Here is a 112,333-nt window from a genome sequence, read left to right as displayed (position 1 = left end):
GTTGCCGATGCGCACAAACATCCGTCGTGTTCCCTTCGATCCGGTTAGACCAAAGTACCAACCGCTTTGCCGGGTCCCCGGCCGGTCTTTAGGCTGGCGGTCTCTGTCGACCGCATGCACTGGAGCACACATGGCCTTCGAATCCCTCGCCAGCGACTTCTACGGCTTCGAGAACCTCCTGACCGAGCGCGAGCGCGACTTCATCGCGAATCTGCGCGCGGCGCTCGAGACGGAGCTGAAGCCGATCGTCAACGAGTACTGGGAGCGCGCCGAGTTCCCGCGGCAGATCGTAGACGTGGTGCACGGCGCGGGTGCCGTCGGCCTCGGCTTCGAGGAGACCGCGCCGTTCGAGAACTCGGCCGTGTTCCGCGGCTGGGTCGCCCTGGAGCTGGCGCGGGTGGACGCCTCCGTCAGCACCTACGTCGGCGTGCAGAACGGCCTGGCGCTCGGCGCGATCGGCGTCTGCGGCTCGAAGGAGCAGCGGGCCGAGTGGCTGCCGAAGCTGGCCAGCGGCGAGGCGCTCGGCGCGTTCGGACTCACCGAGCCGGACTCCGGCTCCGACTCCGCCCAGGGCCTGCGCACGATCGCGACCCGCGACGGCGACGACTGGATCCTCAACGGCTCCAAGCGCTGGATCGGCAACGCCACCTTCAGCGACATCACGGTCATCTGGGCGAAAAGCGCGGAGGACGGCCAGGTGAAGGGCTTCATCGTCCCGACCAGCACCCCCGGCTACACGGCCACCAAGATCGAGGGCAAGCTCTCCCTTCGCATGGTGCAGAACGCCGACATCACGCTCGAGAACGTGCGCGTGCCGGAGTCGCTGCGCCTCCAGAACGCGAACAGCTTCCGCGACACCGCCGCCGTGCTGCGGCTGACCCGCGCGGAGGTCGCCTGGTCGGCCGTCGGCGTCGCGGTCGGCGCCTACGAGGCGGCGCTGCGCTACGCGAAGGAGCGGGTGCAGTTCGGCAAGCCGATCGCGAAGCACCAGCTCATCCAGGACCTCCTGGTGAAGTCCATCGGCGACATCACCGCCTCCATCGCCCTCTGCACCCGGGTGTCGCAGATGCTCGACGACGACCAGCAGCGCGACGAGCACTCCGCGCTGGCGAAGGCCTTCGCGACGGCGCGGATGCGCGAGACCGTCGCCCGCTGCCGCGAGCTGATGGGCGGCAACGGCATCGTCATCGACTACGACGTCGCCCGGTTCTTCGCCGACGCCGAGGCGCTGTACTCCTACGAGGGCACCCGCGAGATGAACACGCTGATCGTCGGGCGGGCGATCACGGGGGAGGCCGCCTTCGTCTGAGCGTCCGGGCACGGGCCGCGCCACGGACGAACGCTAGGGTTGCTTCGAATCCCTCGTTCCTTATCGAAGCAGGAGGACGCCCGTGGCGTGGTTGGTGACTGGAGGGGCCGGCTACATCGGCTCCCACGTGGTGCGGGCGTTCCGCGACGAGGGCATCGACGTCGTCGTGGTCGACGACCTGTCCAGCGGGCACGAGGAGTTCGTCCCGGCCGACGTGCCCTTCTACCGCGGCACCATCCTCGACGGCGCTCTGCTGGAGCGGATCTTCCGCGAGAACACCGTCAGCGGTGTCGTGCACGTCGCCGGCTTCAAGTACGCGGGCGTCTCCGTGCAGCGGCCGCTGCACACGTACGAGCAGAACGTCACAGCCACCGCCGTCCTGCTCGCCGCGATGCAGGAGGCCGGGGTCGACGCGATCGTCTTCTCCTCGTCCGCCGCGGTGTACGGCACGCCGGACGTCGACCTGGTCACCGAGTCCACCCCCAAGAACCCGGAGTCGCCCTACGGCGAGTCCAAGCTGATCGGGGAGTGGCTGCTGCGCGACCAGGGTGTCGCCACCAGCCTGCGCCACACGTCGCTGCGCTACTTCAACGTCGTGGGCTCCGGCGACCCGGCGCTCCGCGACACCAGCCCGCACAACCTCTTCCCGCTGGTCTTCGACGCCCTCGTCGCGGGCCGGACGCCGCGGGTCAACGGCGACGACTACCCGACCCCGGACGGCACCTGCGTCCGCGACTACATCCATGTCGCCGACCTCGCGGTCTCGCACGTCGCGGCGGCCAAACGCCTCGACGCGGGCGAGCCGATCGAGGCCGTCTACAACCTAGGCAGCGGCGACGGCGTCAGCGTGGGCGAGATCATGGCGACCGTGGCGCGGGTCACCCACATCGCCTTCACCCCAGAAGTGGGGCCTCGACGTCCGGGCGACCCGGCGAGGATCGTTGCCTCGGGAGAGCTCGCCGCGCGCGACCTCGACTGGAAGATGCGCCACTCCCTCGAGGAAATGGTAGGCAGCGCCTGGGAAGCACGGCAGGCGGCGTCCTGACCTCCCGCCCGAAGGGGGTAGACAGGTCGGGCGTGTCGCGATTGTTGTCGAGCCCCGGCGCGTCGTGAACTCTCGACCAGGCGTTAAGGCTTTACGATTCGCGACTTGACGGATGCGAATGACAACGGTGTAATTATTGCGACACGACAAACGTGTCACGTCAGTTAGAGGGTGGGGAACCGATATGGCAATTCCTGAATATCGTTCTGGGGTACCCGACGACTGGTTCGTGGATCCGGTACGACTGGGAGTTCCGGGAGTCCGGCCGGCTGTCGAAGACGACAACCCGCTCGCCTGGCAGACCGACGCCCTGTGCGCGCAGACGGATCCGGAGGCGTTCTTCCCCGAGAAGGGCGGCTCCACCCGCGACGCCAAGCGGATCTGCACCTCGTGCGAAGTCCGGTCGCAGTGCCTCGAATACGCCCTCGCCAACGACGAGCGGTTCGGGATCTGGGGCGGCCTGTCGGAGCGCGAGCGCCGCAAGCTCCGCAAGCGCGCGGGCTGAGCCGAGTCGAATACGCGCCGCGCCCGCCGCACTACCGGGATCGGCGCAGCCCCAACTTAGGCTGACTCCCGATGTATCCGAGAGTCACCGCCATCGTCGTCGCCCCGAGCGGCGGCACCACCCTGCAGCGCACTCTCGACGCCCTCGCGGCACAGACCCGTCAGCCGGACGCCGTGATCGCCGTCGACTGCGCGAGCACGGACGATGCCGCCCGCCTCCTCGCCGACGCCCAGCCCACCCAGCTCCTCCGCAGTCCGGAGAAGCTGTCCTTCGGCACGGCGATCGCCTCTGCCGTACGCGTGCTCCCGCCCACCAGCTCGTCCGACGAACTGCTCTGGCTGCTCGCCCACGACACCGCGCCGGAGCCGGAGGCCCTGGCCGCACTGATCGGCGCGCTCGAGGTCTCGCCGTCCGTCGCCGTCGTCGGCCCCAAGCTGGTCGACGCCGAGGACGCAGCATTCATCCGCGAGTTCGGCGAATCGATGACGCCGTTCGGCGCCTCCCTCCCTCTGGTCGAGAACGAGCTGGACCAGGCCCAGCACGACGGCCTGAGCGACGTGCTCGCGGTCTCGTCCGCCGGCATGCTCGTCCGCCAGCCCGTCTGGGACGCCCTCGACGGCTTCGACCCGGCCCTCCCCACCGTGGACGCGGGACTCGACTTCTGCACCAGGGCCCGCCTGGCCGGCTACCGGGTGACGCTCGTCGCCCAGGCCCGCGTGGCCATCGGCGGGGACGGCGTCGCCGGCCCCAATCTGTCGCGCAAGTGGTCGGTGCGCCGCAAGCTCGCGGGGGAGCGGCGCAGGGCGCAACTCCACCGGCGGATGGTCTACGCGCCGGGCTGGGCGCTGGTGCCGCACTGGCTGACGCTCGTGCCGCTGGCGATCCTGCGCTCGATCGTGCGCCTGCTCCGCAAGGAGCCCGGCTCGGTCGGCGGCGAACTCGGAGCGGCCTTCCGGGTCGCGTTCTCCGGGATGGCGGTCGGCAACGCCCGCCGCCGGCTCGCCCGCGCCCGCACGGTCGGCTGGGCGGCCATCGCGCCGCTGCGGCTGCCGTTCGCCGAGGTGCGCCGCGGCCGCGCGCTCAAGCGCGAGGCGGCGATGGTCCGCCAGCAGGGCGAGCGCCAGGAGCTCGACTTCTGGGGTACAGGGGGCGGCTGGACGGTGCTGGCGATGCTGGCCGTCGGCGTCCTCCTCTTCTACCCGCTCGCCGGTTCCGGCGCGATCACCGGCGGCGGGATGCTGCCGCTGAACAGCTCCGTCGGGGACCTGTGGGCGAACCTCGGCTACGGCTGGCGCGACATCAACCTCGGCTTCACCGGGGCCGCCGACCCGTTCTCCGCCGTGCTCGCCGTGCTCGGCACCCTCACGTTCTGGCAGCCGAGCGTCTCGCTCGTGGCGCTCTGGCTGCTCGCCCTGCCGCTCTCGGCCCTCGGCGCGTGGCTCGCCGCCGCGCGGCTGACCGTCCGGCCGACCCTCCGCGCCTTCGCCGCCGTCGTCTACGCGCTGGCGCCGACGCTGTTCGTCGCGCTCCAAGGCGGTCGGCCCGGCGCCGTGCTCGCGCACATCCTCCTGCCGTGGCTGTTCTTCGCCGGCCTCGCCGCCCGCCGCTCCTGGACGGCCAGCGCCACGACGGCCCTGATCGCGGCCGCGACCGTCGCCTGCGCCCCGATCCTCATCCCGGCGCTCGTGGTCGCCTGGATCGCCGCCATCGCGTTCTCCGGCCGCCGCGCCGCGCGCATCGTCTTCATCCCGCTGCCGGCCGTTGTGCTGTTCGCGCCGCTGGTCTGGCAGCAGGCCTCCCGCGGCGCCTGGCTGTCGATCTTCGCCGACCCGGGGGTCCCGCTCGACGCCCGGCAGACGCCGGCGTGGCAGCTCGCGCTCGGCTTCCCGGACGGCGCGCTCGGCGGCTGGCACGCCCTCGCGCAGGCGTTCGGGCTCAGCGCCGCCCCGGGTAACGTCATCGTGCCCATCCTGCTGGCGCCGCTCGGCATCCTCGCGATCCTCGCGCTGTTCCTGCGGGGCACCGTGCGGGCGATCGTGGCGCTGCTGGTCGCGCTCGCCGGCTTCCTCACCGCCGTGACGGCGCTGCACCTCCAGGTCGCGGTCTCCGGGTCTGCGGTCGTCCCCATTTGGCCCGGGAGCGCGGTGAGCCTCTACTGGCTCGGTCTCATCGGCGCCGCCGTGCTCGCGCTCTCGGCGCTCCGGCGCGGCGCGCTCGCCCCGGCCTGGGTCGCCATGGCGGCCATCGCCATCGCGGCGGTGCCCTCGGCGCTGGAGACGCACGACGGCCAGGCCGCCGTGACGGCGAGCGACGGGCGCACGATGCCGGCGGTGGTGACGGCCAAGGCCGCGACCCAGCCGCGCACCGGCACGCTGCGGATCACTCCGCAGCCCGACGGCGGCATCCAGGCGCAGGTCGTCCGCGGCACCGGGCAGACCCTCGACGTTCAGACCACCCTCAACTCGACCGAGCGGTCGCTCTCGAGCGGGCAGCGGGAGCTCGCGACCCTCGCCGGGAACCTGTCGTCGCGCAGCGGGTTCGACGCCTCCGGCGAACTGAAACGTCTGGGCATCGACTTCGTGCTGCTCACCCCCTCCGCGACGGCACTGGACGAGCACGTCGGGGCCAAGCCGGACACGGCGGCGGCCGACGCCACCCGGGCACGGGCGAGCGTCGCGATGGACGCCAACTCCCTGCTCGCGCCGGTCGGGCAGACCACCACAGGCTCGCTCTGGGCTTTCGACCGGGGCACCACCGTCGAGCCGCCCGCGGCCGTGATCCCGCCCGACGCCGGCGGGATGTGGCGGGTGATCGTGCTCCTCGTCCAGTGGCTGATCGTCGGCTTCACGCTGCTGCTGGCCATCCCGACCACGCGGTCCGCCGACCGCGTCTCTGAGCTGAACTCCCGGCGCCCCGCGCGCAAGCACGGCGGGGAGCCACCCGCCGTCGAGCCGGACGACGAGCCGGTGCCGCCATCGGACGGCGACGTCCCCATCGCGGGCGAGAGCCTGGACGAGTGGGACGCCGAGCCCGAGGACGAGGCCGTCGTCGAGTCCGCGGACGAGGACGAGGCGCGCGAGGCGCGCGCCGAGCCGGATGAGACCCCTGCGCCGGAGCCAGGACCGGAGTCGGCCGCGGTCGAGGAGCCGGTGTCCGCGCCGGTGCACGAGACCACGCTCGAGCCGGAGGCCGCCGCCGAGCCGGCCGCCGCCGAGCCGGACACCACCGAGCCGGACACCACCGCGCCGGACCACGCCGCCGAGCGCGACTACGCCCTCCAGGCCGCCCGCGCGTTCGACGCCCCGACCACGCTGGAGGACGGCCTCGAGGAGACCATCATCCGGCCCCGTCCGTCCATCGAGAGGAGCGACCGTGGCTGACCGCCGTGCCCTCGCCCAGGGCGGCGTCCGCGCGATCGGAGGCCTCGTCGGCATCGGGATCGCCGCCGTCGTCATCGCGGGCGCGACCGCGTTGCCGCTGTCCGGGTTCGCGATCGACGCGCCGTCGAAGACCGTCCACCCGATCCCCGCCGACCAGCAGCGCGTCTGCCCCGGCCCCGTGCTCGCCCTCGCGGCCGACGCCGGCCAGGCCTCGCAGCCCAGCGCCATCGGACGCTTCTCCAGCGTCTACGGCACCGACGGCCCCGGCACCCAGACCAGGAACCTCAAGCCGGACGCCTCCACCGACTCGCCCGACCAGGCCCCTCTGGCGCTGACGGCGGCGACTCCTCAGGGCGCGACGCGGCCTCCGCTGTTCGCGGGCGCTCAGCTCCAGACCGTCACCAGCCAGGACGTCGCAGGACTGGCCGCGGCCTCCTGCGACGAGGCCGCAGCCGACAGCTGGCTCGTCGCCGGCGCGACCACCCTCGGCCAGACCAGCCTCGTGCTGCTGTCCAACCCGACCTCCGTCGACGCGACCGCCAACCTCGACATCTACACCGAGACCGGCCGGGTGGCGGCCCCCGGTGCGACCGGCATCGTCGTCCCCGCCGGAGCGCAGAAGGTCGTCCCGCTCGCGGGCCTCGCACCCTCCGCCACCTCTCCCGTGGTCCACGTGACCACGACCGGCGGCGCCGTGGTCGCCACCATGCAGCAGAGCTGGGAGCAGGGCATCGAGCCGCGTGGCGTGGAGCTCGCCGGCCCGACCGGCGCGCCGTCGCGGGTGCAGACGATCTCCGGGGTGACGATCACCTCGCTCGCCGCGGTCACCGCCGCGCAGTCCGCCGAGGCCGTCAGCGTGGAGTTCCCGACCGTGCGCGTCTTCGTGCCGGGGACCCAGGACGCCCAGATCACCATCGGCGCCGTGGGGGAGGCCGGCACGGCCGCCGGCAACTCGTACGCGCAGACCGTGAAGGCGGGCAACGTCGCCGAGATCCCGCTCGACCACCTCAAAGACGGGAACTTCGACGTCACCGTCCGCTCCAACGTCCCCGTCGTCGCCGCCGTCCGCACCTCTGTCATCGGAACCAAGACGCGCGACTTCGCCTGGTTCGTCTCCTCCCCGCCGATCCCGGGCTCCCAGTTCCTCGCCGTGCCGCCGGGGCCGGCTGCGCGCGTGCACTTCGCCAACGCCGCGGACAAGAACGCCACGGTGAAGCTCCAGCCGGAGTCGGGCCCGGCCATCTCGCTCACGGTGCCCGCGGAGGGCGGAGCCGGCGCGGTCGTCCCGAGCGGGCGGTACACGATCACCGGGGGCGGCGGAATGGTGGTCGCCGTCAGCTTCATTGCGGACGGGCAGACGAGCGCGTTCGCGGTCTCGCCCGCGGGGCCGCTCGCGGCGCCGATCGAGGTCTACCCGCACTGAGGCCGGGCCGACCAACGGCGCGGCTCAGAAGTGCCGGAACCGGTCGGGCGCGAGGTCCCACGGGTCCTTGCCGAGCAGCTCGGCGACGGCGCGGAAGACGCAGCCCTCGATGTACATCCGGCGGTGCAGGTCGTCGTCGCGGTGCAGCTTGGTCAGCCGCTGGATGGGCACGCGGTAGAACACGACCCGCCGACGCGCGTGGTCGACGTACCAGCGGTCCACGCCGTCGCTGCCGGTGTTGCCGACCGGCGTCGCGGCGACCTCGAAGTGCACGTCCGCCAGCTCCTGGGGCCAGACGCCCTTGAGGTAGTCGGCGGTGGAGGCCACGGTCATGTCGAAGAAGTCGATGCGGTTCTGCAGCATCGGCAGATGCGGCCCCGTGACCGGTCCGCGCGCGCCGCGACCGTGACGGCTGCGCCACCGGCTGGTCGCCGGAGGGTTGCTGCTGGTGCGGCGGTTGCGGGGCATGTCGCAATCCTACGTCGGCGGCGCTCCGGTAGTCTGAGCCCGATGTTGAGCCGTCCGTGTTCCCGTGTCGCGTGCCCGCGCGACGCCGTGTCGACGCTGACGTACGTCTACGCCGACTCGATGGCGGTGCTCGGCCCGCTCAGCCTCCACCACGAGCCGCACTCGTACGACCTGTGCGCCATCCACGCGGAGCGCCTGTCGGCGCCGCAGGGCTGGCAGATCGTCCGTCACGAGGTCTTCGGCGAGATCAAGTAGGGTGACCGAGTGCACTCATCTGACTCGATCGACGACTACCGCGACGCGCTCTCCCAGGTCATCAAGACCTACGATGTGCGCGGCCTGGTCGGCAGCGGCCTGACCCCCGAGATCGTCACCGCGATCGCCGCAGCCTTCGTCGACGAGATCGGCGCGGCCGGGTCGGAGGTCGTGGTCGGTCACGACATGCGCGACTCGTCGCCGGAGTTCGCCGCCGCGTTCGCACGCGGTGCGCAGGCCCGCGGAGCGGACGTCGTCTCGATCGGGCTGTGCTCCACCGATGAGTCCTACTTCGCCTCCGGCGCGCTGCAGGCGCCCGCCGCGATGTTCACCGCGAGCCACAACCCTGCCACCTACAACGGCATCAAGCTCTCCCGCGCCGGCGCGCAGGGCCTCAGCCTCGACACCGGCCTCGCCGCCGTCCGCGACCGTGCGGCCGTCTACCTGGCCGAGGGCGTGGAGCCCGTCGCCGAGCCGGGCTCGTACCGCGAGCAGGACGTCCTGGCGGACTACGCCGCGTACCTGCGCGGCCTGGTCGACCTCAGCGACATCCGCCCGATCCGGATCGTGGTGGACGCCGGAAACGGCATGGGTGGCCTGACCGTCCCCGCGGTGCTGGGCGAGGCCGCGGGGCTGCCCGCTCTGCCGATCGAGATCATCCCGCTGTACTTCGAGCTCGACGGCACCTTCCCGAACCACGAGGCGAACCCGCTGGAGCCGGCGAACCTGGTCGACCTCCAGGCGGCCGTCGTGGAGCACGGCGCCGACCTCGGCCTCGCCTTCGACGGGGACGCGGACCGCTGCTTCGTCGTGGACGAGACCGGCGGCGCGGTGTCGCCGTCGGCCGTCGCCGCGATCGTCGCCCTCCGCGAGATCGACCGCGCCCGCGCGGAGGACCCGGACGCCCCGATCACGGTCATCCACAACCTGATCACCTCCAACATCGTCCCGGAGACGATCGAAGCCGCCGGCGCTGTGCCGCACCGCACGCGCGTCGGCCATTCCCTGATCAAGGCGGCCATGCGCGAGACCGGAGCGGTCTTCGGCGGCGAGCACTCGGCGCACTACTACTTCCGCGACTTCTGGAGCGCCGACAACGGCATGCTGGCCGCCATGCACATGCTGGCCGAGTTCGGAGCCCAGGAGCGCCCGCTGTCCGAGCTGGCGGCGGCGTACACGCCGTACACGCAGTCCGGCGAGATCAACTCGACGGTGGACGACGTCCCGGCCGCCTACGCGCGCGTCGTGGAGGCGTTCACCGGCCGCGCCGAGTTCGACGAGCTCGACGGCCTCACCATCACCGGCTACACCGATGAGACCGAGCCGTTCTGGTGGTTCTCGGTGCGCCCGTCCAACACCGAGCCGCTGCTGCGCCTCAACGTGGAGGCCGCCGACGTTGCCACGATGACGCGCATCCGTGACGAGGTGCTGGCGCTCATCCGCGCCTGAGTTGGGCCGGGGGCCCTCGGTCGCAGGCTCCCTCAGCGCTGGGTCGCGCATCGCTTCGCGCTGCCTTGAGCTCCACCGCGCGCTCCGCGCTGCCCCTAAGCTCCACCGCGCATGGGAGAATATCCCCATGCCTTCCGCCGTGACTGACACGTCCCTGCCGTTCCGCGTCGCCGACCTCTCGCTCGCCGAGGCGGGCCGCCACCAGATCCGGCTCGCCGAGAACGAGATGCCCGGCCTGATGGCCCTCCGCGAGGAGTTCGGCGCCTCCCAGCCGCTCGCCGGCGCCCGCATCGCCGGCTCGCTGCACATGACGGTGCAGACCGCCGTGCTGATCGAGACCCTGGTCGCCCTCGGCGCGCAGGTGCGCTGGGCGAGCTGCAACATCTTCTCGACGCAGGACGAGGCCGCCGCCGCCATCGCGGTCGGTCCTGACGGCACCCCGCAGGCTCCGGCCGGCGTCCCGGTCTTCGCGTGGAAGGGCGAGACCCTGGACGAGTACTGGTGGTGCACCCAGCAGATCTTCGACTGGAGCGCGGAGGCCGCGGCCGCCGGCGCCGACTGGACCGGCCCCAACCTCATCCTCGACGACGGCGGCGACGCCACCCTGCTGGTCCACAAGGGCCGCGAGTTCGAGCGCGCCGGCGCCGTGCCGGACGACGCCGAGGGCGACAGCCACGAGTACCGCGTCATCCTGGGCGCGCTGCGCGCCTCCCTGGCCACGTCGCCCGACCGCTGGACCCGCGTCGCCGACGGCATCCTGGGCGTCACCGAGGAGACCACGACCGGCGTCCACCGCCTCTACGAGCTGGCCAAGCAGGGCGAGCTGCTGTTCCCGGCGATCAACGTCAACGACTCGGTGACCAAGAGCAAGTTCGACAACAAGTACGGCATCCGCCACTCGCTGCCGGACGGCCTCAACCGCGCGACCGACGTCCTCATGGGCGGCAAGGTCGTGTTCGTCGCCGGCTACGGCGACGTGGGCAAGGGCGCTGCGGAGGCCCTGCGCGGCCAGGGCGCCCGCGTCATCGTCAGCGAGATCGACCCGATCAACGCCCTCCAAGCGGCGATGGACGGCTTCCAGGTGACCACGCTGGAGTCCGTCGTCGACCAGGTCGACATCGTCATCACCGGCACCGGCAACCTCAACGTCGTCACCCTCGACCACATCCTCGCGATGAAGCACCTCGCCATCGTCGCGAACGTCGGCCACTTCGACAACGAGATCGACATGGCCTCCCTGGAGGCACTGCCCGGCGCCGAGAAGGTCGAGATCAAGCCGCAGGTGCACGAGTGGCGGCTGCCGAACGGCCGCAGCGTTCTGGTGCTGTCCGAGGGCCGCCTGATGAACCTCGGCAACGCCACCGGCCACCCGAGCTTCGTGATGAGCAACTCGTTCACCAACCAGGTGCTCGCCCAGCTCGAGCTCTACGTGTCGACCGAGAACTACCCGGTCGGCGTCTACGTGCTGCCGAAGCACCTGGACGAGAAGGTCGCGCGCCTCCACCTGGACGCGCTCGGCGTCCAGCTCACCACCCTCACGGACGAGCAGGCCGCCTACATCGGCGTGCCGGTCGAGGGCCCGTACAAAGTCGACCACTACCGCTACTGATGGCACTCGACTTCGCAGACCGGGAACTCCCCGGCGGCCTCCTCCTACGCCTGCGCCGGGAGGAGGACGCCGCGGCGCTCGCCGCCGCCTACGTCCGCAACCGCGGCCACCTCGCACCCTGGGACCCGACGCGCTCGGAGGAGTTCTTCACCGAGGCCGGCCAGCGCACCCGCACGCTGGAGCTCCTTGCGCTCCGCTCGCTGGAGACCGCGGTGCCACTGGTGATCGTGGACGGCGACGAGATCGCCGGCGGGATGGACCTCAGCAACATCGTCCGCGGCGCCTTCCAGAGCGCGATGGTCGGCTACTGGCTCGACCGCGGCCACACCGGCCGCGGCCTGGCGTCGGTGGCGCTGACGGCGCTGCTCGACGCCGCCCGCGACGACTATGCCCTGCACCGCGTGCAGGCGGCGACGCTGCTGGCCAACCACGCGTCGCAGTCCGTCCTCACCCGCGCCGGCTTCGAGCGGATCGGCGTCGCGCCGGACTACCTGAAGATCGCCGGGCGCTGGCAGGACCACGTGCTGTTTCAGAAGATCCTGCACGACTGAGGGGTGCCGCGCGGGGCGTCGGCCGTCGCGTATTCAACCCGATGGTCGCAGCGCGACGAGAACGGTAGAGGCGAGCGATCGCGACGAGAATGCTGTGCAGCTCGCGGGCGCCCGTGTGCATGCACTCGCGTCGCGAGACGCAGTGGTGCGCTTCCTCCGGAGGCCTCACGACCCGAAGCGGTTGCGGATCTCATCCTCGGTGATGCCGCCATCCTTCGCGATCTCGCTCCGAGCAGCTGTGACGACGTCGAGAATCTGTTCCTGTGAAAGCCAATACTGCGTCTCCACGAGCGATTCCCGGTCCTGGACACTGACCACCGAAGCCGCGGGACGGACGGTGCTCATGGTGTCCACATCCTCCTGGGTGGTCGAGGCGGCACTCTCGACTTCGTTGAGGGGCATGGGTTCTGAGTCCTTAGGGCGCGTAGGCAAATCGTCACACCTCCGCGAACGCCCGCACCGGGAACGTCCCGAACCCTTCCACGGCCGGCGGCGCCGCCGTGAAGCGCGCGCCGCGGGCGGGCAGCTCGCCCAGCCGGGTCAGGTGCTCGACCACGTGGATGCCGTGCGCCAGCAGGATGCTGTGCGCCGGACGCGAGCCGCCGCTCTCGGTGTCGTCGATGTTGAGCGAGTCGATGCCGACCAGCGTCACGCCCTCGTCGGCCAGGTGCTGTGCGCCGGCCTCCGTGAGGTGCGGCGCCCCCGACGCGTAGGCCGGCGTGCCGAACCGGGTGTCCCAGCCGGTGTGCAGCAGCACGGCCGTGCCCGCCAGGTCGCGGTCGAAGAACACCGAGGCCGGGATGCCGCGCTCGGCGGCGTCCTCCAGGTGGAAGACTTCCGCGGGCAGCCCGACCAGCGTCGCGAGGTCGAGCGAGGCGAGGTCGCCTCCGTCCGCGTAGCGGTGATACGGGCTGTCGAGGTAGGTGCCGGTGTTGCCGATGATGGTGATGACGTCCATCGCGAACTCGGTGCCGGGGGCGTAACGCTCGCGCGACGCCTCCCGGGTGAGGTGCGGGGTGATGACCGGAGCGGGGAGGCCGGGGTAGGTGACCAGCCCGGCGTGGATCGGGTGGCTGAGGTCGACGACGCGGCGCGACGTCGCGTCTGGCGACGGCGTCTCGCTCACCCCGCGACTGCCGCGGTGCGGCTCTGCGACGATCCGCAGGTCCCGCAGCTCGACGTCCGCCACGAGCGCGAGGCCGAGGTGGCGCACGAAGAGCTCGGCGACCTCCGCCTCGCCGACCGACTCCGAGGGCACGTCGAGCCGGAACCCTTCCGCGGTCAGGCCGCCGCCGTTGACGAACGACACGCTCGCGTCGAAGTGGGCTCGGTACTCGGTCATCGGCGCTCCAAGCGTGTGAAGGTCGGCCGGATCAGCGATCCGGGAAGGAGTGGGGCAGCGCGTCGAGCACCGGCTCCAGCCGCCGCAGCCGCTCGGCCTCCAGCGCCAGGCCGGCCGCGTCCCGCCGGCGGCGGAGCACGGCGACCGCGACGAGGAACGCCTCGGCGTCGACCTGCGGCAGCGGCGACACGTACGGTGCGGCCTCGCGGGCGAGCTCGGTGCTCAGCCCGTACCTGGCCGCGGCGGTGAGCTGCGGGGCCTGGCGCACGAACTGCGCGATGCGGCGGGAGAGCCGGTCGGGCAGCCTCCCGACGTCCGCGTTCGCCGCCCAGCCGGCGAGCTGCGGCGGCAGGTACAGGTCGAGCGGCTGCGGGCGCGGGACACGCTCGAGCTGGCTGTAGGTGCCGGCCAGCAGGTCGCCGAGGCGCTTGGAGCGGGAGTTGAGGAGGCCGGCCAGCGCGGCGATCCCTCCGAAGCTCAGGTAGATCTCCAGCACGCCGGCGAGAGCGCGGATGAACGCGTGGCGGAAGCCGATCGCGCCGCCGTCGTCGCGCACGATGCGGGCGCCGACCGCCAGCTTGCCGAGCGAGCGGCCGCGGGTCAGGAGCTCCATCCCGGTCGGGAGGATCACCGTCCCGAACACCAGGATGAGGATGATCAGCGCGCGCACCAGAGCCTGGTCGAGGCCGCCGCCGGTGCCGACGAGGATCAGGATCAGCCCGAGCATGACGAGCATCGAGAACAGCCAGTCGATGATCGTCCCGGCCGCCCGGAGGATGTAGCTCGCGGGCTTGACGTCGAGGGTGACGGCCTCGCCGGTGACCAGCTCGCGCTCGGGCGCTGGGCCGCCGGTCGCTGGGCCGCCGGTCACTGGGGCGCCGCTCGCTGGGCCGCCCGCCGAGAGACCTGCCGTCGGAAGGCCCCCACTCGGGAGGAGGGGCGCGGATGCCGTCATGGCTATCATTCAAGCAGATGGATCTCGACGCATACACTGCCGCGCACAGCGCCGACTGGGAGAGGCTCTCCCGGCTGGCCCGCCGTCGGCGCCTGGACGGCCGCGACGCCGACGAGCTGATCGACCTGTACCAGTCCGGTGCGGCCGATCTGTCGGCCATCCAGACCAGCGCGGGCTCCACCGCGGTGGGCGACCGGCTCTCGGTGACGCTCGCCTCGGCGCGGCTGCGCTTCACGGGCGCCGGCTCGAACCTGTTCTCGCAGATCCCGCGGTTCTTCGCCTTGCAGCTCCCCGCGGCGCTCTACCGGATTCGCTGGATCGTGCTGGCGGTCGCGGTCGGCACGGTGATCGTCTCCACCCTGTACGCGCTGTGGATCACCGGCAACCCGCAGGTGCTCCGCAACCTCGGCGACGACGCCGCCCTCAAGCAGTACGTCAACCACTCGTTCGTGGACTACTACTCGAACAACCCGGCGGCGTCGTTCGCGGGCCAGGTGTGGACCAACAACGCCTGGATCGCGGCGCAGTGCATCGCGTTCGGGATCACCGGGCTGTGGGTGCCCTACGTGCTCATCCAGAACGCCGTCGGTGTCGGCACAGCCGCGGGCGTGATGTTCGCGTACGGACGCGGCGACGTGCTGTTCTCGTACATCCTGCCGCACGGCCTCCTGGAGCTCACCAGCGTGTTCGTCGCGGCCGCGGCCGGGCTGCGGATCTTCTGGGCCTGGATCGCGCCGGGCGCGCGCACCCGCGGGCAGGCGCTCGCCGAGGACGGCCGGGCGCTGTTCACGGTCGCGATCGGCTGCGTGATCAGCCTGTTCGTCTCGGGCCTGATCGAGGGCTTCGTGACGCCGTCCGCGCTGCCGGTGTGGCTGAAGATCGCCATCGGCGCGCTCGCGCTCGCGGCGTACCTCTTCTACATGCTGTTCGTCGGCCGCCGGGCCGTTCGCGCCGGCGAGACTGGCGACCTCACGGAGTTCGAGGCGGGCGACCGCCGCGTCGTCGCCGGCTGAGCCCCCAGACGCGCTCGACATTCGTCACGAATGTGCGGTCAGCGCGGTCGCGATATTCGTGACGGATGTGTGTGCGCGGGGTCGCGTCAGAGCCGGCCGGCGGCCTTCAGCGCGAGGTACCGGTCGGCGAGGGCCGGCGGGAGATCGGCGGGGGAGCCCGTGACCACCTCGCCGCCGAGCCGTCGGACGGCCGCCGACACCCGCGCCACGTCGAGCAGCGCCCGTTCGGCGGACGCCGCCCGGTAGACGTCCTCCCGGTGGCCGCGCTGCGTCGTCGCCGCCTCCGTGTCCGGGTCGGTCACGCTCGCCACCAGCACGAGGTGCTTGCGGGTGAGCTGCGGCAGCACCGAGAGCAGACCGCGCGAGCCTCCCGGCGCGTCGAGCGACGTCAGCAGCACCACGAGCGACCGCTGGCTGGTGAGCGTGCCGACCTGCGCGGGGACCGCCGACCAGTCCATCTCGATGAGCGCGGGTTCGATGCCGGCCATCGTGTCCACCATCCGGGAGAGCAGCTCGGACCCGGTCGCCCCCTGCACGCGGCCGCGGACGACGCGGTCGTACGCCACCAGGTCGACGCGGTCTCCGGCCCGGGAGGCGAGCGCCGCCAGCAGCAGCGACGCCTCGAACGCGGTGTCGATGCGCGGCTCGTCCGCGATCCGTGCCGCGGAGGTGCGGGCGGTGTCGATCACCAGGACCACGCGGCGGTCGCGCTCCGGCCGCCAGGTGCGGACCATCACCCGCGCGCCGCGGCCGCCGGTCGGGTCGTGCCGCCGGGCGGTGGCCCGCCAGTCGATCGAGCGCACGTCGTCGCCGCGCACGTACTCGCGCAGCGAGTCGAACTCCGTGCCCTGGCCGCGCAGCATGACGCTCGTCTCGCCCTCAAGCTCGCGGAGCCGCGCCAGCCGCGACGGCAGGTGCTTGCGGGCGTTGAACGGCGGCAGCACGCGGATGCGGCCCGGAGCGGACAGCGTCGCCTGTCGCGCCCAGAGGCCGAGCGGGCCCCAGGCGCGCACGGTGACCTGCTCGACCCGGCGTTCCCCGCGTCGCCACGGCGTCAACGACACCACGACGCGGCGGCGCTCGCCCGGCGGGATGCTGATCGCGGTGCGCGTCGGCTCGGCGCCGGCCGACGGCTCCCACGCGTCGCGGAGCACACCGCGCAGCGTCCGCGCGCCGGTGTTCGTCACGAACAGCTCGCTCGCGGCCTCGGCGCCCAGGCGGACGCGCGCCGGCAGCTCCCTGCTCAGCCGCAGCCGCCGGGGGGAGGCCGCCAGCGCGAGGTCGATCGAGCCCAGCACCAGGCACAGCAGCACCCAGCCGCCGAGCGCGGCGTAGGCGGCCGCCGCCGCACCGCCGAGCAGCACGACGGGGACGGCGCCGAGCGCCAGCAAGGCGACGAAACGTCCGGACACGGTCATCGGCGCGGCCTAGATCGGGACCTGGACCTGCTGCACGATCGAGCGCAGCACGGCGTCGGCGCCCACGCCCTCCAGCTCCGCCTCCGGACGGAGCTGGATGCGGTGCCGCCAGACCGGCACGAGCATCGCCTGGACGTGGTCGGGCGTGATCGAGTCGTAGCCCGACAGCCACGCCCACGCCTTCGCGGCGGCGAGCAGCGCAGTTGTGCCGCGCGGGCTGACGCCGAGCCGCACCGACGGGCTGCGCCGGGTGGCGCGGGCCAGGTCGACGATGTAGGCGAGCACGTCCGGGTTCGCGCCGACGGCGGCCGCGGCCGCCCGGGCGGACTCGAGCTGCCGGGCGTCGAGCACCGGCCGCACGCCCGCCCCGGCGAGGTCGCGCGGGTTGAAGCCGGCCGCGTGCCGGCGCAGCACCTCCACCTCGGCCTCGCGCTCCGGCACGTCCAGCGTGAGCTTCAGCAGGAACCGGTCGAGCTGGGCCTCCGGGAGGGTGTAGGTGCCCTCGTACTCGATCGGGTTCTGGGTGGCAGCGACGATGAACGGGTCGGGGAGGCGGCGGCTCACCCCGTCGACGCTGACCTGACGCTCCTCCATCGCCTCCAGCAGCGCGGACTGGGTCTTCGGGGGCGTCCGGTTGATCTCGTCCGCCAGCAGGATGTTCGTGAACACCGGGCCCTCGCGGAACACGAACCCGCCGGTCTGGGAGTCGTAGACGAGAGAGCCGGTGACGTCGCCCGGCATCAGGTCGGGCGTGAACTGGATGCGCGTGGTCGACAGGCTCAGCGCCTCGCTGAGCGAGCGCACGAGCAGGGTCTTCGCGACGCCGGGCACACCCTCCAGGAGGACGTGGCCGCGGGCGAGCAGCGCGATGATCAGGCCGGTGACCGCGCCCTCCTGGCCGACGACGGCCTTGCCGACCTCTGCGCGGACCCGCGCCAGCGCGTGCCGCAGGTCGGAGGAGCCGGGCGAGGACGGCGCCGGCGTGCCGTCCGGTGCTGCCGAAGCGGAGTGGGAGCCGGTCGTGAGGTCGGTCATGGTTCCATTCTTCCGGTCGTTCGCGGAGAGTGCGGCGAGGCGGCGTCGGCCGTCGCGCGTTCGAGTTCGGCCAGCCGGTCGGAGAGCTCGAGGAGCTCCCGATCGCTGCCCGGACGCTGTTCCAGGAGCAGGTAGAGGATCGTGGCGCGGTCGCGGCCGGTGATCGCGGCGACGGCGTCGGCGACCTCGTCCGTGGTGGCCACCCGGGGGAGGCCGACCTGGGTGGCCAGCCGGCCGATGGTCCCGATGCGCAGCGCGTCGGCGGCGCGGAGCCGCGCCGACGACCGCTGGTAGAGCCGCGCGCGGCCCTCCCGGGTCTCTCCCGCGCGCACGACGACCGGGAGGTGCTCGACCACCAGCGGTCCGAAGCGCCGGCCGCGCCACACGGCGGCGGCGACGAAGACCAGTGTCAGCAGCAGGAGCACCGGGGTCACCCAGCCCGGGGTCAGGGTCGCGAGGTCGGCGGGGCCGGTGACCGGCCGGTCGAGCAGGCCGGGCAGGTACCAGACCAGGGTGCGGTGCTCGCCGAGCAGGCCGAGGCCGAGAGCGGCGTTGCCGAGCCGGTCGACGCCGTCGTTCATGAGGGTGGCGGCCGACCCGAGCAGGTAGACGGTGCGGCCCTCGTACGTCGTGCGCACCAGGGAGGCACGGCCTCCCGACGCCACGAAGCACGCGGTCGCGTCGCCGCTGACACGGAAGCTGCCCGGCGACGCGATGTTCTTCGTGTTCTCGGTGGGCCGCGGGTCGATCTGGACGGCGCGCTGGGCGACGGGCAGGCCGCAGCCGGCGGAGGCGGTGGCACCCGGGTCTCCCGCCGCGTGCACGCCGGGCGCGAGGGCCTGCATCGCCGCGAAGTCGGGCTCGACCAGCACGATGGTGCTCGCGATCGAGCTGAGCTGGTCGTAGCCCCGCCGGTCGAGGTTGCCCTCCGGGTCGTAGACGAGAACGGTGGTGTCGTCTCCGGCCGCGCCGCGCACCTGGTCGAGCGTGCCTGCGGTGCGCACGGTCACGCCCTGCTGGCCGAGCACCTGGGCGAGGGCCTTGCCGCCGACGGGGCCGGGGTTGGAGGCGCTCAACGGGTCGCCGCCGACGGTGCGGCCGCCGTTCAGCAGCACACCGGACAGCCCGACGATCACGGCGATGACGGCGAGGACGATCCAGGGGACGGCGCGGCGCGCGGTGCGACGGACGGTGGGGGAGAGGGCGGGCGCGTCCGCCGGGCCGGTCCCGGGCGCGGGTGGGCGCTCGGCCTCGGGTGCCAGGGTCCCGGTCATGCCAGTGTTCCGGTCATGCGCGTGTTCCGGTCATACGCCCACGGCCTCCTGAGCCGGCCGCAGCCGCTGGAGTCGCCCGTCGAGGTCGAGGAGGTGCCGGTAGCCGGCCTCGGAGCCCGGCCGGTCGAGGTAGCGCACCTCGTCGAAGGTCCGCGCGGCCTGGCGCAGCTCGGCCGCCTCCACGGGCGCCGCGCGGGCGGCCCGGGCGGCGAACTCGGTCGCGGTGGTGCCGGGCCGGACGTCCACCAGGGTGCGCTCGTCGAGCGCGGCCGCGATGGCGCGGAACTGCTCCTCGATCGCGAGCGGCCAGTCCTCCGCGCGGGCGGCGTCGGCCGCCGACCGGCGCAGTTCGTCCGCCGAGCGGGCGTCGCCTGCGCCGAACAGCGCGCGCGGGGCGGAAGCCGCCCGCCGGTTCACCCGGGGCCGGCCCCACACGATGAACGCGACGACGACGATGGCCACCACGATCAGCACGACCACGACGAGCAGCACCGGCGCGGCCTTCCCCGTCGGTCCGCCCAGCAGCGACGCGAGCCAGTCCTGCACCGCCTTGGAGGCGATGTCGAACCAGGTCGGCTTCGCGGTCTGGTACTCCGGCTTGGCGAGCTCGTTGCGGATCCAGTCCTGCGCCTGCGGCGAGCTCGGATCGACCGGGATGTCGAGGCGCACGCTCAGGCGCCCGGCCAGGTCGCGTTCGGGGCGCTCGCTCCCGGCGCCGGTTGCGCGAACGGATCGGGCAGCTCCTGACCGGTCTGCCTGGCCTCCACGAAGCGCACGAGCTCCAGGTCGAGGCCCTCCTTGCGCATCCGCAGGTCGATGTAGATGAGGCCGATGGCGCCCCACTGGACGACGCTGCCGATGGCGCCCACGATCGCGCCCACGATGGCCGACAGTCCGTTCACCCCGAGCTGGCCGACGATGACCTGACTGTACGAGTTCGGGTTGGCGGAGCTGAGCGAGGTCGGCGCGAAGATGCCGCCCAGCATCCCGCCGATGATCGCGAACGGGACGGAGATGACCTGGGTCACGGCCCAGATGATCAGCCAGAGCAGGACGATCACCCCGAACGTGCGCCAGAAGTAGCCGGTCGTGAGCCGCCAGGAGCGCGCGATGGCGGAGCGGAACGGGAGGCGTTCGATGACGAGCGCGCTCGGCACGATCGAGAGCTTGGTGTACAGCCAGATGAAGACGGCGAGCAGGCCGAGGCCCCCGCCGAGCCCCACCAGGACCGCGCCGATCACACCGGCCGTGCCGCCGAGCATCGCGAGGGCGACGATGATGGAGACCACGAGTGCGAGGGCGACCAGCCAGAACAGCGACCACAGGAACGTCCAGCCCACCAGGGCGCCGAACCGGGGGCGGATGAGCCGCCAGAGCGCGCGCAGGGTCAGCTTCTCGCCGAGCGTCTCGCGTGACACCTCGGCGACGATGATGCCCTGGAGCAGCGCGCCGAAGATCCCCGAGATGACGACGACGAGCACTCCGAGCACGATGCTGCCGCCCACCGCGCCTGCGGTGATGGTGCCGCGGTCGGCGGCGCTCGCCGTCTCGACCCGCGAGAAGAGGAGGTACACACCGCCGAAGAGGACGGCGGTGACGACGATGGCCGGGACCCCCTGGAGCAGGAGGGCCGCGCCGACCGTGATCTTGGGGTTGCGCCGCAGCGCCTGGAACGGCGCGCCGAGCAGGGTGCCGAATGACAGCGGCCGCAGGGGGATCAGTCCCGGCTTGGGCGGTGGAGCCCACCCCGGCTGAGCGCCCGAGGCGTCGTACGGCTGCTGCCAGGACTGCTGCTGCCAGGCCTGCTGCTGCCAGGCCTGCTGCTGGTCATACGGATAGCCGGGCTGCTGCGGGTACCCCGGCTGCGGGTACCCCGGCTGCTGCGGATACCCCGCCTGCTGAGCGTAGCCGGGCTGCTGCGGGTACGGCTGCTGCGGGTACCCCTGCTGCGGGTACCCCGGCTGCTGCGGCTGCCCCGGCGCGTACTCCCCGTACCGCGGCTGCTCCGGCGCAGGCCCACCCGCCTGCTGCCCCGCGGACGTGGAGCCGTCGGCCCGCGCGCCCTGGCCGTCCGGATCCTCGGACTCCCCGGGTGCCCGCCAGCTCTGGTCGTCGCTCACGCCGTGCCTCTCATCCCCCGTCTGATGCGGTGCTCCCATGCTGGCACATCCGCCGTCCCGGCGATGCCCCGTGCTCAGGGCACGTGGACAACCCGTTTCTCCACAGTCCCGACGTGCCCACAGCCCGCGTCGGGCCGGCATACAAGGCGCATGCAGCGTCCTCGACTACGCTTGACCCGTTACTGCTGCGGCGCGCGCCGCCCGAGAGGGGTTCAGGGGATTCTTCGGACATGACTAGTCGCATCCTGGTGGTCGACGACGACACCGCCCTCGCCGAGATGATCGGCATCGTGCTCCGCACCGAGGGATTCGACCCCGTGTTCTGCGAGGACGGCGCGCAGGCGCTCGACATCTTCCGGGCCGCCAATCCCGACCTCGTCCTCCTCGACCTCATGCTGCCTGGCCTCGACGGCATCGAAGTGTGCGGCCGCATCCGCGCCGAGTCCGGCACGCCCGTCATCATGCTGACGGCCAAGTCCGACACCGCCGACGTCGTCAAGGGCCTGGAGTCCGGCGCCGACGACTACATGGTCAAGCCGTTCAACCCCAAGGAGCTGGTCGCCCGCATCCGCACCCGGCTGCGCCCGGCCCCGACCAGCCCGCCCGCCGAGCAGCTCCGCGTCGGCGACCTCGTCGTCGACGTCGCCGGCCACGAGGTGCGGCGCGGCGACGGCCGCATCGCGCTCACCCCGCTCGAGTTCGACCTCCTGCTCGCCCTGGCCTCCAAGCCGCAGCAGGTGTTCACCCGCGAGATGCTGCTGGAGCAGGTCTGGGGATACCACTACAAGGCCGACACCCGGCTGGTGAACGTGCACGTCCAGCGCCTGCGCGCCAAGGTGGAGCAGGACCCGGACAACCCCAAGATCGTCATGACCGTGCGCGGGGTCGGCTACCGCGCCGGCGCGGCGACCTGACCGGAGGGGCGCGATGCGCTTCCGGTGGCCAGACAGGGAGTGGTGGCGGCAGGGGTCGTCCGAACTCGCGCGCCTCTGGCGGCGCTCCCTGCAGCTTCGCACGGTCACGATCACGGTGCTCCTGACCGGCGTCGCGATCCTCGTCACCGGCGTCTACATGGCGCTCAGCATCAGCAACGACCTCTACCAGTCGCGCCTCGACCAAGCGCTCCGCGACTCCAGCCGGGCCACCACCGCCGCCCAGTCGACGCTCAACGCCTCCGACATCTCGTCGGGGGACAGCGGCAGGAACCTGCTCAACTCCACGCTGCAGGCCGTGCAGGCCTCGACCTCCAGCCGGCTGATCGCGGCGTACCGGGTCCCCGGCCAGGACACCAGCATCCTCGCGCCGCCCGACCGCGGCAGCCCGGCGCTCAACCCGGTGATCTCGCCGGAGCTGCGCACCGCCGTCGAGAACGGCGGGACCAAGCAGTTCTACCAGTCGGTCGCGCTGCCGGCGACCTCCGACTCCACGGACCCCGGCATCGTCGTGGGCACGCAGCTCACCCTCCCGTCGTACGGCCGTTACGAGCTCTACATCGGCTACAACCTGAGCGACTCCGAGAACACCCTGCTGTTCGTCCAGAACACGCTGCTTCTCGCCGGGCTGGCGCTGATCGTGCTGATCGGCGCGATCACCTGGCTGATCGTGCGCTTCGTGGTCGAGCCGATCCGGGTCGCCGCCCGGACCAGCGAACGGCTCGCCGCCGGCGACCTCGCGGTGCGCATCCCGGAGAAGGGCGAGGACGTGTTCGCGTCGCTGGCCCGCTCGTTCAACGGGATGGCGGACAGCATGCAGAGCCAGATCAACCAGCTCGCGACGCTGTCCCAGCTCCAGCAGCGGTTCGTGTCCGACGTCTCGCACGAGCTGCGCACGCCGCTGACCACCATCCGGCTGGCCGGCGACGTGATCTACGACCAGCGCGGCTCCTTCCCGCCCGCGACCTCCCGTACGGCCGAGCTGCTGCACACCCAGATCGAGCGGTTCGACCGGCTCCTCTCGGACCTCCTGGAGATTAGCCGCTACGACGCCGGCTCCGTCGTGCTCGACCCGGAGCCCACGAACCTGGTGCGGCTGGCGGAGGAGGTCGTCGACGAGCTGCGCACGCTCGCCGAGCAGAACGGCACCGAGCTCCGGCTGGAGGCTCCAGGCGGCTACTTCGACGTGGAGATGGACCCACGGCGCATCCGCCGCGTGGTGCGCAACCTCATCGGCAACGCGATCGAGCACGGCGAGGGCGCGCCGGTGGTCATCAGCGTCGACAGCAACGAGACCGCGGTCGCCCTCGCGGTCCGCGACTACGGCATCGGCATGAGCCAGCAGGACGTCAACCACGTCTTCGACCGGTTCTGGCGCGCCGACCCGTCCCGCAAGCGCACGCTCGGAGGCACCGGGCTCGGGCTCGCGATCTCCCTGGAGGACGCCACCCTCCACGCGGGCTGGCTGCAGGTCTGGTCGATGCCGGGCCAGGGCTCCTGCTTCCGGCTCACCCTGCCGCGCTTCACGGGCAAAGGCATCATCGCCTCCCCGCTGCCGTTGCCGCCCCTCGATGCCGGGACGAAGCCGGCGCACCCCGAGAAGGCGGCGGCCGACGACGGCGCGTTCGACCGCGGGGCCGGGAACCTCGACCCCGCGCCGCGGCCCGGAAGCGAGGCCCGCGCATGATCCGGAGGACGTCCCGCAGCCTCGGCGCCGCGCTCGCCCTGGGGCTCGCGCTGGTCCTGGCGGCGTGCGCGAGCATCCCCGACAGCGGTCCCGTGCGCCAGGGCGGTCCCGTCGCGCAGGTCAACGACCAGCTCGACCTCGACTTCAACCCGTCCCCGCCCGAGAACGGCGCGACGCCGCAGCGGATCGTGCAGGGCTTCATCGACGCCGCCTCGAGCCCGAAGAACAATTTCGCGATCGCCCGGGAGTACCTCACCCGGTCGACCGCGGCCTCCTGGAATCCGGACGAGTCGGTCACCGTGGACGACGGCCGCAGCCGCACCTTCGACCACAGCGGCAACCAGTGGTCGGTCGACGTCAGCCCGGTCGCCAACGTGGACAGCGCCGGGACGTATCACCCGGTGGCGAGCAAGGCGCCGGTCGGGCTCAGCTACGAGGTCGCCAAGGAGAACGGCCAGTGGCGCATCTCCGTGGCGCCGGACGGGGTGGTCATCGACGACCCGACCTTCCGGGCCGTCTACAGCCAGCAGACGCTCTACTTCTACAACTCCGACTACTCCTACCTGGTGCCGGACGCGCGCTGGTTCCCCGCCCGCGTCGCCACGGCGGCCACGCGGGTGACGAGCGCCGTGCTCGCAGGTCCGGCCAAGTGGCTCAGCGGCGCGGTGATCAGCGCGTTCCCGCAAGGCACGCAGCTCGCTCTCCCCGCTGTCACGACGTCGAACGGCGCCGCGCACGTCGACCTCAGCTCGGAGGCCAGTCAGGCGAACCAGCTCCAACTGCAGAGGATGCAGCTCCAGCTCGAGCAGAGCCTGGGGTCGCTGGCATCGTCCGTCCAGCTCTCGATCGAGGGGAACCAGCAGCAGGTGCCGCCCCTGCCGGACGGGTCTGTGCCCCTGCAGGACCCGCCGGTGGACTCGCACGCGGTGGTCTACCGCGGCGAGTCGTTCGGTCTCCTCAACGGCTCAACCATCACCCCGCTGAGCGGGCTCAGCGACAAGGTCGTGGCCCTCGCGCCCTCGGCGGCGACCGTGAACGCCGCGCGCGACGAGGTCGCGGTGCTCTCGCGCGGCACCGCCGTGCTGGTGCGGAAATCCGGCGATCCCGTGCACGTCGACCTGCGCCCGGGGCTCATCGCGCCGGCGCTGGACAACCAAGGCTGGCTCTGGAGCGTTCCGGCGAACGCCCCGGACGCGCTCCAGGTCGCCAGTGCCACCGGGCAGCCGCACCCGGTGAAGGTGGACTGGCCCGGCGCCGTCGGCATCGTGGCACTCGCCGTCTCCCGGGACGGGACGCGGGTCGTGGCCATCATTCGCACGGCGGTCGGCTACTCGGTGGTCGCGGCCGGCGTCGTCCGCGGCTCTGACGGCCTGCCGACGTCCATCACGACGCCGATCCAGCTCAGCGTGGGCGACGGCGTCCCGACCTCGATCGCGTGGACGGGGGAGCTCTCGGTCGTGGTGCTCAGCTCGACCAACGGCGACGCGACCGGGATCGCCGAGCAGAACATCGGAGGCACCACGGCGACCACCACGGGCCCGGCGGCCGGGCGGACCATCGTGGGCGCCGGCGGCCTGTCCCGGTATCTGGTGCTCGCGGGGGACGGGACGCTGCAGGCCCCCACCGGCAGCGGATGGCAGACGCAGGCGGACAAGGTCGGCGCGGTCGCGGTGCAGCTCGGACAACCCTGACCTCTCCTCGTGAGGGAGGGTTCCTTCCTCCACAGACAACGGTGCTCGACGACTTGTCCACGGATCGCGTCGTCGCGGCCCGCCCGCGTGCCGCCGCGGCGAGGCTGGACGCATGACGATCACAGGAATCCCTTCCCGCCCCGACCTCCGCTCGACCCTCCGCGCGACCATCCGCGACGCCGTCCTGGACGCCGCCGCCGTGCTGCTCCCGGTGAGCTGCGCGGGATGCTCCGCGCCCGACCGGTCGCTCTGCGCCGGCTGCGTACAGGCCCTGGCGCCGGAGGTGCGGCGCCACACCGTGCGCGGCGTCGCCGTCTGGTCGGCACTGGACTACGACGACGTGCCGCGCACGGTGCTGCTCGCGTACAAGGACGGCGGCCGGGTGGACGCGGCGCGCGCGCTGGCCGGTGCGCTGCGTCCCGCGCTCGCCGCAGCCGCCGGATCGCGCTGGCGCGCTGTCGTTCCGGTCCTGATCCCGTCGACGCGGGCGGCCTGGCGGCGACGCGGCTACCATCCCACCGGGATGGTGCTGGCGCGCACCCGGGCGCTCGCGCCTCCGCTCTGGCACGCCCTCCGGCTCACCCGGCAGACCGCCGACCAGGCCGCGCTCGGGAGCGCCCAGCGCGCCGACAACCGCGCGGGCAGCATGGTCGCGTCCCGGCGGCTGAGCGGACGGAGGTGTGTGATCGTCGACGACATCGTCACGAGCGGGGCCACGATCGCGGAGGCCGCCCGGGCGATCGGGGCCGCCGGCGGCACCGTGGGCGGCGCCGCGACCCTCGCCCGCACGCCGCGTCGCCGACGATGACGGGGCCTCCGCGGCCTCGTCCGCCCGACGCTTTGCGGAATCCTGGAATTCACCCCCTGATCACGGTTCCGTTACGTGCGGGGGAGCACTACGGTGGTCGAAAAGGCGCGAGCGATCCGCCCTTCGTGATCCGGGCGGACATCGCACCGGAACAGGGAGGTCTTCATGGACATCAACATCGTCGGACGCAACCTGGGAATCACTGATCGCTTCCGTGAGTACGCGACAGAGAAGGCCGACAAGGTCGCGCATCTCGCCGAGCGGGCGATCTCCTTCGAGATCAAGGTCAGCAGGCACAACGAGAAGATGGGATCCCAGAATGGCGACGACCGGGTCGAGCTGACCCTGGTCGGGCCGCGAGCCGTGGTCCGGTCCGAAGCGACCGGAACGGACAAGTACGCCGCGTTCGACATCGCGCTCGGGAAGCTTCTCGAACGCGTCAGGAGGGCCAAGGACAGGCGCAAGGTGCATCGCGGGCAGCACCGGCCGACGTCGTTGCGCGAGGCGAGCACCGACGGCTTCAGCGCGGTGGGACTCGCGGCGGCCCCGGTGTCTGTGCTCGACCAGGTGCGCACGGGCAGCGTTCCCGCTGTCTCCGACGAGACGACGGACGCCGTGGAGGCCGAGGAGGAGTACAGCCCCGTCGTGATCCGCCAGAAGGTCTTCGCGAGCATCCCGATGACCGTCGACGACGCCCTCTACTACATGGAGCTCGTGGGTCACGACTTCTATCTGTTCGTTGACCAGGAGACCAAGCGGCCGAGCGTCGTCTACCGCCGCAAGGGCTGGGACTACGGCGTGATCGCCCTCGACGACGATGCCGAGGAGATCCAGGAGGTCGCGACCGCGAGCCGCAAGCTCGGCTAGGCGAGACGCGCCGATGGGGTGCGCCCGGGCGGCGCATGCCATCGGCGTTCCTCTGCCCGGCCCGGCGCCTCGTTCAACGGTCTCCCAGTCGCCTCCCAGGGTGCACGGAACGACCTCCGGGGCGGACCAAGTACGATGTTCTCTAACGTCGGCGGAGTATGCCGTTCGACGTGCGCCCGCCGGGGCGCGGGCACCATCGGCCCGACCGAGCAAAATGGAGTGCATCAGTGGCCTCAGTTCTTGAAAAGGTTCTCCGCGTCGGCGAGGGACGCACCCTCCGCCGCCTGGAGGCGTACGCGAAGGCGGTCAACGCCCTCGAAGACGACTTCAGCGAGCTGACCGACGACGAACTCATGCACGAGACCGTCGAGCTGCGCGAGCGCTACAGCAACGGCGAATCGCTGGACGACCTCCTCCCGGAGGCGTTCGCCGCCGTGCGCGAGGCGTCCAAGCGGACCCTCGGCATGCGCCACTTCGACGTGCAGATCATGGGCGGAGCGGCCCTCCACCTCGGCAACATCGCTGAGATGAAGACCGGTGAGGGCAAGACGTTGGTGGCGACCACCGCCGCCTACCTCAACGCGATCACGAGCCGCGGCGTGCACGTCATCACGGTCAACGACTACCTGGCGAGCTACCAGTCGGAGCTGATGGGCCGCGTCTTCCGCGCCCTCGGCATGACGACCGGCGTCATCCTCTCCGGCCAGACCCCGGAGGAGCGGCGCGAGATGTACGCCGCCGACATCACCTACGGCACGAACAACGAGTTCGGCTTCGACTACCTGCGCGACAACATGGCGTGGCAGGCGAGCGACATGGTCCAGCGCGGCCACTACTTCGCGATCGTGGACGAGGTCGACTCGATCCTCATCGACGAGGCCCGCACCCCGCTCATCATCTCCGGCCCGTCGTCCGGCGAGGCCAACCGCTGGTTCAACGAATTCGCCAGCCTCGCCACCCGACTGACCCCCGACGTCGACTACGAGGTGGACGAGAAGAAGCGCACCGTCGGCGTGCTCGAGCCGGGCATCGAGAAGGTCGAGGACTACCTCGGCATCGACAACCTCTACGAGTCGGCGAACACCCCGCTCATCTCGTTCCTCAACAACGCCATCAAGGCGAACGCCCTGTTCAAGCGCGACAAGGACTACGTCGTGATGAACGGCGAGGTCCTCATCGTCGACGAGCACACCGGCCGCATCCTGGTCGGCCGCCGCTACAACGAGGGCATCCACCAGGCCATCGAGGCCAAGGAGGGCGTGGAGGTCAAGGCCGAGAACCAGACCCTCGCCACCGTCACCCTGCAGAACTACTTCCGCCTCTACAAGAAGCTGTCCGGCATGACCGGTACCGCCGAGACCGAGGCGGCCGAGTTCATGAGCACCTACAAGCTCGGCGTCGTCCCGATCCCGACGAACAAGCCGATGCAGCGCAAGGACCAGCCCGACCTCGTCTACAAGAACGAGAAGGCGAAGTTCGACCAGGTGGTCGAGGACATCGCCAAGCGGCACGAGAAGGGCCAGCCGGTCCTGGTCGGAACCACCAGCGTCGAGAAGAGCGAGTACCTCTCCCGCCTGCTCGCCAAGAAGGGCGTCCGCCACGAGGTCCTGAACGCCAAGAACCACGCGCGCGAGGCCGCGATCGTCGCCCAGGCGGGACGCCTCGGTTCCGTCACTGTCGCCACGAACATGGCCGGCCGCGGCACCGACATCATGCTCGGCGGCAACGCCGAGTTCATCGCGGTCGCCGAGATGAACGCGCGCGGGCTCTCGCCGGTCGAGACCCCGGACGAGTACGAGGAGGCCTGGGAGGGCGTCTTCAACGAGGTCAAGGCCAAGGTCGCCGAGGAGGCAGAGAAGGTCATCGATGCCGGCGGTCTCTACGTGCTCGGCACCGAGCGCCACGAGTCGCGCCGCATCGACAACCAGCTCCGCGGCCGCTCCGGCCGTCAGGGCGACCCGGGCGAGAGCCGGTTCTACCTCTCGCTGACCGACGACCTGATGCGCCTGTTCAACGCTGGCGCCGCCGAGAGCCTGATGGGCCGCACCAGCGTGCCCGACGATATGGCGATCGAGTCGAAGGTGGTCAGCCGCGCCATCCGCAGCGCCCAGTCGCAGGTGGAGGCGCGCAACGCCGAGATCCGCAAGAACGTCCTCAAGTACGACGACGTCCTCAACCGCCAGCGCGAGGCCATCTACAGCGACCGCCGGCACATCCTGGAGGGCGACGACCTGCACGAGCGTGTGCAGAAGTTCCTCACAGACGTGATCGACGACATCCTCGACCAGCACACCGGCGAGGGCAGCGGGGACGACTGGGACTTCGACGCGCTGTGGGCCGAGCTGAAGACGCTCTACCCGGTCGGTGTCTCGATCGACGAGGTCATCGCCGAGGCGGGCAACAAGGGCCGCATCAACCGCGACTTCATGCGCCGCGAGATCATGTCGGACGCCAAGATCGCTTACCAGAAGCGCGAGGAGTCGATCGGCTCCCCGGCGATGCGCGAGCTGGAGCGCCGCGTGGTGCTCTCGGTGATCGACCGCCGCTGGCGCGACCACCTCTACGAGATGGACTACCTCAAGGACGGCATCGGCCTGCGCGCAATGGCCCAGCGCGACCCGCTGGTGGAGTACCAGCGCGAGGGCTACGCCATGTTCCAGCAGATGATGGGCGCCATCCGCGAGGAGACGGTCGGCTTCCTGTTCAACCTGGAGGTGGAGGTCAACCAGGCCCCCGACGAGGTCGCGCCCGCCGTGGCCGCGAAGGGTCTGAACCGCGGCGACACGGAGGCTCCCCTCAGCTACTCGGCCCCAGGCGAGCAGGGCGAGGTCGAGGTGCGCAACCAGCGCGGCCAGCTCGAGAAGGCGGCCACCGACCGGGCGCAGCGTCAGCAGCGCCAGGCGTCACCCGCCCAGTCCGCGCCGCCGGCCCAGGGCGCGTCGCAGCGCGGCGCGTTCGGCCAGCGCGTGGAGGACGGGGACGAGGCTCCCGTGAACCGCGCGGAGCGCCGGGCCCAGGCCAAGAAGCGCTGACCCTCACAGGCTGAGGAAACCAGTACCCCGGACGGCGGGGCGGTCGACGACCGCCCCGCCGTCCGTCGTTCACGCCGCTAGAGCACGGTGATCGCGGTGGCGCGCCAGCGCCTCCGGTGCCGCTCCAGGCGCAGCGCCACTGCCCGCGACCGTGACGGCTGGTGGATCATCACCACCGCCTCCACGACCGAGTCGCCAAGCCGGTTGAGCAGCGGCTCGCCGACCCGGACGCGCGGACGCTTGGCTTCGTCGCCGGTGACCTCCCGGGAACGGGCGGCGATGACCGTGCGGCGCAGGAGCTGGATGAAGACGGAGTCGCTGACCCAGCGGCCGAGCTGATCGAGCGGACGCGCGCCCGCCAGGATCTCGATGACGCAGAGCGCGAGCTTCGCGCAGAGGAGGCGGGCGTCCTCGCCGACCCCCGAGTCGGTCCGCAGGTCGTCGCCCGCGGCGTGCAGCTCGGCGTCGAGCGTCCGCGGCTCGAAGACGGGCCCGTCCGGTGGCGGAGCGGGTACCGGGGTCGGCGCGACCCGCGGCGGCGGCACGAGCCGGAGCGGCGGCCGCGCCGCGTTCGGCCGTTCCATCGCGGGCCGCTCGAGGACGGTGGAGAGGAGTGCGTTCATGCTGGTGGTGCTCGATTCTTTCTCGTCGACGGTGTTCGTCGGTGCGTGGTGAACACTCAATCAGCGCGCCTTACCGGTGGTCCAGGGCCTGAACGCGGGTGTGGACAACCGGTGCCTCGCGGTCTGTCTCTCGTGGGCCCGCGGTCTGTCTATAGTGGGGAGGTGTCGACGCTCAGTGATCTCGTCCATGCCCACGGTCGTTCCTCCGAGGCGGACGTGGAGTGGCTCCACAGCCTCGTCGGCGACTGGCAGCTCCTGGCCGATCTGGCCTTCGCCGACATCGTGCTGTGGGTGCCGACGACGGACGACGACTTCGTCGCGGTGGCGCACGCGCGGCCGTCGAGCGCGGCGACGCTGTTCTATCGCGACTTCGTCGGCCAGCGGATCAAGCCGGAGTGGCGTCAGCAGGTCACGGACGCGTTCCAGACCAAGCAGATCATCGACACCTCCGCTCCCGACTGGTATGAGGAGACTCCGACGCGCGTGCGCGCGGTCCCGGTGATCCGCCGGCTCAACGTCCACTCGCCCGACACGGCCGCCGAGCCGGTCGCCGTCGTCACCCGCCACACCAACCTCAGCGAGGCGCGCACCCCCAGCCGCCAGGAGCTGACCTTCAACGACTGCGCCAACGACCTGTTCGCCATGATCGCGACGGGCGACTTCCCCGACCTGGGCGCCCCCGCTGCGCCGCGCCGGGGCGCCCCGCGCGCCGCGGACGGCCTGATCCGCCTCGACGACACGGGCATCACCACGTTCGCCAGCCCGAACGCGCTGAGCGCCTTCAACCGGATGGGCTTCACCGGGGAGCTGGAGGGCGAGTCGCTGGCGACCGTCACGACCAAGCTCCTCGCCGGCACCATCACGGTGGACGAGTCCCTCCCGCTCGTGGTCACCGGCCGGGCGCCGTGGCGCACCGACATCGAGGCGCGCGGTGTGACGGTGTCGCTGCGCACCATCCCGATCCGCAACCGCGGGGAGCGCGTCGGGGCGATCGTGCTGTGCCGCGACGTGTCGGAGCAGCGGCATCAGGAGCGCGAGCTCATCACCAAGGACGCGACGATCCGCGAGATCCACCACCGGGTGAAGAACAACCTCCAGACGGTCGCGTCGCTGCTGCGCATCCAGGCGCGCCGCACCCACTCGGAGGAGGCGCGGGAGGCCCTGAGCCAGGCGATGCGCCGTGTCGCCGCGATCGCGGTCGTGCACGACACGCTCTCGACGGGCCTCGCCCAGATCGTGGACTTCGACGACGTGTTCGACCGGGTGCTGCTGCTGGTCGCGGAGGTCGCCGCCAGCCACACGACGACGGTGCACCCGAAGAAGTCGGGCACGTTCGGCTCGCTGCCGAGCGAGTACGCGACGCCGCTGGCGCTGGCGCTGACCGAGCTGGTCACGAACGCGGTCGAGCACGGGCTCGCGGGTCGCGAGGGCCAGGTGGAGATCGTGGCCGACCGCACGGAGGACTCGCTGACCGTGAAGGTCGTCGACAACGGCTCCGGCCTCCCGGAAGGCAAGGTCGGCTCGGGCCTCGGCACGCAGATCGTGCGCACCCTGATCCAGGGCGAGCTCGGCGGCGCCATCGACTGGCACACCATGATGGGCCAGGGCACCGAGGTGACCATCGAGGTCCCGCTGCGCTACCTCACCACCGTCTGAGGCGCCGAGGAGAACGCGAACCCTCCGCGAGCCGCGCGATTCGCGGCCATCGACGCCGCGCTCGTCACCTTCTAGGATGACGGCCACGCAGACGAAGGTGGCCACGGTGGCGGAGAACACGAACAGACCGGTCCGGGCGGAGCATCCCCGACGCCGCTACGGCACCGACCGGATGAAAGCCCTCAGCGATGGTGTTTTCGCGTTCGCTATCACCCTGCTGGTGCTGGACCTGGGCGTACCCAGCGGGTCCGGGCGCGATCTGGTGGCCGCGGTCCTGGCCCTGTGGCCGCACTACTTGGCGTACGTGGTCAGCTTCGCCACGATCGGCGCCATCTGGTTGGCGCACAGCGCCATCACGGAACGCCTCGATCACGCGGATTCCGCCCTGATGCGGCTGAATCTCCTGCCTTTGCTGTTCGTGGCCTTCCTCCCGTTCCCGACCGGTTTCCTCGCCGAGTACGTCAACTCCGAGCAACCCGAGCGGATCGCCATCCTCCTGTACGGAGGGGCAGTCGTGCTGCTCATCGTGGCCCTGACGGTGGTGCGCTCCTATGCCGCGAGGGAGGGCCTGCTCACCGGGGACGCCGATGCGGGCGATCTCAACCTCGACCGTCGACTGCTCATCGGGCTCGTAGGCTATCTGGTCCTGATCGGAATCGGCATGATCTTCCCGATCACGGGGGTCTTCGGGTTCCTCGCCCTGGCGATCTTCATCATCGTTCCGCTCCGTGTCCGGAGGACGTGAGAACGCGCGGGGACGACAAAAACGCCGAGGGGCGCTTCCGGACGGTGACGTCTGCTAGGTGTTCGGAAGCGCCGCCTCGGCGGCGATGGTGCTGTGATTCGGGATGTGTCGCTGAGTCGGGGTTCAGGACGCGCGGCGGGCGCGGGCGGCGCGGCGCTTGAGGGCGCGGCGCTCGTCTTCGGAGAGGCCGCCCCAGACGCCGGAGTCCTGACCGGTCTCGAGGGCGTACTGCAGGCAGATCTCGGTAACGGTGCAGCGCGCGCAGACCGCCTTCGCCTTGTCGATCTGGTCGACCGCAGGTCCCGTGTTGCCGACGGGGAAGAACAGCTCGGGGTCTGCGGTCAGGCAGGCGGCTTTGTCGCGCCAATCCATGAAGATATGCTCCTTGTTCGCTGGATGTTTCCTTGGCCCGAGGGGGCCTAGAATGCAGGTAAGCAGCCGCGTTACAGGGTTCGTCAGATCCGTGGGGAATGAGACCTGCCCACCACCCTGTGAGCACTAACTCGGCCTTGAATATGCTCCCATAGCAGTTGATTCGGATCAATAGTTCTGCATGGGATAACGCTGTGAACACAAGCCCGAAACGTCAGGATGCTATAGTGACCGACCCCTCCGAGCCCGGCTTCCCGGGGCCCGATCCGGCGCGCCGGCGGCCCCCGCTGCTGATCGCGCTGGCGGTGATCCTGGCGCTCGAAGCGCTTCTCGTCACCGGCCTCGCGGTCTGGCTGCTGGTCGAGCTTCTCACGACGACCCCCCAGTCGTACAGCACCGCGGTCGCGATCACCGTCCTCGTCGCGCTCGGCGCCGCGTGGCTGATCGCCACGCTCGTCGGCATCCTCCGGCAGCACGCGTGGGCGCGCGCCTCCACGGTCACCATCCAGATCCTGATGATCGCGGTCGCCGTCGGCAGCTTCGAGGGTCTCGTCGGAGGCCGGCCGGACATCGGCTGGGCGCTGGTCGTCCCTGCCGTGGTCGCCGGCGTGCTGGCCCTCGCGCCCTCCGTCGTGCGGTCCACCGCGCGCCCGGACGAGGGCGGCGACGACGCCGATCGCAATACGGCGACACACGAATAGCGTGCGGCCGGGAACAAGGCGCAGACTCGCACTGTTATGGCCAATATCGTGACTGAACTCTCCGCTCCGGCCCTCGCATCCCCGTCCACCATCCAGACCGCCGAGGCCGGCTACGCCGACTGGCGCGCCTGGCGGCTCTCCTCCGTCGCAGCTCCGACCGGCAACCTGGCGCTCATCGAGACGCGCTGGCTCGCGGACGGCGACGAGACCACGCCGGAGCAGGCGCTCGTCGGGCATCCGGAGACGGTGACCGCCACGGAGCTGAGTCGTCGCAACCTCGACACCGGCGCGCCGGAGCGCGGGATCCGCCTCTGGGATGCGGCCTCGCCCGCGATCCGCGCGTTCGAGACGATCGAGGCGTTCCCGTTCGACCCCTCCTGGATCGTGGAGGCCACCTTCACGCCGGTCGGCGACCAGCGCACCATCCCGTTCGAGCACATCCGCGACAACGGCCTCACCCGCGAGCTGGTCGTGCCGGGCGACATCACGTTCTCCCGCGACGGCGTCGACTTCACGCTGAGCGCGTTCGACGACGATGGCACGCTGCTCCTGGTCTTCGGCGACCCGACGAACAGCGACGACGGCCCCGACGGCACCTACGCCTCCGGCCGTTTCCTCTTCGTAACGCGGGAGGGCGACCGCGCCGTCCTCGACTTCAACCGCGCGTTCGTGCCGCCGTGCGGCTTCTCGGACCAGTACAACTGTCCGCTGCCGCCGCGGAACAACCGTTTCCCCGTCCCGGTCACCGCGGGCGAGAAGCGCGTCGTCCTCCGCGACGGCGCCGCGCACTGAGCCTCGGCTCATCCCCGATTCACCCCTTGTTTAACCCCTGCACACCCCCAACTCCACACAGCACAGGAGAACTCCGTTGAGAAAGACCCCCTTGCTCGCCACTATCGCGATCGGAATCGCCGCGTCCCTGGCGCTCGCCGGCTGCTCCGGCGCGTCCTCGTCGTCCTCGGCCGGCACTGACGCGTCCATCGCCGTCGGCTCGCTCTACGAGCCCGTCAACCTGGACAACACCGCCGGCGGCGGCCAGGGCGTGACCGAAGCGCTGAACGGCAACGTCTACGAAGGCCTGTTCAAGCTCACCGACGACGGCAAGGTCCAGCCGCTGCTCGCCACGAAGTACACGACTAGCTCCGACGGCCTCACCTACACGTTCACCCTCCGCGACGGGGTGAAATTCCACTCCGGCAAGCCCGTCACCAGCGAGTCCGTGAAGACGAGCATCGAGCGCGTGCTCGCCACCGACTCCCAGTCGGCCCGCAAGTCGCAGCTCGCCGTGATCTCCGGCATCCAGACCCCGGACGACAAGACCGTGGTCATCTCGCTGAAATCGCGTTCCATCTCGCTGCCGTACAACCTCAGCTACGTCTGGATCTACGGCCCCGGCACCACGAACTACAAGACGGCGGAAGACGGCACCGGCCCGTACACGCTGGGCACCTGGAAGCGCGGCAGCTCGCTGAGCCTCGAGCGCTGGAACGGCTACTGGGGCACGAAGGCGAAGAACAAAGAGGTCGTCTACGACTACTTCACCGACGCCAGCGCCCTCTCCAACGCCCTGGTGACCAACCGGGTCGACATCGTCACCAGCATCCAGAGCCCGGACTCGCTGACCCAGTTCGAGGGCAACAAGAACTACACGATCAGCAACGGCAAGTCGACGACGAAGGAGCTCCTGGCCTTCAACGACAAGGTCGCGCCCTTCAACAACGCTGAAGTCCGCAAGGCGGTCTACTCGGCGATCGACACCAAGAAGCTGCTCAGCTCGATCTGGGGCAAGTACGGCACGCTCATCGGCTCGATGGTCCCGCCGAGCGACCCCTGGTACGAGGACCTCACCAAGGTCAACCCGTACGACACGGCCCTCGCGAAGAAGGAGCTGGCCACGGCCGGCCTCCCGAACGGCTTCACGTTCACCCTCGACACCCCCACCTACGACCCGCACCCCGCGGTGGCGGAGTTCCTGAAGAGCGAGCTCGCCAAGGTCGGCATCACCGTGAACATCAACTCCATCTCGGCCGACCAGTGGTACACCAAGGTGTTCAAGAACCATGACTTCACGGCGACCCTGCAGGAGCACGTGAACGACCGCGACGTCGTCTGGTACGGCAACCCCGACTTCTACTGGGGCTACGACAACCCGCAGGTCACTGCGTGGGTGAACCAGGCCGAGCAGTCCTCCACCACGGCCGAGCAGACCGCGAAGCTGAAGCTCGTCAACCAGCAGATCGCCAAGGACGCCGCCAGCGCATGGCTGTACCTCTACCCGCAGATCGTGGTGGCGTCGAGCTCGGTGAGCGGCTACCCGGTGAACGGGCTGAACTCGCAGTTCTACGCGTACGACATCACGAAGAAGTAAGTAATCCTCCACAGGACAGTCGCCCGAACGACGTGTCCACCGATGCTCGGGAGGCCCGCGACCGGGTCTCCCGAGCATCTACGCTGAAACGACTATGACCTCCTATCTCCTCCGCCGCACCGCGTTCCTCGTGGTGTCCCTGCTGCTGGCGATGGTCGTGCTGTTCTTCCTGCTGCGCGTGCTGCCGGGCGACCCGGCCAACGCCCTGCTGTCGGCCAGCGCGACGCCCGACCAGATCAAGGCGGCGCAGGAGCAGGTGGGCAGCAACCTCCCGCTGCCCGAGCAGTTCGCGAACTGGTTCGGCTCGCTCCTGACGCTGAACCTCGGGCAGTCGTTCATCACGTCGCTCCTGGTCGGCCCGGAGATCGCCTCGCGGCTGGCGGTGACCATCCCACTCACCCTGATGGCGTTCGTGCTCGCGCTCGTCCTGGCGCTCCCGATCGGATTCGTCGCCGCCTGGAAGGCCGACCGCTGGTACGGGCTGGTGCTGTCCGCCTTCTCCCAGCTCGGCATCGCCGTCCCGGTGTTCTGGGTGGGCATCCTGCTCGTCGACGCGTTCGCGGTGAACCTGCGCTGGTTCCCGTCCGGCGGGTTCCCGCGCGACGACTGGGCCGACCCCGGTTCGGTCCTGCAGTCGCTCGCGCTGCCAGTCATCACCATCGCCATCGTGATGAGCGCCTCCATCTCCCGCTACGTGCGCAGCGCGACGCTCGACGTCATCGGCAGCGACTACCTCCGCAACGCCCGCGCCCTCGGCTCCGGCTTCGGGAGGGCGATGTGGCGGCACGGGCTCCGCAACGGCGCCGTGCCGGTCATCTCCATCCTCGGCATCGAGCTGGCCACGACGTTCCTCGGCGCGGTCGTGGTCGAGAGCGTGTTCACCCTTCCGGGGCTGGGCAGCATGCTGCTGCTGGCGATCCAGCAGCACGACTACCCGGACATCCAGGGCATCCTGTTCGTCTCGACCCTGCTGGTGCTGATCGTCGGCTTCCTCGCCGACATCGCGCAGCGGCTGATCGACCCGCGGCTGCGGCAGAGCATCTCGGGCAACCGATGAGCGCGGTCGTGGAGCAGGCGGCGCAGACCGCGCCGGACCCCCGGGAGCGGGCACGGCGTCGCGCGCGGCGCTCGGTGACCCTCGGGATCGGGCTCACCCTGGTGGGCATCGTGGTGATCGTGGCCGCGCTGTCGTTCGTCTGGCTCCCGTTCTCCCAGGGCGACACCTCGGGAGGGCGGCTGCAGCAGCCGGGTGCCGCGCACTGGCTGGGCACCGACATCTTCGGGCATGACCTCACGACGAAGCTCATGATCGGCGCGCGCATCGCGCTGGCCGTCGGCGTCGGCGCCGTCGCGATCGGCGCGGTCATCGGGGTCACGATCGGGATGCTGGCCGCCTTCGCGACGCGCTGGCTCGACGACACCATTTCGGCGGTGCTGGACATCATCATCGCCTTCCCGGTGCTGCTGCTCGCGATGCTGATCGTGGCGGCGCAGGGCGCCTCGCTCGGCACCGCCATCCTGGCCATCGGCCTGGCGATGTCGGCGGTGGTGGCCCGGCTCACCCGCGTGCTCTCCAAACGGGTGCTCGCGCAGCAGTACGTGACGGCGGCGCGCACCTCAGGCACGTCGTGGGGCGGCATCGTGGCGCGCCACGTCCTGCCCAACATCTGGCCGACCCTCGGCGTGAACCTCGCCCTCCAGTTCGGCGTCGCCGTGCTCGCGGAGGCGAGCCTGTCGTACCTCGGCCTGGGCGCGCCGCCGCCCAACGCCTCGTGGGGACGGCTGCTGCAGGAGGCGCAGGGGACCGTCGCCGTCGCTCCGGTCGGCGCGATCGCGCCCGGCGTGGCGCTCGTCGTGCTGGTGGTCGGCGTCAACCTGATCGCGGACGGCCTGCGCGACGTGGCCGACCCGACCCGGAGGAGGTCGCGATGATCCTCGACGTGCAGAACCTCGGCGTGACGGCCCGGGACGGGTCCCCGCTGGTGTCGGACGTGTCCTTCCGGCTCGACGCGGGGGAGCGGCTGAGCCTGATCGGGGAGTCGGGGTCGGGCAAGTCGCTGACCTCGTTCGCGATCACCGGACTCCTGCCCGACGGTCTGACCTCGACCGGCAGCGTGGAGCTCGCCGGCGTCCAGGTGATCGGCGCGAAGGAGCGCACGCTCGTGCCGCTGCGCGGGCGGACCGCGTCGACGGTCTTCCAGGAACCGCTGACCGCCCTCGATCCGCTGATGCGCCTCGGCGCGCAGGTGGCCGAGCCCCTGCGCCGGCACCTCGGGCTGCGCGGCGCCGCGCTGAACGACGCGGTCCACGCGGCGCTGGAGGAGGTGCGCCTCCCCGACCCGGAGCGGATCGCTCGGGCGTACCCGCACGAGATCTCCGGAGGCCAGCGGCAGCGCGTCGCCATCGCCGCGGCGCTCGCATGCCGTCCGCAGCTCCTGATCGCCGACGAGCCGACGACGGCGTTGGACGTGACCGTGCAGGCCGACATCCTGGCGCTGCTGGACTCCCTCGTCGCCGAGCGCGGCATGGCGCTGCTGTTCGTCAGCCACGACCTAGCGGTGGTGTCGCGCATGACCGAGCGCGCCCTGGTGCTGCGCGCCGGCCGGGTGGTCGAGGAGAGCACGATCGAGCGCATCCTGACCTCCCCGACCGATCCTTACACCGCCGAGCTGGTGCGCAGTGCGCGCGAGCTGGACGCCGCCCTGGAGGTGCGATGACCGCCGTCCTCGAGCTCCGCGACGCGGGCTTCCGCTACCGCCGGGCGAGCACCCCGGCACTGGAGGACGTGTCGTTCGCCGTCGAGCCCGGCCGTAGTGTCGGCCTCGTGGGGGAGTCCGGGGCGGGCAAGACCACCCTGCTCTCGCTGCTGCTCGGCCTGACGAGCCCGACCTCCGGGAGCGTGCTGTTCGACGGCAGGCCGCTCGACCGCGGCGACCGCGCGCTGATGCGGGAGTTCCGCCGCAGCGTGCAGACCGTGTTCCAGGACCCGTACTCGTCCCTCGACCCGCGCCAGAGCGTCGGCAGGATCGTCGGCGAGCCGCTCGCCTCGCTGCGGATCGCCTCCGGCGCGGACGCCCGCTCGCGCGTCGCGGAGGCCCTGCGCGCTGTCGCGCTGCCGGAGGACGCGGCCGGCCGCTACCCGCACGAGTTCTCCGGCGGCCAACGCCAGCGCATCGCGATCGCCCGCGCGATCGTCTCCCGCCCGCGCGTCCTCCTCGCCGACGAGCCGGTCAGCGCGCTCGATGTGACCACGCGCATCCAGATCATCGAACTGCTCGGCGAGCTCGCCGCGCAGGAGGGGATGACGGTGGTGATGGTGTCGCACGACCTCAGCGTGGTCGCGACGCTCTGCGAGCAGACGGTGGTGCTGCGGTCCGGACGCGTGGTGGAGCAGGGTCCGACCCGGAACGTGCTGGGTGCACCGCAGGACGCCTACACGCAGCGCCTCATCGCGTCCGTGCCGCGGCTGCCGGCCTGAGCCCGGCGCCTACGCCCGCGGCCACACCGGCAGCACCTCGCGCTTCCACGTCGCGTTCGTCACCCCGGCCCACGACGTGTACAGCGCGACGGCCGCCGTCGCCAGTCCGAGCCAGCCGCCCACGTTCGTGGCTCCCGTCGCTCCCGCGAGGTCACCGATGGACAGCGCGACGAACGTGAGGGTCAGCAGCACGAACACCGTCAGGGTCGCCCCGTTCGTCTTCGCCGCGGCGACCGTCATCAGCGCGGTGAAGATCGTCCAGGCCAGCAGGAAGAAGCCGACGCCGAGGGAGCCGGCGTCCTCCGCCAGCCCTGGCGCGGTGCGCAGCCACCAGAACGACAGCCAGAACGCGCCGTACGAGGTGAACGCGGTGGCCCCGAACGTGTTGCCGCGCGCGAACTCCCACAGCCCCGCCGCGAACTGCGTCAGGCCGCCGTAGAACAGCGCCATCGCGACCGCCGTGGCGCCCGCCTCGCCGACCAGGCCCGCGTTGGCGAGGCTCAGCAGCATCGTGGTCAACGCGAAGGCCGCGAGGCCGAGCGGTCCGGGATCGGCGACCTCGGCGCGGGCCGAAGCCGGGGTCGCGGCCGAAGCCGGGGTCGTGGGCTGGGCGATGGTCCGCTCGGCGGTTGCGCTCATGGGGTGCACTCCTTCGTACGAGGTCGGCCGGAACGGCCTTCCCTCGACATTAGAATGCCAGATGGGAGATTGCAAACGCCTGTGATCAGTGGCGGGCGGGGTCAGTCCAGGCCGAGCTTCTTCCGCAGCGACGCGACGTGGCCGGTGGCCTTCACGTTGTAGAGCGGCAGCCGCACGGTGCCGTCCGGGTTCAGCACGAACGTGGAGCGGATGACGCCGGTGACCGTCTTGCCGTAGAGCTTCTTCTCGCCGTACGCGCCGTACGCGTTGTGCACCGCGAGGTCCTCGTCGGACAGCAGCGGGAAGTTGAGGCGCTCCTGCTCCTGGAACTCCTTGTTCTTGGCCGGGACGTCCTTGGAGATGCCGATCACGCGGTAGCCGCTGGAGGCCAGCGAGTTGAGGTTGTCGCGGAAGTCGCACGCCTCGGTGGTGCAGCCCGGCGTCATCGCGGCCGGGTAGAAGTAGACGATCACGTTGTCGCCCGAGAAGTCGGAGAGGGAGACGGGCTTGCCGTCCTGGTCCTGGAGGGTGAAGGCGGGTGCGGGCTGTCCCGCTTCGAGTCGAACGTCAGTCATGCCTCCATTCTGCCCCGCGCTCACGGGCCCCTGTGTCCACGTGTCCTGCGTCTACGTGTCCTTGGGCGACCGAGCCTCGGGGGCGAAGGTGGCGAGGAGACGCTGCAGGGAGTCCAGCCGGGCGCGGCCGGTGTCGCCGAGCCGGCCCTCCTCGACGGCTTCGATGATGGCGCAGTCCGGCGCGCCGGGCAGGTGGGTGCAGCCGCGCGGGCAGTCCTCGGCGATCGCGGCGAGGTCGGTGAACGACTTCAGGATGCTCGCCGTGTCCACGTGGCCCAACCCGAACGAGCGCACACCGGGGGTGTCGATGACCCAGCCGTGGCCGTCCGCGTTCTCCACCCGCAGCGACACCGTCGAGGACGAGGTGTGCCGTCCACGCCCGGTCACCACGTTGACGTGGCCGGTCGCGCGCTTGGCGCCGGGGACGATCGCGTTGACCAGGGTGGACTTGCCGACGCCGGAGTGGCCGACCACCACGGTGTCGTGGCCGACCAGCGCGGCTTTGATGTCGTCCACGGGGATGTGGTCCTCCCGGCTGGTGAACACCGGCAGGTCGAGCCCGGCGAAGTTCTCCAGGAAGGGCGCGGGGTCGGCGAGGTCGATCTTGGTCACGCACAGCATCGGCTCGATGCCCGCGTCGTACGCCGCGACCAGATAGCGGTCGACCAGGCGGGTGCGCGGCTCCGGGTTGGCCGCGGCCACCACGATGAGCATCTGGTCGGCGTTGGCGACGACGATGCGCTCCACCTCGTCGGTGTCGTCCGCGCTGCGGCGCAGGAGGGTCGAGCGCGGCTCGATGCGCACGATGCGCGCGAGCGTGCCGTCCTCGCCGGTGGTGTCGCCGACGATGGCCACGCGGTCGCCGGTGACGATCGGCTTGCGCCTCAGCTCGCTCGCGCGCGCCGCGGTGACCTGCCGTTCGTCCGCCGTGTCCTCGTCCAGGAGCACCGTGTAGCGGCCGCGGTCGACGCCCAGGACGCGGGCGATCTGCGCGTCGGCGTGCTCCGGCCGGGTCTTGGTGCGCGGCCGGTTGCCCTTGGGGTTCGGCCGGGAGCGGATGGCCGACTCGTCGTAGAGGTCGTACTCGTCGTCCTCGTCGGGCTCATCCGACCACCACGACATCTACGCCGCCGGGCCTTCGGTCAGCATCCGGGTCCAGAGCTGCGGGAACTGGGGGAGGGTCTTGGCCGTGGTCGCGATGTTCTCGATCTCGACGCCCGGGACGACCAGGCCGACGATCGCGCCAGCGGTCGCCATCCGGTGGTCCTCGTAGCTGCGCCACACGCCGCCCTTCAGCGGGCGCGGCTCGATGCGGAGGCCGTCCTCCAGCTCGGTCACGGCGCCGCCGAGGCCGTTCAACTCCGCCGCGAGGGCGGCGAGACGGTCGGTCTCGTGGTGGCGGATGTGGCCGATGCCGGTGATCTCGCTCGGGCCGTCGGCGAAGGCCGCGATGGCCGCGATCGCCGGGACGAGCTCGCCGCCGGTGGAGAGGTCGACCGTGATCGGCCGGATGCGGTCCGGGCCGGTGACGGTGAGGCGGTCGCCGTCCTTCGACACGGTCGCGCCGAACAGCGGCAGCAGGTCCGCGAGGTCGGCGCCCACCTGCGTGGTCGACTCCGGCCAGCCGGTGATCGTGACGGAGCCTCCGGTGACGACCGCAGCCGCCAGGAAGGGGGCCGCGTTGGACAGGTCGGGCTCGATGTCGATCTCGCGCGCCGCGATGGCGCCGGGGCGCACGATCCAGCGGCCGACCTCGGGCGACGCCACCGTCACGTCGCGCGCGGCGAGGGCGGCGATGGTCATCTCGATGTGCGGGAGGCTCGGGAGGCGCTCGCCGGAGTGGGTCAGGTCGAGGCCCTCCTCGAACCGGCTCGCCGACAGCAGCAGCGCGCTGACGAACTGGCTGGAGCTGGACGCGTCGATCCCGATGGCGCCGCCGCGCACCGTGCCGGTGCCGTGCACCGTGAACGGGAGGGCGCCGCGGCCGTCGTCGTTCACATCGACACCGAGCGCGCGCAGCGCGGAGATGATCGCGCCCATCGGCCGGCCGCGCGCGGAGTCGTCTGCGTCGAACATGGTCGGCCCGAGCGCGAGGCCGGCGAGCGGCGGCACGAAACGCATCACGGTTCCGGCCTGGCCGCACTCGATCGTGGTGCTGCCGAGCAGCTCCTCCGCCGGCGTGATCAGGAAGTCGGCGCCGAACTCGCCGGCGCCCGGCTGCTCGACGATCGAGACCCCGAGCGCCCGCAGCGCCTCCACCATGTTGGCGGTGTCCCGCGAGTGCAGGGGTGCGCGCAGCAGCGACGGGCCGTCGGCGAGGGCCGACAGCACCAGCTCGCGGGCGGTCAGCGACTTGGACCCGGGCAGCGAGACGGACGCGGTCACCGGGCCGTCGGCGACCGGCGCGGGCCACAGCGTGTTCGGCTCCTCGACGCGGTTGTCGCCGTAGGGGTCGAAGTCGGGGGCGGAATATTTCGAGATGAGCATTGTTGTCAAGATTATCCGTGATCGAGCCCGAAGGAAGGATCGGCCAGTGCCCGCTGCCACCGCTGTCCTCGACGCCCCGCGCACCCGTGCGCTGGCGCCGTCGAAGCTCCGACCCTCCCGACGGGTCGCTCGGCGGTCGCCGCAACTAGACTGGCCCCTGATGAGCACCGAAACCGAGGACAAGGGCGCACTGTTCGAAGAGCAGGCGCTTCCCTTCATGGACCAGCTCTACGCGGCGGCACTGCGCATGACGCGCAACCCGGCCGACGCGCAGGACCTGGTCCAGGAGACCTACGTCAAGGCCTACGCCGCGTTCGCCCAGTTCCAGCAGGGCACGAACCTGAAGGCGTGGCTGTACCGCATCCTCACCAACACGTTCATCAACACCTATCGCAAGAAGCAGCGCGAGCCGTATCAGGGGACGATCGACGAACTCGAGGACTGGCAGCTCGGCGGCGCGGAGTCGATCTCCGCGTCCTCCAGCCGCTCGGCCGAGGCGGAGGCGATCGACCACCTGCCCGACAGTGCCGTCAAGGACGCGCTGCAGGCCATCCCGGAGGACTTCCGGCTGGCCGTCTACCTCGCCGATGTCGAGGGATTCTCCTACCAGGAGATCGCCGACATCATGAAGACCCCGATCGGCACCGTCATGAGCCGCCTCCACCGCGGCCGACGGATGCTCCGGGAGCTTCTGACCGACTACGCGCACGAACGCGGGCTCTCAGCGGTCCAGGGCCCGGCCGTGCAGACCACCAGGAGAACGAAATGACCGACTGCGGCTGTGAGAAGGCGAAGGCCGAACTCGAGGAGTACCTGCGCAACGAGCTCTGCAACGAGGATGCTGCAGACGTCCGTGAGCACCTCGCGCACTGCGACGGCTGCTCGAGCGAGGCGCACCTGAACGTCGTGCTCACCGAGGTGGTGCAGCGCGCGTGCAAGGAGACGGCGCCCGAGACGCTGCGCACCGAGGTGCTGCTGCGCATCCGGTCGTTCCAGGCGTCGGTGCACTGAGCCCGCGCGCGATTCGTCACGAATGTCGCCTCTGACGCGCTGAAACGCGCGATTCGTGACGGATGTCGCGAGCTCAGGCGATGGAGCCGGGCACCTCGTGCAGGAAGAACAACCCGCCCAGCGGGTCGGTGACCTGCGCGAAGCGGCCGAACTCGCTGTCCCACGGGTCTCGGATGGCCGTGCCGCCGAGCTCCACGACCCGCGCGACGGCGGCCGCGGCGTCCTGGACGCCGAAGTAGACGACCCAGTGCGACGGCACCCCCGGCGGCAGCATCTTGTCGGCGTCGAACACGCCGCCGCTCGGTGACTCGGGGTCGCCGAAGGTGACGTAGCGGAAGTCGGCTGTGTTGCTGAGCACCTGCGTCCTCCAGCCGAAGACGCGCGTGTAGAACTCCACCTGCTCCGGGTAGCTGCGGGCGTACAGCTCGTGCCAGGAGAGGCCGCCCGGTTCGGCGACGAGCTCGAAGCCGCGGTGCTGTTCGGGCTCCCAGAGGCCGACGACCGCTCCGCCCGGGTCGGCGACGACGGCGAGGCGGCCCTGGTCGCCGACCGTCATCGTGGGGGAGAGCACCTGCGCGCCGGCTTTCGCGGACGCGCGCTCGCCGGCCTCGGCGTCCTCGACCAGCAGGTAGGTCAGCCACGCGTTCGGCTGCTGGCCCTCCATCGCCTGGCCCATCCCGGCGACGAGGCGCCCGTCGCGGCGGAAGGTCACGTACCCGCCGTACTCGCCGCCGCCGGTCTCGGCGGTCCAGCCGAACAGCGAGGTGTAGAACTCCTGGGCGCGGGGGAGGTCCGTGGTGGCGTAGTCCACCCAGCAGGGCTCACCGAGGCGGTGCGTGGTCACGACGGTCATGGCGTCAACGTACGCCCGCGGAAGGCCGCCCGGCTAGGCATCGGCTATCCCGCCGCGGTTCCCGCCGCGGCCGGGCCGTCCGGCGCCACCGCGGCCGTGCGCGGGAGCAGCACCGCCGCGATCAGCCCGGTCGCCCCGAGCACCGCGACCACCGCCATCGCGATGCCGTACGCCTCGCCTCCGCGCGCGAGGTTCGCCACCAGGATGGTGCCGGCGATGGCCGTGCCGAAGGTCGAGCCGAGGTTGGAGACGCTGCGCGAGAGGCCGGAGATCTCGCCCTGCACCCGCTCGGGGAACGCCGACTGCACCACGTTCACCGACGGGGTCAGCATCAGGCCGAGCCCGGCACCGATCAGGAACAGGCCGGGCACGAACGGCCAGCCGCCGGTGGTCCCGGCGACCAGCCAGATCAGCAGCACCACGCCGGGCACGCACAGCACGAACCCGGTGACGATCAGGCCGCGTTGCGAGAACCGGCGCGCCAGCCTCCCGGCCAGTAGGGAGGTCAGCAGCAGCCCGACCGTCGCCGCGGTGAAGATCACGCCGGTCTGGATGGCGTTGTAGCCGCGCACCACCTGCAGGTACGCCGACACGGTGAAGGACGTCCCCATCAGGATCACCCACTGCAGGTTCTGGGTGATCAGCGCGAGGTTCGACACCCGCACCCGGAACAGGCTCGTGGACAGCAGCGGTGCCTTGCCGACGCGCTCGCGGCGCCGCACCCAGAGGAAGAACCCGACCAGGATCGCGACCCCCGCGAGCACGAGCACGATCATCAGCGGCACGCTCGTGTCGGCGGCGAGGATCCCCATGACCAGCACGAACAGGCCGAGCGCCGACAGGATCGCACCGACGATGTCGAACGGCCGGGTCGGGTCGGCGGGCAGCGGGTCGGTGAGCGTGCGGCTGAGCAGCAGGATGACCACGATCACGAGCGCCTGGAACAGGAACGCGGCGCGCCAGCTGATCCCGGTCGTGATGAGGCCGCCGATGAGCGGCCCGGCGGCGGCGCCGACGCCGCCCATCCCGCTGATGATCCCGAACGCCACAGCCCGGGTGGGGATGTCCGGGAGGTGGATCGTGGTGAGGATGTAGACCGGCGGGATGAGCATCGCGGTGCCGATGCCCTCCAGCAGCGAGTTGCCGAGGATGACGGCCCACAGCGCGGGCGCGGCCGCCGTGATGAGTGCGCCCACCCCGTACACGATCAGGCCGATGACGAAGCTGCGCTTGCGGCCGATGTTGTCGGTCAGCTTGCCCATCGGGATCATCAGCGCCGCCATCGTGAGCAGGAACAGCGTGATGCTGACCTGGATGCCCTGGACCGTCGTCCCGAGGTCTCGCGACATGTCGTTGATCATCACGTTCATGTTGGAGCCGGCGAAGCTGCAGATGAACTGCGCCAGCGCGAGCGGTGCGATGATGCGACGGATGGTGGCCTGCGAGGCCGCTGCGGTCGTTCCGGTCATGTCGGCTCCCGGGGTGTGCTCGCTCCCGATCAGTGCTGTCGGCCGGATGGTACTGCGGCTGATCCGGCCGGTGCAATCGGTCTTGCCGCCGGCGGACGGGCGGCGTTAGGGTGCGGCCGTCCGGTGGTCCCCGGCGCCGTCCGGCGCCGGCATCCGGCGCTGAAGGGGGACGACATGCCCGCACCGTTCCGTGGCAGGATCGACCTGGACATCCGCGACTCGGAGCCCGACTGGGCGCCGTTCGAGGCGCCGAAAGCCCCGGACGGCGCGCCCAACGTGGTCCTGATCGTGCTGGACGACGTCGGGTTCTCGGCGATGAGCTGCTACGGCGGCCCGATCGACACCCCGAACATCGACCGGCTGGCCGAGTCGGGCGTGCGGTTCACGCAGTGGCACACGACGGCGCTGTGCTCGCCCACGCGCTCCGCCCTCCTCACCGGGCGCAACCACACCCGCAACTCGATGGCGTGCATCACGGAGGCGGCGACCGGCTTCCCGAACGCCAGCGGCACCATCCCGCAGGAGAACGGGATGCTCTCGCAGATCCTGGGGGAGCAGGGCTGGAACACCTACATCGTGGGCAAGTGGCACCTGTGCCCGTCCGACGAGATGAACCTGGCCTCCACCCGGCGCAACTGGCCGACCGGCCGCGGCTTCGAGCGCTTCTACGGCTTCCTCGGCGCCGAGACGAACCAGTGGTATCCGGACCTCGTGTACGACAACCACCCCGTCGACCAGCCGGCGTCGCCGGAGGACGGCTACCACCTCACCGTCGACCTCACCGACAAGGCCATCGAGTTCATCGGCGACGCGAAGGCTCTCGCGCCGGAGAAGCCGTTCTTCCTCTACTACGCGCCCGGCGCCGCGCACGCGCCGCACCACGCGCCGCGGGAGTGGATCGAGAAGTTCGCCGGGCGCTTCGACGGCGGCTACGAGGCGATCCGGGAGGAGATCCTGCAGCGGCAGATCGCGCTCGGGCTGGTCCCGGAGGGGACGGAACTCCCTCCGATCAACCCGATCGGGACGCCGGAGACGCGCAGCGGACCGGAGGGCCAGCCGTTCCCGCCGCTCGACGTCACCAAGCCCTGGGACTCTCTCGGAGACGACGAGAAGCGGCTCTACGCGCGCATGGCGGAGGTCTATGCCGGCTTCCTCGCCCACACCGACGCCCAGATCGGCCGGCTGCTCGACTACCTGGAGGAGTCCGACACCCTCGACAGCACGCTGATCATGCTGGTCTCCGACAATGGCGCGAGCGGCGAGGGCGGACCGGAGGGCTCGGTCAACGAGAACAAGTTCTTCAACGGCATCCCGGACAGCCTGGAGGAGAACCTGGCGATGCTCGACGAGCTGGGCGGCCCGAAGACCTACAACCACTACCCGAACGGCTGGGCGATGGCCTTCAACACCCCGTTCAAGATGTGGAAGCGCTACGACTACAACGGCGGAACCGCCGACCCGTGCATCGTCTCCTGGCCGAAGAAGCTCGGCCACGGCGGCGAGCTGCGGCACCAGTACCACCACGCGGTCGACATCGTGCCCACCATCCTCGACCTGCTCGACGTGGAGGTGCCGGAGCAGATCGGCGGCCACGTGCAGTCCCGGATGGACGGCGTGAGCATGCGCTCGGCGGTCGCGGACGCGAACGCGCCGACCACACGGCCGACCCAGTTCTACGCGATGCTCGGCTCTCGGTCCATCTGGCACAACGGCTGGAAGGCGGTGTCGAACCACCCGGTCCTCAGCGGCTGGAGCCGGTTCAACGACGACACCTGGGAGCTGTACCACACGGAGGTCGACCGGTCGGAAGTCCACGACCTGGCGGCCGAGCATCCGGACAAGGTGCGCGAGCTGGTCAACCTGTGGTTCGCCGAGGCGGGCGCCAACCAGGCGTTCCCGTTGGACGACCGCTCGGCGATCGAGATCCTGCTGACGCCGCGGCCACAGCTCACGAGCCCGCGGAACCGTTACGTCTACCGGATCGGCGGCGCGGAGGTGCCGGAGTCGCAGGCGGTCAACATCCGCAACCGCTCGTACGCGATCGGGGCGCTCGTGGACCTGCCGGAGGCGGGAGCGGAGGGCGTGATCTTCGCGCACGGCGCCCGGTTCGGCGGCCACGCCCTCTACGTGAAAGGCGGCCGGCTGCACTACGTCTACAACTTCGTCGGCAGCCTGGAGCAGCGGGTCGATGCGACCGAAGACCTCCCGACCGGCGAGAGCATCATCCTGTCGGCGGCGTTCGAGAAGGACGGCGAGGAGGCGCCCGGGATCGCCACCGGCGTCCTCAGCCTCTACCACGGCGAGCACAAGGTCGGCGAAGGGCGCATCAAGACCCAGCCGGGCTACTTCTCGCTCGCCGGCGAGGGGCTCTGCGTCGGGTACGACGGCGGCGAGCCGGTGACCGACGACTACCCCGGCGAGCGGCCGTTCCGCTTCACCGGCGGCACACTGCACCGGGTCGCCGTGGACGTCAGCGGCGAGCCGTACGCGGACCTGGAGCGGCAGGCCGCGGCGATGCTGGCGCGGGAGTAGCCGAGCGAGCGGCCCGGCGGTCACGGCTGTCGGACCCTGCGGCTACGGTGGCGGCATGGCCATCGACGACTTCCGCATCCACGTGTCCGACGACGTCCTCTCCGACCTGCGCGATCGCCTCGCGCGCACCCGCTACCTGCGCTCGCCACGTCCCGGCTGGGAGGGCGGTCTCGGCGGGGACGAGCTGCGTGCGCTGGTCGACGGCTGGCTCGCGTTCGACTGGCGCGCGGAGGAGGAGCGGCTGAACGCCGTGGAGCAGCACGTCGCCGAGGTGGCCGGCCACCGGCTGCACTTCGCCCGCGTGCGCGGCACGGGAGCCGGCCCGCACACGCCGCTGTTGCTGCTGCACGGCTGGCCCAGCGCCTTCGTGGAATACCTCCCGCTCGCGCGCCTGCTCTCCGACGCGTTCGACGTCATCTTGCCTTCGCTGCCCGGGTTCGTGTACTCCGAGGCGCTGGAGCCGCCGCTGACCCGGCGCGCCATCGCGGACGCACTGCACGGGCTGATGACCGAGACGCTCGGGTTCGAGCGCTATGCGACCTTCGGCGGCGACATCGGCGGGGGAGCCTCCACCTGGCTGGGCGTCCACCACCCGGACAGCGTGGTCGGCATCCTGCTGCTGAGCGGGCCGTTCCCGGAGGGCGAGCCGGTGGGCGAGGAGGAGGCCCGTTACCTCGCCGCACTGGACGAGTACGACCGGCTGGACGGCGGCTACAGCGAAATCATGAGCACCCGCCCCGACACCATCGCGGCGGCGCTGAACGACTCCCCGGCCGGGCTGCTCGCCTGGATCGCCGACAAGTGGCACGACTGGATCGACGACCGGGAGGGCGACGCGTGGCAGCGCGTGGTCGATTCCGGCATCCTCTACACGGTCGCCACGCTGTACTGGACGACCGACAGCATCGGGACGTCGTTCCAGCAGTACTACGACTACGAGCAGAACCCGCCGCGTCCGCCGCTCGCGGCGCCCGTCGGCGTCTACCTGGCGCGGGAGCCGGCCATGGCGGGCTTCCCGCGCTCGCTGGCCGAGCGGGCGGCGCCGCGGCTGGTGGAGTTCGTGGACGCGCCGGCAGGCGGGCACTTCGCGGGGTTCGAGTACCCGGAGGGGGCGGCGGAGGCGATCCGCGGATTCCACGCGCGGCTGGGCGAGGAGCGCTGACGCCGATCGCCTATCGTTGTCGCGTGGCCGAGACCGGATTCGTGACGCCCGAGCCGCACGTGTTCGAGGAGCTCGTCGCCGGGGCGCTCCGAGCGGCAGGCGAGGACGCACGTCCCGAGCGGCGGACCGTCATCGAACACGGGTCCGCGAACATCGTGGTGCTCGCCGGCTCGACCGCGGTACGCGTGGGCCGCGACCGGCGTGCATCCGTTCGGCTCGGGCGAGCGCAACAGCTCATCGACGCACTGCCCGAGTTGCCGTTCGCTCTGCCGAGGTCGGTCGCGGAGCCCGTCCGCATCGGAGGGCTGACCGCCATCGCCCAGCGGCGCGTGCCGGGGGAGCCGCACCCGAGCGGCAGCGGCGACCCTGCGCAACTCGGGATCCTGCTCGAGAGTCTTCGCGCCGTCCCGCTCGCGGAGGTGGGAGCGCACCTGGCGCCCCCGCACAGCTACATGGGAGGCGAAGCGTGGCGCTCCCTCCTGTACGACCAGGCGATCCCTCGCCTGGAGAGCGACGTGCGGCCCCGGGCGGAGCGGATCGCCGACGCGCTCTCGGCCCTGGAGCCGCCGACGGAGCCGGTGCTCACGCACGGCGACCTCGCGGGAGCCAACGTGCTCTGGTCCGACGGACGAGTCGCGGGCGTGGTCGACTGGGACCTGGCGAGCGCCGGCGATCCCGCGGAGGACGCCGCCGCGCTGGCGACCTGGCACGGCTGGCAGGCGCTGCACGGCGTGATCGACGCCGACATCGCGCGTCGCGCCCGGGTGATCGCGGCGACGTATCCGCTGCAGCTCATCTGCTTCGGGATCGCACACGACCGGCCCGACGCGGAGATCGCTCGCGCGGTCGGCCGGGCGAACCGGAAGCTCGCGACCGAGACGGAGTGACCCGCGGGCGCCTCAGACCGAGGTCAGGAACGACGACACGATGTCGAGCGAGCCGGGCACGATCCGGTAGTACGCCCAGGTGCCGCGCTTGCTGCGGCTGAGGAACCCGGCCTCCGTCAGGATCTTGAGGTGGTGGGAGACCGTCGGCTGGGAGAGGTCGAGCGGCTCGGTGAGGTCGCAGACGCACGCCTCGCCGTCCTCGTGCGCGGCGACCATCGAGAGCAGCCGGAGGCGGGCCGGGTCGGCGAGCGCTTTCATCGCCCGGGCGACCGAGACGGCGTTCTCCTCGCTGATCACCTCTTTGGTGATGGGCGCGCAGCAGGCCTGGAGGTCGCGCAGGGGGAGGAGCTCGGTGATCGCCATGCATCGATCATCGCGCATATATTGACAAGCGTCAATGTATGCGTTCATCCTGGGTTCATCGACAAACGTCGATGGAGAAGGGAGAATGACCATGGGATGTTGCGACACGACCGAATGCCAGCCGCTTCCGGACGGGTCCTGCCCGCCGGATTGTTGTTAAGAGCGACTCGGGTCGCCGCTCCCCGCGGGCGGCGGCCCCCCACCTTCCTCGAACCTGGAGACACCGAATGACCGACACCACCCCCACCGTGCTCTTCGTCTGCGTCCACAACGCCGGCCGCTCGCAGATGGCTGCCGGCTACCTGAGCGCGCTCGCCGGAGACAGCGTGAAGGTGCTGTCCGCCGGCTCCGAGCCGGCCGACCGGCTCAACCCGATCGCCGTGCAGGCGATGGCGGAGGAGGGCATCGACATCGCCGCGAACACTCCCGCGATCCTCACGACCGAGGCGGTGAAGGAGTCCGACGTCGTCATCACGATGGGGTGCGGCGACACCTGCCCGATCTTCCCGGGCAAGCGCTACGAGGACTGGGACCTCACCGACCCGGCCGGCCGGCCGATCGAGGAGGTGCGGCCGATCCGCGACGAGATCAAGCGGCGGGTGGAGAACCTGCTCGCCGAGGTGCGTGGGTGACGGAGGAGCTCCGACCCGACAGGCCCGCAAAAGCCAGCAAACGAAGGAGCCGCGACCCGAACGGGGTCGCGGCTCCTTCGTTGTCTACGCCGGGATCAGAGCGTCAGCGCGCGCTGGATGAGCACCGACTGCTCCTGCGCATGACGCTTCGCGGAGCCGGCTGCGGGCGACGCGGACGCCGGACGCGAGATGACGCCGATCGGGCGCGGGCCCAGCTTGGAGGTCTCCAGGATGATGTACGGCCAGGCGCCCTGGTTCTCCGGCTCGTCCTGCACCCACACCAGCTCGGCGTTCGGGTAGGAGTCCGCCACGGCCTTCAGCTCGACGGCGGGGAGCGGGTAGTACTGCTCCACGCGCACCAGCGCGATCTCCGGGTTGGGGTTCTTCTCCAGCTCGTTCGCGAGGTCGTGGTAGAGCTTGCCCGCCATGAACAGCACGCGCTTGACGGCCCCCTTGTCGGTGATCCGCGCGTCGTCGATGACCGGCTCGAACTTGCCGTTCGTGAAGTCGGCCACGTTGCTCGACGCGCCGCGCAGGCGCAGCATCGCCTTCGGCGTGAAGACCACCAGCGGCCGGCGCGGCCGGGCGTACGCCTGACGGCGCAGCAGGTGGAAGTACGACGCCGGGGTGGACGGGCGCGCGACGGTCATGTTGTTCTCGGCGCAGAGCTGGAGGTAGCGCTCGATGCGGGCGCTGGAGTGGTCCGGCCCCTGGCCCTCGTAGCCGTGCGGGAGCAGCAGCACGAGCGACGAGCGCTGGCCCCACTTCTGCTCGGCCGAGGAGATGAACTCGTCGATGATGATCTGGGCGCCGTTGGCGAAGTCGCCGAACTGCGCCTCCCACAGCACCAGGGCGTCGGCGCGCTCGACCGAGTAGCCGTACTCGAAGCCCATCGCGGCGTACTCGCTCAGCAGCGAGTCGTAGATCCAGAACTTCGCCTGGTTGTCGCTGAGGTTCGCCAGCGGCAGCCACTCCTGGCCGTTCTCGCGGTCGTGGAGCACGGCGTGACGCTGCACGAAGGTGCCGCGGCGCGAGTCCTGGCCGACGAGGCGCACCGGGGTGCCCTCCAGCAGCACGCTGCCGAGCGCGAGCAGCTCGCCGAAGCCCCAGTCGATGCCGCCGTTGCGGCTCATGTCGCTGCGCTTGTTGAGGAGCTGCTGGAGCTTCGGGTGCACGGTGAAGCCCGCGGGCGGGTTGTTGAACGCGTCGCCGATGAGCTGGATGACCTGTGCGCTGACGGCCGTGGTGTCCGGCTCGCCGACGTTGTCGTTCTCGTCCTGCTGCGCGATCGGGTGCTCGAGGTCGGCCGTGGCCTCGCCCTGCGTGATGATCGGCACGGAGTTGGTCTGCGCGGCGTGCGTCTCCATGAAGGCGCGCTCCAGGCGGTCCTGGAAGTCGGCGTGCGCGGCCTCGTACTCCTCCTGGGTGATGTCGCCGCGGCCGACGAGGGCCTCGGTGTAGAGCCGGCGCACCGAGCGCTTGGCCTCGATGAGGTTGTACATCAGCGGCTGCGTCATCGAGGGGTCGTCGCCCTCGTTGTGGCCGCGGCGGCGGTAGACGATGAGGTCGACGACCACGTCGCGCTTGAACTCCTGGCGGTACTCGAAGGCGAGCTGCGCGACGCGCACCACGGCCTCCGGGTCGTCGCCGTTCACGTGGAAGATGGGCGCCTGGATGGTCTTCGCCACGTCCGTCGAGTAGACCGACGTGCGGCCCTCACCGGGCGGGGTGGTGAAGCCGACCTGGTTGTTGATGTTGACGTGGATGGTGCCGCCGGTGCGGTAGGCCCGGAGCTGCGACATCTGCATCTGCTCGACCACGATGCCCTGGCCGGCCATCGCCGCGTCGCCGTGGACGAGGATCGGCAGGGTGAGGAAGGTGCCGGCGGGGCGGCGGTCCTGCTTGGCGCGGACGATGCCCTCCAGGACGCCGTCGACGGCCTCCAGGTGCGACGGGTTCGCGGCGAGGTAGACCGGGATCTCGGCGTTGTCGGCGCCCTTGAAGGTGCCCTCGGTGCCGAGGTGGTACTTGACGTCGCCGGAGCCCTGGACCGTGCGCGGGTCCTGCGTGCCCTCGAACTCGCGGAAGATCTGACCGTAGGTCTTGCCCGCGATGTTGGTGAGCACGTTCAGCCGGCCGCGGTGGGCCATGCCGATCGCGGCCTCGTCGAGCCCGGCCTCCGCAGCGCCCTGCAGGATGGTGTCGAGCAGCGCGATGGTCGACTCGCCGCCCTCCAGGCTGAACCGCTTCTGGCCGACGTACTTGGTCTGCAGGAAGGTCTCGAACGCCTCCGCCTCGTTGAGCTTGCCCATGATGCGGAGCTGCTCGTCGTGGTTCGGCTTCTCGTACGGGCGCTCCAGCTTGTCCTGGAACCACTTGCGCTGGGCCGGGTCCTGGATGTGCATGTACTCGACGCCGACCGTGCGGCAGTACGAGTCGCGCAGCACGCCGAGGATGTCGCGCAGCTTCATCTTGCGCTTGTCGCCGCCGAACGCGCCGGTGACGAACTCGCGGTCCAGGTCCCAGAAGGTGAGACCGTGGTTCTCGATCTCGAGGTCCGGGTGGCTGCGCTGGACGTACTCGAGCGGGTCGATGTCGGCCATCAGGTGGCCGCGCACCCGGTAGGAGTTGATCAGCTCCTGGACTCGGGCGGTCTTGTCGACGGCGCTCGCCAGGTCGACCGAGATGTCCGGGTTCCAGTGGATCGGCATGTACGGGATGCGCAGCTCGGCGAAGATGTCCTCGTAGAAGTTGCGCTTGCCGATCAGCAGCTCGTGCACGATCTTGAGGAACTCGCCCGAGCCGGCGCCCTGGATGACGCGGTGGTCGTAGGTGCTGGTCAGCGTGATCGTCTTGCCGATCGCGAGTCCCGCCAGGGTCTTCTCGCTGGAGCCCTGGAACTCGGCCGGGTACTCGAGCGCGCCGGCGCCGATGATGGCGCCTTGGCCCTTCATCAGGCGGGGGACGGAGTGGACCGTGCCGATGCCGCCCGGGTTGGTCAGCGAGATGGTGGTCCCGGCGAAGTCGGCCGCCGTGAGCTTGTTGTTGCGGGCCTTCGAGACCAGGTCCTCGTAGGCGGCGAGGTACTCGCCGAAGCGCATCGTGTCGGCGCGCTTGATGCTCGGCACGAGCAGGGCGCGGGTGCCGTCCGGCTTTGGGAGGTCGATCGCGATGCCGAGGTTGATGTGGGCGGGGGCGACGACCGAGGGCTTGCCGTCGACCTCGTCGTAGTAGACGTTCTGGCTCGGGAAGTCCTTGAGCGCCTGGATGAGCGCCCAGCCGATCAGGTGGGTGAAGGACACCTTGCCGCCGCGGGCGCGCTTGAGGTGGTTGTTGATGACGATGCGGTTGTCGATCATCAGCTTCGCGGGGATGGTCCGCACGCTGGTCGCCGTCGGGACGGTGAGCGAGGCGTCCATGTTGGTCGCCAGCGACTTCGCCATGCCGCGCAGCGGGGTGACCTTGTCCTCCTCGGCCGGCTCCACCGTGGCGTTGGGGGCGGTGACCGGCGCGTCGGCCGGGACCGGCTGCGGCTTGGGAGCGATCGAGGTGGTGCGGGCCACCGGCTGGGCGCCGATGATCGGGATCGGGGTCGTGACCGGGCGGGGCTCGGACGGCGCAGCAGACTCCGCGGGCGGGGTCGGGGCCGTCGGCTCGGCCGGGGTCGGGACGGTCGGCTCGCTGGGGGTGGGGGCGCTCGGCTCACTCGGAGTAGGGACGCTCGGCTCGGCGGGCGTCGGGGCGGGGGTCTCGCTCGGGGTTGAGGCCTCACCGTCCGTCACGGTCGGTTTGTAGCTCTCCAGGACCGGCCACCAGGACTTGTCGACCGAGTTCCTGTCCCGGAGGAACTGTTCGTACAGCTCCTCCACGAGCCATTCGTTGGCTCCGAACTCTCCCGACGATCCGTCGTCGGTTCCCACTCCGGTCAATTGGCTCGACACAGCCGATCGCCCACTCTCTCCGTTGATTCGTTACGATCGGGCGGCCTCGGGCCGCCCGTTCCATCCGAGCATCAAGCCTAATCCCATCCGCGACCGGGTGCGGGTGTTCGGCCCGGGAGGATACCGTTATTCTCATGCAGTTCTATGCGACGACTCCGCGGCACGACCTCACGTACTCCGACGTCTTCCTGGTCCCCTCGCGATCGAACGTGACGAGCCGGCTGGACGTGTCGCTGGCGCCGCAGGACGGCACAGGGGCGACCATCCCGATCGTGTCGGCCAACATGAACTCGGTGACCGGCAAGCGGCTCGCCGCGACGCTCGCCCGGCGCGGCGGTCTGGGCGTGCTCCCGCAGGACATGCACCTGCAGGACCTGGCCGAGGCGATCCGCTGGGTCAAAGCGCAGCCGGTGGCCTTCGACACTCCCTATGAGGCCCGCCCGGAGGAGACCGTGGCCGACGTGCTGCGCCGCGTGCCCGCGGTCGAGGGGCACGGCGTGGTCGTGAAGGACGACGCCGGGGCGTACCTCGGCTGCCTCGCGGCCATCCAGCTCGGGTCGGCGCTCCCGGACGCGCGGATCGGCGACCTCCTGCACGGCGCGCTCACCGCGCTCGACGCCGACGACCTCCCCGACGGCCGGGCCGCGTTCGAGGTCATGGACGCTGCGGGACTCGCCTTCGCGCCGGTGCTCTCGCACGGCCGTGTGGTCGGCACGCTGAGCCGCACGAGCGCGCTGCGCTCCACGATCTACACCCCCGCGCTCGACTCCCACGGGCGGCTGCGGGTCGCCGCGGCGGTCGGCATCAACGGCGACGTCGCCGCCAAGGCGAAGGCACTGGCGGCCGCGGGCGTCGACGTGCTGGTGATCGACACCGCGCACGGCGACCAGGACGGAATGCGCCGCGCCATCCACACCGTCCGGCAGCTCGGGCTCGGCCTGCCGATCGTCGCAGGCAACGTCGTGACGGAGCAGGCCGTGCGCGACCTGGTCGCGGCAGGCGCCGACATCCTCAAGGTCGGCGTCGGCCCCGGCGCGATGTGCACGACGCGCATGATGACCGCCGTCGGTCGCCCGCAGTTCTCCGCGGTGCTGGAGACCAGCGCGACCGCGCGCGAGCTCGGCGCCCACGTCTGGGCCGACGGCGGGGTGCGGTACCCGCGCGACGTCGCGCTGGCGCTCGCCGCGGGCGGTGCGTCGGTGATGATCGGATCGTGGTTCGCCGGCACGATCGAGGCGCCGGGCGCGATCGTGGCCGACGAGCGCGGCGCGCTCTACAAGGAGAGCTGGGGGATGGCCTCCACGAAGGCGGTCACCGGCCGGTTCGAGCGACTCGACGCATTCGATCGCGCCCGCAAGACGCTGTTCGCCGAGGGCATCTCGAGCTCGCGCATCTACCTCGACCCGCTGCGGCCGTCGGTGGAGGACCTGCTCGACATGATCACGACGGGCCTCCGCAGCTCGTTCACCTACGCCGGCGCCCGCACGCTGGCCGAGTTCCACGACCGCGCCCTGGTGGGCATCCAGTCCGCCGCCGGCTACGAGGAGGGCAAGGCCCTCCCCGTCAGCTGGTGAGCAACCGCCGAGTACGCGGATAATCTGCATACTCGGCGGTTTTCGCCTGATTTCGGGCGTACTCGGCGGTGGGTTAGGAGCCGTTTCCGGAGCCGGTGCCGGGCTGGCCGCCGAAGCCGTTGCCGTTGCCGGGCTGGCCGCCGAAGCCGCCGTTGCCGCCGAACTGGCGCGGGCTGAAGTTCTGGTTCGTTCCGAAGCCGGTGCGGGCGTTGCCGGCGACCGCGTGCGCGGTGAAGTAGCCGCCGAAGAAGACGACCACGAGGATCGCGACCGCCCCGACCGCGAGCGCGGTGTTCTGCGCCCAGGAGGGCCAGCGGTGAAGGACGCTGCGGTTCGAGGGCGGCGCGGGCTGCGGGGCCGGCTGGGCGTAGTGCGGCGCGGGCTGCCCATAGCCGGAGGGCGGACCCTGCTGCGGCGCCGGCTGCCAGGGCTGTCCGGGGTTCGGTGCTGTGGTGCTCATGGAACATTCCTCTCGGTGGACTTCTGCCGCGAGGATGCCGCCGCTCGCTTCGGGCGCCCTATGGCGAATCGATGCGCGCGCTGGGAATCGCGGCGACCGCCGCGGCGCCCGGCGTTTCCGCGGGACGCGCCGCTATACTGACTCGGGAAATGGACGACCCTCCTTCTGCCAGCCCATTCCATCCGATGAGTCCGCCCGAGCGGGGTGGTCGTCGTGCTCTCTGAGTGGCTCATGCTCGGGCTCGGCCTCCTGCTGACCGTCGGCACCGGCCTCTTCGTCGCCAGCGAGTTCGCGCTCGTGAACCTCGACCGCGGCGACCTCGAGGCACGCCGGGCGCGCGGCGAGTCGCGGCTGACCATGACGATCGCCGCCCTCAAGATCACCTCCACGCACCTCTCCAGCGCGCAGCTCGGGATCACCCTGACGACGCTCCTGACCGGTTACACGATGGAGCCCGCGATCAGCTCGCTCCTCCGCGACCCGCTCACGGCCCTCGGCCTCCCCGGTGGCGTGGTCACGGTGATCGCGTCGGTGGTCGCGATCACGGTGGCGACCCTGCTGTCGATGATCCTCGGCGAGCTGGTGCCCAAGAACTTCGCGCTGGCTCTGCCGATCGCGACGGCCAAGCTGGTCATCCCGTTCCAGACAGTGTTCACGACCGTCTTCCGGCCCGCGGTCTTCGTGCTGAACGGCACGGCCAACGCGTTCCTGCGGCTGCTCGGCATCGAGCCGAAGGAGGAGCTGTCGGCGGCCCGCACCGCCGACGAGCTGTCCTCGCTCGTGAGGCGGTCGGCGAGCGCCGGCGTGCTGGAGGCCGACACCGCGACGCTGCTGAGCCGCACGCTCGCGTTCGCGTCGCGCACCGCCTCCGACGTCATGACGCCGCGGCCGCGGGTGGAGGCCGTGCAGCGCACCGACCCGGCGCAGACCGTCATCGGACTGGCCCGGCGCACCGGCTACTCCCGCTTCCCGGTCGTCGACGAGGACGTGGACGACATCGTCGGCTTCGTGCACGTCAAGCAGGCCGTCGCCGTTCCCCGCGAGCGTCGGGGGCGCGTGCCGGTCTCCGCGTTGCAGACCGAGGCGCTCCGGGTGCCGGAGACCATGACGCTCGACACCCTGCTGGGCGAGCTGCGCGGCCGGGGCTACCAGATGGCGGTCGTCGTGGACGAGTATGGCGGCACCTCCGGCATCGCGACACTGGAGGACCTGGTCGAGGAGATCGTCGGCGAGGTCGCCGACGAGCACGACCGGACCCGGGCCGGCGTGGTCCGCGGCATCGACTCCATCACCTTCCCCGGCATCCTGCGCCCCGACGAGCTGCGGGAGCAGGCCGGCGTGACCGTTCCGGAGGAGGGGCCGTACGAGACGGTCGCCGGCTTCGTCATGAACGAGCTCGGCCGCCTCCCGAAGGTCGGCGACGAGGTCCCGATCGAGGGCGGCACGCTGCGCGTCGAGCGGCTGGAGGGGCGCAGGGTCGACCGGATCCGCTACACGCCCGATCCCGAGCACCCTGCGGCGGGGGGTGCGGCATGAGCGACTGGGCCGGCATCGCCTGGCTGGTGGTGCTCCTCCTCGTGAACGCGTTCTTCGTCGGCGCCGAGTTCGCGGTCATCTCCGCACGCCGCTCGCAGATCGAGCCGCTCGCCGAGCGCGGCAAGCGCAGCGCCAAGACCGCGCTGTTCGCGATGGAGCACGCGACGCTCATGCTCGCGACCACCCAGCTCGGCATCACCGTATGCTCGCTGCTGATCCTGAACGTCTCCGAGCCTGCCATCCACCACCTGCTGGAGGTCCCGCTGCACGCGACCGGCTGGTCGGAGGACGTGATCGGCACGGTGGCCTTCATCATCGCGCTGGTGCTGGTGTCGTTCCTGCACGTCGTATTCGGCGAGATGGTGCCGAAGAACATCTCGTTCTCGATGCCGGACCGGGCGGCCCTGCTGCTCGCGCCTCCGCTGGTCGGGATCGGCCGGGTGGTCCGCCCGATCATCGTGGCCCTGAACGCGAGTGCGAACGCGGTGCTGCGCCTGTTCCGGGTGGAGCCGAAGGACGAGGCGGCCAGCACCTTCACCCTCGACGAAGTCGCCACCATCGTGAGCCAGTCGAAGCGGGAGGGCCTCCTGACCGACCGGACCGGCGCACTGACCGCGGCGTTCGAGTTCACCGAGAAGAAGGTGCGCGACGCGATGGTGAAGCCGGAGACCCTGGTCTCGCTGCCGCCCGTGCCGACCCCGGCGGACGTGGAGCGGGCCGTCGCCAAGTACGGCTTCTCGCGTTACGTCGTGCCGGACGCCGACGGCGAGCCGACCGGTTACCTGCACCTGAAGGACGTCCTCGACCTGGAGGAGACCGGGTTCGACCTCCCGGTCCCCGGCAAGCGGATCCGGCGCCTGGTGACCGTGTTCGTCGACTCCGACCTGGAGGACGCGCTCGCCAGCATGCGCCGCACCGGCAGCCACCTGGCGCGCGCGGTCGACGGCGAGGGGGCCACGGCGGGCGTGGTGTTCCTGGAGGACATCATCGAGGAGCTCGTCGGCGAGGTGCAGGACGCGACGCGGAGGCTGTAGACCCGTCTGTTCAGGGGGGCCAAAGCCTCGAGCGGCGAGTAGCATGCCGCGCGGAATGAAGAGGAGGAATGCTCATGTTATCGACGAGCAAGACGTACTCCGTCCTTCCCGCTTCGGACCTGGCGCGCGCCACGGCGTGGTTCCGCGACAAGCTCGAACTCGAACCGGAGGACACCAGCGAGCAGGGGGTCCGCTACCGCACCGGCGGGGACTCCTGGATCTACATCTACGAGACGTCCAACGCCGGCACCGCGCAGAACACCGCGATGTGTTGGCTGGTGGACGACATCGAGGCCGAGATGGAGCACCTGCGCGGCAGGGGGGTCGTGTTCGCGGACTACGACTTCCCGGGCCTCAAGACCGAGAACGGGGTGGCGACGGACGAGACGGGCAAGTCGGCCTGGTTCCAGGACAGCGAAGGCAACTACCTCTGCCTGACGCAGCCGACGACGCCGATGTAGCCCAGGAAGCCGCTCAGTCGCGCCAGGCCGCGCGCAGGTACTGCGGCGGCCAGTAGTCGACCCTGACGCCGAGCTCATGAGCGGCCCGCAGCGGGAAGTGCGGGTCGCGCAGGAGTTCGCGCGCCAGCATGACCGCGTCCGCACTGCCGCCCTCCACGATGTCGGCCGCCTGCTGCGGCGTCGTGATCAGGCCGACGGCGCTGACGTCCACCTCGGCCGAGCTGCGGACGTGCTCCGCGAACGGCACCTGGTAGCCCGGCTGGAGCGGGATGCGCACGCCGGTCTGGATGCCACCGGAGGAGATGTCGAAGAAGTCCGCGCCGGCCTCCTGCGCCCAGCCCGCGACGATCGCGGTCTGCTGCTCGTCCCAGCCGCCCGGCGTCCAGTCGCTGCCGGAGAAGCGCACGAACAACGGCACGTCGTCGCCGACCTCCTCGCGCACCTCCGCGACGACGCGCAGCAGCAGCCGGGCGCGGTTCTCCAGCGATCCGCCGTACTCGTCGGTGCGGTGGTTGGCGATGGGGGAGAGGAACTGGTGCAGGAGGTAGCCGTGCGCGGCGTGCAGCTCCAGGATGCGGAAGCCCACGTCGACCGAGCGGCGGGCCGCGGCGCGGAAGTCGGCCACGATCCGGTCGATGCCGGCGAGGTCGAGCTCCTGCGGCACATCATCGTCGCCGAACGCGATCGGCGACGGCGCGACGGCCGTCCAGCCGCCCTCCTCGGCCGGGACGGTGCCGTGCCGGTCCTCGAAGCCCCAGGCCGGCCAGGTCGACGCCTTGCGGCCGGCGTGCCCGAGCTGGATGGCGGGGACCGCGCCCTGCGACGCGATGAACTCCACGATCGGCCGCCACGCCTCCGCCTGCTCGGGGGTCCAGATGCCGGTGTCGCGCGGCGAGATGCGGCCCTCGGGGCTGACTGCGGTGGCCTCCGTGAAGACGATCCCGCTGCCTCCCGTCGCCAGGGCGCCGAGGTGGACGAGCTGCCAGGTCTGCGGCACACCCGAGTGGTCGAGCACGGAGTACTGGCACATGGGGGAGGTCCAGATGCGGTTGCGGACCGTCACGCCGCGCAGGGTCAGCGGATCGAAGAGCGAAGTCATACTCGTTACTAAGCCGCCAGAGTCTGAAGATATGCCCGGAGGTCCTCCGCGGACGTGTAGACGTGCCCTGCGATGCCGAGCGCGCGGGCGCCCTCCACGTTCTCGGGTTTGTTGTCGATGAACACGGTCTGGGCGGGCGTGACGCCGAGCTCGGCCATGACGTGCTCGAAGATCTCCGCGCTCGGCTTCACCGTGCCCAGCTCGCCGCTGACGAACACCTGCTCAAACAGGTCGCCGAGCGTGCCGTGCCGGAAGTAGGAGCCGAAGTCGCGGCCCGCGTTGGACAGCAGCGCCAGCCGCGTGCCGCCCTCCTTGAGGTCGAGCAGCACCTGGAGCGTGTCGTGGTCGATGGTCAGCCAGCTCCGGAAGTCCGCCAGCCACAGCCGGTGGATCGTCGCGTCCTCCCAGCTCTCGCCGAGCTCCCGCTCGATGCCGCGCCAGTACTGCTGGATGGTCAGCGTGCCCTGGTCGAGCGCATTGCGGTGCCGCCAGTACGCCGGCCAGAACTGCTCGGCGTCGCCACCCGCGATCCCCACGAGCGCCGTGCGGTCCGCCTCGCTCGGGCTCACGGAGATGACCTCGCCGTAGTCGAAGACGACCACCGATCCGGGGATGGAGATGCTCACCTGTTCAACCTATCGTGGGCGGCGGAGGTTCGATGGAGAAGATGACGGTCCCCGCCGGTCTGGCGATCGGGACGGAATGGCACGAGGAGTTCGCCCGCGGCTGGATCGCGGTGCCCACCGAGTCCGACGACAAGTACACCCGCGGGGTGCTCGGGATGGTCACCGGCTCCGCGCGCTATCCCGGCGCCGCCGTGCTCGGCGCCGAGGCGGCCGCACGCACCGGGGTGGGGATGATCCGCTACCTCGGCGCCGAGCGCGCCGCCCACGAGGTGCTGCGGCGACGGCCGGAGGTCGTGTCGGCGCCGGGACGGGTGCAGGCGTGGCTCCTCGGCTCCGGGATGGACGCCGACGACCGCGACGACGACGACCTCCGCAGGCTCCGCGAGGCGCTCGACGACGGCACCCCGCTGGTCATCGACGCCGGCGCGCTCGACCTCGTGATGCGGGCGCGTGGTCCGGTCGTCATCACGCCGCACTACCGCGAGCTGTCGAAGGCGCTCGCCGCGGCGGCCGACGACGGGGCTCCCACGCCGGGGCCCGACGACATCCGCCAGGACCCGGGAGGCTGGGCCGAGCGCGCGGCCGCCGCCCTCGGCGTGACGGTGCTCCTGAAAGGCCACACCACCCACGTGGCCACCCCCGACGGCTCGCGCGTCACCGTCACGGCCGGGCCGCCGTGGCTCGCGACGGCCGGCAGCGGCGATGTGCTCGGCGGCGTCCTCGGCGCGCTCGTCGCGACGCACGCCGACGCGATCGACGAGCGCGGCCACGAGGCGCTCGCGGCGCTCGCGGCGACCGCCGCCTGGGTGCACGGCCGGGCCGGGGAGGCCGCCTCGCAGGGCGGACCGGTCGCCGCGCTCGACGTGGCGGAGGCGGTGCCGGTGGTGCTGCGGAGGCTGCTCGCGCGAAGCTGAGCGTCCTCGCACGCTGGCGGGCGCCCGGGGGCGGCACCACCGATACCGGTCCCATAAGATGAGGCGCTATGGGGATAGACGCCGCGGGGATGGACGCCGCTCCGGTACCGCTTCCAGCGTCAGACGCGAAACCGGACGCGACCACTCTGCGCCGGATCGCGGCCAGCCCGCTGAGCCTGTGGATCGGCTTCCTCGTCGTCCATCTCGTCATCGGCGGCCTCGGGCTGCTGCAGCACACGGGATTCGGCGACGTCTTCTGGGTCTACAAGCCGTGGGCGCAGCTCGCGGCACAGGGCACCGAGATCGTCGGCCTCAACGCCGACTGGGTGTATCCGTTCGGCGCGATCGTGCCGATCATGCTGCCGCTGCTGTTCGGCGAGGACAACTATCTCGGCGGCTGGCTGACGATGGTCATGCTGCTGAACGCAGCCGCCTTCGCCGTCCTCATCGTCGGCCGTGAGCCGCGGAGGATCGTCGCCGCCTGGTGGTGGCTGGGCTTCCTGCTGCTCCTCGGCCCGATCTCGGTCGGCCGCCTCGACGCCGTCTCCGGCTCCCTCGCGATCGTCGGGCTGCTCTGGCTGACCTTCCACGAGCGCGCCGCTGTCGTGGTGCTGACCATCGCCACCTGGATCAAGGTGTGGCCGGCCGCCATCATCGTCGCCGCCGTGATCGCGATGAAGACGCGCTGGCGGATCGTCGCGACCGGGGCGGTGACGAGCCTCATCATCGTGGCGGTGCCGCTCATCTTCGGCGGCGGCCTGCACGTCCTCAGCTTCATCACGATGCAGACCGACCGCGGCATCCAGATCGAGGCGCCCGTCGCGACCTTCTGGATGTGGCAGGCCGCGTTCCACGTCCCGGGCGCCGTCGTCTACTACGACCAGGACCTGCTCACCTTCCAGGTGACCGGGCAGGGCACGGTGGAGGCCGGCTCGCTGATGAACCCGCTGCTCGCGCTCACCGTGCTGGTCGTCGCCCTCATCGGCATCCGCTCGCTGCGGCGCGGGACGCCGTACACGCGCATCCTCCCTGAGCTCTCGCTGGCGCTCGTGACGGCCTTCATCGCGTTCAACAAGGTGGGCTCGCCGCAGTACATCATCTGGCTCGCCGCCCCGGTCGTGATCGGGCTGGTGTACCAGGGCCGGGGGTTCAAGACGCCCGCGATCATGGTGCTGACCATTGCGGCGCTCACTCAGCTCATGTACCCGTACTTGTACGACGGCCTCCTCGTGCCGCTGCCGGCGATGGTCGCGGTGCTCACGGCGCGCAACCTGATGTACTTCGTCGTCCTCGGCTGGACGATCGGGGCGCTCTGGCGCAAGCGGCACCGGGATGAAGCGGCGGGCGATCTGCTGCCCGCGCACGCCTGGCCGTTCCGCTCGGCGCCCGACGCGCACCCGGTGCCGGTGCGTGAGGCGCGCTAGTCCGTCCGGGCGCCCGCGCTCACTCCTAGACTGGCTCGTGTGCCGGACGTACCATCCCGGTGCACGACAGAAGGAGGGCTCATGCTGGTCGCATTCTCGGTTGCTCCGAGCGGAGCGGAAGGACCGGAGGGCTCGGTGCACGACGCGGTCGCCGCGGCGGTCCGGATCGTGCGTGAGTCGGGCCTCCCGAATCGCACGAACTCGATGTTCACGGAGATCGAGGGCGAGTGGGACGAGGTCTTCGACGTGATCCGCCGGGCCACGGAGGCCGTCGGCGCGTACGGCCCCCGCGTCTCCCTGGTGCTGAAGGCCGACATCCGGCCCGGACGCACCGGCGAGCTGGACGGCAAGGTGGAGCGGCTGGAGGCAGCGCTGCGCCGGGCCGAGGCGCCGGAGGACGAGTAGGTGAACCCCTTCCTCACCATCGGCTACTTCGTCGTGCTGTACGGCTGGCCGATCTACCTGCCGGTGCTCGTGCTCGTCGCGGGCACCCTCACCGGGGCTGTGGTGGTCGCGATCGTGGGCGCCGTCCGGTCCGGCGTGCGCCGGCCGGAGGCCGCCGGGGACGACGTCGATATCGCCGACTTCTTCGACCCCGGCCCGGAGTCGCGCTAGCGAGGCGTCAGTCGATCGGGACGGGGTCCAGCCGCTGGGCGTGGACCACTCCGGTGTCCACCCCGCGCCGCTCGCGCGAGCGGTCGATCCCGAACGAGACCAGCGCGAGGACGATGCCGGCCACGGCGAGGACCGCGCCGACGACGATCGGCGACAGGTAGCCGAAGCCGGCCGCGATGGTCAGGCCGCCGAGGAAGGCGCCGGAGGCGTTGGCGATGTTGAGGGCCGAGTGGTTCAGGGCCGCGGCGATCGACTGGCTGTCGTGGGCGACGTCCATGAGGCGGGTCTGGATCATCGGCGACAGCGCGGAGGCGGCCGCGGCGATGACGAACACCGAGATCAGCAGGCCGGCCAGGAGGTGCGCGCTGAAGAAGAGCGCTGCGAGCCCGGCCAGCATGATCCCGAAGAAGAGCAGCATCCCGCGCTCGACGCTGCGGTCGGCCATCCGGCCGCCGAGGATGTTGCCGATGGTCATGCCCACGCCGATCAGGATCAGCACCAGCGGCACCGCCGACACCGGCAGCCCGGTGACCGTCGTGACCATCGGCGCGACGTAGGTGTAGACCGCGAAGAAGCCGCCGAAGCCGATCGCGCCGATCAGCAGGGCCAGCCAGACCTGGAGGCGTGTGAAGGCCCTCAGCTCGTTGCGCAGCGTGGCCCTCGGGTCGCCGGCCTGCCACGGCACGAGCAGGGCCACGGCGACGAAGGTGAGCGCGAAGATCGCGGCGACCACCACGTAGGCGACACGCCAGCCGTGCTGCTGCCCGATCCAGGTGATGAACGGCACGCCGATGACGTTCGCGATGGTGAGCCCGGAGAGCACGAACGCGACCCCCTGGCCGCGCTTGCCCGGACCCATCAGCCGCGCGGCGACGAGGGAGGCGATGCCGAAGTAGGCGCCGTGCGGCAGGGCGGAGAGGAACCGGGCGACCAGCACGAGCGGGAAGGTCGGGGCGAACGCGGACGCGATCGTGCCGACCGTGAAAGCGACCAGCAGCCAGAGCAGCAGCTTCTTGCGCGGCCAGCGCGCCGCGACGGCCGCGATGGTCGGCGCTCCCACGACGACGCCGAGCGCGTACGCCGAGATGATCCAGCCGGCCTGCGCGTTGGCCGCGGTGGGGGAGGCGGCGTAGAGCTGCGGCAGCAGATCGTGGGCGATGTTCGGCAGCAGGCCCATGGCGACGAATTCGGTCGAGCCGATGCCGAAGCCGCCGAGGGCGAGTGCGAGGAGCGCAAGACGAGTACGGGCCGGCGACAACGTCGTCGGCCCGTCGATAACCGGGTTCACCGTGACAGTCTATCGAATCGTTTCGACTGCTTCAGACGAACGAACTGGCAGGACATGCCGTGAGGACGGCGCGCGAGACGGCGTGTCCTGCCAGGTGGATGACGCGCGGGTCAGTCGTTCTGGAGGAGGATGCCGTCCTGGATGGCGCGCTTGCGCAGGGCGACCTTGGTGCCCACGTCGTAGCCGGCCACCCGGTACTTCTCGCGGATGCGCTTGAGGTAGCTCTTCGCGGTCTCGTCCGAGATGCCGAGCTGGAAGGCCACGGCCTTGACCGGCTCGCCCGCGCCGTACAGCGCCATCACGCGGCGCTCCTGCGCGCTCAGCTTGGGGGCGCCGCCCAGCTCGCCCGCGTTGAGCGCGAGGTCGAGCTCGGCGGAGATGAACGACTCGCCCTTGCTGGCGGCGCGGATGGCCTCCACGATCATCTCGGCGTCCTCGCTCTTCACGAGGTAGCCGAGCGCGCCGGCGGCCAGCGCCTCGCGCACGACGGCCGGCTCGGAGTACGTGCTCATCAGCACCGTGCGCACGCCCGTCGTCTTCAGCGTCGACAGCTTCAGCGAGATCGGGATGTTGTCCTTGAGGTCGAGGTCGAGCAGCACGACGTCCACCGGGAACTCGGGGTGCGTCAGCAGCTCCGGCCAGCTCGCGACCGCCGCCACCATGCGGATGTCGTCCGCGGCGCCGCGGATCCACTCGGTGAGTGCGCCGAGCAGCATCTTGTGATCGTCGACGATGGCGATCCTGATGGGGGGAGTCTCGCTCATGAGCAGCCCTTTCTACCGGTGGACCGGTCCTCCTGGTGTGGCCGGCTGGTCAGGTCAGCTCGGCCGTCGTGTCGCTCACGGTGGTGATCTCGATTCGCAGAGCCGAGTCGCTGAACGACTCGGTGTGGCGTCCCACCTTACGGATAGCTTGCCACGCCGCGGGGTCGACCCCGTTTCGCGGCACACCGGTGGTCGTGATCACGATCTTCATTGTGGCACCGGTCGCCACGGCCGATCCGGCGGCGACCTGCGGCCCGGCAGCCCGCTCGATGTCGAGCGTGAGGCTTCGTGCCTGGCCGGCGCCGGAGCGCACCGGGTCGCTGATGAGCAGCCAGACCGCGGTGAGGAGACCGTCGCGCTGGTCGCGGGTGAGGCCGGCCGCGAGGCCGTCCGGGTCGGTGAGCGTCACCGTCGGGCCGAGCAGCGCGGACTCCGTGACCGCGTGGTACAGCCAGGTCTCCTTGCGGCCCTGGATGAGGTGCAGGCGCAGCTCGGTGGCGATGCTGGCCGCCTGGTCGGCCGTGGCCTCGTCGAGCGGGAGGGCGGTGCGGCCGGTGGCGACGCCGTCGAGCAGCCGCTCGGCCGCGAGGTCGAGCCGGGCGAGCTCCTCCGAGGCCATCATCCCGACCGCGTAGCCGGGCGAGGACACCGTGCTCTGCACCTGCACGAGGTCCAGTTCGAGCTGGACGAGGGTGCTGAGCGCGCGGACGATCTCGACGCCGACCACGGCGGGGGCGACGGCGATCGCCACGGTCGCGATGCCGGGCCCGAGCATCTGGATGTCGCCGACCGACCGCCAGAGCAGCACGACCGCGAGCGCCACCCCGAGCACCGCCGTCGCGAGGAGGATGTCGCGCGCCGGCCGCACCGGCACGCACAGCAGCAGCGCGGGCCCGACGGCGGCCGCCGCGGTGAGCGGGTACCAGCCCGTCGTCGACGCCGTGCCCAGGATGTCGAGCGCCACGACGACGGCCCAGAGCGCCAGGGCGGCGACGAACAACCCGTCGGGAAGCCGGTCAGGCAACCGGAAGCGGAGCACGAGCGCGGTCACCAGGGTGACGATCAGCACGCCCCACGCACCGAGGCTGTACGGGAGCGCCGGGTAGTACGGGGCGGTCATCACCATGATCGCGAAGAGGAAGGCGATGAGCGCGATCGAGGCGACGTTGAACCCGAGGTCGAGCCGGGCGCGCCCGAGGGCGTCGCGCTCCTGCCGCCCGCGGGGGAGGGCGGCGCTCTCCAGGGCGGCCGTGCCGGGGGTCCCCGATTTCGGCGACCGCCGGCCGGTCACGCGTCCGCCCAGGATCCCGCGAGAGATCGGGATGGTGCGATCGTTCCGGCTCACTTCGGCACCTCCAGCACGACCGTGGTCCCGCTGCCCGGCGAGGAGAACAGCCGGGCGTTGCCCCCGACGTCGCGCAGCCGGGCGACGATCGACTCGGTGAAGCCGAGCCTGCCCTCCTCGATGCTCGCGACGTCGAAGCCCTTGCCCGCGTCGGTGACCATCGCACGCACCGTGGTCTCGTCGTCGGTGATGGTCACGTGCGCCTCGTTGACCCCGGAGTGCCTGCGCACGTTCTCCAGGCACTCGCCGAGGGCGAGCAGGAACGAGTCGAGCACGTCGCTCGGCAGCAGGACCTGGCCCTGGCCGTGCCAGTTGACCTCGAGGCCCATCCGGCGGAAGCGCTGCTTGACCGACTCCAGCGTGTTGCCGAGCGTCGACTCCTCGACGGGCTTCAGCCGGTAGTCGCCCGAGCGCGACGGGTCGGGGGTGAAGCCGAGCCGGAGCTGGCGGAGCAGCGCCGCGTCCTCCGCGGCCTGCTCGCGCAGCGCGCCGACGCCGACGCCGACGCCCGAGTGTGCCAGCAGGGTGAGCGTGGCGAGCACCGTGTCGTGCAGCAGGCGGGCGCCCTGGCGGCGGCGCGCCTCCGTCTCGCTCGCCTGGCGCTCGACGCGGTAGGCGCGGCTCATGGTCGAGATGCGCTTGAGGGCGCGCGGCACGGTGCGCGACAGCCAGACGCCGGTCGCCGTCAGGGCGACCCAGCCGGCCGCGATGAAGATCAGGACCTCGATCAGCAGAAATCCGGTGCCCCACAGCGTGAGCACCGTCGCGGCGATGGTCGCCGCCCCGGCCACGATCCCCAGCACCATGCGGGTGCGGGAGGTCGGCGCGATCACCGCGACGCTCGCGATGCCGACCGCCGCGACGACGCCGATGGTGGTCACCGCGGACGGACCGAGCTCGGTCCGCGGGAGCAGGTGCAGGAGCATCAGCCCGAGCCCGGCGACCACGGTCACGCACATCCAGACCGTGAGCCGGCCGAGCGCGACGAGCTGGAACTGGGCGACGCCCATGCAGGCCAGCAGGACGAGCGACGCGAAGTACAGCGGCAGCGGGATCGTGCCGGGGACGCTCAGGGTGAGCAGCGTCGTCGCCGTGGCGGTGAGGCCGACGGTGCGGGCGGTGGTGGCGAGCAGCCGATCACGCTCCTTCTGGATGCGCGACATGCCCCTCCGTTCCCCTCTACGCCGCGAACAGCCTCCGGAGCTGTTCGCTGACCGCGTCGTCCTCGATCAGGAATCCGTCGTGACCGAAGTCGGAGCGGATCACCACCGGCAGCCTACCGTCGATCGTCTCCGGGAGGTGGGAGGCGATCAGCTCCTGACCCTCCAGCGGGAACAGCCGGTCGCTGTCGATGCCGACCACCAGGGTGCGCGCCGTCACCCGCGCGAGCGCGGACGCCAGGCCGCCGCGGCCGCGGCCGACGTCGTGCGAGTTCATCGCCTCGACCAGGGTCAGGTAGCTGTTGGCGTCGAAACGCCGGGTGAACTTGTTGCCGTGGAAGTCCAGGTAGGACTCCACTGCGAACCGGCCGCCGCCGCCGAGCGGGCTGATCTCGCTCTGCCAGGCGCGCTCGAACCGCCCGTTCAGCTCGGACGGGCTGCGGTAGTTGAGCAGCGCCATCCGGCGGGCGAGCGCGAGGCCGCGGTGCGGGCCCTCGCCGTCCTTCTCGTCGTAGTAGTAGCCGCCGTGGAACAGCGGGTCGGTGCGCACCGCCTCGATCTGCACCGAGTTGAGCGCGATCTGGTCGGCGGTGGAGAACGGGGGCGCGGCGATGACCGCGAGCCGCTCGACGCGCTCCGGGTACGCGACGGCCCACTCCAGCGCCTGCATGCCGCCCATCGAGCCGCCGACGACGGCGGCCCAGCGGTCCACGCCGATCGCGTCGGAGAAAGCGGCCTGCGCGTTCACCTGGTCGCGGATGGTCGTGAACGGGAACCGCGGCCCCCACTCGGCGCCGTCCGGCGCGATCGAGGCGGGGCCGGTGGTGCCCTGGCAGCCGCCCAGCATGTTCGGCGCGACAACGAACCAGCGGTCGGTGTCGATCGCCTTGCCCGGGCCGATGATGCCCTGCCACCAGCCGGCGGTGGGATGTCCGGGGCCGGACGCGCCCACGGCGTGGCTGTCGCCGGTGAGCGCGTGCAGCACGAGCACCGCGTTGTCACGCGCCTCGGACAGCTCGCCCCAGGTCTCGTAGGCGACCCGGACGAACGGGAGGCTCTCGCCGCTCTCGAACGCGAACGCGCCGATCCCGGCGAAGGAGCGCGCCCCGGCCGGGTCGGACTCCTTCCACGCCCCACTCGCCGCGGGCTTGCCGAGCAGCGACCGCGCCTGAGCCTCCGTGATGAAGCTCGAGGGTGCCGTGTCCGCCGAGGTCTGCCACTCCATTGCCCCATTCTCCTGGAGCGCGGGAGCGCGCGGCGCAGTGTTACGCGGCGCTCAGCCTTCCTCGCCGTCGCGCGGGCCGGTGTCCTCGACCGCCCGGGGCCCGTCCGCCGTGTCGTGCTCCCGCGCCCGGCGTTCCCTGGCCTGCTGGGTCTGCTCGCTCAGGAGGTTGACGATGGTGGCGCTCGCCGTGCCGACGATCGCGATGCCGCCGATCATCAGCACGATGGCGAGGAGGCGGCCCGTCACGGTGACCGGGTAGTAGTCGCCGTAGCCGACGGTCGCCATCGTCACGCACGCCCACCAGAGCGAGTCGCCGAACGAGCGGATGTTCGATCCGGGGGCGTAGCGCTCGACCTGGTACACGGCGAGCGAGATGACGTAGATGAACATCACCACGAACGTGCCGGCGATGATGAGGATGCGCCGGCGCAGGTGGCTCCCGCTGTCGCCGCGGAGGCTCGGGATCCGGAACAGATCGCTGATCAGCCGGAACGGACGGGCGACCGGGATCAGCACCGACAGCAGGTCGACCACGTTGCGACGCACGAACCGGCGCTTGTCCTCCGCGAGGCGGAAGCGCACGACGTAGTCGACCAGGAACGCCACCCAGATCAGCGCGAGCAGCCAGATGAGGGCGGCGTACAGCAGTCGCCCCATGCCGGGATCGAGGACCGTCCACGAGTAGGCGACGAGGAACGCGACGCTCGCGACGACGCCCGGCCACACCGTGGCCGCCTCATAGCGCCTGCGCTTCGCGTCGTCCGCCATCGTCGCCGTCCGGTCAGTCCGTGACCCTGAGCTCGCCCTTGGCGAAGCGGTGCGGGGCCGCCTGTGCGACCGGCTTCACCACGATCAGGTCGAGGTCCACGTGCCGCGGCAGCTCGAGGGCATGCACGATCGTCTCGGCGACGTCCTCGGCGGTCAGCGGCTCCGGCACGTCCTCGTAGACCGCGTCGCGGCGGGCCTGGTCGCCGTCGAAGCGGACCAGCGAGAACTCCTCGGTGGCGACCATGCCGGGGGCCACCTCGACGACGCGGATGGGCTCGCCGTTCAGCTCCAGGCGCAGCACCTCGGTGAGGGCGTGCTCGGCGAACTTCGCCGCGTTGTACCCGCCGCCGCCCACGTAGGCGGTGAGGCCGGCGATGGAGGTCAGGTTGAGGATGTCGGCGTGGCCGGTCTCCCGCGCGCCGTCGCGCAGGAGCGGCAGCAGCGCGCTGATCACGCGCTTGGTGCCGATGACGTTGATCTCGTACATCCAGACCCAGTCGTCGACGCTGGAGGCCTCCACCGAGTCGAGGCCCTTGGCGCCGCCCGCGTTGTTCACCAGGGCGTGGACGGGGCCGGTCGCGGCGAGGTGGTCGCGCAGCGCGTCCACGTCCTCCTGGCGGGTCAGGTCGGCGGCGAAGACGTCGGCGCCGGTCTCCGCAGCGAGCTCGTCCAGGCGCTCCTGCCGGCGGGCGACGCCGACGACCTCCCAGCCCCGCTGCCGGAACAGGCGGACCGTCGCCGCCCCGATCCCCGAACTCGCTCCCGTCACGACCACACGTCTGCTGCTCATGCTGCCTATTCTCACGGGTTACGGCATGTTTCGGGCACGTTGCCCGTGCGCGGCCGCGAGTCTAGCGTGTGAGCGACCACCCGAAGGTGTTACGCACCCGCAGGCCATCACCCGAACAAGGAGCTCAAGCCATGACCGACGCCGCCGACTGGCAGTTCGAGACCAAGCAGATCCACAGCGGCGCCGCGCCGGACCCGGTGACCAACGCGCGTGCGACCCCGATCTATCAGACGACCTCCTACGTCTTCAACAACGCCGAGCACGCCAAGAACCTGTTCGCGCTCGCCGAGTTCGGCAACATCTACACCCGCATCCAGAACCCGACCCAGGCGGTCGTCGAGGAGCGGGTCGCCGCGCTCGAAGGGGGCACCGGCGCCCTCCTCGTCGCCTCGGGGCAGGCGGCGGAGACCTTCGCGGTGCTGAACATCGCCCAGGCCGGCGACCACATCGTGTCCTCCAGCTCGATCTACGGCGGCACCTACAACCTGTTCAAGTACACGCTCGCGAAGCTCGGCATCGAGACCACGTTCGTGGAGAACCAGGACGACGCCGAGGAGTGGCGCCGCGCCGTCCGCCCGAACACCAAGCTGTTCTTCGCCGAGACCATCGGCAACCCGAAGATCAACATCCTCGACATCGAGCTCGTGGCCGAGGTGGCGCACGAGTCCGGCGTCCCGCTGATCGTGGACAACACGATCGCGACCCCGTACCTGATCCGCCCGTTCGAGCACGGCGCCGACATCATCGTGCACTCGGCCACCAAGTTCCTCGGCGGCCACGGCACGGTCATCGGCGGCGTCGTCGTGGACGGCGGCACATTCGAGTGGTCGACCCACGCCGAGAAGTTCCCCGGCCTGACCCAGCCGGACCCGTCGTACCACGGCGCCGTCTACACGGCTGCGGTCGGCGACGGCCTGGCCTACATCATTAAGGCCCGCGTCCAGCTCCTCCGCGACCTCGGCGCGGCGATCGCGCCGGCCAGCGCCTGGCAGCTCATCCAGGGCATCGAGACCCTCTCGCTGCGCGTCGAGCGGCACACCCAGAACGCGCAGGAGATCGCGGAGTTCCTGGAGGCCCACCCCGACGTCGCCTCGGTGAACTACTCCGGCCTGCCGACCAGCCCCTGGTACTCCGCCGCCAACCGGTACGCCCCGAAGGGCGTCGGCGCGGTGCTGTCCTTCGAGCTCAAGGGCGGCGTGGACGCGGGCGCGGCCCTCGTCGACAACCTGAAGCTGTTCAGCCACCTGGCCAACATCGGCGACGTGCGCAGCCTGGTCATCCACCCGGCCTCGACCACGCACTCCCAGCTCACCCCGGAGCAGCAGCTCACCGCGGGCGTCACGCCGGGCCTGGTGCGCCTCTCGGTGGGCCTCGAGAACATCGACGACCTGAAGGCCGACCTGTCGGCCGGTCTCGCCGCGGCGCGCGCCGTCGTGGAGGCCGCCCGAGTCTAACCCCCCCCAACCCATCCATCGAAACGTGAGTCGTTGCGGAAATCAGTGACCTGGAATCCGCAACGACTCACGTTTCGTTGTTCGGTGGATCGGGTCGGTGGCGGGCGAGCTCCACGCACTGGCGGAGGAGGGCGATGGCCTCCCGCGCGTCGGCGGTGACGAAGGTCTGCCGCTCGCCCGCACGGTCGCGCACGGCGCGGTCGAGCAGCTCGGCGTGCTCCGGCCAGCGGGCAGCGGCCGCCCGGGCGGCGTCGGTCTTGGAGACGATGCGGCCGGACTCCATCGTCTCCACCAGGCGGATCGGGCTGAGGGCAAGCCAGCGGACGGTCTCCGGGCGCACCGGGTCGCCGGGCTCACGGTCGGCGAGCTCGGCCTCCGCGCTGTCGCCGACGGGCACCCAGAAGTCGATGAGGTCGGTGCGGGCGCGGGTCGCGAGGTGCGCCGCGGTGTCCGGGTGCCGGTCCGCGGTGGGGGTCCAGATCACGTCCCCGCCGTCCGCGATGCCCTGCACGCCGTCCTCCAGCTCGCGCCAGGTCGCCCAGCTCAGGCTGCCGCCGGCGAGGGCGGTCACCAGCACGCCCTCCACCACCTGCGGCGCCGTCTCCACCCGGTCCGGGCCGCGGGCGATCTCCGACTCGGTGAGGTAGACGCCGTCGATGTGCGGCGACGACTCGGCGTGCAGGCTCGCGAGCGCCGGGAGGTCGTCGACCGGGTCGCGCGTGACGACGAACACCACGTCGATGTCGCTGACGCCGTCGTACCAGTCGCCGGTCGCCGCCGATCCGGTGACGACCGCGCGGCTGACCAGGCCGGGTGCGCGGCGGCGCTGCTCGAGGAGGAACCGGGTGAGTGCCTCGCCGACCTGCGGCGGTAGTTGAGCGTCCATGATTCCCCCTTGATCGAGTCCTGTCAGACGATCGTCGCCTCTGCGTCGGCGAAGGCCAGGCGAGGCACGAAGAACAGCAGCACAGCGGCCACCAGCGCGCCGAGCCCGCAGATGGTCCAGACCAGCATGTAACCGAACAGGCTCGCCGCGGTAGCCGTGACGGTCGCGGCGCCGGTGAGCAGCACGACCCCGAAGACGGCCGAGGCGAACGAGCCGCCGATCGTCTTGGTCGTGTTCGTCATCGCGGTGGCGACGCCGGTCTGCCCGCGCGGCGCTGCGGCGGCCGCGGCGGCGGGGAGTGCGCCGACGAGGGCTCCGGAGCCGATGCCCGCGATGGCCATGTTGGCGAACACCTGCCAGGTCTCCTGGTGGAACGGCAGGAAGAGCAGGTACCCGATCGCCACCAGGAAGGATGCGGCAATGAGCGTCACGCGCGGGCTCAGCCACGACGACACCACCGGGAAGAGCACCGCGCCGACGATCATCGAGATGAGGTACGCGCCGATCAGGATGCTGCGCTGGCCGGCGCTCAGCCCCAGGCCGTAGCCGTTCACCGGATCGGTGCCGGCGAAGGTGCTGAGCGGGGCCTGCGCGCCGAGCAGGCTGATGCCGATGAGGCCTGCGGTGAGCTGCACCGGCCACATGTTCGGCTGCCGCAGCACGCGCAGGTCGATGGCCGGGTCCGGCTGCCTCAGCTCCCAGCGGCCGAACGGGATGAACGCGAGCACGCCGAGGACGATGAGCGCCCAGACCCACCAGGTGCCGACGCCGTCGATCCGCAGGAAGGTCAGGCCCGAGGTGATGAGGAGGAGCGCGAGCGTGAGCAGCACGAAGCCGACGCCGTCCAGCGTGCGTCCCCGCACGGGCTCCGACTCCGGGACGCCGAACAGGATCGCGAAGAACACGAGCGTGACCGCCGCGGCGGGGACCATCAGCGTGGTCGTCACGTTCTGGCCGAGTGCCTCGAACAGCAGTCCGGCGCCGATCGCGCCGACGATCGCGCCGAACTCCAGCGCCACCACGAGCAGGCCGGCCGCGCGCCGGGTGCGCGACGCCGCGGTGCCGGTGCGGCGGCCGCGGTCGAAGATCAGCGCGATCTCCAACGGCAGCCAGACCACGTAGAAGCCCTGCAGCGCGAACGCGATCAGGTAGGTGGTGAAGTCGTGCGAGAACGCGAGCGCCCAGCTCGACAGCGCGGTGAGCACGGTCGCCAGCAGCAGGATCCGCTTGTGCCCGAACATGTCGCCGAGCTTGGCGAGCACCGGAACGACCAGCGCGGAGAGCAGGAGCTGGGCGGCCTCGAACCAGTTGTAGTCGGCGTCGTGGATGCCCAGGTGCTTGACGATGTCGGAGATCAGCGGCACGTAGTAGCCCTGCAGGATGCCGCTGGTGAGCTCGACCAGTGCGAGCCAGCCGATCAGCGCGGCGGTCGCGCCGATCGCGGTGGACGCCCGACGCTGGGCGACCGTCTTCTCCGAAGTCATGCGCGGATGCTAACACCTGCCGCGCCCTTGTACGGTAGATGCGTGGCCAGCGAAACCGACGATTCAGGTGCAGACGTTCTCGAAGAGACGGAACGGGAGGTCCTGGGCTGGCTCGAGTTCGGCGACGCCGCCCGTCACCTGGCCGGCGAGGTGGTCGAATCCGGTTTCGAGCCCGACATGGTCGTGGCCATCGCGCGCGGCGGCCTGCTGCTGGCCGGCGCCATCTCCTACGCCCTCGGCATCAAGGCCTGCGGCGCGCTGAACGTCGAGTTCTACACCGGCGTCGACACCCGGCTGCCCGAGCCGGTCGTCCTGCCGCCGATGCTCGACTCCTCCGCACTGGAGGCCAAGCGCGTGCTGCTCGTGGACGACGTCTCCGACTCCGGCCGCACCCTCGCCATGGTCGTCGACCTGATCGCGGCGTCCGGCGCCGACGTGCGCACGGTGTGCCTGTACTCCAAGCCGCGCACGGTGCTGGAGCCCGACTTCGTCTGGCGCCGCACCGACCGGTGGATCACGTTCCCGTGGTCGGCGCTGCCGCCGGTGACGGCCTCCACGCACTGATCCCGGGTGATCGTGGCCAAGACCCTGGCGGAGCTCGCCGCCGACGGCGCGGTGGACCCGGGCTGGGCGCAGGCGCTCGCCCCGGTCGCCGACCGCATCGCCGGGATGGGCGACTTCCTGCGCGCCGAGGTGGCGGCGGGGAGGCCGTACCTGCCGGCGGGCGAGAACGTGCTCCGGGCGTTCCGCGCGCCGTACTCGGACGTGCGCGTGCTCATCGTCGGCCAGGACCCGTACCCGACGCCGGGCCACCCGATCGGTCTGTCGTTCGCGGTCGAGCGCCACGTGCGCCCGATCCCGCGGAGCCTCCAGAACATCTACCGCGAGCTGCGCGACGACCTCGGCGTGGTGCCGCCGCCGCACGGCGACCTGAGCGCGTGGGCCGGCAACGGCGTGATGCTGCTCAACCGGGTCCTCACCGTGCGGCCGGGCGCCCCGGCCTCCCACCGCGGCAAGGGCTGGGAGCCTGTGACCGAGCACGCGATCCGCGCCCTGGTCGAGCGCGGCCGGCCGTTCGTGAGCATCCTGTGGGGTCGCGACGCGTCCACGCTGAAGCCGCTGCTCGGCGGCAACCCGGTGATCGAGTCGCCGCACCCGAGCCCGCTGTCGGCGTCGCGCGGGTTCTTCGGGTCGCGGCCGTTCTCGCGGGCGAACGCGCTGCTGGAGGCGGCGGGGGAGCAGCCGGTGGACTGGTCGCTCGAGCCGTAACGCGACCGAAACGCACGACGACGTACCCTGTTACCGTGCTGGAAGAGGAATACGAGAGCCGCCGGGTTCTGCCGCGCCACCTGCGCAAGCCCGAGCCCACCGAAGCGCCGTTCGACTACGCCATCCGCGATGCGCGGCCCGAAGACCTTCCCCACGTGCGCGAGATCTACAACCACTACGTCGCCAACAGCACCGTGACCTTCGACGAGGACGCCATGACGCTGAAGGAGTGGAAGAACAAGTTCGCCTACCTCCACAAGCTCGGGATGCCGTTCATCGTGGCCGAGTCGCCGAGCGGGCAGATCCTCGGCTACGCGCTGGTGTCGCCCTGGAAGCAGAAGCGCGCGTACCGCTTCACGGTCGAGAACTCGATCTACCTGGGCGCGGCCTCCACCGGCAAGGGCCTCGGCCCGGTCCTCATGCAGGAGCTCATCGACCGCTCCAAGGCCGCGGGCCTCAAGGAGATGATCGCGGTCATCGCCGACAAGGGCGCGGAGGCCTCGATCAAGATGCACGAGAACTTCGGCTTCACCGAGATCGGCCGGATGGGCCGCGTCGGGTACAAGTTCGAGCGCTGGCTGGGCACGGTGCTGATGCAGAAATCGCTCAAGTAGACCAATCCTTCAAGGAGGCCGGCCGCGCCGCTAGGGTGTGACCCGTGAGCACCGCCACCCCGCACCCCGGTGAGGTCGCCTCCGCCGCCCCGGCGACGCCCGCGAACCTCCCGCTCCGCAAGCGCCCGTTCGACATCTTCTTCGTCGTGATGTTCTCGCTGTTCAGCCTGACCTGCGTCATCAGCGACGCCATCCCGACGCTCGGCATCCCGCAGACGGCGACGACGACCAACATCCTGGCGCAGTGGAACTACACGTACTCGTCGCAGTACGACCCGCTGTACCAGCACGAGGCGCTGTGGCTGCGGTTCATCACCGGCACGAGCGCGTTCGTCTACCTGCCGTTCTACATCCTGCTGATCGTGTGCCTGGTCAAGGGCTTCAACTGGATCCAACTCTTCTGCGTCATCTACGCGACCATGATCATCAGCCTGACCGCCATCCCGATCTTCGGCGTCGAGTTCTTCGGGCCGGTGGGGGAGCGCACGCCGAACCCGGTCGTCTTCCTGCTCTACAACGGGCCGTACGTCCTGGTGCCGCTGCTGCTGCTCATCCGGATGCGCAAACCGATGCCGTTCACCAGGAGGTTCTGAGATGCCGTTGCTGGAAGACCTGTCCGTCTACGAGGACGGTGACGTGTTCACCGTCTACGACCACTCCTACCTGGACGAGGACGCCGAGCCCGGCCGCGGAAGGCTGCTCGGCACGGTCGTGCGCACGGCCGACGGCGACTACGTCCCCGACGGGCCAGGAGCGATGTTCCCGTGGGTGTCGCCCGCGCGCACGATCGACGACGCGCTCGCGGCGTTCGTCGGCTGATGGACGACACAGCACCGGTGCGGCAGCTCCGCATCGTCGTGGAGGCAGACGACTACGACGAGGCGCTCGCGTTCTTCCGCGACGTGCTCGGGCTGCCCGAACAGGCGAGCTACGCGGGCGACGGTGGCGCCCGGGTCGCCATCCTCGACGCGGGCCGCGCGACCCTGGAGCTCGCGAACCCGGCGCAGAAGGCGATGATCGACGACGTGGAGGTCGGCCGCCCGGTCGCCCCGCGCATCCGGCTGGCCTTCGAGGTGGACGACGGGCGCACGGTCACCTCCCGGCTCGTGGAGGCCGGGGCCGAGCTGATCGCGCCGCCGACGGTGACGCCGTGGAACTCGCTGAACGCGCGCCTGGCGACGCCGGCCGACCTCCAGGTGACGGTGTTCCAAGAGCTCGGCGACGGCGCATAACGACTCCGGCATGGTGGCGACCGTAGTATTCGATCGCGCAGCGCCAATACGACGGCATGCTGCACTGGACGGGTTGGGGGATCGATGAAGGTCAGGGGATCGATGAAGGTCGGGGGATCGATGAAGGCTGTCGTTGGAGCGCCGATGGCCGCGTTCATTCTGGTCGCGCTGCTGGCGGGGTGCTCCGCGCCCACGTCGGGTGCTCCGACCCCGACCGGGCGGCCCGCGACGCAGACGCCGACCGCGACCGTCGCATCCGCTCCGACCCTGCGGGTGGCGACGACGTGCGATGCCCTGCTTCCGGCCGCATCGGCGGAGGCCGCCGCCGGCGCGGGCCTGCAGCTCCGAAGGTGGGCGCCCTCCACGCGCAATCCGGTCGAGTACGGTGACTTGCGAGCCGGTGCATTGACCTGCGAGTACCGAGGGCAGCTCGCCTCGGGCTCGAGCTGGCTCGCCCCGGACGTGTTCGTCGGCGTGCTCCCGACCCTCGGTGCGAACGACAGCTTCGGCGTCTTCGCGAACATCTCGGGAGTGACGGTCGACGGTGACCACTACTTCGGATGCCAGCCGTATTCCGGCTCGACCGGCACGCTCTGCGAGTTCGGCCAGATCGTGGGCGACTACCAGGTGATCGGCTCGGCGATGGTGCTGGCTCCCGCCGCACCGGACGAGGCGGCCGTCCGCAAGACGTTCGACGACGCGGCCGCGGTGGTCGGTCGCCTGGGCGCCCCCGCGCCGCTGTGGCAGCCGGCGGGTGGGAGCCTGCGCGGGGTCACCTCGCCGGACGGCTTCCTACCACTCGATCGCATCGCAGCCGCGCTGGGGGTCGCCTCGGTGCAGTCGCCGAAATCCGAGGGCGGCGAGTACACGACGACGCGGCTGGCGTCCGCTCGGCTCAGCGGGTCCTACTGGTCGGACTTCGTCGCAGAGCAGGGCAACCGGAGTGTGAGCGCCGCCGTGCTTCCCGGGGGCGCGCTCTACTACGACGAGCTGAAGCGAACGCCGCTGTCCGGCACGAGCGATGTCCAGGCGGTGAGCGGCCTCGGCGACGACGCCTATCTGTCCACCTTCCGGATGGATCTGCCGGGTGGCCCTGGCGAGCCGTTCCAGTACCTCGACGTGAAGGTGAAGAACAGTTGGCTGCAGGTCAGTGGAGCATCGCCGGCCGTGCTCGAGCAGCTCGCGCGCGAGATGATCGCGAACCTCTCCTGAGCCTCCTATGAGTCTGCTGCGGATGCGTCCGTGGCGACCGTCCGCGACCTAGTCTGACGTCGACGACATCGTCGGACGGCCCGCGTGGCGGGTCGGCCGAGTGAGGCCGATGGCACAAATCGTGGCCGGGAGCAGGCTCCCGGCCACGTCCATGTCCGCCGGTCGTCCCGGCGCGGCGGGCTCAGGTGCGCGGCGTCGCCCTCCTGAGCACGGCGAACCCCGCGAGCGCGGCCAGTGCTGTCGGGATCAGCAGCCACGCCGTCACGCCGACCGGCTCGTTGGCGACGAACCACGCGCCGACCGCCGGCCAGCTTCCGGTGAGGGTGATGAGCGCGGCCCGCCGACGATCAGCAGTGTCAGCGCCGCGATGACGGCGAGCACGCCGTACAGCCGCCAGCGCCTCGTCGGCGAGGAGGTTGACGCCTCTGCCGACCGTGGCCGGGTTGATCCGGTAGAAGGCCGCGAACTCGTTGGTGGACGGCACCTGGGTCTCAGGCGGGTAGACGCCCTCGATGATGTCGTTCAAGGGCATAGCGTGGACCCGTGGAACTCCATGAGATGACGGCGCTGGCGTTGTGGCAGGAACTGCAGGCGGGGCGGGTGTCGCCGCGGGAGCTGGCCTCCCACTACCTCGACCGCGTCGAGCGGCTGAACCCGCAGCTCGGCGCGTTCGTCACCGTCACGCGCGAGCGCGCTCTGGAGCGGGCGGACGAGGTCGCGGAGAGGGTGCCGAAGACCGCGCCGCTGTGGGGCCTGCCCTCGGGCGACAAGGACCTCTGGCTGCGCGCCGGCGTCCCGGCAGGCTTCGGCTCGCGCGTGATGGCGGGTTTCGTCCCCGACCGCTCCGACGAGATCGTGGAGACGCTGGACGCTGCGGGCGCCGTCAGCCTAGGCAAGACCAACGCGCCCGAGTTCGGCCTCCCCTCGTATACCGAGTCGCTCGTCGCGCCCCCCGCCCGAAACCCCTGGAACCCGTCCCTCGGCGCCGGCGGGTCGAGCGGCGGTGCGGCCGTGGCGGTGGCGAGCGGGATGCTGCCGTTCGCGCCCGGCTCCGACGGCGGCGGCTCGATCCGCATCCCGGCCGCCGCCTGCGGCCTGGTCGGGCTGAAGCCGTCGCGCGGCCTCGTTCCCGCCGGGAGCGGCATCGACTCGCTCGCCGGGCTCGTCGTCGACGGCCCGCTGGCGCGCACCACAGCAGACGCGGCGCTGCTGCTGGACGGGATGATCGCGAAGGTCGGCGGCCGCATCGACCACCACTACACGCTGCGCGCACCCTATGACGACGACGGCCCGTTCCTCGGTACGGCGATCCGCGGGGAGGGCCGGTTCCAGCTCGGCGTGATGACGACCTCCGCGTGGGACGACGCCTACGACGTCATGGTCTCCCCGGAGGCGCGGGCGGCGCTCGACGCGGCTGTGGAGGGTTTCGCGGCGATGGGACACGGCGTCGAGGAGACCGCGCTCGAGCCCGACCCGACGTATGCTCCGGCGTTCCGGACGATCTGGCAGGCGGGCGCCGCGCGCATCCCGGCCGAGGGCGACGCCCTCGCTCTGCTCGAACCGCTCACCGCGTGGCTGGTGCAGCGCGGCCGCAGCATCCTCGCCCGCGAGCTCAGCGAGGCGCTGAGCGCGCTGACCGCGTATGAGCGTTCCTTCCTCCGCCAGCTCGCGTCGTTCGACGCGGTGCTGACGCCGGCGCTCGCGCTCACGCCGCGGCCGATCGGCTGGTACGACCAGGAGGACGGCGAGCGCAACTTCGAGCAGCAGGTGCTCTACACGCCGTTCACGTCGATGCTGAACGTGACCGGGCTGCCCGCGATCGTGCTGCCGGTGGCGCAGACCGACGACGGTCTCCCGATGGGCGTGCAGCTCATCGGCCGGCCGGGCGGCGAGCGCACGCTGCTGTCGCTGGCGGCGCAGCTCGAACGCCGCATCCACTGGGAGACCCGCCGCCCGCCCACCTGGTGACCCCGCCAACACCGGAGGAGATCCGGGCAATCCCGGCCCCGATGTCCTCCGCTGACCGCTCCAGCCGGGCGTGTCGCCCCTGATCTCCTCCGTTGTCCACGGCACCCGCCGAGGGCTACCCTGCGCGTGTGGACGATGCGTTCCGCCCGGTGCTCGGCGAGGCCGCCGAGCTCGCGGGCCGATGGTTGGACGGCGTGCGCGACGGGGCGATCCAGCCGAGCGCGGATGTGGAGACGGTCAAGGACGCGCTGGGCCGGCGGCTGCGGGAGCGCGGACCCGCGCCAGAGGAGGTCCTGACGCACCTGGCGGCAGCCGTCGAGCCGGGCCTGATGCGGATGCACTCGCCGCGCTTCCACGGCTGGGTGATCGGCGGCGCGCAGCCGGTCGCGCTCGGCGCAGACTGGCTGGTCGCGGCCTGGGACCAGAACTCCGCATTGCGGTCGGTCACGCCCGGAGTGGTCGCCGCGGAGGAACTGGCGGCCGAGTGGCTGCTCGACCTCCTCGACCTCCCCAGCGGCGCGGAGGTCGGCTTCGTCACGGGCGCGACGCTCGCGAACCTGGTCGGCCTGGTCTGCGGCCGCGACGAGACGCTGCGCCGCGCCGGCTGGGACGCGCGCACCGACGGGCTGGGCGGAGGGCCGCGGGTGCGGTTCCTCGTCGGAGCCGAGCGACACGCCTCCGTCGACGGCGCCGCTGTGCTGGCCGGTCTCGGCGCCGGTCGCCAGGTCGCCTCGGACGACGAGGGCCGGATGCGTGTGGACGCGCTGCGGGAGGCGCTCGCCGACGGCGACGGCCCGGCGGTCGTCGCTCTGCAGGCCGGCAACGTCCACTCGGGCGCGTTCGACCCCCTCGCCGACGCGATCGAGGTCGCGCACGAGGCGGGCGCCTGGGTCCACATCGACGGCGCGTTCGGGCTGTGGGCCGCCGCGGTTCCCGGCCTGCGGCACCTGACCGAGGGGATGGCGGCCGCCGACTCGTGGGCCACCGACGCGCACAAGACGCTCAACGTCCCGTACGACAGCGGCGTCGCGATCGTCGCCGATCCGGAGGTCCTGCACGCCTCGCTGGCGCAGCACGCCGCCTACCTCGCGGCCTACGCGGGAGCCTCGGACCCCAGCGATCGCGTCCCGGAGCTCAGCCGCCGCGCGCGCGGCGTCCCGGTGTACGCGACGCTGGCCCGACTCGGCCGCGCGGGCGTCGCCGACCTCGTCCAGGGCCTCGCCGACGCGGCCACGACCATCGCGGACGGTCTGTCGACCATCCCGGGAGCGCGCGTGCTCAACGACGTGGTCTACACGCAGGTCTGCGCGACGTTCGGCGACGACGAGAGCACCCGCCGGGTGGGGGAGGCGCTGCGGCAGGGCGGCGTCGCGCTCGCGTCGCCGTCGGAGTGGCACGGGAGGGCGGTGCTGCGGTTCTCGGTCAGCAACTGGCTCACCGACTCCGCCGAAGCGGCGCGGACGCTCGAAGCGGTGCGGGAGGCAGTGGCGGCCGTGAATAAAATGAATTTATCTCAATATTCCTCTTGAAGTTCGCTCCCGCCGGGCATATTTTGCGGGGGGATGGAGAACCTGCTCCGTCCGGGGCAAAGGAGTTCCCGTGGGGGCACGCAGGGTCACGGCGGTATCGACTGTTCTCTCGCTGGGTCTGCTGGGCGGTGGCCTGATCGGGATCGCGCCGGCGGACGCGGCGGCCGGTCCTCAGCCGATCGTCGCCATGCAGATCGGGTTCCAGCCGACGTTCCAGTTCGGCGACGCCGGCGCAGCCCGCATCGCGTGGGCGAACCTGAGCCGGGGAATCCATCTCTCGATGGCGGGCAACGCCGGTGCGGGCATCGCAATCGACATCGTCCCGCCGACGGACAAACCGCTTCAGATGGGCGACTACCAGGTGGTCTACGCAGAGCAGCCGTCCGACCCGAACGTGCCGACGGTGAGCACGGATTACGGGGGCGAGGGCGCCGGCTTCACCGGCGAACTGGACATCCCCGACCTCGCCTGGAACGCGAGCGGTCAGCTCACGCGCTTCGACATCGTCCTGCAGGGGGTCGGCGAGCTGAGCCTCGGCGAACCGCAGCCGGGGACCACCGACCTCGGCGAGCACACCCTCGCCTTCGGTGCGGTCCCACGCGGCTACCGAACCGGTCCGGGCCATCAGGTCGAGTGGATCCACAACCTCGGAAGCGCAGCGGAGTCGATCGGAGCCCCGACCTTCACTGGTCAGGCGAAGGCCGATTTCAGCGCGTCCGCGAGCACGTGCGGCACCTCGCTGGCAGCGGGCGCCACCTGTTCGTTCTCGGTCGGCTTCTCGCCGACGGCGGGGGGTCCGCGGACAGCGACGATGTCGATCCCGATCGGCGGGAGCCCGCAGGCCGTCGCCCTGAGCGGTGTCGGTGCGATCGGCACGACGTCCTTCAGTTTCTCCGGCACGGATCCACTGGACAAGGGCACCACCAACCGCTTCACCGACGGGCCCGACGCCATCCTCCTGTCGCAGTCCGCGAACGTGTGGACCTGGACCGCCGTCACGCCGCAATCCGACACCGCGGCTGAGCTGACCCTGGCCGCACCGGCAGGCGGGATGAGCCCTGGAGTCCACACGACCAGTACCGACCCGATCGCCAGACAGGCCGTCGTCGCCGACGGGCTGCAGGTCGACCTGGGCGGCGAGGTCTGCGAATGGATGCCCGGCAGCATCACCGTGCACTCCTTCACGCAAGACGCCCGTGGCCTTGTGACGATGGCGGATGTCGACTACTCGGGATCCTGCCTCAGCGGCGGTCCGCTCACCGGCACCCTGCAGTGGCAGAACCGGGCGGACTCCACACCGCCCTCCTCACCGTCGGGAGTGAACGTCGCCGCCGTCCCGGGTGGACTCGTCACCTGGACCGCCTCGACCTCCGGCGACGTCACCCACACGATTGCGCGCGTCACGCCGGGAACGGCGGCGCAGTCGAGCGCGGGCGGCGGATACCCGCTCGCCGACGGCACCGGGACGACCGCTCACCTGCCCGCGCTGACGCCCGGGGTCTGGACGGTGTCCGTCTGGCCGGTCGACTCCACGGGAAACGTGGGCGTGCCGGCCACGCGCACGGTGACGATCGGCACTCCGGCCAAGCCGGTCGTCATCGCATCGCCACCCGTGAATGTGACGGTCACGCCCTCGAATGGCGGAGGGACGTTCACCTTCTCTCCGCCGACCGACGACGGCGGCGCTCCGATCACCGGTTATCGCGTCCTGAACACGAACACCGCGGCCGCTACGACAGCCTCATCGAGTCCGATCACCGTCTCCGGATTGAAGAACGGGAACCCCTATCAGTACATTGTCCAGGCCATCACCGCAGCGGGCTACGGAAGGCCCGCGTACGTCGCTCTCACTCCGACGGCTGGGCCCCCTGTCGCGCCTCCGCCGGCGACCAACGTGCTACCGGATCCAGGCTTCGAGTCGGGCATGGGCGGCTGGGCGATCTTCGGAACGGGCGCGGTCACCCGGGTCACCTCACCCGTGCACACCGGGTCGTGGGCGGCGCAGGTGACATCGACCTCTGCTCGCTCCGCGATCGCAGGGATGACGCAGAACACCGCGATCACGAACAGCGTCGCCGCGAAGAGCTACACCTTCTCGTGCTGGGTGCGTCCGAGCGGTTCGGGCCTCACGGTGATCGCTCGCCTCCTCGAGTACACGCAGAACTTCTCCTCCGACAACCACCTTGCCGTCACGACGATCGCCGATCTCCCTGCCGGTGTCTGGACGCAGGTCCACGTCAGCGGCACGGCCGTCCGTTCGGGCGAGCGGATCATCCCGCAGGTCTACGCCACGAATGCGACGGCGACGGCGGGCGCGGTGGCGTACGACGACTGCGTGCTCACGTCCTGAGCTACCGCCCCGCCGCGTACCCCTGCATCCCTCGCGGGTTCGCCGCCGCGTTCAGCACCCCGGTCTCCGGATCCCGCCCCACCGACGACAGCCGCCCGAGCGTCCACCCGCCGGCCCGCGTCACCACGTGTCCGCGCGCTTCCAGTCCCGCGATGACCTCCTCGCCGAGCCGGGACTCCACCACCGCCCCCGCCGGCACCCAGGTACGCGGCCAGAACGACTCCGCGAGCGACGTGGTGTGTAGCGCGGGCGCGTCGATCGCCTGCTGGGGCGTGTAGCCGCCGACGAGGGTGCGCAGCAGGTAGAGGAGCTGCCACTGGTCCTGCTGGTCGCCGCCGGGCGAGCCGAGCGCGGTCACCGGGACGCCGTCGCGCAGCACGAGCGTGGGGGTGAGTGTCGTCCGCGGGCGCTTGCCGGGCTGCAGGGTCGAGGCCGAGCCCTCTTCCAGCCACGTCATCTGCAGGCGGGTGCCGAGGCAGAAGCCGAGGGCCGGGATGGTCGGCGACGACTGCAGCCAGCCGCCGGAGGGCGTGGCTGAGACGATGTTGCCCCAGCGGTCCACGACGTCGATGTGACACGTGTCGCCGCGGGTGGTCCCGTCGCGCGCGACGGTCGGCTCGCCGACGCCGGCGATGGCCTCCGCCAGCGGCGGTTCGTACGCGGTCCGCAGCGGCGGGAGGAACGGCTCGGCGCCCGCCACCCGGCCCGGACGGAACTCGGCCGACGCCCGCTCGCCGATCAGCGCCCCGCGCGCGGCGATGTACTCGGGTGCCAGCAGCTCGTCCACCGGGACGCGCGCGTCGCCGAAGTAGGCGTCGCGGTCGGCGTAGGCGAGCTTCTGCGCCTCCAGGATGGTGTGCGCGCCGAGCTCCGTCGACGGGTCGAGGCGCTCGTCGTCGAAGCCGTCGAGGATGGCCAGCGTCTCCAGCAGCGCCGGCCCCTGGCCCCACGCGCCGGTCTTCGCGATGGTGTGCCCGCGGAACTCCAGCGTCGTCGCCTGCTCGTACGCCGCGCGGAAGGCGGCGAAGTCGGACTCCGCGATCACCCCCGCGTGATCGGTGCCGGGGGAGTGGCGGTGCGGGATGCGCGCGAACGCGGACGCCTCCCGCGCGACCCGGCCGGTAGCCCACTCGGTGCGGGCGGCCTCCACCCGGTCCTCGCGGGTCGGCGCACCGTCGCCCGCCGCTATCAGGTCGCGCAGGACGCGCGCGTACGCCGGGTTGCGGATCAGCTCGCCGGGCTCCGGGACGCGGCCGCCCGGCATCCAGTGCTCGGCCGAGCTGGGCCAGTGCTCGGCGAACAGGCCGGAGACGGTGCGGATCGTCGCGCACACCCGCTCCAGCACGGGATGGCCGTCCTCCGCGTACCCGATGGCGAAGGAGAGGAGGTCGGCGAGCTCCCACGTGCCGTGGTCCTTCAGCAGGAGCAGCCAGGCGTCGACCGCACCGGGCACAGCCGCGGCGAGGGCGCCGGCTCCGGGGACGAGCTCCAGCCCCTCGGCCAGGTAGTGCTCCCTGGTCGCCCCCGCGGGAGCGGGCCCCTGCCCGGCCAGCACCACCGGCGTCGGGTCCTCCGCCGTGGCGAACAGCGCCACCAGGTCGCCGCCCGGGCCGTTCAGGTGCGGCTCCACCACGTGCAGCACGAAAGCACCGGCGACCGCGGCGTCGAACGCGTTGCCGCCGCGCTCCAGCACGGCCTGCGCGCTCGCCGTCGCCAGCCAGTGCGTGGAGGCCGACATCCCGAACGTGCCGGTGAGGGTGGGACGGGAGGTGACGGCGGGGGGAGGGGTGAACGTCATGGTCCCCAGTCTGCACCGCCGCCGGCGCCGCCCTCTCGAATAGGGTGGACCTCCGTGTCCGTCACTCATCGCCTGGGCCGCGCCGACGCCGATCGGCTGCACCTGGCCCTCATGCTCGCCCTCACGTTCTCGACCGGTGTCGTCGACGCCACCGGCTACCTCGGCCTCGACCGGGTCTTCACCGGCAACATGACCGGCAACGTCGTGCTGCTCGGGATGGCGCTGACCGGGACCACCAACCTCCCGATCCTCCGGCCGCTGCTGGCGCTCGGCGCGTTCCTCGCGGGCGCCGTGGTCGGCAGCCGGCTCGTGCGCCGGGACGACGGCTGGTCGGGCCGGGTGACGGCGACGCTCTGGGTGATCGCCGGCCTGCTGACCGCGATCGCGGTGCTGCTGGCCTTCGCGCTGCACCTCGACCCGGAGCTGGTGGGCACGGTCGCCACCTCCGCGCTGGGATTCGCGATGGGGATGCAGGCCGCGCTCGCCCGCCGCGTGAAGGTCGCCGACGTCACCACCGTGGTCGTGACCTCCACGCTGACCGGCCTCGCCGCCGACAGCCGGCTCGCCGGCGGGAACGGCTCGCTCTGGGTGCGCCGCGCGCTCGCCGTGCTGCTCATCACGGCGGGGGCGGCGGCAGGCGCGCTCGCGCTGCTCGTGCACGTGTCGCTCGGCGTCCTGCTCTCGGCCGCGATCACGATCGCGGTCGCATCCCTCGGCCACACCGGCCACCGCGCCCGGGCGGCGGCAACGGAGGAGTCGCCGCTCGACACGCCGGCCTCCGGCAGCTAACGGAGGACTCCCGAGACGGCGTCGATCAGTTGACGGGCCCGGTGTACTTCTCGCCCGGCCCCTTGCCGATCTCGTCCGGGAACGGCGACGCCTCGCGGAAGGCGAGCTGCAGCGAGCGGAGGCCGTCGCGCAGGCTGCGCGCGTGCTGGTCGCCGAGGTGCGCGGCGCTCGCCGTCACCAGGCCCGCGAGCGCGTCGATCAGCTTGCGCGCCTCGTCCAGATCGGTCTGGTGCTCCGGGTCGTCCGCCAGCCCGGTCTTGACCGCGGCGGCGCTCATCAGGTGCACGGCGGTGGTCGTGATGACCTCGACCGCGGGCACCTCGGCGATGTCGCGCGTGGCGCCGGCGATCGCCTCCTCCTCATGGTTGTGACCGTCGGAAATGGGGGATGTGTCGCTCACTGCTTTCCTCTGTTAGAATCGTTCGGGCTCCGGGGCATCTGCCTCGGGACGAAAGTGGAGATTCCTCCCACCCGCGCTTGACCGCTTTACAGGTTACCGGGTCGTTGCACTCCGCCGACGTGCGTCAGCACGGCGGTAGACAGGGTGCTGCACCAGCCCCACGAGATTTTTCGTGGGGCTGCGCTGGTGCGTGGAATCCCCGCTTTCTCCGAACCGTCGACAGACGGCCCGAGCACTCGAAGCATCGCTCATCAGAGGAGACTGACATCAGCGAACCCCGTACGAATGACCGTATCCGCGTCCCCGAAGTTCGACTCGTCGGCCCCAGCGGAGAGCAGGTCGGCGTCGTCAAGATCGAGGTCGCCATCCGACTCGCGCAGGAGGCGGATCTCGACCTGGTCGAGGTCGCGCCCAATTCCAAGCCGCCGGTCGCGAAGATCATGGACTACGGCAAGTTCAAGTACGAGGCTGCGCAGAAGGCCAAGGAGGCCCGGCGCAACCAGGCGAACACCATCCTCAAAGAGGTGCGGTTCCGCCTCAAGATCGACAAGCACGACTACGAGACCAAGCGCAAGCGCGCCGAAGGCTTCCTGAAGGCCGGCGACAAGGTGAAGGCCATGATCCTGTTCCGCGGGCGCGAGCAGTCGCGTCCGGAGCAGGGCGTCCGCCTGCTGCAGCGCTTCGCGGAGGACGTCGCCGAGTTCGGCCAGGTCGAGTCGAACCCGACCATCGACGGTCGCAACATGGTGATGATCATCAGCCCGCTCAAGAACAAGTCCGAGGCCAAGGCCGAGGCCAACGCAGTACGTGCCGCTTCCAAGGCGCGCGCCCAGGGGCGCGACCAGGAGGCGGTTGCTGAGACAGCCGACGCTGCTCAGTCCGAAGAGAGTTCGCCCGCCCAGGCGACGAACGAGGAGAAGTAATGCCCAAGCAGAAGTCCCACTCCGGCGCCAAGAAGCGCTTCAAGATCACCGGCACCGGCAAGGTCATGAAGCAGCAGGCCGGTATGCGCCACAACCTGGAGGTCAAGTCCAGCGACCGCAAGCGTCGCCTCAACCAGGAGCAGGTCGTTCCCGAGGTTGACGCCAAGGTCATCCGCCGGATGCTCGGCAAGTAAACCTCCTCCCCGACACGCACGTAAGGAAAATCGACTAATGGCAAGAGTGAAGAGGGCTGTCAACGCCCACAAGAAGCGTCGGGTCATCCTCGAGCGCGCCGAGGGCTACCGCGGTCAGCGGTCGCGCCTCTACCGCAAGGCGAAGGAGCAGGTCACCCACTCGCTCGTCTACTCGTACCGCGACCGCCGCCAGAAGAAGGGCGACTTCCGCCGCCTCTGGATCCAGCGGATCAACGCCGCGAGCCGCGCGAACGGCCTCACCTACAACCGCCTGATCCAGGGCCTGGGCCTGGCGGGCGTCGAGGTCGACCGCCGCATCCTCGCCGAGCTGGCCGTGAACGAGCCCGCGACCTTCGCGGCCCTCGTCGAGACCGCGAAGAAGGCCCTCCCGGCCGACACCTCGGCCCCGAAGGCCGCGTAAGCAGCACCCCGCACCACCCGAACGGCCCGGTCACCTGACCGGGCCGTTCCGCGTGTCCGGCCTCCGTAACTCCGGAGGCCGCGTCCGTCTCGGCCCGGATGTCCGGAGTTACGGACATCCCGGCGGCGTGTCGGCCGCAACCTCCGGAATTGCCCGCAAATCCGGAGAGCCCGGCCAACACGCCGCTCCGCTGACCGGAACTCCGGAGAACGGGTCGCGGGAGGCGTGATCTCCGGAGTTACGGATCGACCGGGCCGGGGGCGGCAGTACGGATGCGGGAGGCCGCGCCGATAAGCTGAGCGCATGCTTGACAACCCGCGCTCCCCGCGCGTCCGCGCCGTTGCGAAGCTGGCGAAGCGTCCCGCCCGCGCCGAGACCGGGCTCTTCCTGCTGGAGGGGCCGCAGGCGGTCTCCGAGGCGCTCACCTACCGGCCGGAGCTGGTCGTCGAGCTGTACGCGACGCCGACCGCGCTGGAGCGCTACCAGGACATCGCGCAGACCGCGGTGGAGGCCGGCGTCGACGTCGAGTTCGTCACTGAGCACGTGCTCGACACGATGGCCGACACCGTCACCCCGCAGGGTTTCGTCGCCGTGTGCCGGCAGTTCCCGACCTCGGTCCGCGACATCTTCGCCGACGAGCCGCGACTGGTGGCGATCCTGGAGGAGGTGCGCGACCCCGGCAACGCCGGCACGATCATCCGCGCGGCCGACTCCGCCGGTGCGGACGCGGTGGTGCTCACCGGTCGCACCGTCGACCTCTACAACCCCAAGGTCGTGCGCTCCACGACAGGCTCGCTCTTCCATGTCCCGGTGGCGGTGGGCGCCGACCTCGCCGACGTCATCGGCCGCGCGCACAGCGCGGGGCTGCGGGTGCTCGCCGCCGATATCAAGGGCGAGGACCTCCTCGCCGCGCGCCAGGAGGGTCAGCTCGCCCGGCCGACCGCGTGGGTGTTCGGCAACGAGGCCCACGGCCTCGCCGACGACCTGCTCGGGCTGGTGGACCGGGTCGTCACGGTGCCGATCTACGGCCGTGCCGAGTCGATGAACCTCGCGACCGCGGCCTCGGTCTGCCTGTACGAGTCGGCGTTCGCGCAGCGCTCGGAGTGATCGATAAACCTTGCGTTATATAACGCAGGCTTGATAGATTGCCCGCATGGACGGTCTGGAGGCGGTGGGCGACCCCGTGCGGCGGCGCTTCGTGGAGCTGCTCGCGCGCGGTGAGCGCACGGCCGGCGAACTCGCGACGCTCGCCGCCGACGAGTTCGGGATCACCCAGCCGGCGGCCTCCCGGCACCTGCGGGTGCTGCGGGAGTCCGGAGTGGTGGCCTCCCGGGTCGACGGGCAGCGTCGCGTCTACGCGCTGGAGCCGGCCGGGCTGGAGGAGGCGGCGGCCTGGTTCGACGGGCTTGCGGCATTCTGCGCGGTGGAGCTCAGGGCAGCGCGCAGCGATGCCGCGACCCCGGCGCCGAGGGAGCCTGCGACCGAGGTTCTCCAGCAGCGCCTGGACGCGCTCGGCACCGAGCTGGCGCGTGGCCGGAGGGCCCGCCCTCCCCAGCAGCGAACGACCCACCCGCACACCGGAAAGGCCGCCTCATGACCCTCTGGGGAGAGCTCGCCCTCGACGGCCCCCGGCGCTCGGTGACCGTTTCGCGGGAGTACCCCGCGACCGTGGCGGAGGTGTGGGCCGCACTCACCGAGCCTGAGCGGCTGGCCCGCTGGATCGGGCGGTACGAGCAGACCTCCAACGGCTTCCGGCTGGCGATGGGCGGTCCCGGCTCCGACGCGATGGTCGGCGGGCGCGTGCTGGCCTGCGAGCCGGAGCGGCGCCTCCTGGTGTCCTGGCGGTATCGCGACGGCGACCAGATCGAGGCGCCGACCGAGTTGGAGGCCACCATCGAGCGCGCGGGGGAGGCGCACGTCCTGCTCACCCTGACGCACCGCCGCATCCAGGCCGTCACCGCGTCCGTGTACGGCGCAGGCTGGCAGGACGTCCTCACCCACCTGGCCCGCGAGCTCGGTGCGGAGGCGTCGCCGCAGGAGCACGACGGCTACCTCGGCGGGGCCGCCGACCCGGCCGCCTTCGACGCGGCGCTGGAGGAGTACCGCCGCGAGGAGGCCGCCCTCGTCGCGGGCACGACGACGCGGGAGGCTGGACGCTCGGCGGTGTCGCTGCGGCGCCTCCTCGACGCTCCCGTGGCCGAGGTGTGGGACGCCCTCACGCTGCCCGATCGCGTGGGCCGCTGGCTCTGGCCGGTCCTGGAGTGGCCGGACGATCCCGCGCGCGAGCGCCGGCTGCGGCTCGGTGACGTGATGCGGCTCGGCGACGAGAACGTGGCGGGCGCGGTCCAGGTCCTGGAGGTGCTCGAGCTCGAGGAGGGCGCGCACCTCCGCTTCACCTGGGGCGAGGCGGCGGTGAGCATCCGCCTGACGGAGACCGGCGACGGCACGCTGCTGTCGCTCGAGCAAGACGGAGTAGAGGACACCTTCGGCGCCGGGCGGCTGCGCTCGGCGCCCGACTTCGCGGCGGGCTGGCACACGCTGATCGAACAGCTCACCCTGCTGCTCGCTGGGTCGACCGTCCCGGCCCCCGACCGGCTCTGGGAGGCCGCGTACCTGGTGTACTCGGCCCAGTAGCGCCCGGCCCCGCCGCAGAGCCTCACGACTCGGCCGCAGAGCCGTCCACTTGCACCGACTAAACTGGGGAACCGTGTCTGAAACCACAGAAATCACCGAGGCGACCGTCGAGGCGGCCGTCTCCGCGGCGCTCGCCGCGATCGACGCCGCCGGCACCTCGGACGCGCTGAAAGCCGTCCGCCACGACCACACCGCGGAGCACTCCCCGCTCGCGCGGCTGAACGCCGCCATCCGCTCGCTCCCCGGTGACCAGAAGGCTGCGGCCGGCAAGCTCGTCGGTGGCGCCCGCGCCCGCGTGAACCAGGCGTTCACGGCGAAGGAGGCTGCGATCGCGGCCGAGGAGGACGCCGCCCGGCTCGCCGCAGAGGCCGTGGACGTCACCGCCGTCCCGATCCGCTGGACCCCCGGCGCCCGGCACCCGCTCAGCCTCCTGCAGGAGCGCATCGCCGACATCTTCGTCGGCATGGGCTGGGAGGTCGCGGAGGGCCCGGAGCTGGAGAGCGAGTGGTACAACTTCGACGCGCTCAACTTCGACGCCGATCACCCCGCGCGAGCGATGCAGGACACCTTTTTCGTCGAGCCGACGAACGCCCACCTCGTGCTGCGCACCCACACCTCGCCCGTGCAGCTGCGCGCCCTCCTCGGCAACGACCTGCCGGTCTACCGGATCGCGCCCGGCCGGGTGTTCCGCACCGACGAGTTCGACGCGACGCACCTCCCGGTCTTCACCCAGACCGAGGGCATCGCCGTCGACAAGGGCCTGACGATGGCGCACCTGCGCGGCACGCTCGACCACTTCGCCAAGACGCTGTTCGGCGAGGGCGCGCGTGTTCGCCTGCGTCCCAACTACTTCCCGTTCACCGAGCCGAGCGCCGAGCTCGACCTGTGGCACCCGACCTTCAAGGGCGGCGCGCGCTGGATCGAGTGGGGCGGCTGCGGCATGGTGAACCCGAACGTGCTGCGCTCCGCGGGCATCGACCCGGAGGTTTACTCCGGGTTCGCGTTCGGGATGGGCGTCGAGCGGGCGCTGATGTTCCGCAACGACGTGAAAGACATGCGCGACATGGCCGAGGGCGATGTCCGGTTCTCCCAGCAGTTCGGAATGGTGGTCTGATGCGCGTCCCCCTGAGTTGGCTCGGCGAGTACGTCGACCTGGAGCCCGGCACGACGGCCGAGGAGGTCCACGCCGCCCTCGTGTCCGTCGGGCTCGAGGAGGAGGACGTCCACACCTTCGAGATCAGCGGCCCGGTCGTCGTCGGCCAGGTGCTTGAGTTCGTGGAGGAGCCGCAGAGCAACGGCAAGACCATCCGCTGGTGCCAGGTACGCGTCGCGCCCGAGGCCAAGGACGGACAGCAGAGCAAGGCGGCTGACGGCGGCGAGGACGTGCGCGGCATCGTCTGCGGCGCCCGCAACTTCCTGCTCGGCGACAAGGTCGTGGTGACGCTGCCCGGCTCGGTCCTGCCCGGACCGTTCCCGATCGCCGCGCGCAAGACCTACGGCCACGTCTCGGACGGCATGATCGCCTCCGCGCGCGAGCTCGGCCTCGGCGACGACCACGAGGGCATCCTGCGGCTGTCGACGCTCGGGCTCGACCCGGAGGTCGGCACCGACGCGATCTCGCTGCTCGGCCTCGACGACACCGCGGTGGAGGTCAACGTCACCCCCGACCGCGGCTACGCCTTCTCGATCCGCGGCATCGCCCGCGAGTACTCGCACGCCACCGGCGCGGCCTTCCGCGACCCGGCCGAGGCGGTCCGCGTGCACTCCACCGGCGCCCACGCGCACGGCTTCAGCGTGACGATCGACGACCGCGCCCCGATCCGCGGGCGCGTCGGCGCGACGGTGTTCGTGACCCGCGTGGTCCGCGACGTCGACGGCAGCCGGCCGACCCCGCCGTGGATGGTCGCGCGGCTCAAGCTCGCCGGCATCCGCTCCATCTCGCTCATCGTGGACATCACCAACTACGTGATGCTCGAGCTCGGCCAGCCGATCCATGGCTACGACCTCGACAACCTCTCCGGCGGCATCACCGTTCGCCGGGCGCACCCGGGCGAGACGCTGGTGACCCTGGACGACCAGACGCGCGCGCTGCACGAGGAGGACCTCCTCATCACCGACGAGTCCGGCGCGATCGGCCTGGCCGGCGTCATGGGCGGCGCGTCGACCGAGATCGGCCGCGGCACGAGCAACGTGCTCGTGGAGGCCGCCAACTTCGACCCGGTGTCGATCGCCCGCACCGCCCGCCGGCACAAGCTGCCGAGCGAGGCCTCCAAGCGCTTCGAGCGCGGCGTCGACCCACGCGTCGCGGTCGCCGCGGCCGCGCGCGTCGTACAGCTGCTGGAGCAACTCGCCGGCGGCCACGCGGACGAGCTCGGCTCCCTGCTCGACGACGCGGGTGAGGCCGAGCCCATCCGCCTGCCGAACGCGTACATCCCGAACCTGATCGGCGTGGACTTCACCGACGACGAGGTCCGCGGCGCGCTCGCGGAGATCGGCGGGACCGTGACGAGCGACGGCGACGCGCTGCTGGTCGTGCCGCCGAGCTGGCGTCCCGACCTGCGCGACAAGTCCGACCTGGCCGAGGAGGTCGCCCGCATCGTCGGGTTCGACCGCATCCCGTCGGTGCTGCCCGTGGCGCCTCCCGGCCGCGGCCTGTCGCGCGCGCAGAAGCTGCGCCGCGCCGTCGCCCAGATGCTCGCCGACAACGGCGCGACCGAGGTGCTCGCCTTCCCATTCGTCTCGGAAGCCCAGAACGACCTGTTCGGCTCACCCGAGGCCGGCGGCGTGCCCGCGGTGCGCCTGGCGAACGCGCTCGACGCGACCGCCCCGTACCTGCGCACCTCGCTGCTCCCCGGCCTGATCGACGTGGCCAAGCGCAACCTGGCGCGCGGCCTGGTCGACCTGCGGATCTACGAGCTCGGGACGGTGTTCCTGCCCGGCGGCGACGTGCTCGGCAGCCCGGAGCTGCCCCTCGGCGCGGCCCTCCCGGGCGACGACGTGCTCGCCGGACTGAACGCGGGCATCCCCGCGCAGCCGCGCCACCTCGCCGGCCTGATCGTCGGCAACGTCGTGGACAAGCAGCCGGGCCAGGCCCCGGTCGCCGCCGGCGTGGCCGACGCGCTGACCGCCGTGCAGCAGACCGCGACCGCCGTCGGCGTCCGCGTCGAGCCGGTGCAGGGTCGGCACCAGGCCCTCCACCCGGGACGCACCGCGGAGCTGGTCGCGCACGCCGCAGACGGCACGCGGGTCCCGGTGGGCTACGCCGGCGAGCTGCTGCCCGCGCTCGCGGAACACCTCGACCTGCCGCGCGTCGTGGCCGTCTACGAGCTCGACCTGGACGCGCTCATCGCGGTGGCGCCCGCCGACATCGTCGCGGGCGTGATCGCCGGTTTCCCGGCGGCCACGCAGGACCTCTCCCTGGTCGTGCGCGACGAGGTCCCGGCCGGCGAACTGCTGGCCGCGGTGCGGGAGGGCGCTGGCGCGCTCCTGGAGGACATCCGCCTGGTCGACGACTACCGCGGCGCGGGACTCCCGGCCGGTCACAAGAGCCTCACCTTCGCCCTGCGCTTCCGCGCGGACGACCGGACCCTCACGGCGGCGGAGGCCAGCGAGGCGAAGCTCGCGGGGGCGGCGCGCGCGGAGGAGCTGTTCGGGGCGCACATCCGCGAGTAGTCGTCCGCCGCCCGACCACGCAGAACCGCTGCGCATCCCCTGGATCGCAGCGGTTCTCCTGTTTCCACGGGATTCGGGCCTTCTGTGACGAGGGCGATTTGGCGACCGACCCGGCCAGGGCGCTAGGGTGGTCTACATGCTTACCGTCGGTGCCCCCTCCACGCGCCGACGCCTGCGCGACCGCCGAATCTAGGCGGCGCTCGGGCGACCCTTCGCGGTCGGACAGGGGCGTCGCCGGATCCCGGCCCCCTGTCGTCCACCTCATCAAGGAACAAGCATGACTTTCTCGGTTGCCGTCGCCGGTGCCTCCGGGTACGCGGGTGGCGAGCTGCTGCGCATCCTCGCCGATCATCCCGATTTCGAGATCCGCACCGTGACCGCGCACAACAACGCCGGTCACCCGCTCGCCGCGCACCAGCCGCACCTGCGCTCCCTCGCCCACCTCACCCTCTCCGAGAGCACGGCGGAGGACCTCGCCGGCCACGATGTGGTCTTCCTCGCGCTGCCGCACGGCCGCTCGGGCGAGGTCGCCGCGCACCTCGCGGCCGACACGCTCGTGGTCGACGCGGGCGCCGATCACCGGCTGGAGGACCCGGCCGACTGGGCGGCGTTCTACGGCGGCGAGTACTACGGCTCCTGGGCGTACGGCGTCCCGGAGCTCCTCGTCGGGGCGGACGGCGCCAAGCAGCGTGCGAACCTTGCCGGGGCGACCCGCATCGCCGCGCCCGGCTGCAACGCGAGTGCCGTCTCGCTCGCGCTCGCGCCCGGCATCCACGCCGGCGTGATCGAGGAGGAGGACATCGTCAGCGTCCTCGCCGTCGGGCCGTCCGGCGCGGGGAAGTCGCTCAAGACGATGTATCTGGCCAGCGAGATCCTCGGCTCCGCCAACCCGTACGCGGTCGGAGGGACGCACCGGCACATCCCGGAGATCCAGCAGAACCTGCGGAAGGCCGGCGCGACGAAGCCGACCGTATCGTTCACCCCGGTGCTCGTGCCGATGTCGCGGGGCATCCTGGCGACCTCCACCGCCCGGGTGAAGCCGGGGGTGACCGCCGCGCGGGTGCAGGAGGTCTGGGAGGCCGCCTACGCCGACGAGCCGTTCGTGCACGTCCTCCCCGCGGGAACCGTGCCGCGCACCGCGGACGTGCTGGGGTCGAACACCGTGCTGATCGGGGTCGCCCTCGATGAGGCGGCTGGCCGGGTCGTGACCGTGGTCGCCATCGACAATCTGTACAAGGGAACCGCCGGCGCGGCGATCCAGTCCGCCAACATCGCTCTCGGGCTCCCCGAGACCGCCGGCCTCAGTGTGAACGGAGTCGCGCCATGAGCGTCACCACCGCCAAGGGATTCTCCGCCGCCGGCGTCGTCGCCGGCCTCAAGTCGAGCGGCAAGCGCGACCTCGCGCTCGTGCAGAACCGCGGACCGCTCACGGCGGCCGCGGCGGTCTTCACCACCAACCGCTGCAAGGCGAACCCGGTGCTCTGGAGCGAGCAGGTCATCGCCGACGGTGTGGTCTCCGCCATCGTCCTCAACTCCGGCGGCGCCAACTGCTACACGGGCTCGCAGGGCTTCCAGACCACGCACGCGACGGCGGAGGCCGTGGGCTCGGCGCTCGGCGTCTCGGCCGGCGACGTGCTGGTCTGCTCCACCGGCCTGATCGGCGACCAGCTCGACGTCGAGAAGCTGACCGCGGGCGTCGCGCAGGCGGCCACCGCGCTCGCGGGCGACTCCGGGCTCGGCGCGGCCGAGGCGATCATGACGACCGACACCCGGCCCAAGCAGGCCGAGCAGGTCTCGCCGGCCGGCTGGGCGGTCGGCGGCATGGCCAAGGGCGCGGGGATGCTCGCGCCGGGCCTGGCGACGATGCTCGTGGTCATCACCACGGACGCCCTGCTCGACTCCACGCAGCTCGACACCGCGCTGCGCTCCGCGACCCGGGTCACCTTCGACCGGCTCGACTCGGACGGCTGCATGTCCACCAACGACACGGTCGCGCTGCTGGGCTCCGGCGCCAGCGGCGTCGCACCCGACCCGGCGGAATTCACGCTCGCGCTCACCGAGGTGTGCCGCAGCCTGGCGAAGCAACTCCAGGAGGACGCCGAGGGCGCCTCCCACGACATCACGATCGAGGTCGTGAACGCCCGCACGGAGGACGACGCCGTGACGGTCGGCCGGGCGGTGTCCCGCTCCAACCTGTTCAAGGCGGCCATCTTCGGCAACGACCCCAACTGGGGCCGGGTGCTCGCCGCGGTCGGGACCACCGACGCCGCGTTCGACCCCTACGGGATCGACGTCGCGATCAACGGCGTGCAGGTGTGCACGGCGGGGGAGCCGGACCAGCCGCGCGAGCTGGTCGACCTGACCCCGCGCGCGGTGCACGTGCTCATCGACCTGCACGCGGGCGACGAGACGGCGGCCATCCTCACCAACGACCTGACCCACGACTACGTCCACGAGAACAGTGCCTACTCGAGCTGAGATGACGACCCCTACCGAGATGACGACACAGCCCGAGATGACGACGCAGCCCGACACCGACGACGAAACCGCGGAGGCCGCCGACCGCGCCGCCGCCGCCGACAAGGCCGCGACCCTCATCGAGTCGCTGCCCTGGCTGAAGACCTTCCACGACCGCATCATCGTGGTGAAGTTCGGCGGCAACGCGATGGTGGACGACGACCTCCAGCGCACCTTCGCCGAGGACATCGTCTACCTGCGCTACGCCGGCCTCCGCCCCGTGGTCGTGCACGGCGGCGGCCCGCAGATCTCCGCGATGCTCGACCGGCTCGGCATCGAGAGCGAGTTCCGCGGCGGCTACCGGGTGACGACCCCGGAGGCGATGGACGTCGTGCGCATGGTGCTGACCGGTCAGATCAACCGCGACATCGTGAGCAACATCAACAAGCACGGCCCGCTCGCCGCCGGTCTCTCCGGGGAGGACGCCGGACTCTTCCAGGGCCGCAAGCGCGGTGTCGTGGTGGACGGCGACGAGGTGGACCTCGGCCTGGTCGGCGACGTCGTCGGCGTGAACCCGGAGGGCGTCCTCGCCCAGCTCGACGCCGGCCGCATCCCGGTGGTCTCCTCGATCGCGCCGGACATCGACGACCCGGGCCAGGCGCTCAACGTCAACGCCGACGCCGCGGCGGCCGCGCTCGCCGTCGCGCTCGGCGCCGCCAAGCTCGTCATCCTGACCGATGTCGCCGGGCTCTACAGCGACTGGCCGAACCGCGAATCCCTGCTGTCCAAGATCGCCGCGCCCGAGCTGCGCGAGCTATTGCCGGCCCTGGAGTCCGGCATGATCCCCAAGATGTCGGCCTGCCTGGACGCGGTGGACGGCGGCGTCCCGAAGGCCGCGATCATCGACGGGCGGGTGGCGCACTCGATCCTGCTCGAGGTCTTCACACAGTCCGGAATCGGTACGGAGGTGGTGCCCGCATGAGCGCACACAGCGGAGACGCGAACACTCAGGGGCGCTGGAAGCCGCGCTTCGGCGACGCCATGATGCGCACGCTGGCGACCCCCAAGCTCATGCTCGCCCGCGGCGAGGGCTGCCGGGTCTGGGACGTCGACGGCCGCGAGTACCTCGACTTCCTCGCCGGCATCGCGGTCAACTCCCTGGGCCACGCGCATCCGGCGCTGGTGGAGGCGGTGAGCAGCCAGGTGGCGACGCTGGCGCACGTCTCCAACTACTTCTCCACGGCGCCGCAGCTCGAGCTCGCGGAGCGGCTGCGAGCGATCACGGGCGCCGGCGAGCACGGGCGCATCCTGTTCGGCAACTCGGGGGCGGAGGCCAACGAGGCGGCGTTCAAGCTGGCGCGACTCAACCGGGGACCGCACGGCCGGCGCACGCGCGTGCTCGCCCTCCACAACGCCTTCCACGGCCGCACGATGGGCTCGCTCGCGCTGACCGGCAAGCCGCCGATGCGCGAGGCGTTCGAGCCCCTGCCCGGCGGCGTCGAGCACATCGACTCGACCATCCACGCGCTGGAGGCCGCGATCGACGACCGCGTGGCTGCGCTCTTCGTGGAGCCGATCAAGGGGGAGGCGGGCGTTCTCGACCTCCCGGAGGGCTTCCTCCAGCGCGCGCGGGAGCTCACCGAGCAGCACGGCGCGCTGCTGATCATCGACGAGATCCAGACCGGGATCGGCCGGACCGGGCGCTGGTTCGCGTACCAGCACGCCGGCATCCTCCCGGACGCCATCACCGTCGCCAAGGGCATGGCCGGCGGTGTGCCGATCGGCGCACTGATCACGTTCGGCACGGCGTCGGAGCTCTTCTCGCAGGGGCAGCACGGCTCGACCTTCGGCGGCAACCCGCTGGCGACCGCCGCGGGCAACGCGGTGATCGGCGAGATCGAGCGCGCCGACCTGGTCGGCAACGCCGCCCGCCGCGGCGAGGAGCTGCGCGCCATCCTGCGCTCCTACGACTCGCCGCTGATCGGCGACATCCGCGGCGCCGGCCTCCTCATCGGCGTCGGCCTCACCGACGGCGAGGCGCACCGGCTCTCCGACGCGGCGCTCGCCAACGGGCTCATCATCAACGCGCCGAACGAGTCCAGCATCCGGCTCGCGCCGCCGCTGATCGTCGGCGACGCCGAGCTCGCGGAGTTCCGCGAGCGGTTCGGCCGCGCGCTGGCCGACGTGCACGCCTCCTGACCTCCCGACCGACCTCCAGCAAGGAGTCCCGATGACCCGTCACTTCCTCCGCGACGACGACCTGAGCCCGGCCGAGCAGGCCGAGGTGCTCGACCTGGCCGCGCGCCTGAAGGCCGACCGCTTCTCCGCGAAGCCGCTCGCCGGCCCGCAGACCGTCGCCGTCATCTTCGACAAGACGTCGACCCGCACGCGGGTCTCGTTCGCCGTCGGGATCGCGGACCTCGGCGGCAGCCCGCTGATCATCCAGAGCGGCGACAGCCAGCTCGGCGGCAAGGAGTCGCTGGCCGACACCGCGCGGGTGCTGGAGCGCATGGTCGCCGCGATCGTCTGGCGCACGTTCGCGCAGACCGGGCTGGAGGAGCTCGCGGAGGGCACGACCGTCCCCGTGATCAACGCGCTGTCGGACGAGTTCCACCCCTGCCAGATCCTGGCCGACCTGCAGACCGTCCGCGAGCACAAGGGCCGCACCGAGGGGCTGACGCTCGCGTTCTTCGGCGACGGCGCCAGCAACATGTCGCACTCCTACCTGCTCGGCGGCGCCACCGCCGGCATGCACGTGCGCGTCGCGGCTCCCGCGGTCTACGCGCCCGACGCCGCCGTGCTCGCCGACGCGGCCGCCATCGCCGAGCGCACCGGCGGCTCGGTCGCCGTCTTCACCGACGCCCGGGAGGCCGCGGCCGGCGCCGACGTCGTCATCACCGACACCTGGGTGTCGATGGGCAAGGAGGACGAGAAGGCCGAGCGCGTCGCCGTCTTCGGCGACTACACGGTGAACGCCGAGCTGATGGGGCTCGCGGCGGACGACGCGGTGTTCCTGCACTGCCTGCCCGCCTACCGCGGGCTGGAGGTGACGGCCGAGGTGATCGACGGCCCGCAGTCCGTGATCTGGGACGAGGCGGAGAACCGCCTGCACGCCCAGAAGGCGCTGCTGGCCTGGCTGCTGGCCAAGAACGAAGAGGAGAGCGCCGCATGACCGCGGACACTACGGACGGCGTCGGCAAGACCGACGAGGGCAAGCTCTGGGGCGCGCGCTTCGCGGGCGGACCCTCGCCCGAGCTGGCCGCGCTGAGCAAGTCGACCCACTTCGACTGGGCGCTGGCGTCGTACGACATCGCCGGCTCCCGGGCGCACGCGCACGCGCTCGCGGCGGCGGGCTACCTCGACGACGTGGAGCTCGCGGGGATGATCGGCGCCCTGGACGTCCTCGAGACCGACGTGATCTCCGGCTCCTTCGTCGCTGCCGAGAGCGACGAGGACGTGCACGGCGCCCTGGAGCGCGGCCTGATCGAGCGGGCGGGCGCCGAGCTCGGCGGCAAGCTGCGCGCCGGCCGCAGCCGCAACGACCAGATCGCCACGCTGGTGCGCCTCTATCTGCGCGACCACGCCGGCATCATCGCGGAGCGCCTGATCGCGCTCATCGACGCGATCGCCGCCCAGGCGGACGCGCATCCCACCGCGATCATGCCCGGCCGCACCCACCTGCAGCACGCCCAGCCCGTCCTGCTCGCCCACCACCTGCTCGCGCACTGCTGGCCGCTGGTGCGCGACCTGGAGCGGCTGGCGGACTGGGACCGGCGTGCCAACGTCTCGCCCTACGGTTCCGGCGCGCTCGCCGGGTCCACGCTCGGGCTCGACCCGTTACTGGTCGCCCGGGAGCTCGGCTTCGCGATCAGCTCGGAGAACTCCATCGACGGCACCGCGGCGCGGGACGTGGTGGCCGAGTTCGCCTTCGTCGCGGCCCAGATCGGCGTGGACGTCTCCCGCTTCGCCGAGGAGATCATCCTCTGGAACACGCGCGAGTTCGGCTTCGTGACCCTGGACGACGCCTACTCGACGGGCTCGTCGATCATGCCGCAGAAGAAGAACCCCGACATCGCCGAGCTCGCCCGCGGCAAGGCCGGTCGCCTCATCGGCAACCTGACGGGCCTGATGACCACGCTCAAGGGCCTCCCGCTGGCGTACAACCGCGACCTCCAGGAGGACAAGGAGCCCGTCTTCGACTCGGTGCAGACGCTGGAGGTCGTGCTCCCCGCGTTCGCCGGGATGGTCGCGACGCTCCGCTTCCACACCGAGCGGATGGCGGAGCTGGCCCCGCAGGGCTTCTCGCTCGCGACGGACGTCGCCGAGTGGCTGGTGAAGCAGCACGTGCCGTTCCGGAACGCGCACGAGATCACCGGCAGCCTGGTGAAGTTCGCCGAGGACAACGGCCTGGAGCTGAGCGACCTGACCGACGAGCAGCTCGCCGCGGTCTCGCCGCTGCTCACGCCCGAGGTGCGCTCCGTGCTGACCGTGGAGGGTTCGGTCGCGAGCCGCACCGGGGCCGGCGGCACAGCGCCCGACCGCGTCGCCGACCAGCTCGCGTCGCTGACCGAGCGCGTCCGCGCGCTCACCCGCGCCCTGGTCGCGACCCGGCGGGACCTGGGCTGATGGCCGGCAAGCGCCCGGGCTGGCTCATCCCGCTCATCGTCGTCGTGGCGGTCGCGGTGATCGTCATCGGCCTGATCGTGACCGTCGCCGCCGGCGGCCGGATCTTCTGAGCCGGGCCGCGTGACCCTCTACCGGCCCGGACGCGACGTGTTCACCGCGTCGGCGCTGGAGGTCGCCCCGAGACTGCTCGGCGCGGTGCTGCGGCACGAGACCGAGGAGGGCGTCGTCGGCGTCCGGATCAGCGAGGTGGAGGCCTACGTCGGGGACGGCGTCGACCCCGGCTCGCACTCCTTCCGCGGCCGCACGAAGCGCAACGCGGTGATGTACGGCCCGCCCGGCCACCTGTACACGTACTTCACCTACGGGATGCACGTCTGCGCGAATGTGGTGTGCTCGCCCGAGGGGGTGTCGTCGGCGGTGCTGCTGCGGGCGGGGGAGGTCGTGGAGGGCGCCGACCTGGCGGCGCACCGGCGCGGCGGCCCGGGCGGCAGGATCGTGCCGGCACGCGACCTGGCGCGCGGCCCGGCTCGGCTCGTGGTGGCGGCGGGCATCCTGCTGTCCGAGAACGGCTCCGACCTGTTCGCGCCCCCGTTCGACCTGGAGCTGCCGAGCGTGCAGCCGTCGTACGAGACCGGCCCGCGCACCGGGGTCTCCGGCGCCGGCGGCGGCCTGACCTTCCCGTGGCGGTACTGGATCCCCGGCGACCCCACCGTCAGTCCCTACAAGCGCCACCCCAAATCCCACGACTGAGCACGGTCGAGGGGCGCGTCGAGCGGTGGGTCGAGCGGCGGTCAGGCGACGGCGAAGCGGAACAGCCCGGCGCAGACGCAGGCCCAGATGAGGCTGACCAGCGTGCCGATGATGAAGCGCTCGCGCGCCTCCGGAGCCTCCAGCTCGGTGAACCGGCCGACGCCCTTGATCGCGATCAGCACGCCGAGCGCCTCAGGGAAGCCCGCCATGATCGAGCCGGTCGTCGCGAAGCGCTCCAGATAGCCGATGGTCATCCCGCCGCGCAGCACTTCGCGCGTCTCCTCGATCCCGCTGACCCGGTCGTGGACGACGATGCCGCCGTGGACGCCCGGCACCGAGGTGCTCCGCGTCGCCAGTGCGAGGGTGAGCTGCGCCGCCGGTCCGCCGCCGACGACGCTGAGCGCGAGTGCCACGACGCCGATGAGCACGCGGAAGACCAGGGGTGCGCCGTGCGGGGGTACTGCGACGAGGAGGAACGCGAGCCCGAGCAGCCCCACCGCGGTGTAGACCAGCGGCCGGCGCGGCGTGCGCAGCGTGGCGATCATGCAGCACACGGCGGCGATGGCGCTGATCAGCGCGAGAGCCCAGAGCACGATCGGCAGGACGCTCGCCAGGAGTTGCGGCACGGGCAGGGTGGTCATCCGTCCTCCGGTCGTCCGGCCGACTGCTGGGCTGCGTCGGCGGTCCCCAACAGCCTAACCAGGGCGGGCTGCGCCGCCAGGTCGGCGCGCAGGCCGGCGGCGCGGGCGCGGTCGTTCGCCGACTGCGGGGTGATGCCCAGCCGCGCGCCGGCCTCCGCCTGGGTCAGCCCGGCGGCGACGAGGTCGTAGAGCTCCCAGCCCGCCTCGCTGCGGGCCGCCCGCAGCGTGAGGAGGAGGCCGACGAGCGCCTCGACGTCGGCGGCGGCCTCCGGCGCCACGAGCGCCTCCGCGGCGAAGCGCAGCGGCGTGCGCTTGGCCCGGGTGACTGCGGAGCGGGCGGCGACGAACGCGTCGCCGCTGGCTTCGCGCGTCGCCTCGGGGAGGGGCGAGCGCACGTCCCCGATGCCGAGGCCCACGCTCCAGGCGTCGCCGCGCGCGAGCGTGAGGACGATGTCGAGGGCGGTGGCCGGGTCCGCGGTGAGCGCCTGGAGCTCGTCGCCGGCGTTCCGGTCGGCGGGCAGCGCGAGCCGCTCGCCGTGGCGCTCGTTCAGCTCGGCGAGCATGGGAGCGACGATGTCGGGCCGGCTGCGGCTGTCGACCTGGTCTGCGGTGACGACGAACACGAAGAACCTCCTCCGGGTGCGCTCCGGCTCGGGTGAGGCGGCGCGCTGGCATCAGGACTGTGAACCTGATCGGCAGGCTATCAGGTCCTGAAACCTGATTCAACCCCTATCAGGCCTGTAGACCTGATCTCCAAACGAAGCGGAAGGAGCGCCGCTGCTACTCTGTGGGGGTGCCAGAAACCGCCGCCGCAGCAGACCGCAGCAGCGCAGAGCAGAGGCTCAGCGCGCAGACCAACGACCCGTCGTTCGACGACGTCTGGGACGAGCTGAAGTGGCGCGGACTCGTCCACGTCTCCACCGACGAGGCCGCGCTCAAGACGCTCCTGGCCGGTGACCCCATCACGTACTACTGCGGCTTCGACCCGACCGCGCCGAGCCTCCACCTCGGCAACCTCGTGCAGCTCCTGACCATGCGCCGCCTCCAGCTCGCCGGGCACAAGCCGCTCGGCCTCGTCGGCGGCTCGACCGGTCTCATCGGCGACCCGCGCCCCACCGCCGAGCGCACGCTGAACACCAAGGAGACCGTCGCCGAGTGGGTCGGCTACCTCCAGCAGCAGGTCAGCCGCTTCCTGTCGTCGGAGGGCGACAACGCCGTCCGCCTGGTCAACAACCTGGACTGGACCGCGCCGCTCTCGGCGATCGACTTCCTGCGCGACATCGGCAAGCACTTCCGCGTCGGCACGATGCTGAAGAAGGACGCCGTCGCCGCCCGCCTCAACTCCGACGAGGGCATCTCCTACACCGAGTTCAGCTACCAGATCCTGCAAGGCCTGGACTTCCTGGAGCTCTACCGTCAGTACGGCTGCGTCCTGCAGACCGGCGGCAGCGACCAGTGGGGCAACCTGACCAGCGGCACCGACCTCATCCGCAAGGTGGAGGGCGTGCACGCCCACGCGATCGGCACCCCGCTCATCCTGAACGCCGACGGCACCAAGTTCGGCAAGAGCGAGGGCAACGCGATCTGGCTCGACCCGAGCCTCACGAGCCCCTACCGGATCTACCAGTTCTGGCTCAACGCCGACGACGCCGACGTGATCGACCGCCTCAAGGTCTTCACCTTCCTCCACCGCGAGGAGATCGAGCGCCTGGAGCGCGCGGTCGCCGAGGAGCCGTTCCGCCGCGAGGCCCAGCGCCGCCTCGCCTACGAGGTGACGGCACTCGTCCACGGCGTCGAGGCGACGGAGGCCGTGATCGCGGCGTCCGAGGCGCTCTTCGGCCAGGGCGACCTGGCCGAGCAGGACCGCGGCACCCTGGAGTCGGCCCTCCGCGAGCTCCCCAACACGACGACGGCCTCCTCCACCACGATCGCCCAGGCGCTGGTCGACACCGGGCTCACCAAGAGCCTCGGCGAGGCCCGCCGCGCGGTCGCGCAGGGCGGGGTGTACGTGAACAACGCGAAGGTGGAGGACGCGGAGTCGCCGGTCGGCGAGCACCTGCTGCCGGGCGGGATGGTGGTGCTGCGGCGCGGGAAGAAGACGCTCAGCGGCGTGTTCGTCGAGTAGCGGACACGCGCGGGTAAGGTGACGGACATGCAGAACCAGGCGGCGGCAGGGGACGGCGACCGGCCGGACGACGCTTCGGCGACCCCGGACGGCCTCCTGTCGCAGCTTGAAGTGATCGAGGAGCAGCCGCTGGCCGCGCGCGCCGAGGCGTACGCGCAGCTCCACGAGGAGCTGTCGGCCCGGCTCGACGGCGCCGACGCCCCACGGCATGGCTGAACGGCTCGACGTCGCGCTCGCCGCGCGCGGGTTGGCGCGGTCGCGTACGCATGCCGCGACGCTGATCGCGGACGGCCTGGTGACCGTCGACGGCAAGCCCGTCGTGCGGGCCTCCACGAGGGTGGGGGAGGAGCAGGCGCTCGTCGTCGCGGGCGCCGACCACTACGTGAGCCGTGGCGCGCACAAGCTGATCGCGGCGTTGGACGCGTTCGAGGTCCCCGTCGCCGGGCGCGTCGCGCTCGACGCGGGCGCCTCGACCGGCGGGTTCAGCCAGGTGTTGTTGGAGCGCGGGGCCGAACGGGTGATCGCGCTGGATGTGGGGCACGGGCAGCTCGACGCCGCGCTGGCCGGAGACGCCCGGCTCAGCTCGTTCGAGGGTGTGAATGTGCGGTTCCTGACGCCGCATGTGCTCGCCGACCTTCTCGGCGAACCGCTGCAGCCGTCGCTGGTGGTGGCCGATCTGTCGTTCATCTCGCTTCCGCAGGTGATCCCGGCGCTCCGGGGAGTCGCCGCGCCGGACGCGGACTTCGTTCTGCTGATCAAGCCGCAGTTCGAGGTCGGTCGTTCGGGCGTGCGCGAGGGGATCGTCCACGAGGCGGATCGACGAGCCGACGCGGTGACCGGCGTGCTCTGGGCCGCCCACGACATCGGCCTCGGCACCCGGGGGCTGATCCCTTCGCCGATCGCGGGTTCCCGCGGCAACCGTGAGTTCCTCGTGCATCTGTCCGAGCGCGGCACGAACCCGACGGAATGGCTGTCGACCGCTCAGGACCTGGCCTGAAGGATCCACTCCACCAGCCGGTTGGTCCGGTCGTCCGCGTACTCCTCCAGTAGCGCCGAGCGGTCGTCGTAACGGCGCGCCGGGTCCACCGCGACGAGCGCGTCGGCCAGCGATCCGGCGTCCCCCGGCACGGTCGCGATGAGTTGGTCGCCCACGAGGGGACGCAATTCGTCGAGTGCGGGACTGTCCTGGGTGATCACCGCGCGGCCGCAGGCGAGGCCCTGCCACAGCTTGTTCGCGAGCACGCTGCGGGCCTTCGCCGACGAACCGAACACGCCGAGCACGACATCGTGCGCGGCGATCCGGTCGCGCAACGCGGTCTCCGGCACCGGGTCCTCGAAGGTGGTGATCGGGCCGAGGCCCCTGTCGGCGACGGCGCGTTCGATCGGCGTGCGGCCGTCACCGCCCCCGATCAGAGTGAGGCTCACCGGCCGGCGGAGCCGAGCCTCGGCGACGGCGTCCACGACAAGCGGGAGGCCGTGCAACGGGATGTAGTTGCCGTAGTAGAGGACCCGCAGCGTCGTGTCCGTCTCCGGAAGCGGTGTGCTTACCGCCCACGCCGGAGCGCCGACGGGGATCGCGAAGGTGTTCGCCGCTGTGCGCCGGCGGTGACGGGCGACGACGGCAGCCGCGCGCAGGTCGGTGTCGATCAGATAGGCGTCGGCCACGGTCGCCGCGAGCGCGTCGATCGACCGGTACGCGATACCCCGCGCCGAGCGACGTCGCGCAGTGCCCCAGTCGTCGATGTGCGTCTCGGCCAGCCCCACGAACCCGTCGACGACCAGGGGGACCCGGCGCAGTCGTGCGATGCACCACGCTCCGGGGACCAGCTTGAACCCGAACTCGGAGACGACGATCGCGCGGGCACCACGCGAGGCGCGCCAGATCGCGGCGAGATCGGCGACCGCGCCGCGCGCGCCGGGGGACCTCGACTTGCCAGCCGGGACGACGCGGGCCCGGCCGTCGGCCAGCGGAGCCCGGAGGCGCGCGTTGCGTGGATAGTCCGGGTCGTGGATGCCGACATACGCGACGGCGACGCCCCTGCCGCGGCGGCCCGCCCGTGCATCGCGAAGCCCGTCCTTCAGGCGCAGTGCGAGCGGGAGGCCGACGCGGTAGAGCGCGGGGGCGTACCGCACCGCGGCGATCGTCGCCGCGGTGCCACGATTCCGGCGCAGGAGCGCGCCGATCGAGAGGTGCGCGCTCGCGGCACGAGCGCGCCGGATGCCGTCGTCGCGGACCGCTGCCGGCGCGTTCCAGCGGATCGGGGTGAATGCGGCGGCGCCCGCATAGAACCAGGCGTCGAAGTAGTCGACGAGACCGGGATCGACCGGCGCCTTCGTCGCCGCGATCACGTCGTGCATCGCGTCCCGCGCGGCTTCCAGGTTGCTCAGCCGGGGTGAGCGCACGCGGGTCAGAGATCCGGGGCGGCGCAGATAGCGGTAGACGACGTCCGGGATGACGGCGACGGTCGTCGCCGCCCCGACGGCGCGGAGCAACCCGACGAAATCCGACTGCGACGTGAGCGACGGGAACGGGGCGACGCCAAAGACGGCGCGCCGGATGAGCTTCGACCAGAGGAACCCGTGCACTCTGCCGGCCAGCATCATGCGGAGGTATTCGTCCCGCGCCACGGTGCGGCGCTCGTCGACGCCGTCGATGACGCGTCCGGGACGGTCGGGATCGTGCCGGTACTCGGCGCGCGCCGAGACGATGTCCGCGCCGGTCTCGCCGGCCGTGCGCGCCAAGCGCGTGGCGCTGTCGGGGAACCAGTCGTCGTCGTGGTCGACGAACCAGATGTACTCGCCCCGAGCCGCCTCCAGAGAGCCCGGTTGCGTGCGCCGCCCACGCCGAGGTTCGCCGCGTTCCGAAGCGCCACGACGCGGCTGTCGCGCGCGGCGAACGCTTCGATCGCGGGCCAGGTCGCGTCTGTCGAGGCGTCGTCGACGAGGACGATCTGCAGGTCCGGATGGTCGAGGGCCTCGAGCCTCGCGACGAACTCCGGGAGGTCGCGCTCGGCATCGTGGAGCGCGCTGATCACGGTCACGGCGGGAAGCATCCATAAGAATACAGCGTGTAGAGTGTGGAGCCTGAGCGGCTTCCCGACGTGCCGGACAGGCGAATCCCTTACCGCGCGCCCCTGTCTCCGAGTGGCTCTCCTGTCTC

General features: G+C 71.4%; 107 protein-coding genes and 1 pseudogene (1 of these 108 only partly in view). 69 read left to right on the top strand and 39 right to left on the bottom strand.

The features are described 5' to 3' along the window. Positions 1-21, bottom strand: partial view of a mannose-6-phosphate isomerase, class I gene (manA, locus tag ABIA36_RS02975; RefSeq protein WP_369960780.1) — the start only. It extends 1,152 nt beyond the left edge of the window; 21 of the gene's 1,173 nt are visible here — the first part of the coding sequence; it begins with the start codon at positions 19-21; its stop codon lies off the left edge, out of view. A gap of 109 nt (positions 22-130) precedes the next feature. Between manA and ABIA36_RS02970 the strand changes: the two genes are divergently transcribed. The 5 genes from ABIA36_RS02970 to ABIA36_RS02950 all read left to right on the top strand — a co-directional run bounded on the left by ABIA36_RS02970 (position 131) and on the right by ABIA36_RS02950 (position 7,662). After that, entirely contained in the window at positions 131-1,309 is a 1,179-nt protein-coding gene (locus ABIA36_RS02970; protein WP_369960779.1) for an acyl-CoA dehydrogenase family protein, read from the top strand. A gap of 82 nt (positions 1,310-1,391) precedes the next feature. After that, positions 1,392-2,354: a UDP-glucose 4-epimerase GalE gene (galE, locus tag ABIA36_RS02965; RefSeq protein WP_369960778.1), complete on the top strand. Its 963-nt coding sequence runs from the start codon at positions 1,392-1,394 to the stop codon at positions 2,352-2,354. A 184-nt stretch (positions 2,355-2,538) separates the two neighbouring features. Continuing rightward, positions 2,539-2,859, top strand: a complete 321-nt coding sequence (locus ABIA36_RS02960; protein ID WP_369960777.1) for a WhiB family transcriptional regulator — start codon at positions 2,539-2,541, stop codon at positions 2,857-2,859. Positions 2,860-2,930: 71 nt separating this feature from the next. Beyond that, positions 2,931-6,239, top strand: coding sequence for a glycosyltransferase (locus ABIA36_RS02955; protein WP_369960776.1), 3,309 nt, complete (start codon positions 2,931-2,933; stop codon positions 6,237-6,239). Further along, positions 6,232-7,662 carry a DUF5719 family protein gene (locus ABIA36_RS02950; RefSeq protein WP_369960775.1) on the top strand — a complete coding sequence of 477 codons (1,431 nt, stop codon included), beginning with the start codon at positions 6,232-6,234 and terminating at the stop codon, positions 7,660-7,662. The genes ABIA36_RS02955 and ABIA36_RS02950 overlap by 8 nt, the downstream gene beginning before the upstream one ends. A 24-nt stretch (positions 7,663-7,686) precedes the next feature. Here ABIA36_RS02950 and ABIA36_RS02945 read toward each other — a convergent pair whose 3' ends face one another. Continuing rightward, positions 7,687-8,130 carry a metallopeptidase family protein gene (locus ABIA36_RS02945; protein ID WP_369960774.1) on the bottom strand — a complete coding sequence of 148 codons (444 nt, stop codon included), beginning with the start codon at positions 8,128-8,130 and terminating at the stop codon, positions 7,687-7,689. Positions 8,131-8,172: 42 nt separating this feature from the next. On the opposite strand from ABIA36_RS02945, the gene ABIA36_RS02940 reads away from it, so the two are divergent. The 4 genes from ABIA36_RS02940 (at position 8,173) to ABIA36_RS02925 (ending at position 11,994) form a co-directional block, all read left to right on the top strand. Then, positions 8,173-8,385, top strand: coding sequence for a DUF3499 family protein (locus ABIA36_RS02940; protein ID WP_179607582.1), 213 nt, complete (start codon positions 8,173-8,175; stop codon positions 8,383-8,385). 9 nt (positions 8,386-8,394) lie between these two features. After that, positions 8,395-9,834: a phosphomannomutase/phosphoglucomutase gene (locus ABIA36_RS02935; RefSeq protein ID WP_369960773.1), complete on the top strand. Its 1,440-nt coding sequence runs from the start codon at positions 8,395-8,397 to the stop codon at positions 9,832-9,834. A 127-nt stretch (positions 9,835-9,961) separates the two neighbouring features. After that, positions 9,962-11,443: an adenosylhomocysteinase gene (gene ahcY, locus ABIA36_RS02930; RefSeq protein ID WP_369960772.1), complete on the top strand. Its 1,482-nt coding sequence runs from the start codon at positions 9,962-9,964 to the stop codon at positions 11,441-11,443. After that, the gene (locus ABIA36_RS02925) at positions 11,443-11,994 is read left to right on the top strand and encodes a GNAT family N-acetyltransferase (RefSeq protein WP_369960771.1); all 552 of its coding nucleotides are present in this window, start codon (positions 11,443-11,445) and stop codon (positions 11,992-11,994) included. Before ahcY ends, ABIA36_RS02925 begins: the two co-directional genes overlap by 1 nt. A 165-nt stretch (positions 11,995-12,159) precedes the next feature. Here the strand turns inward: ABIA36_RS02925 and ABIA36_RS02920 are convergent, their stop codons facing one another. Genes ABIA36_RS02920 through ABIA36_RS02910 form a run of 3 tightly spaced genes read right to left on the bottom strand, consistent with a single transcriptional unit; the run spans position 12,160 to position 14,207 of the window. Beyond that, a complete protein-coding gene (locus tag ABIA36_RS02920; RefSeq protein WP_369960770.1) occupies positions 12,160-12,396 on the bottom strand; it encodes a prevent-host-death family protein in 237 nt (78 codons plus the stop codon). Positions 12,397-12,430: 34 nt separating this feature from the next. Next, positions 12,431-13,336, bottom strand: coding sequence for a cyclase family protein (locus ABIA36_RS02915; protein ID WP_369960769.1), 906 nt, complete (start codon positions 13,334-13,336; stop codon positions 12,431-12,433). Between the two features lie 31 nt (positions 13,337-13,367). Further along, positions 13,368-14,207 (bottom strand): RDD family protein, encoded by an 840-nt coding sequence (locus ABIA36_RS02910; RefSeq protein WP_369960768.1) that lies wholly within the window; start codon positions 14,205-14,207, stop codon positions 13,368-13,370. A 101-nt stretch (positions 14,208-14,308) separates the two neighbouring features. Here ABIA36_RS02910 and ABIA36_RS02905 point away from each other — a divergent pair, with 101 nt between their 5' ends. Next, a complete protein-coding gene (locus tag ABIA36_RS02905) occupies positions 14,309-15,304 on the top strand; it encodes a stage II sporulation protein M (protein ID WP_369960767.1) in 996 nt (331 codons plus the stop codon). 86 nt (positions 15,305-15,390) lie between these two features. Here ABIA36_RS02905 and ABIA36_RS02900 read toward each other — a convergent pair whose 3' ends face one another. The 5 genes from ABIA36_RS02900 to ABIA36_RS02880 are packed head-to-tail and all read right to left on the bottom strand — an operon-like array spanning position 15,391 to position 21,151. Then, the gene (locus tag ABIA36_RS02900; RefSeq protein ID WP_369960766.1) at positions 15,391-16,722 is read right to left on the bottom strand and encodes a DUF58 domain-containing protein; all 1,332 of its coding nucleotides are present in this window, start codon (positions 16,720-16,722) and stop codon (positions 15,391-15,393) included. Between the two features lie 9 nt (positions 16,723-16,731). Next, positions 16,732-17,757: an AAA family ATPase gene (locus tag ABIA36_RS02895; protein WP_369960765.1), complete on the bottom strand. Its 1,026-nt coding sequence runs from the start codon at positions 17,755-17,757 to the stop codon at positions 16,732-16,734. Continuing rightward, complete coding sequence (locus ABIA36_RS02890) at positions 17,754-19,031, bottom strand: DUF4350 domain-containing protein (RefSeq protein ID WP_369960764.1); 1,278 nt, start codon at positions 19,029-19,031, stop codon at positions 17,754-17,756. Before ABIA36_RS02890 ends, ABIA36_RS02895 begins: the two co-directional genes overlap by 4 nt. Positions 19,032-19,061: 30 nt before the next feature. Further along, positions 19,062-19,700 carry a DUF4129 domain-containing protein gene (locus ABIA36_RS02885; protein WP_369960763.1) on the bottom strand — a complete coding sequence of 213 codons (639 nt, stop codon included), beginning with the start codon at positions 19,698-19,700 and terminating at the stop codon, positions 19,062-19,064. Between the two features lie 2 nt (positions 19,701-19,702). Then, a complete protein-coding gene (locus tag ABIA36_RS02880) occupies positions 19,703-21,151 on the bottom strand; it encodes a hypothetical protein (protein WP_369960762.1) in 1,449 nt (482 codons plus the stop codon). A gap of 230 nt (positions 21,152-21,381) precedes the next feature. On the opposite strand from ABIA36_RS02880, the gene mtrA reads away from it, so the two are divergent. The 6 genes from mtrA (at position 21,382) to secA (ending at position 30,168) form a co-directional block, all read left to right on the top strand. Continuing rightward, positions 21,382-22,065: an MtrAB system response regulator MtrA gene (gene mtrA / locus ABIA36_RS02875; RefSeq protein WP_369960761.1), complete on the top strand. Its 684-nt coding sequence runs from the start codon at positions 21,382-21,384 to the stop codon at positions 22,063-22,065. Positions 22,066-22,078: 13 nt separating this feature from the next. Continuing rightward, positions 22,079-23,770: an MtrAB system histidine kinase MtrB gene (gene mtrB / locus ABIA36_RS02870; RefSeq protein WP_369960760.1), complete on the top strand. Its 1,692-nt coding sequence runs from the start codon at positions 22,079-22,081 to the stop codon at positions 23,768-23,770. Next, the gene (locus ABIA36_RS02865; RefSeq protein WP_369960759.1) at positions 23,767-25,461 is read left to right on the top strand and encodes an LpqB family beta-propeller domain-containing protein; all 1,695 of its coding nucleotides are present in this window, start codon (positions 23,767-23,769) and stop codon (positions 25,459-25,461) included. Before mtrB ends, ABIA36_RS02865 begins: the two co-directional genes overlap by 4 nt. Positions 25,462-25,573: 112 nt before the next feature. Continuing rightward, on the top strand, positions 25,574-26,269 hold the full coding sequence (locus tag ABIA36_RS02860) for a ComF family protein (protein ID WP_369960758.1): 696 nt from the start codon (positions 25,574-25,576) through the stop codon (positions 26,267-26,269). Positions 26,270-26,434: 165 nt separating this feature from the next. Continuing rightward, positions 26,435-27,136 (top strand): ribosome hibernation-promoting factor, HPF/YfiA family, encoded by a 702-nt coding sequence (gene hpf / locus ABIA36_RS02855; RefSeq protein ID WP_369960757.1) that lies wholly within the window; start codon positions 26,435-26,437, stop codon positions 27,134-27,136. Between the two features lie 227 nt (positions 27,137-27,363). Then, complete coding sequence (gene secA, locus ABIA36_RS02850) at positions 27,364-30,168, top strand: preprotein translocase subunit SecA (protein ID WP_369960756.1); 2,805 nt, start codon at positions 27,364-27,366, stop codon at positions 30,166-30,168. Between the two features lie 77 nt (positions 30,169-30,245). Here secA and ABIA36_RS02845 read toward each other — a convergent pair whose 3' ends face one another. After that, the gene (locus ABIA36_RS02845; protein WP_369960755.1) at positions 30,246-30,791 is read right to left on the bottom strand and encodes an Rv3235 family protein; all 546 of its coding nucleotides are present in this window, start codon (positions 30,789-30,791) and stop codon (positions 30,246-30,248) included. 162 nt (positions 30,792-30,953) lie between these two features. Here ABIA36_RS02845 and ABIA36_RS02840 point away from each other — a divergent pair, with 162 nt between their 5' ends. Together ABIA36_RS02840 and ABIA36_RS02835 are read left to right on the top strand one after the other, a co-directional pair. Continuing rightward, positions 30,954-32,447, top strand: a complete 1,494-nt coding sequence (locus ABIA36_RS02840) for a sensor histidine kinase (protein ID WP_369960754.1) — start codon at positions 30,954-30,956, stop codon at positions 32,445-32,447. Positions 32,448-32,544: 97 nt separating this feature from the next. After that, complete coding sequence (locus tag ABIA36_RS02835) at positions 32,545-33,192, top strand: TMEM175 family protein (protein ID WP_369960753.1); 648 nt, start codon at positions 32,545-32,547, stop codon at positions 33,190-33,192. 123 nt (positions 33,193-33,315) lie between these two features. On the opposite strand, the gene ABIA36_RS02830 is transcribed toward ABIA36_RS02835, so the two are convergent. Continuing rightward, entirely contained in the window at positions 33,316-33,564 is a 249-nt protein-coding gene (locus ABIA36_RS02830) for a WhiB family transcriptional regulator (RefSeq protein ID WP_018190103.1), read from the bottom strand. A 227-nt stretch (positions 33,565-33,791) separates the two neighbouring features. Here ABIA36_RS02830 and ABIA36_RS02825 point away from each other — a divergent pair, with 227 nt between their 5' ends. The 7 genes from ABIA36_RS02825 (at position 33,792) to ABIA36_RS02795 (ending at position 40,111) form a co-directional block, all read left to right on the top strand. Next, complete coding sequence (locus ABIA36_RS02825; protein ID WP_369960752.1) at positions 33,792-34,265, top strand: hypothetical protein; 474 nt, start codon at positions 33,792-33,794, stop codon at positions 34,263-34,265. 36 nt (positions 34,266-34,301) lie between these two features. Beyond that, the gene (locus tag ABIA36_RS02820) at positions 34,302-35,057 is read left to right on the top strand and encodes a DUF1684 domain-containing protein (protein WP_369960751.1); all 756 of its coding nucleotides are present in this window, start codon (positions 34,302-34,304) and stop codon (positions 35,055-35,057) included. A 76-nt stretch (positions 35,058-35,133) separates the two neighbouring features. Next, complete coding sequence (locus ABIA36_RS02815; RefSeq protein ID WP_369960750.1) at positions 35,134-36,633, top strand: ABC transporter substrate-binding protein; 1,500 nt, start codon at positions 35,134-35,136, stop codon at positions 36,631-36,633. Positions 36,634-36,727: 94 nt separating this feature from the next. Then, positions 36,728-37,690, top strand: a complete 963-nt coding sequence (locus tag ABIA36_RS02810) for an ABC transporter permease (RefSeq protein WP_369960749.1) — start codon at positions 36,728-36,730, stop codon at positions 37,688-37,690. Beyond that, a complete protein-coding gene (locus ABIA36_RS02805; RefSeq protein WP_369960748.1) occupies positions 37,687-38,565 on the top strand; it encodes an ABC transporter permease in 879 nt (292 codons plus the stop codon). The genes ABIA36_RS02810 and ABIA36_RS02805 overlap by 4 nt, the downstream gene beginning before the upstream one ends. Beyond that, positions 38,562-39,350 carry an ATP-binding cassette domain-containing protein gene (locus ABIA36_RS02800; protein ID WP_369960747.1) on the top strand — a complete coding sequence of 263 codons (789 nt, stop codon included), beginning with the start codon at positions 38,562-38,564 and terminating at the stop codon, positions 39,348-39,350. Before ABIA36_RS02805 ends, ABIA36_RS02800 begins: the two co-directional genes overlap by 4 nt. Then, complete coding sequence (locus ABIA36_RS02795) at positions 39,347-40,111, top strand: ABC transporter ATP-binding protein (protein ID WP_369960746.1); 765 nt, start codon at positions 39,347-39,349, stop codon at positions 40,109-40,111. Before ABIA36_RS02800 ends, ABIA36_RS02795 begins: the two co-directional genes overlap by 4 nt. 9 nt (positions 40,112-40,120) lie before the next feature. Here the strand turns inward: ABIA36_RS02795 and ABIA36_RS02790 are convergent, their stop codons facing one another. The 4 genes from ABIA36_RS02790 to aroA all read right to left on the bottom strand — a co-directional run bounded on the left by ABIA36_RS02790 (position 40,121) and on the right by aroA (position 43,812). Next, positions 40,121-40,750, bottom strand: a complete 630-nt coding sequence (locus tag ABIA36_RS02790) for an acetate uptake transporter (RefSeq protein WP_369960745.1) — start codon at positions 40,748-40,750, stop codon at positions 40,121-40,123. Positions 40,751-40,851: 101 nt separating this feature from the next. Then, positions 40,852-41,325 carry a thioredoxin-dependent thiol peroxidase gene (bcp, locus tag ABIA36_RS02785; RefSeq protein ID WP_369960744.1) on the bottom strand — a complete coding sequence of 158 codons (474 nt, stop codon included), beginning with the start codon at positions 41,323-41,325 and terminating at the stop codon, positions 40,852-40,854. 51 nt (positions 41,326-41,376) lie between these two features. Next, a complete protein-coding gene (rsgA, locus tag ABIA36_RS02780; RefSeq protein ID WP_369960743.1) occupies positions 41,377-42,447 on the bottom strand; it encodes a ribosome small subunit-dependent GTPase A in 1,071 nt (356 codons plus the stop codon). Beyond that, a complete protein-coding gene (gene aroA / locus ABIA36_RS02775; RefSeq protein WP_369960742.1) occupies positions 42,448-43,812 on the bottom strand; it encodes a 3-phosphoshikimate 1-carboxyvinyltransferase in 1,365 nt (454 codons plus the stop codon). It abuts the gene before it with no gap. Between the two features lie 160 nt (positions 43,813-43,972). On the opposite strand from aroA, the gene ABIA36_RS02770 reads away from it, so the two are divergent. Both ABIA36_RS02770 and ABIA36_RS02765 read left to right on the top strand, forming a co-directional pair. Then, the gene (locus tag ABIA36_RS02770) at positions 43,973-44,581 is read left to right on the top strand and encodes a sigma-70 family RNA polymerase sigma factor (protein WP_179607526.1); all 609 of its coding nucleotides are present in this window, start codon (positions 43,973-43,975) and stop codon (positions 44,579-44,581) included. After that, positions 44,578-44,823, top strand: a complete 246-nt coding sequence (locus ABIA36_RS02765; protein WP_369960741.1) for a zf-HC2 domain-containing protein — start codon at positions 44,578-44,580, stop codon at positions 44,821-44,823. Before ABIA36_RS02770 ends, ABIA36_RS02765 begins: the two co-directional genes overlap by 4 nt. A 73-nt stretch (positions 44,824-44,896) precedes the next feature. On the opposite strand, the gene ABIA36_RS02760 is transcribed toward ABIA36_RS02765, so the two are convergent. Together ABIA36_RS02760 and ABIA36_RS02755 are read right to left on the bottom strand one after the other, a co-directional pair. Then, a complete protein-coding gene (locus ABIA36_RS02760; protein WP_369960740.1) occupies positions 44,897-45,676 on the bottom strand; it encodes a VOC family protein in 780 nt (259 codons plus the stop codon). Between the two features lie 44 nt (positions 45,677-45,720). Then, positions 45,721-47,145 (bottom strand): MFS transporter, encoded by a 1,425-nt coding sequence (locus ABIA36_RS02755; protein ID WP_369960739.1) that lies wholly within the window; start codon positions 47,143-47,145, stop codon positions 45,721-45,723. 174 nt (positions 47,146-47,319) lie between these two features. Between ABIA36_RS02755 and ABIA36_RS02750 the strand changes: the two genes are divergently transcribed. From ABIA36_RS02750 to ABIA36_RS02740, 3 genes are read left to right on the top strand one after another with little or no spacing between them, the layout of a single operon-like run. Further along, positions 47,320-49,677 carry an arylsulfatase gene (locus ABIA36_RS02750; protein WP_369960738.1) on the top strand — a complete coding sequence of 786 codons (2,358 nt, stop codon included), beginning with the start codon at positions 47,320-47,322 and terminating at the stop codon, positions 49,675-49,677. Between the two features lie 55 nt (positions 49,678-49,732). Then, positions 49,733-50,839 (top strand): epoxide hydrolase family protein, encoded by a 1,107-nt coding sequence (locus ABIA36_RS02745; protein WP_369960737.1) that lies wholly within the window; start codon positions 49,733-49,735, stop codon positions 50,837-50,839. 23 nt (positions 50,840-50,862) lie between these two features. Next, positions 50,863-51,726: a phosphotransferase family protein gene (locus ABIA36_RS02740; protein ID WP_369960736.1), complete on the top strand. Its 864-nt coding sequence runs from the start codon at positions 50,863-50,865 to the stop codon at positions 51,724-51,726. Between the two features lie 12 nt (positions 51,727-51,738). Here ABIA36_RS02740 and ABIA36_RS02735 read toward each other — a convergent pair whose 3' ends face one another. After that, a complete protein-coding gene (locus ABIA36_RS02735) occupies positions 51,739-52,089 on the bottom strand; it encodes a metalloregulator ArsR/SmtB family transcription factor (RefSeq protein WP_369960735.1) in 351 nt (116 codons plus the stop codon). Positions 52,090-52,316: 227 nt separating this feature from the next. Here ABIA36_RS02735 and ABIA36_RS02730 point away from each other — a divergent pair, with 227 nt between their 5' ends. Continuing rightward, positions 52,317-52,721: an arsenate reductase ArsC gene (locus tag ABIA36_RS02730; RefSeq protein ID WP_369960734.1), complete on the top strand. Its 405-nt coding sequence runs from the start codon at positions 52,317-52,319 to the stop codon at positions 52,719-52,721. A 95-nt stretch (positions 52,722-52,816) separates the two neighbouring features. Here ABIA36_RS02730 and ABIA36_RS02725 read toward each other — a convergent pair whose 3' ends face one another. Then, the gene (locus ABIA36_RS02725) at positions 52,817-56,662 is read right to left on the bottom strand and encodes a multifunctional oxoglutarate decarboxylase/oxoglutarate dehydrogenase thiamine pyrophosphate-binding subunit/dihydrolipoyllysine-residue succinyltransferase subunit (RefSeq protein WP_369960733.1); all 3,846 of its coding nucleotides are present in this window, start codon (positions 56,660-56,662) and stop codon (positions 52,817-52,819) included. A 134-nt stretch (positions 56,663-56,796) separates the two neighbouring features. Here ABIA36_RS02725 and ABIA36_RS02720 point away from each other — a divergent pair, with 134 nt between their 5' ends. Beyond that, positions 56,797-58,236 (top strand): GuaB1 family IMP dehydrogenase-related protein, encoded by a 1,440-nt coding sequence (locus tag ABIA36_RS02720; protein ID WP_369960732.1) that lies wholly within the window; start codon positions 56,797-56,799, stop codon positions 58,234-58,236. A gap of 73 nt (positions 58,237-58,309) precedes the next feature. Here the strand turns inward: ABIA36_RS02720 and ABIA36_RS02715 are convergent, their stop codons facing one another. After that, positions 58,310-58,696, bottom strand: a complete 387-nt coding sequence (locus tag ABIA36_RS02715) for a hypothetical protein (RefSeq protein ID WP_369960731.1) — start codon at positions 58,694-58,696, stop codon at positions 58,310-58,312. A gap of 231 nt (positions 58,697-58,927) precedes the next feature. On the opposite strand from ABIA36_RS02715, the gene ABIA36_RS02710 reads away from it, so the two are divergent. The 3 genes from ABIA36_RS02710 (at position 58,928) to ABIA36_RS02700 (ending at position 61,727) form a co-directional block, all read left to right on the top strand. Further along, positions 58,928-60,232 carry a hemolysin family protein gene (locus tag ABIA36_RS02710; protein WP_369962064.1) on the top strand — a complete coding sequence of 435 codons (1,305 nt, stop codon included), beginning with the start codon at positions 58,928-58,930 and terminating at the stop codon, positions 60,230-60,232. After that, entirely contained in the window at positions 60,229-61,266 is a 1,038-nt protein-coding gene (locus tag ABIA36_RS02705) for a hemolysin family protein (RefSeq protein ID WP_369960730.1), read from the top strand. Before ABIA36_RS02710 ends, ABIA36_RS02705 begins: the two co-directional genes overlap by 4 nt. 74 nt (positions 61,267-61,340) lie before the next feature. Then, positions 61,341-61,727: a VOC family protein gene (locus tag ABIA36_RS02700; RefSeq protein ID WP_369960729.1), complete on the top strand. Its 387-nt coding sequence runs from the start codon at positions 61,341-61,343 to the stop codon at positions 61,725-61,727. A 13-nt stretch (positions 61,728-61,740) separates the two neighbouring features. Here ABIA36_RS02700 and ABIA36_RS02695 read toward each other — a convergent pair whose 3' ends face one another. Together ABIA36_RS02695 and ABIA36_RS02690 are read right to left on the bottom strand one after the other, a co-directional pair. Beyond that, the gene (locus ABIA36_RS02695; RefSeq protein WP_369960728.1) at positions 61,741-62,826 is read right to left on the bottom strand and encodes an NADH:flavin oxidoreductase/NADH oxidase; all 1,086 of its coding nucleotides are present in this window, start codon (positions 62,824-62,826) and stop codon (positions 61,741-61,743) included. Between the two features lie 8 nt (positions 62,827-62,834). After that, a complete protein-coding gene (locus tag ABIA36_RS02690) occupies positions 62,835-63,452 on the bottom strand; it encodes an HAD family hydrolase (RefSeq protein ID WP_369960727.1) in 618 nt (205 codons plus the stop codon). A gap of 41 nt (positions 63,453-63,493) precedes the next feature. On the opposite strand from ABIA36_RS02690, the gene ABIA36_RS02685 reads away from it, so the two are divergent. The 4 genes from ABIA36_RS02685 (at position 63,494) to ABIA36_RS02670 (ending at position 66,405) form a co-directional block, all read left to right on the top strand. Continuing rightward, positions 63,494-64,366 carry an NAD(P)H-hydrate dehydratase gene (locus ABIA36_RS02685; RefSeq protein ID WP_369962063.1) on the top strand — a complete coding sequence of 291 codons (873 nt, stop codon included), beginning with the start codon at positions 63,494-63,496 and terminating at the stop codon, positions 64,364-64,366. 68 nt (positions 64,367-64,434) lie between these two features. Continuing rightward, complete coding sequence (locus ABIA36_RS02680) at positions 64,435-65,790, top strand: hypothetical protein (RefSeq protein ID WP_369960726.1); 1,356 nt, start codon at positions 64,435-64,437, stop codon at positions 65,788-65,790. An 81-nt stretch (positions 65,791-65,871) separates the two neighbouring features. Further along, on the top strand, positions 65,872-66,195 hold the full coding sequence (locus tag ABIA36_RS02675) for an MTH1187 family thiamine-binding protein (protein ID WP_369960725.1): 324 nt from the start codon (positions 65,872-65,874) through the stop codon (positions 66,193-66,195). Beyond that, a complete protein-coding gene (locus ABIA36_RS02670; protein ID WP_369960724.1) occupies positions 66,196-66,405 on the top strand; it encodes a hypothetical protein in 210 nt (69 codons plus the stop codon). It abuts the gene before it with no gap. A 7-nt stretch (positions 66,406-66,412) separates the two neighbouring features. Here the strand turns inward: ABIA36_RS02670 and ABIA36_RS02665 are convergent, their stop codons facing one another. The 7 genes from ABIA36_RS02665 to ABIA36_RS02635 all read right to left on the bottom strand — a co-directional run bounded on the left by ABIA36_RS02665 (position 66,413) and on the right by ABIA36_RS02635 (position 73,745). After that, entirely contained in the window at positions 66,413-67,693 is a 1,281-nt protein-coding gene (locus ABIA36_RS02665; protein ID WP_369960723.1) for an MFS transporter, read from the bottom strand. Between the two features lie 110 nt (positions 67,694-67,803). After that, complete coding sequence (locus ABIA36_RS02660; RefSeq protein WP_179607489.1) at positions 67,804-68,457, bottom strand: response regulator transcription factor; 654 nt, start codon at positions 68,455-68,457, stop codon at positions 67,804-67,806. 49 nt (positions 68,458-68,506) lie between these two features. Further along, complete coding sequence (locus tag ABIA36_RS02655) at positions 68,507-69,802, bottom strand: hypothetical protein (RefSeq protein WP_369960722.1); 1,296 nt, start codon at positions 69,800-69,802, stop codon at positions 68,507-68,509. Further along, entirely contained in the window at positions 69,799-70,965 is a 1,167-nt protein-coding gene (locus ABIA36_RS02650; protein WP_369960721.1) for a sensor histidine kinase, read from the bottom strand. The genes ABIA36_RS02655 and ABIA36_RS02650 overlap by 4 nt, the downstream gene beginning before the upstream one ends. A gap of 16 nt (positions 70,966-70,981) precedes the next feature. Next, positions 70,982-72,187 (bottom strand): homoserine O-acetyltransferase, encoded by a 1,206-nt coding sequence (locus ABIA36_RS02645; protein ID WP_369960720.1) that lies wholly within the window; start codon positions 72,185-72,187, stop codon positions 70,982-70,984. A 51-nt stretch (positions 72,188-72,238) separates the two neighbouring features. Continuing rightward, the gene (locus ABIA36_RS02640; RefSeq protein WP_369960719.1) at positions 72,239-72,955 is read right to left on the bottom strand and encodes a potassium channel family protein; all 717 of its coding nucleotides are present in this window, start codon (positions 72,953-72,955) and stop codon (positions 72,239-72,241) included. Positions 72,956-72,968: 13 nt separating this feature from the next. Beyond that, entirely contained in the window at positions 72,969-73,745 is a 777-nt protein-coding gene (locus tag ABIA36_RS02635; RefSeq protein ID WP_369960718.1) for an SDR family oxidoreductase, read from the bottom strand. Positions 73,746-73,876: 131 nt separating this feature from the next. On the opposite strand from ABIA36_RS02635, the gene ABIA36_RS02630 reads away from it, so the two are divergent. Beyond that, entirely contained in the window at positions 73,877-75,199 is a 1,323-nt protein-coding gene (locus ABIA36_RS02630) for a bifunctional o-acetylhomoserine/o-acetylserine sulfhydrylase (RefSeq protein WP_369960717.1), read from the top strand. Positions 75,200-75,266: 67 nt separating this feature from the next. Here the strand turns inward: ABIA36_RS02630 and ABIA36_RS02625 are convergent, their stop codons facing one another. Together ABIA36_RS02625 and ABIA36_RS02620 are read right to left on the bottom strand one after the other, a co-directional pair. Further along, complete coding sequence (locus tag ABIA36_RS02625) at positions 75,267-76,085, bottom strand: nucleotidyltransferase domain-containing protein (RefSeq protein WP_369960716.1); 819 nt, start codon at positions 76,083-76,085, stop codon at positions 75,267-75,269. 23 nt (positions 76,086-76,108) lie between these two features. Continuing rightward, positions 76,109-77,569, bottom strand: a complete 1,461-nt coding sequence (locus tag ABIA36_RS02620; RefSeq protein WP_369960715.1) for an MFS transporter — start codon at positions 77,567-77,569, stop codon at positions 76,109-76,111. A gap of 42 nt (positions 77,570-77,611) precedes the next feature. Here ABIA36_RS02620 and ABIA36_RS02615 point away from each other — a divergent pair, with 42 nt between their 5' ends. The 7 genes from ABIA36_RS02615 (at position 77,612) to ABIA36_RS02585 (ending at position 81,896) form a co-directional block, all read left to right on the top strand. Further along, positions 77,612-78,133, top strand: coding sequence for a phosphoribosyltransferase (locus ABIA36_RS02615; protein ID WP_369960714.1), 522 nt, complete (start codon positions 77,612-77,614; stop codon positions 78,131-78,133). A gap of 12 nt (positions 78,134-78,145) precedes the next feature. Then, positions 78,146-78,838, top strand: coding sequence for a uracil-DNA glycosylase (locus ABIA36_RS02610; protein ID WP_369960713.1), 693 nt, complete (start codon positions 78,146-78,148; stop codon positions 78,836-78,838). Between the two features lie 35 nt (positions 78,839-78,873). Beyond that, a complete protein-coding gene (locus ABIA36_RS02605; protein WP_369960712.1) occupies positions 78,874-79,452 on the top strand; it encodes an N-acetyltransferase family protein in 579 nt (192 codons plus the stop codon). 44 nt (positions 79,453-79,496) lie between these two features. Further along, positions 79,497-80,045: a DUF2781 domain-containing protein gene (locus ABIA36_RS02600; RefSeq protein ID WP_369960711.1), complete on the top strand. Its 549-nt coding sequence runs from the start codon at positions 79,497-79,499 to the stop codon at positions 80,043-80,045. Between the two features lies 1 nt (position 80,046). Next, entirely contained in the window at positions 80,047-80,271 is a 225-nt protein-coding gene (locus ABIA36_RS02595) for a hypothetical protein (RefSeq protein WP_369960710.1), read from the top strand. After that, positions 80,271-80,684, top strand: coding sequence for a VOC family protein (locus tag ABIA36_RS02590; RefSeq protein WP_369960709.1), 414 nt, complete (start codon positions 80,271-80,273; stop codon positions 80,682-80,684). Before ABIA36_RS02595 ends, ABIA36_RS02590 begins: the two co-directional genes overlap by 1 nt. 144 nt (positions 80,685-80,828) lie before the next feature. Continuing rightward, positions 80,829-81,896, top strand: coding sequence for a hypothetical protein (locus ABIA36_RS02585; RefSeq protein ID WP_369960708.1), 1,068 nt, complete (start codon positions 80,829-80,831; stop codon positions 81,894-81,896). Positions 81,897-82,077: 181 nt separating this feature from the next. On the opposite strand, the gene ABIA36_RS02580 is transcribed toward ABIA36_RS02585, so the two are convergent. Beyond that, positions 82,078-82,422, bottom strand: coding sequence for a hypothetical protein (locus tag ABIA36_RS02580; RefSeq protein WP_369960707.1), 345 nt, complete (start codon positions 82,420-82,422; stop codon positions 82,078-82,080). Between the two features lie 32 nt (positions 82,423-82,454). Between ABIA36_RS02580 and ABIA36_RS02575 the strand changes: the two genes are divergently transcribed. From ABIA36_RS02575 to ABIA36_RS02565, 3 genes are all read left to right on the top strand, one after another. Beyond that, positions 82,455-83,864 carry an amidase gene (locus ABIA36_RS02575; RefSeq protein WP_369962062.1) on the top strand — a complete coding sequence of 470 codons (1,410 nt, stop codon included), beginning with the start codon at positions 82,455-82,457 and terminating at the stop codon, positions 83,862-83,864. A gap of 128 nt (positions 83,865-83,992) precedes the next feature. Beyond that, positions 83,993-85,393, top strand: coding sequence for an aspartate aminotransferase family protein (locus tag ABIA36_RS02570; RefSeq protein ID WP_369960706.1), 1,401 nt, complete (start codon positions 83,993-83,995; stop codon positions 85,391-85,393). Positions 85,394-85,463: 70 nt separating this feature from the next. Continuing rightward, a complete protein-coding gene (locus ABIA36_RS02565) occupies positions 85,464-87,743 on the top strand; it encodes a choice-of-anchor D domain-containing protein (RefSeq protein WP_369960705.1) in 2,280 nt (759 codons plus the stop codon). Position 87,744: 1 nt separating this feature from the next. Here the strand turns inward: ABIA36_RS02565 and ABIA36_RS02560 are convergent, their stop codons facing one another. Continuing rightward, complete coding sequence (locus ABIA36_RS02560) at positions 87,745-89,541, bottom strand: gamma-glutamyltransferase family protein (RefSeq protein ID WP_369960704.1); 1,797 nt, start codon at positions 89,539-89,541, stop codon at positions 87,745-87,747. 54 nt (positions 89,542-89,595) lie between these two features. On the opposite strand from ABIA36_RS02560, the gene ABIA36_RS02555 reads away from it, so the two are divergent. Next, positions 89,596-90,330 carry a YoaK family protein gene (locus ABIA36_RS02555; RefSeq protein ID WP_369960703.1) on the top strand — a complete coding sequence of 245 codons (735 nt, stop codon included), beginning with the start codon at positions 89,596-89,598 and terminating at the stop codon, positions 90,328-90,330. Positions 90,331-90,355: 25 nt separating this feature from the next. Here ABIA36_RS02555 and ABIA36_RS02550 read toward each other — a convergent pair whose 3' ends face one another. Beyond that, positions 90,356-90,730 (bottom strand): DUF1844 domain-containing protein, encoded by a 375-nt coding sequence (locus ABIA36_RS02550; RefSeq protein WP_369960702.1) that lies wholly within the window; start codon positions 90,728-90,730, stop codon positions 90,356-90,358. 266 nt (positions 90,731-90,996) lie between these two features. Here ABIA36_RS02550 and infC point away from each other — a divergent pair, with 266 nt between their 5' ends. The 15 genes from infC to ABIA36_RS02475 all read left to right on the top strand — a co-directional run bounded on the left by infC (position 90,997) and on the right by ABIA36_RS02475 (position 106,407). Next, positions 90,997-91,653 carry a translation initiation factor IF-3 gene (infC, locus tag ABIA36_RS02545; protein WP_369962061.1) on the top strand — a complete coding sequence of 219 codons (657 nt, stop codon included), beginning with the start codon at positions 90,997-90,999 and terminating at the stop codon, positions 91,651-91,653. Beyond that, positions 91,653-91,847 carry a 50S ribosomal protein L35 gene (rpmI, locus tag ABIA36_RS02540; RefSeq protein ID WP_369960701.1) on the top strand — a complete coding sequence of 65 codons (195 nt, stop codon included), beginning with the start codon at positions 91,653-91,655 and terminating at the stop codon, positions 91,845-91,847. The genes infC and rpmI overlap by 1 nt, the downstream gene beginning before the upstream one ends. A gap of 37 nt (positions 91,848-91,884) precedes the next feature. Continuing rightward, a complete protein-coding gene (rplT, locus tag ABIA36_RS02535) occupies positions 91,885-92,268 on the top strand; it encodes a 50S ribosomal protein L20 (protein WP_369960700.1) in 384 nt (127 codons plus the stop codon). A gap of 303 nt (positions 92,269-92,571) precedes the next feature. Then, positions 92,572-93,375: a TrmH family RNA methyltransferase gene (locus ABIA36_RS02530; protein ID WP_369960699.1), complete on the top strand. Its 804-nt coding sequence runs from the start codon at positions 92,572-92,574 to the stop codon at positions 93,373-93,375. A gap of 46 nt (positions 93,376-93,421) precedes the next feature. Further along, positions 93,422-93,865, top strand: a complete 444-nt coding sequence (locus ABIA36_RS02525; RefSeq protein ID WP_369960698.1) for an ArsR/SmtB family transcription factor — start codon at positions 93,422-93,424, stop codon at positions 93,863-93,865. After that, on the top strand, positions 93,862-94,902 hold the full coding sequence (locus tag ABIA36_RS02520) for an SRPBCC domain-containing protein (RefSeq protein ID WP_369960697.1): 1,041 nt from the start codon (positions 93,862-93,864) through the stop codon (positions 94,900-94,902). Before ABIA36_RS02525 ends, ABIA36_RS02520 begins: the two co-directional genes overlap by 4 nt. A 73-nt stretch (positions 94,903-94,975) precedes the next feature. Next, a complete protein-coding gene (gene pheS / locus ABIA36_RS02515) occupies positions 94,976-96,016 on the top strand; it encodes a phenylalanine--tRNA ligase subunit alpha (protein WP_369960696.1) in 1,041 nt (346 codons plus the stop codon). Continuing rightward, positions 96,016-98,574, top strand: a complete 2,559-nt coding sequence (gene pheT, locus ABIA36_RS02510) for a phenylalanine--tRNA ligase subunit beta (RefSeq protein WP_369960695.1) — start codon at positions 96,016-96,018, stop codon at positions 98,572-98,574. The genes pheS and pheT overlap by 1 nt, the downstream gene beginning before the upstream one ends. 277 nt (positions 98,575-98,851) lie before the next feature. Next, a complete protein-coding gene (gene argC / locus ABIA36_RS02505) occupies positions 98,852-99,901 on the top strand; it encodes an N-acetyl-gamma-glutamyl-phosphate reductase (RefSeq protein ID WP_369960694.1) in 1,050 nt (349 codons plus the stop codon). After that, positions 99,898-101,052, top strand: coding sequence for a bifunctional glutamate N-acetyltransferase/amino-acid acetyltransferase ArgJ (gene argJ, locus ABIA36_RS02500; protein WP_369960693.1), 1,155 nt, complete (start codon positions 99,898-99,900; stop codon positions 101,050-101,052). Before argC ends, argJ begins: the two co-directional genes overlap by 4 nt. Before the next feature lie 37 nt (positions 101,053-101,089). Then, complete coding sequence (argB, locus tag ABIA36_RS02495; RefSeq protein WP_369962060.1) at positions 101,090-102,013, top strand: acetylglutamate kinase; 924 nt, start codon at positions 101,090-101,092, stop codon at positions 102,011-102,013. Continuing rightward, entirely contained in the window at positions 102,010-103,230 is a 1,221-nt protein-coding gene (locus ABIA36_RS02490) for an acetylornithine transaminase (RefSeq protein ID WP_369960692.1), read from the top strand. The genes argB and ABIA36_RS02490 overlap by 4 nt, the downstream gene beginning before the upstream one ends. A 31-nt stretch (positions 103,231-103,261) precedes the next feature. Continuing rightward, positions 103,262-104,203, top strand: coding sequence for an ornithine carbamoyltransferase (gene argF, locus ABIA36_RS02485; RefSeq protein WP_369960691.1), 942 nt, complete (start codon positions 103,262-103,264; stop codon positions 104,201-104,203). After that, positions 104,200-105,657, top strand: coding sequence for an argininosuccinate lyase (argH, locus tag ABIA36_RS02480; protein WP_369960690.1), 1,458 nt, complete (start codon positions 104,200-104,202; stop codon positions 105,655-105,657). Before argF ends, argH begins: the two co-directional genes overlap by 4 nt. A 120-nt stretch (positions 105,658-105,777) precedes the next feature. Beyond that, positions 105,778-106,407 carry a DNA-3-methyladenine glycosylase gene (locus ABIA36_RS02475; protein ID WP_369960689.1) on the top strand — a complete coding sequence of 210 codons (630 nt, stop codon included), beginning with the start codon at positions 105,778-105,780 and terminating at the stop codon, positions 106,405-106,407. Positions 106,408-106,448: 41 nt separating this feature from the next. On the opposite strand, the gene ABIA36_RS02470 is transcribed toward ABIA36_RS02475, so the two are convergent. Next, positions 106,449-107,048, bottom strand: a complete 600-nt coding sequence (locus ABIA36_RS02470) for a hypothetical protein (protein ID WP_369960688.1) — start codon at positions 107,046-107,048, stop codon at positions 106,449-106,451. Beyond that, positions 107,045-107,671: a DNA-binding protein gene (locus ABIA36_RS02465; RefSeq protein WP_369960687.1), complete on the bottom strand. Its 627-nt coding sequence runs from the start codon at positions 107,669-107,671 to the stop codon at positions 107,045-107,047. The genes ABIA36_RS02470 and ABIA36_RS02465 overlap by 4 nt, the downstream gene beginning before the upstream one ends. Before the next feature lie 170 nt (positions 107,672-107,841). Between ABIA36_RS02465 and tyrS the strand changes: the two genes are divergently transcribed. From tyrS to ABIA36_RS02450, 3 genes are read left to right on the top strand one after another with little or no spacing between them, the layout of a single operon-like run. After that, entirely contained in the window at positions 107,842-109,173 is a 1,332-nt protein-coding gene (gene tyrS / locus ABIA36_RS02460) for a tyrosine--tRNA ligase (protein ID WP_369960686.1), read from the top strand. A gap of 27 nt (positions 109,174-109,200) precedes the next feature. Further along, entirely contained in the window at positions 109,201-109,389 is a 189-nt protein-coding gene (locus tag ABIA36_RS02455; protein ID WP_369960685.1) for a hypothetical protein, read from the top strand. Further along, entirely contained in the window at positions 109,382-110,170 is a 789-nt protein-coding gene (locus tag ABIA36_RS02450) for a TlyA family RNA methyltransferase (RefSeq protein WP_369960684.1), read from the top strand. Before ABIA36_RS02455 ends, ABIA36_RS02450 begins: the two co-directional genes overlap by 8 nt. Here ABIA36_RS02450 and ABIA36_RS02445 read toward each other — a convergent pair. Next, positions 110,155-111,990: a glycosyltransferase gene (locus ABIA36_RS02445; protein WP_369962059.1), complete on the bottom strand. Its 1,836-nt coding sequence runs from the start codon at positions 111,988-111,990 to the stop codon at positions 110,155-110,157. The genes ABIA36_RS02450 and ABIA36_RS02445 overlap by 16 nt on opposite strands. A 14-nt stretch (positions 111,991-112,004) precedes the next feature. Next, positions 112,005-112,226, bottom strand: a pseudogene (locus ABIA36_RS02440) (glycosyltransferase family 2 protein); the annotation flags it as partial. Positions 112,227-112,333 lie beyond the last annotated feature (107 nt).

The sequence above is a fragment of the Leifsonia sp. EB34 genome, assembly GCF_041260585.1.
Classification (GTDB): domain Bacteria; phylum Actinomycetota; class Actinomycetes; order Actinomycetales; family Microbacteriaceae; genus Leifsonia.
Note: the sequence above shows the minus strand (reverse complement) of the source record. Positions and strands in the feature narration are given on the sequence as shown.

Bases quoted from the DNA above. Each gene is read 5' to 3' on its own strand.
- rplT (WP_369960700.1), top strand. From the start codon at position 91,885: ATGGCAAGAGTGAAGAGGGCTGTCAACGCCCACAAGAAGCGTCGGGTC.
- ABIA36_RS02630 (WP_369960717.1), top strand. From the start codon at position 73,877: ATGACCGACGCCGCCGACTGGCAGTTCGAGACCAAGCAGATCCACAGC.
- ABIA36_RS02685 (WP_369962063.1), top strand. From the start codon at position 63,494: ATGACGGTCCCCGCCGGTCTGGCGATCGGGACGGAATGGCACGAGGAG.
- aroA (WP_369960742.1), bottom strand. From the start codon at position 43,812: ATGCTCATCTCGAAATATTCCGCCCCCGACTTCGACCCCTACGGCGAC.
- ABIA36_RS02720 (WP_369960732.1), top strand. From the start codon at position 56,797: ATGCAGTTCTATGCGACGACTCCGCGGCACGACCTCACGTACTCCGAC.
- ABIA36_RS02895 (WP_369960765.1), bottom strand. From the start codon at position 17,757: ATGACCGACCTCACGACCGGCTCCCACTCCGCTTCGGCAGCACCGGAC.
- ABIA36_RS02800 (WP_369960747.1), top strand. From the start codon at position 38,562: ATGATCCTCGACGTGCAGAACCTCGGCGTGACGGCCCGGGACGGGTCC.
- ABIA36_RS02695 (WP_369960728.1), bottom strand. From the start codon at position 62,826: ATGACTTCGCTCTTCGATCCGCTGACCCTGCGCGGCGTGACGGTCCGC.
- ABIA36_RS02970 (WP_369960779.1), top strand. From the start codon at position 131: ATGGCCTTCGAATCCCTCGCCAGCGACTTCTACGGCTTCGAGAACCTC.
- argC (WP_369960694.1), top strand. From the start codon at position 98,852: ATGACTTTCTCGGTTGCCGTCGCCGGTGCCTCCGGGTACGCGGGTGGC.
- ABIA36_RS02705 (WP_369960730.1), top strand. From the start codon at position 60,229: ATGAGCGACTGGGCCGGCATCGCCTGGCTGGTGGTGCTCCTCCTCGTG.
- ABIA36_RS02520 (WP_369960697.1), top strand. From the start codon at position 93,862: ATGACCCTCTGGGGAGAGCTCGCCCTCGACGGCCCCCGGCGCTCGGTG.
- ABIA36_RS02920 (WP_369960770.1), bottom strand. From the start codon at position 12,396: ATGCCCCTCAACGAAGTCGAGAGTGCCGCCTCGACCACCCAGGAGGAT.
- ABIA36_RS02770 (WP_179607526.1), top strand. From the start codon at position 43,973: ATGAGCACCGAAACCGAGGACAAGGGCGCACTGTTCGAAGAGCAGGCG.
- ABIA36_RS02525 (WP_369960698.1), top strand. From the start codon at position 93,422: ATGGACGGTCTGGAGGCGGTGGGCGACCCCGTGCGGCGGCGCTTCGTG.
- ABIA36_RS02585 (WP_369960708.1), top strand. From the start codon at position 80,829: ATGGCCGCGTTCATTCTGGTCGCGCTGCTGGCGGGGTGCTCCGCGCCC.
- ABIA36_RS02715 (WP_369960731.1), bottom strand. From the start codon at position 58,696: ATGAGCACCACAGCACCGAACCCCGGACAGCCCTGGCAGCCGGCGCCG.
- ABIA36_RS02660 (WP_179607489.1), bottom strand. From the start codon at position 68,457: ATGAGCGAGACTCCCCCCATCAGGATCGCCATCGTCGACGATCACAAG.
- ABIA36_RS02865 (WP_369960759.1), top strand. From the start codon at position 23,767: ATGATCCGGAGGACGTCCCGCAGCCTCGGCGCCGCGCTCGCCCTGGGG.
- argF (WP_369960691.1), top strand. From the start codon at position 103,262: ATGACCCGTCACTTCCTCCGCGACGACGACCTGAGCCCGGCCGAGCAG.
- ABIA36_RS02760 (WP_369960740.1), bottom strand. From the start codon at position 45,676: ATGACCGTCGTGACCACGCACCGCCTCGGTGAGCCCTGCTGGGTGGAC.
- ABIA36_RS02925 (WP_369960771.1), top strand. From the start codon at position 11,443: ATGGCACTCGACTTCGCAGACCGGGAACTCCCCGGCGGCCTCCTCCTA.
- ABIA36_RS02940 (WP_179607582.1), top strand. From the start codon at position 8,173: ATGTTGAGCCGTCCGTGTTCCCGTGTCGCGTGCCCGCGCGACGCCGTG.
- ABIA36_RS02820 (WP_369960751.1), top strand. From the start codon at position 34,302: ATGGCCAATATCGTGACTGAACTCTCCGCTCCGGCCCTCGCATCCCCG.
- ABIA36_RS02845 (WP_369960755.1), bottom strand. From the start codon at position 30,791: ATGAACGCACTCCTCTCCACCGTCCTCGAGCGGCCCGCGATGGAACGG.
- ABIA36_RS02575 (WP_369962062.1), top strand. From the start codon at position 82,455: ATGACGGCGCTGGCGTTGTGGCAGGAACTGCAGGCGGGGCGGGTGTCG.
- ABIA36_RS02635 (WP_369960718.1), bottom strand. From the start codon at position 73,745: ATGAGCAGCAGACGTGTGGTCGTGACGGGAGCGAGTTCGGGGATCGGG.
- ABIA36_RS02730 (WP_369960734.1), top strand. From the start codon at position 52,317: ATGACCGACACCACCCCCACCGTGCTCTTCGTCTGCGTCCACAACGCC.
- ABIA36_RS02795 (WP_369960746.1), top strand. From the start codon at position 39,347: ATGACCGCCGTCCTCGAGCTCCGCGACGCGGGCTTCCGCTACCGCCGG.
- ABIA36_RS02470 (WP_369960688.1), bottom strand. From the start codon at position 107,048: ATGACCACCCTGCCCGTGCCGCAACTCCTGGCGAGCGTCCTGCCGATC.
- ABIA36_RS02750 (WP_369960738.1), top strand. From the start codon at position 47,320: ATGCCCGCACCGTTCCGTGGCAGGATCGACCTGGACATCCGCGACTCG.
- ABIA36_RS02905 (WP_369960767.1), top strand. From the start codon at position 14,309: ATGGATCTCGACGCATACACTGCCGCGCACAGCGCCGACTGGGAGAGG.
- ABIA36_RS02450 (WP_369960684.1), top strand. From the start codon at position 109,382: ATGGCTGAACGGCTCGACGTCGCGCTCGCCGCGCGCGGGTTGGCGCGG.
- ABIA36_RS02645 (WP_369960720.1), bottom strand. From the start codon at position 72,187: ATGGAGTGGCAGACCTCGGCGGACACGGCACCCTCGAGCTTCATCACG.
- pheT (WP_369960695.1), top strand. From the start codon at position 96,016: ATGCGCGTCCCCCTGAGTTGGCTCGGCGAGTACGTCGACCTGGAGCCC.
- ABIA36_RS02900 (WP_369960766.1), bottom strand. From the start codon at position 16,722: ATGACCGTGTCCGGACGTTTCGTCGCCTTGCTGGCGCTCGGCGCCGTC.
- ABIA36_RS02680 (WP_369960726.1), top strand. From the start codon at position 64,435: ATGGGGATAGACGCCGCGGGGATGGACGCCGCTCCGGTACCGCTTCCA.
- rpmI (WP_369960701.1), top strand. From the start codon at position 91,653: ATGCCCAAGCAGAAGTCCCACTCCGGCGCCAAGAAGCGCTTCAAGATC.
- ABIA36_RS02810 (WP_369960749.1), top strand. From the start codon at position 36,728: ATGACCTCCTATCTCCTCCGCCGCACCGCGTTCCTCGTGGTGTCCCTG.
- ABIA36_RS02595 (WP_369960710.1), top strand. From the start codon at position 80,047: ATGCCGTTGCTGGAAGACCTGTCCGTCTACGAGGACGGTGACGTGTTC.
- ABIA36_RS02860 (WP_369960758.1), top strand. From the start codon at position 25,574: ATGACGATCACAGGAATCCCTTCCCGCCCCGACCTCCGCTCGACCCTC.
- ABIA36_RS02765 (WP_369960741.1), top strand. From the start codon at position 44,578: ATGACCGACTGCGGCTGTGAGAAGGCGAAGGCCGAACTCGAGGAGTAC.
- ABIA36_RS02735 (WP_369960735.1), bottom strand. From the start codon at position 52,089: ATGGCGATCACCGAGCTCCTCCCCCTGCGCGACCTCCAGGCCTGCTGC.
- bcp (WP_369960744.1), bottom strand. From the start codon at position 41,325: ATGACTGACGTTCGACTCGAAGCGGGACAGCCCGCACCCGCCTTCACC.
- argJ (WP_369960693.1), top strand. From the start codon at position 99,898: ATGAGCGTCACCACCGCCAAGGGATTCTCCGCCGCCGGCGTCGTCGCC.
- ABIA36_RS02490 (WP_369960692.1), top strand. From the start codon at position 102,010: ATGAGCGCACACAGCGGAGACGCGAACACTCAGGGGCGCTGGAAGCCG.
- ABIA36_RS02455 (WP_369960685.1), top strand. From the start codon at position 109,201: ATGCAGAACCAGGCGGCGGCAGGGGACGGCGACCGGCCGGACGACGCT.
- rsgA (WP_369960743.1), bottom strand. From the start codon at position 42,447: ATGTCGTGGTGGTCGGATGAGCCCGACGAGGACGACGAGTACGACCTC.
- argH (WP_369960690.1), top strand. From the start codon at position 104,200: ATGACCGCGGACACTACGGACGGCGTCGGCAAGACCGACGAGGGCAAG.
- ahcY (WP_369960772.1), top strand. From the start codon at position 9,962: ATGCCTTCCGCCGTGACTGACACGTCCCTGCCGTTCCGCGTCGCCGAC.
- mtrB (WP_369960760.1), top strand. From the start codon at position 22,079: ATGCGCTTCCGGTGGCCAGACAGGGAGTGGTGGCGGCAGGGGTCGTCC.
- ABIA36_RS02590 (WP_369960709.1), top strand. From the start codon at position 80,271: ATGGACGACACAGCACCGGTGCGGCAGCTCCGCATCGTCGTGGAGGCA.
- ABIA36_RS02915 (WP_369960769.1), bottom strand. From the start codon at position 13,336: ATGACCGAGTACCGAGCCCACTTCGACGCGAGCGTGTCGTTCGTCAAC.
- hpf (WP_369960757.1), top strand. From the start codon at position 26,435: ATGGACATCAACATCGTCGGACGCAACCTGGGAATCACTGATCGCTTC.
- ABIA36_RS02640 (WP_369960719.1), bottom strand. From the start codon at position 72,955: ATGGCGGACGACGCGAAGCGCAGGCGCTATGAGGCGGCCACGGTGTGG.
- ABIA36_RS02805 (WP_369960748.1), top strand. From the start codon at position 37,687: ATGAGCGCGGTCGTGGAGCAGGCGGCGCAGACCGCGCCGGACCCCCGG.
- ABIA36_RS02650 (WP_369960721.1), bottom strand. From the start codon at position 70,965: ATGTCGCGCATCCAGAAGGAGCGTGATCGGCTGCTCGCCACCACCGCC.
- ABIA36_RS02530 (WP_369960699.1), top strand. From the start codon at position 92,572: ATGCTTGACAACCCGCGCTCCCCGCGCGTCCGCGCCGTTGCGAAGCTG.
- ABIA36_RS02955 (WP_369960776.1), top strand. From the start codon at position 2,931: ATGTATCCGAGAGTCACCGCCATCGTCGTCGCCCCGAGCGGCGGCACC.
- ABIA36_RS02945 (WP_369960774.1), bottom strand. From the start codon at position 8,130: ATGCCCCGCAACCGCCGCACCAGCAGCAACCCTCCGGCGACCAGCCGG.
- ABIA36_RS02560 (WP_369960704.1), bottom strand. From the start codon at position 89,541: ATGACGTTCACCCCTCCCCCCGCCGTCACCTCCCGTCCCACCCTCACC.
- ABIA36_RS02960 (WP_369960777.1), top strand. From the start codon at position 2,539: ATGGCAATTCCTGAATATCGTTCTGGGGTACCCGACGACTGGTTCGTG.
- ABIA36_RS02830 (WP_018190103.1), bottom strand. From the start codon at position 33,564: ATGGATTGGCGCGACAAAGCCGCCTGCCTGACCGCAGACCCCGAGCTG.
- ABIA36_RS02890 (WP_369960764.1), bottom strand. From the start codon at position 19,031: ATGACCGGGACCCTGGCACCCGAGGCCGAGCGCCCACCCGCGCCCGGG.
- ABIA36_RS02710 (WP_369962064.1), top strand. From the start codon at position 58,928: ATGCTCGGGCTCGGCCTCCTGCTGACCGTCGGCACCGGCCTCTTCGTC.
- ABIA36_RS02700 (WP_369960729.1), top strand. From the start codon at position 61,341: ATGTTATCGACGAGCAAGACGTACTCCGTCCTTCCCGCTTCGGACCTG.
- argB (WP_369962060.1), top strand. From the start codon at position 101,090: ATGACGACGCAGCCCGACACCGACGACGAAACCGCGGAGGCCGCCGAC.
- ABIA36_RS02745 (WP_369960737.1), top strand. From the start codon at position 49,733: ATGGCCATCGACGACTTCCGCATCCACGTGTCCGACGACGTCCTCTCC.
- ABIA36_RS02755 (WP_369960739.1), bottom strand. From the start codon at position 47,145: ATGACCGGAACGACCGCAGCGGCCTCGCAGGCCACCATCCGTCGCATC.
- ABIA36_RS02790 (WP_369960745.1), bottom strand. From the start codon at position 40,750: ATGAGCGCAACCGCCGAGCGGACCATCGCCCAGCCCACGACCCCGGCT.
- ABIA36_RS02625 (WP_369960716.1), bottom strand. From the start codon at position 76,085: ATGGACGCTCAACTACCGCCGCAGGTCGGCGAGGCACTCACCCGGTTC.
- ABIA36_RS02675 (WP_369960725.1), top strand. From the start codon at position 65,872: ATGCTGGTCGCATTCTCGGTTGCTCCGAGCGGAGCGGAAGGACCGGAG.
- ABIA36_RS02620 (WP_369960715.1), bottom strand. From the start codon at position 77,569: ATGACTTCGGAGAAGACGGTCGCCCAGCGTCGGGCGTCCACCGCGATC.
- mtrA (WP_369960761.1), top strand. From the start codon at position 21,382: ATGACTAGTCGCATCCTGGTGGTCGACGACGACACCGCCCTCGCCGAG.